Origin of the sequence: Actinosynnema sp. CS-041913, assembly GCF_050942485.1 — a bacterium.
GTDB lineage: Bacteria > Actinomycetota > Actinomycetes > Mycobacteriales > Pseudonocardiaceae > Actinosynnema.
On record NZ_CP192037.1, the window covers coordinates 9,038,260 to 9,148,985 of the forward strand.

At 69.9% G+C, this 110,726-nt stretch carries 117 protein-coding genes and 1 tRNA gene (2 of these 118 only partly in view); 51 read left to right on the plus strand and 67 right to left on the minus strand.

Annotation, left to right across the window (positions count from 1 at the left end):
- Positions 1-149: the 3' end of an HNH endonuclease family protein gene (locus tag ACQPZF_RS40975; protein WP_433266483.1), read on the plus strand. The gene continues 490 nt to the left of window position 1, outside the view; the window shows 149 of its 639 coding nt (coding positions 491-639); the start codon falls outside the window, past its left edge; the stop codon is at positions 147-149.
- Positions 149-397: a hypothetical protein gene (locus tag ACQPZF_RS40980; RefSeq protein ID WP_433266485.1), complete on the plus strand. Its 249-nt coding sequence runs from the start codon at positions 149-151 to the stop codon at positions 395-397. The genes ACQPZF_RS40975 and ACQPZF_RS40980 overlap by 1 nt, the downstream gene beginning before the upstream one ends.
- A 123-nt stretch (positions 398-520) precedes the next feature.
- Here ACQPZF_RS40980 and ACQPZF_RS40985 read toward each other — a convergent pair whose 3' ends face one another.
- Together ACQPZF_RS40985 and ACQPZF_RS40990 are read right to left on the minus strand one after the other, a co-directional pair.
- Positions 521-1,618, minus strand: a complete 1,098-nt coding sequence (locus ACQPZF_RS40985; RefSeq protein WP_433266487.1) for an FUSC family protein — start codon at positions 1,616-1,618, stop codon at positions 521-523.
- A gap of 5 nt (positions 1,619-1,623) precedes the next feature.
- Positions 1,624-2,031 carry a DUF3151 domain-containing protein gene (locus ACQPZF_RS40990; RefSeq protein WP_433266489.1) on the minus strand — a complete coding sequence of 136 codons (408 nt, stop codon included), beginning with the start codon at positions 2,029-2,031 and terminating at the stop codon, positions 1,624-1,626.
- Positions 2,032-2,321: 290 nt separating this feature from the next.
- Between ACQPZF_RS40990 and ACQPZF_RS40995 the strand changes: the two genes are divergently transcribed.
- Entirely contained in the window at positions 2,322-3,458 is a 1,137-nt protein-coding gene (locus ACQPZF_RS40995; RefSeq protein WP_433266491.1) for a hypothetical protein, read from the plus strand.
- An 85-nt stretch (positions 3,459-3,543) separates the two neighbouring features.
- On the plus strand, positions 3,544-4,734 hold the full coding sequence (locus ACQPZF_RS41000) for a serine hydrolase domain-containing protein (protein ID WP_433266493.1): 1,191 nt from the start codon (positions 3,544-3,546) through the stop codon (positions 4,732-4,734).
- 17 nt (positions 4,735-4,751) lie between these two features.
- Here ACQPZF_RS41000 and ACQPZF_RS41005 read toward each other — a convergent pair whose 3' ends face one another.
- From ACQPZF_RS41005 to fbaA, 5 genes are all read right to left on the minus strand, one after another.
- Complete coding sequence (locus ACQPZF_RS41005; RefSeq protein WP_433266495.1) at positions 4,752-5,144, minus strand: PIN domain-containing protein; 393 nt, start codon at positions 5,142-5,144, stop codon at positions 4,752-4,754.
- Positions 5,141-5,461: a hypothetical protein gene (locus ACQPZF_RS41010; RefSeq protein WP_433266497.1), complete on the minus strand. Its 321-nt coding sequence runs from the start codon at positions 5,459-5,461 to the stop codon at positions 5,141-5,143. Before ACQPZF_RS41010 ends, ACQPZF_RS41005 begins: the two co-directional genes overlap by 4 nt.
- 100 nt (positions 5,462-5,561) lie before the next feature.
- On the minus strand, positions 5,562-5,870 hold the full coding sequence (locus ACQPZF_RS41015) for a hypothetical protein (protein ID WP_433266499.1): 309 nt from the start codon (positions 5,868-5,870) through the stop codon (positions 5,562-5,564).
- The gene (locus ACQPZF_RS41020) at positions 5,867-6,160 is read right to left on the minus strand and encodes a hypothetical protein (protein ID WP_433266501.1); all 294 of its coding nucleotides are present in this window, start codon (positions 6,158-6,160) and stop codon (positions 5,867-5,869) included. The genes ACQPZF_RS41015 and ACQPZF_RS41020 overlap by 4 nt, the downstream gene beginning before the upstream one ends.
- A gap of 188 nt (positions 6,161-6,348) precedes the next feature.
- A complete protein-coding gene (fbaA, locus tag ACQPZF_RS41025) occupies positions 6,349-7,383 on the minus strand; it encodes a class II fructose-bisphosphate aldolase (RefSeq protein ID WP_433266502.1) in 1,035 nt (344 codons plus the stop codon).
- 94 nt (positions 7,384-7,477) lie between these two features.
- Here fbaA and ACQPZF_RS41030 point away from each other — a divergent pair, with 94 nt between their 5' ends.
- The gene (locus ACQPZF_RS41030) at positions 7,478-7,762 is read left to right on the plus strand and encodes a DUF427 domain-containing protein (protein ID WP_433266505.1); all 285 of its coding nucleotides are present in this window, start codon (positions 7,478-7,480) and stop codon (positions 7,760-7,762) included.
- 36 nt (positions 7,763-7,798) lie between these two features.
- Here the strand turns inward: ACQPZF_RS41030 and ACQPZF_RS41035 are convergent, their stop codons facing one another.
- Positions 7,799-8,632 carry an LLM class F420-dependent oxidoreductase gene (locus ACQPZF_RS41035; RefSeq protein WP_433266506.1) on the minus strand — a complete coding sequence of 278 codons (834 nt, stop codon included), beginning with the start codon at positions 8,630-8,632 and terminating at the stop codon, positions 7,799-7,801.
- A gap of 110 nt (positions 8,633-8,742) precedes the next feature.
- Between ACQPZF_RS41035 and ACQPZF_RS41040 the strand changes: the two genes are divergently transcribed.
- Together ACQPZF_RS41040 and ACQPZF_RS41045 are read left to right on the plus strand one after the other, a co-directional pair.
- A complete protein-coding gene (locus tag ACQPZF_RS41040) occupies positions 8,743-9,690 on the plus strand; it encodes an aldo/keto reductase (protein WP_433266508.1) in 948 nt (315 codons plus the stop codon).
- 58 nt (positions 9,691-9,748) lie between these two features.
- Positions 9,749-10,678: an SDR family oxidoreductase gene (locus tag ACQPZF_RS41045; protein WP_433266510.1), complete on the plus strand. Its 930-nt coding sequence runs from the start codon at positions 9,749-9,751 to the stop codon at positions 10,676-10,678.
- An 81-nt stretch (positions 10,679-10,759) separates the two neighbouring features.
- Here ACQPZF_RS41045 and ACQPZF_RS41050 read toward each other — a convergent pair whose 3' ends face one another.
- Positions 10,760-11,038 (minus strand): YciI family protein, encoded by a 279-nt coding sequence (locus ACQPZF_RS41050; RefSeq protein WP_433266512.1) that lies wholly within the window; start codon positions 11,036-11,038, stop codon positions 10,760-10,762.
- An 82-nt stretch (positions 11,039-11,120) separates the two neighbouring features.
- On the opposite strand from ACQPZF_RS41050, the gene ACQPZF_RS41055 reads away from it, so the two are divergent.
- From ACQPZF_RS41055 to ACQPZF_RS41080, 6 genes are all read left to right on the plus strand, one after another.
- Positions 11,121-11,699: a SigE family RNA polymerase sigma factor gene (locus tag ACQPZF_RS41055; protein ID WP_433266513.1), complete on the plus strand. Its 579-nt coding sequence runs from the start codon at positions 11,121-11,123 to the stop codon at positions 11,697-11,699.
- A 742-nt stretch (positions 11,700-12,441) separates the two neighbouring features.
- Positions 12,442-13,332 (plus strand): ROK family protein, encoded by an 891-nt coding sequence (locus ACQPZF_RS41060; protein WP_433274948.1) that lies wholly within the window; start codon positions 12,442-12,444, stop codon positions 13,330-13,332.
- Positions 13,329-14,486, plus strand: coding sequence for an N-acetylglucosamine-6-phosphate deacetylase (nagA, locus tag ACQPZF_RS41065; RefSeq protein WP_433266515.1), 1,158 nt, complete (start codon positions 13,329-13,331; stop codon positions 14,484-14,486). The genes ACQPZF_RS41060 and nagA overlap by 4 nt, the downstream gene beginning before the upstream one ends.
- Positions 14,471-14,677 (plus strand): hypothetical protein, encoded by a 207-nt coding sequence (locus ACQPZF_RS41070; RefSeq protein ID WP_433266516.1) that lies wholly within the window; start codon positions 14,471-14,473, stop codon positions 14,675-14,677. Before nagA ends, ACQPZF_RS41070 begins: the two co-directional genes overlap by 16 nt.
- A 9-nt stretch (positions 14,678-14,686) precedes the next feature.
- On the plus strand, positions 14,687-15,400 hold the full coding sequence (locus tag ACQPZF_RS41075) for a DedA family protein (protein ID WP_433266518.1): 714 nt from the start codon (positions 14,687-14,689) through the stop codon (positions 15,398-15,400).
- 83 nt (positions 15,401-15,483) lie between these two features.
- Positions 15,484-16,653, plus strand: coding sequence for a glycoside hydrolase family 18 protein (locus ACQPZF_RS41080; protein WP_433266520.1), 1,170 nt, complete (start codon positions 15,484-15,486; stop codon positions 16,651-16,653).
- A 27-nt stretch (positions 16,654-16,680) separates the two neighbouring features.
- On the opposite strand, the gene ACQPZF_RS41085 is transcribed toward ACQPZF_RS41080, so the two are convergent.
- A complete protein-coding gene (locus ACQPZF_RS41085; protein ID WP_433266523.1) occupies positions 16,681-18,054 on the minus strand; it encodes an FAD-binding oxidoreductase in 1,374 nt (457 codons plus the stop codon).
- Positions 18,055-18,181: 127 nt separating this feature from the next.
- Here ACQPZF_RS41085 and ACQPZF_RS41090 point away from each other — a divergent pair, with 127 nt between their 5' ends.
- Entirely contained in the window at positions 18,182-18,847 is a 666-nt protein-coding gene (locus ACQPZF_RS41090; RefSeq protein ID WP_433266525.1) for a DedA family protein, read from the plus strand.
- Here the strand turns inward: ACQPZF_RS41090 and ACQPZF_RS41095 are convergent.
- Positions 18,844-19,608 (minus strand): nucleoside/nucleotide kinase family protein, encoded by a 765-nt coding sequence (locus ACQPZF_RS41095; RefSeq protein ID WP_433266527.1) that lies wholly within the window; start codon positions 19,606-19,608, stop codon positions 18,844-18,846. The genes ACQPZF_RS41090 and ACQPZF_RS41095 overlap by 4 nt on opposite strands.
- Between ACQPZF_RS41095 and ACQPZF_RS41100 the strand changes: the two genes are divergently transcribed.
- Both ACQPZF_RS41100 and ACQPZF_RS41105 read left to right on the plus strand, forming a co-directional pair.
- A complete protein-coding gene (locus tag ACQPZF_RS41100; protein ID WP_433266529.1) occupies positions 19,565-20,521 on the plus strand; it encodes a LacI family DNA-binding transcriptional regulator in 957 nt (318 codons plus the stop codon). The two genes, ACQPZF_RS41095 and ACQPZF_RS41100, sit on opposite strands and share 44 nt — an antisense overlap.
- Positions 20,522-20,534: 13 nt before the next feature.
- The gene (locus tag ACQPZF_RS41105; protein ID WP_433266531.1) at positions 20,535-21,299 is read left to right on the plus strand and encodes a sugar phosphate isomerase/epimerase family protein; all 765 of its coding nucleotides are present in this window, start codon (positions 20,535-20,537) and stop codon (positions 21,297-21,299) included.
- Here the strand turns inward: ACQPZF_RS41105 and ACQPZF_RS41110 are convergent.
- The 5 genes from ACQPZF_RS41110 to pyrE form a co-directional block, all read right to left on the minus strand.
- The gene (locus ACQPZF_RS41110) at positions 21,280-22,368 is read right to left on the minus strand and encodes a glycoside hydrolase family 76 protein (protein WP_433266533.1); all 1,089 of its coding nucleotides are present in this window, start codon (positions 22,366-22,368) and stop codon (positions 21,280-21,282) included. The two genes, ACQPZF_RS41105 and ACQPZF_RS41110, sit on opposite strands and share 20 nt — an antisense overlap.
- A gap of 26 nt (positions 22,369-22,394) precedes the next feature.
- The gene (locus tag ACQPZF_RS41115) at positions 22,395-23,135 is read right to left on the minus strand and encodes a TrmH family RNA methyltransferase (protein ID WP_433266535.1); all 741 of its coding nucleotides are present in this window, start codon (positions 23,133-23,135) and stop codon (positions 22,395-22,397) included.
- A 22-nt stretch (positions 23,136-23,157) separates the two neighbouring features.
- Positions 23,158-23,547: a DUF2784 domain-containing protein gene (locus ACQPZF_RS41120; RefSeq protein WP_433266537.1), complete on the minus strand. Its 390-nt coding sequence runs from the start codon at positions 23,545-23,547 to the stop codon at positions 23,158-23,160.
- A 63-nt stretch (positions 23,548-23,610) separates the two neighbouring features.
- Entirely contained in the window at positions 23,611-24,300 is a 690-nt protein-coding gene (locus ACQPZF_RS41125; RefSeq protein WP_433266539.1) for a hypothetical protein, read from the minus strand.
- On the minus strand, positions 24,300-24,854 hold the full coding sequence (gene pyrE / locus ACQPZF_RS41130; RefSeq protein WP_433274950.1) for an orotate phosphoribosyltransferase: 555 nt from the start codon (positions 24,852-24,854) through the stop codon (positions 24,300-24,302). Before pyrE ends, ACQPZF_RS41125 begins: the two co-directional genes overlap by 1 nt.
- Positions 24,855-24,905: 51 nt before the next feature.
- Here pyrE and ACQPZF_RS41135 point away from each other — a divergent pair, with 51 nt between their 5' ends.
- Positions 24,906-25,466 carry a hypothetical protein gene (locus ACQPZF_RS41135; protein ID WP_433266540.1) on the plus strand — a complete coding sequence of 187 codons (561 nt, stop codon included), beginning with the start codon at positions 24,906-24,908 and terminating at the stop codon, positions 25,464-25,466.
- A 64-nt stretch (positions 25,467-25,530) separates the two neighbouring features.
- Here ACQPZF_RS41135 and ACQPZF_RS41140 read toward each other — a convergent pair whose 3' ends face one another.
- The 6 genes from ACQPZF_RS41140 to clpB all read right to left on the minus strand — a co-directional run bounded on the left by ACQPZF_RS41140 (position 25,531) and on the right by clpB (position 31,462).
- Positions 25,531-25,959 carry a hypothetical protein gene (locus tag ACQPZF_RS41140; protein ID WP_433266542.1) on the minus strand — a complete coding sequence of 143 codons (429 nt, stop codon included), beginning with the start codon at positions 25,957-25,959 and terminating at the stop codon, positions 25,531-25,533.
- Entirely contained in the window at positions 25,956-26,891 is a 936-nt protein-coding gene (locus ACQPZF_RS41145) for a WXG100 family type VII secretion target (RefSeq protein WP_433266544.1), read from the minus strand. The genes ACQPZF_RS41140 and ACQPZF_RS41145 overlap by 4 nt, the downstream gene beginning before the upstream one ends.
- A complete protein-coding gene (locus ACQPZF_RS41150) occupies positions 26,888-27,241 on the minus strand; it encodes a hypothetical protein (RefSeq protein ID WP_433266546.1) in 354 nt (117 codons plus the stop codon). The genes ACQPZF_RS41145 and ACQPZF_RS41150 overlap by 4 nt, the downstream gene beginning before the upstream one ends.
- An 88-nt stretch (positions 27,242-27,329) precedes the next feature.
- Positions 27,330-28,109, minus strand: coding sequence for an SDR family NAD(P)-dependent oxidoreductase (locus tag ACQPZF_RS41155; protein ID WP_433266548.1), 780 nt, complete (start codon positions 28,107-28,109; stop codon positions 27,330-27,332).
- Complete coding sequence (locus tag ACQPZF_RS41160; protein WP_433266550.1) at positions 28,106-28,801, minus strand: hypothetical protein; 696 nt, start codon at positions 28,799-28,801, stop codon at positions 28,106-28,108. Before ACQPZF_RS41160 ends, ACQPZF_RS41155 begins: the two co-directional genes overlap by 4 nt.
- A gap of 75 nt (positions 28,802-28,876) precedes the next feature.
- On the minus strand, positions 28,877-31,462 hold the full coding sequence (gene clpB, locus ACQPZF_RS41165; RefSeq protein ID WP_433266552.1) for an ATP-dependent chaperone ClpB: 2,586 nt from the start codon (positions 31,460-31,462) through the stop codon (positions 28,877-28,879).
- A 177-nt stretch (positions 31,463-31,639) separates the two neighbouring features.
- Here clpB and ACQPZF_RS41170 point away from each other — a divergent pair, with 177 nt between their 5' ends.
- From ACQPZF_RS41170 to ACQPZF_RS41180, 3 genes are all read left to right on the plus strand, one after another.
- Positions 31,640-32,017, plus strand: a complete 378-nt coding sequence (locus ACQPZF_RS41170) for a VOC family protein (RefSeq protein WP_433266554.1) — start codon at positions 31,640-31,642, stop codon at positions 32,015-32,017.
- Between the two features lie 40 nt (positions 32,018-32,057).
- The gene (locus tag ACQPZF_RS41175) at positions 32,058-32,438 is read left to right on the plus strand and encodes a VOC family protein (RefSeq protein ID WP_433266556.1); all 381 of its coding nucleotides are present in this window, start codon (positions 32,058-32,060) and stop codon (positions 32,436-32,438) included.
- Between the two features lie 494 nt (positions 32,439-32,932).
- Positions 32,933-34,036, plus strand: coding sequence for an FAD-binding oxidoreductase (locus ACQPZF_RS41180; protein WP_433266558.1), 1,104 nt, complete (start codon positions 32,933-32,935; stop codon positions 34,034-34,036).
- Positions 34,037-34,175: 139 nt separating this feature from the next.
- Here ACQPZF_RS41180 and ACQPZF_RS41185 read toward each other — a convergent pair whose 3' ends face one another.
- The 4 genes from ACQPZF_RS41185 to dnaK all read right to left on the minus strand — a co-directional run bounded on the left by ACQPZF_RS41185 (position 34,176) and on the right by dnaK (position 38,571).
- Positions 34,176-34,604: a heat shock protein transcriptional repressor HspR gene (locus tag ACQPZF_RS41185; protein ID WP_433266560.1), complete on the minus strand. Its 429-nt coding sequence runs from the start codon at positions 34,602-34,604 to the stop codon at positions 34,176-34,178.
- The gene (gene dnaJ, locus ACQPZF_RS41190) at positions 34,601-35,764 is read right to left on the minus strand and encodes a molecular chaperone DnaJ (protein ID WP_433266562.1); all 1,164 of its coding nucleotides are present in this window, start codon (positions 35,762-35,764) and stop codon (positions 34,601-34,603) included. The genes ACQPZF_RS41185 and dnaJ overlap by 4 nt, the downstream gene beginning before the upstream one ends.
- 144 nt (positions 35,765-35,908) lie before the next feature.
- A complete protein-coding gene (gene grpE / locus ACQPZF_RS41195; RefSeq protein ID WP_433266564.1) occupies positions 35,909-36,721 on the minus strand; it encodes a nucleotide exchange factor GrpE in 813 nt (270 codons plus the stop codon).
- On the minus strand, positions 36,718-38,571 hold the full coding sequence (gene dnaK / locus ACQPZF_RS41200; protein ID WP_433266566.1) for a molecular chaperone DnaK: 1,854 nt from the start codon (positions 38,569-38,571) through the stop codon (positions 36,718-36,720). Before dnaK ends, grpE begins: the two co-directional genes overlap by 4 nt.
- 168 nt (positions 38,572-38,739) lie before the next feature.
- On the opposite strand from dnaK, the gene ACQPZF_RS41205 reads away from it, so the two are divergent.
- Complete coding sequence (locus ACQPZF_RS41205) at positions 38,740-39,303, plus strand: DUF5655 domain-containing protein (protein ID WP_433266568.1); 564 nt, start codon at positions 38,740-38,742, stop codon at positions 39,301-39,303.
- On the opposite strand, the gene ACQPZF_RS41210 is transcribed toward ACQPZF_RS41205, so the two are convergent.
- The 4 genes from ACQPZF_RS41210 to ACQPZF_RS41225 all read right to left on the minus strand — a co-directional run bounded on the left by ACQPZF_RS41210 (position 39,300) and on the right by ACQPZF_RS41225 (position 41,989).
- Positions 39,300-40,103: a DUF4097 family beta strand repeat-containing protein gene (locus ACQPZF_RS41210; RefSeq protein WP_433266570.1), complete on the minus strand. Its 804-nt coding sequence runs from the start codon at positions 40,101-40,103 to the stop codon at positions 39,300-39,302. The two genes, ACQPZF_RS41205 and ACQPZF_RS41210, sit on opposite strands and share 4 nt — an antisense overlap.
- Before the next feature lie 440 nt (positions 40,104-40,543).
- Positions 40,544-41,116 (minus strand): hypothetical protein, encoded by a 573-nt coding sequence (locus ACQPZF_RS41215; protein WP_433266572.1) that lies wholly within the window; start codon positions 41,114-41,116, stop codon positions 40,544-40,546.
- Between the two features lie 23 nt (positions 41,117-41,139).
- The gene (locus tag ACQPZF_RS41220; protein WP_433266575.1) at positions 41,140-41,676 is read right to left on the minus strand and encodes a TetR/AcrR family transcriptional regulator; all 537 of its coding nucleotides are present in this window, start codon (positions 41,674-41,676) and stop codon (positions 41,140-41,142) included.
- Positions 41,660-41,989: a DMT family transporter gene (locus ACQPZF_RS41225; RefSeq protein WP_433266577.1), complete on the minus strand. Its 330-nt coding sequence runs from the start codon at positions 41,987-41,989 to the stop codon at positions 41,660-41,662. The genes ACQPZF_RS41220 and ACQPZF_RS41225 overlap by 17 nt, the downstream gene beginning before the upstream one ends.
- Before the next feature lie 130 nt (positions 41,990-42,119).
- Between ACQPZF_RS41225 and ACQPZF_RS41230 the strand changes: the two genes are divergently transcribed.
- On the plus strand, positions 42,120-44,390 hold the full coding sequence (locus ACQPZF_RS41230; RefSeq protein WP_433266579.1) for a (Fe-S)-binding protein: 2,271 nt from the start codon (positions 42,120-42,122) through the stop codon (positions 44,388-44,390).
- Positions 44,391-44,518: 128 nt separating this feature from the next.
- Here ACQPZF_RS41230 and ACQPZF_RS41235 read toward each other — a convergent pair whose 3' ends face one another.
- Both ACQPZF_RS41235 and ACQPZF_RS41240 read right to left on the minus strand, forming a co-directional pair.
- A complete protein-coding gene (locus tag ACQPZF_RS41235; RefSeq protein ID WP_433266580.1) occupies positions 44,519-44,899 on the minus strand; it encodes a phage holin family protein in 381 nt (126 codons plus the stop codon).
- Between the two features lie 36 nt (positions 44,900-44,935).
- On the minus strand, positions 44,936-46,222 hold the full coding sequence (locus tag ACQPZF_RS41240; protein WP_433266582.1) for a hypothetical protein: 1,287 nt from the start codon (positions 46,220-46,222) through the stop codon (positions 44,936-44,938).
- 120 nt (positions 46,223-46,342) lie between these two features.
- Between ACQPZF_RS41240 and ACQPZF_RS41245 the strand changes: the two genes are divergently transcribed.
- Positions 46,343-47,314 (plus strand): cation diffusion facilitator family transporter, encoded by a 972-nt coding sequence (locus tag ACQPZF_RS41245; RefSeq protein WP_433266584.1) that lies wholly within the window; start codon positions 46,343-46,345, stop codon positions 47,312-47,314.
- Here the strand turns inward: ACQPZF_RS41245 and dcd are convergent.
- Entirely contained in the window at positions 47,311-47,892 is a 582-nt protein-coding gene (dcd, locus tag ACQPZF_RS41250; protein WP_433266586.1) for a dCTP deaminase, read from the minus strand. The genes ACQPZF_RS41245 and dcd overlap by 4 nt on opposite strands.
- Before the next feature lie 36 nt (positions 47,893-47,928).
- On the opposite strand from dcd, the gene ACQPZF_RS41255 reads away from it, so the two are divergent.
- Together ACQPZF_RS41255 and ACQPZF_RS41260 are read left to right on the plus strand one after the other, a co-directional pair.
- A tRNA-Gly gene (locus tag ACQPZF_RS41255) sits at positions 47,929-47,999 on the plus strand.
- 229 nt (positions 48,000-48,228) lie between these two features.
- Complete coding sequence (locus tag ACQPZF_RS41260; protein WP_433266588.1) at positions 48,229-48,816, plus strand: Uma2 family endonuclease; 588 nt, start codon at positions 48,229-48,231, stop codon at positions 48,814-48,816.
- A 106-nt stretch (positions 48,817-48,922) separates the two neighbouring features.
- Here ACQPZF_RS41260 and ACQPZF_RS41265 read toward each other — a convergent pair whose 3' ends face one another.
- Genes ACQPZF_RS41265 through ACQPZF_RS41275 form a run of 3 tightly spaced genes read right to left on the minus strand, consistent with a single transcriptional unit; the run spans position 48,923 to position 50,171 of the window.
- Positions 48,923-49,327, minus strand: coding sequence for a DUF5313 family protein (locus ACQPZF_RS41265; RefSeq protein ID WP_433266590.1), 405 nt, complete (start codon positions 49,325-49,327; stop codon positions 48,923-48,925).
- Entirely contained in the window at positions 49,324-49,776 is a 453-nt protein-coding gene (locus ACQPZF_RS41270) for a MarR family winged helix-turn-helix transcriptional regulator (protein WP_433266593.1), read from the minus strand. Before ACQPZF_RS41270 ends, ACQPZF_RS41265 begins: the two co-directional genes overlap by 4 nt.
- Before the next feature lie 14 nt (positions 49,777-49,790).
- A complete protein-coding gene (locus ACQPZF_RS41275; RefSeq protein WP_433266595.1) occupies positions 49,791-50,171 on the minus strand; it encodes a hypothetical protein in 381 nt (126 codons plus the stop codon).
- A 207-nt stretch (positions 50,172-50,378) separates the two neighbouring features.
- Between ACQPZF_RS41275 and ACQPZF_RS41280 the strand changes: the two genes are divergently transcribed.
- The 5 genes from ACQPZF_RS41280 (at position 50,379) to ACQPZF_RS41300 (ending at position 55,413) form a co-directional block, all read left to right on the plus strand.
- Entirely contained in the window at positions 50,379-51,002 is a 624-nt protein-coding gene (locus tag ACQPZF_RS41280; protein ID WP_433274952.1) for a LuxR C-terminal-related transcriptional regulator, read from the plus strand.
- Between the two features lie 115 nt (positions 51,003-51,117).
- Positions 51,118-52,956, plus strand: coding sequence for an acyl-CoA dehydrogenase (locus tag ACQPZF_RS41285; RefSeq protein WP_433266597.1), 1,839 nt, complete (start codon positions 51,118-51,120; stop codon positions 52,954-52,956).
- Positions 52,957-53,111: 155 nt separating this feature from the next.
- Positions 53,112-53,885 carry a hypothetical protein gene (locus ACQPZF_RS41290; protein WP_433266599.1) on the plus strand — a complete coding sequence of 258 codons (774 nt, stop codon included), beginning with the start codon at positions 53,112-53,114 and terminating at the stop codon, positions 53,883-53,885.
- 17 nt (positions 53,886-53,902) lie between these two features.
- The gene (locus ACQPZF_RS41295) at positions 53,903-54,721 is read left to right on the plus strand and encodes a CHAP domain-containing protein (RefSeq protein ID WP_433266601.1); all 819 of its coding nucleotides are present in this window, start codon (positions 53,903-53,905) and stop codon (positions 54,719-54,721) included.
- Positions 54,722-54,750: 29 nt separating this feature from the next.
- Entirely contained in the window at positions 54,751-55,413 is a 663-nt protein-coding gene (locus ACQPZF_RS41300) for a hypothetical protein (protein WP_433266604.1), read from the plus strand.
- Between the two features lie 39 nt (positions 55,414-55,452).
- Here the strand turns inward: ACQPZF_RS41300 and ACQPZF_RS41305 are convergent, their stop codons facing one another.
- The 4 genes from ACQPZF_RS41305 to ACQPZF_RS41320 form a co-directional block, all read right to left on the minus strand.
- Positions 55,453-56,199: a DUF1206 domain-containing protein gene (locus ACQPZF_RS41305; RefSeq protein WP_433266605.1), complete on the minus strand. Its 747-nt coding sequence runs from the start codon at positions 56,197-56,199 to the stop codon at positions 55,453-55,455.
- A 105-nt stretch (positions 56,200-56,304) separates the two neighbouring features.
- On the minus strand, positions 56,305-58,560 hold the full coding sequence (locus tag ACQPZF_RS41310; RefSeq protein WP_433266607.1) for a VanW family protein: 2,256 nt from the start codon (positions 58,558-58,560) through the stop codon (positions 56,305-56,307).
- Between the two features lie 78 nt (positions 58,561-58,638).
- Positions 58,639-58,932: a GroES family chaperonin gene (locus tag ACQPZF_RS41315; RefSeq protein WP_433274954.1), complete on the minus strand. Its 294-nt coding sequence runs from the start codon at positions 58,930-58,932 to the stop codon at positions 58,639-58,641.
- A 36-nt stretch (positions 58,933-58,968) separates the two neighbouring features.
- Entirely contained in the window at positions 58,969-60,810 is a 1,842-nt protein-coding gene (locus tag ACQPZF_RS41320; RefSeq protein WP_433266609.1) for an NHL domain-containing thioredoxin family protein, read from the minus strand.
- A gap of 211 nt (positions 60,811-61,021) precedes the next feature.
- On the opposite strand from ACQPZF_RS41320, the gene ACQPZF_RS41325 reads away from it, so the two are divergent.
- Positions 61,022-61,156: a type II toxin-antitoxin system RelE family toxin gene (locus ACQPZF_RS41325; RefSeq protein WP_433274956.1), complete on the plus strand. Its 135-nt coding sequence runs from the start codon at positions 61,022-61,024 to the stop codon at positions 61,154-61,156.
- A gap of 81 nt (positions 61,157-61,237) precedes the next feature.
- On the opposite strand, the gene ACQPZF_RS41330 is transcribed toward ACQPZF_RS41325, so the two are convergent.
- The 3 genes from ACQPZF_RS41330 to ACQPZF_RS41340 all read right to left on the minus strand — a co-directional run bounded on the left by ACQPZF_RS41330 (position 61,238) and on the right by ACQPZF_RS41340 (position 63,642).
- Entirely contained in the window at positions 61,238-61,612 is a 375-nt protein-coding gene (locus ACQPZF_RS41330; protein ID WP_433266611.1) for an NTP pyrophosphohydrolase, read from the minus strand.
- Positions 61,613-62,075: 463 nt separating this feature from the next.
- Positions 62,076-62,222: a hypothetical protein gene (locus ACQPZF_RS41335; protein ID WP_433266614.1), complete on the minus strand. Its 147-nt coding sequence runs from the start codon at positions 62,220-62,222 to the stop codon at positions 62,076-62,078.
- Positions 62,223-62,448: 226 nt separating this feature from the next.
- On the minus strand, positions 62,449-63,642 hold the full coding sequence (locus ACQPZF_RS41340) for an AAA family ATPase (RefSeq protein WP_433266616.1): 1,194 nt from the start codon (positions 63,640-63,642) through the stop codon (positions 62,449-62,451).
- 132 nt (positions 63,643-63,774) lie between these two features.
- Between ACQPZF_RS41340 and ACQPZF_RS41345 the strand changes: the two genes are divergently transcribed.
- Positions 63,775-64,401: an SIMPL domain-containing protein gene (locus tag ACQPZF_RS41345; protein ID WP_433266618.1), complete on the plus strand. Its 627-nt coding sequence runs from the start codon at positions 63,775-63,777 to the stop codon at positions 64,399-64,401.
- Here the strand turns inward: ACQPZF_RS41345 and ACQPZF_RS41350 are convergent, their stop codons facing one another.
- Together ACQPZF_RS41350 and ACQPZF_RS41355 are read right to left on the minus strand one after the other, a co-directional pair.
- A complete protein-coding gene (locus ACQPZF_RS41350) occupies positions 64,402-65,043 on the minus strand; it encodes a hypothetical protein (RefSeq protein WP_433266620.1) in 642 nt (213 codons plus the stop codon). It lies immediately after the preceding gene.
- Between the two features lie 245 nt (positions 65,044-65,288).
- The gene (locus ACQPZF_RS41355; protein ID WP_433274958.1) at positions 65,289-66,566 is read right to left on the minus strand and encodes an acetyl-CoA C-acetyltransferase; all 1,278 of its coding nucleotides are present in this window, start codon (positions 66,564-66,566) and stop codon (positions 65,289-65,291) included.
- Positions 66,567-66,650: 84 nt separating this feature from the next.
- Between ACQPZF_RS41355 and ACQPZF_RS41360 the strand changes: the two genes are divergently transcribed.
- Both ACQPZF_RS41360 and ACQPZF_RS41365 read left to right on the plus strand, forming a co-directional pair.
- A complete protein-coding gene (locus ACQPZF_RS41360) occupies positions 66,651-67,970 on the plus strand; it encodes a 3-oxoacyl-ACP reductase (RefSeq protein ID WP_433266622.1) in 1,320 nt (439 codons plus the stop codon).
- Entirely contained in the window at positions 67,970-68,773 is an 804-nt protein-coding gene (locus ACQPZF_RS41365; RefSeq protein WP_433266624.1) for a MaoC family dehydratase, read from the plus strand. Before ACQPZF_RS41360 ends, ACQPZF_RS41365 begins: the two co-directional genes overlap by 1 nt.
- Here the strand turns inward: ACQPZF_RS41365 and ACQPZF_RS41370 are convergent.
- Positions 68,770-69,459, minus strand: a complete 690-nt coding sequence (locus tag ACQPZF_RS41370; RefSeq protein ID WP_433266626.1) for a TetR/AcrR family transcriptional regulator — start codon at positions 69,457-69,459, stop codon at positions 68,770-68,772. The genes ACQPZF_RS41365 and ACQPZF_RS41370 overlap by 4 nt on opposite strands.
- A gap of 98 nt (positions 69,460-69,557) precedes the next feature.
- Here ACQPZF_RS41370 and ACQPZF_RS41375 point away from each other — a divergent pair, with 98 nt between their 5' ends.
- Entirely contained in the window at positions 69,558-70,208 is a 651-nt protein-coding gene (locus ACQPZF_RS41375; RefSeq protein WP_433266628.1) for an SCP2 sterol-binding domain-containing protein, read from the plus strand.
- A gap of 7 nt (positions 70,209-70,215) precedes the next feature.
- Positions 70,216-71,430, plus strand: coding sequence for an acyl-CoA dehydrogenase family protein (locus tag ACQPZF_RS41380; RefSeq protein WP_433266629.1), 1,215 nt, complete (start codon positions 70,216-70,218; stop codon positions 71,428-71,430).
- Positions 71,431-72,066: 636 nt separating this feature from the next.
- Here the strand turns inward: ACQPZF_RS41380 and ACQPZF_RS41385 are convergent.
- The 4 genes from ACQPZF_RS41385 to ACQPZF_RS41400 form a co-directional block, all read right to left on the minus strand.
- The gene (locus ACQPZF_RS41385; protein ID WP_433266631.1) at positions 72,067-73,137 is read right to left on the minus strand and encodes a DNA cytosine methyltransferase; all 1,071 of its coding nucleotides are present in this window, start codon (positions 73,135-73,137) and stop codon (positions 72,067-72,069) included.
- 15 nt (positions 73,138-73,152) lie between these two features.
- Positions 73,153-74,922, minus strand: a complete 1,770-nt coding sequence (locus ACQPZF_RS41390; protein ID WP_433266633.1) for an ATP-dependent nuclease — start codon at positions 74,920-74,922, stop codon at positions 73,153-73,155.
- An 830-nt stretch (positions 74,923-75,752) separates the two neighbouring features.
- On the minus strand, positions 75,753-76,448 hold the full coding sequence (locus tag ACQPZF_RS41395) for a Crp/Fnr family transcriptional regulator (RefSeq protein ID WP_433266635.1): 696 nt from the start codon (positions 76,446-76,448) through the stop codon (positions 75,753-75,755).
- 3 nt (positions 76,449-76,451) lie between these two features.
- A complete protein-coding gene (locus ACQPZF_RS41400) occupies positions 76,452-76,655 on the minus strand; it encodes a hypothetical protein (RefSeq protein ID WP_433266637.1) in 204 nt (67 codons plus the stop codon).
- 671 nt (positions 76,656-77,326) lie between these two features.
- On the opposite strand from ACQPZF_RS41400, the gene ACQPZF_RS41405 reads away from it, so the two are divergent.
- A complete protein-coding gene (locus ACQPZF_RS41405) occupies positions 77,327-77,695 on the plus strand; it encodes a VOC family protein (protein WP_433266639.1) in 369 nt (122 codons plus the stop codon).
- A 144-nt stretch (positions 77,696-77,839) separates the two neighbouring features.
- Here the strand turns inward: ACQPZF_RS41405 and ACQPZF_RS41410 are convergent, their stop codons facing one another.
- The 4 genes from ACQPZF_RS41410 to pdhA all read right to left on the minus strand — a co-directional run bounded on the left by ACQPZF_RS41410 (position 77,840) and on the right by pdhA (position 82,641).
- Positions 77,840-78,745 carry a MerR family transcriptional regulator gene (locus tag ACQPZF_RS41410; RefSeq protein ID WP_433266641.1) on the minus strand — a complete coding sequence of 302 codons (906 nt, stop codon included), beginning with the start codon at positions 78,743-78,745 and terminating at the stop codon, positions 77,840-77,842.
- 160 nt (positions 78,746-78,905) lie between these two features.
- The gene (locus ACQPZF_RS41415; protein ID WP_433266643.1) at positions 78,906-80,411 is read right to left on the minus strand and encodes a dihydrolipoamide acetyltransferase family protein; all 1,506 of its coding nucleotides are present in this window, start codon (positions 80,409-80,411) and stop codon (positions 78,906-78,908) included.
- 14 nt (positions 80,412-80,425) lie between these two features.
- Complete coding sequence (locus ACQPZF_RS41420) at positions 80,426-81,448, minus strand: alpha-ketoacid dehydrogenase subunit beta (protein WP_433266645.1); 1,023 nt, start codon at positions 81,446-81,448, stop codon at positions 80,426-80,428.
- Positions 81,448-82,641, minus strand: a complete 1,194-nt coding sequence (gene pdhA, locus ACQPZF_RS41425; RefSeq protein WP_433266647.1) for a pyruvate dehydrogenase (acetyl-transferring) E1 component subunit alpha — start codon at positions 82,639-82,641, stop codon at positions 81,448-81,450. The genes ACQPZF_RS41420 and pdhA overlap by 1 nt, the downstream gene beginning before the upstream one ends.
- Positions 82,642-83,122: 481 nt before the next feature.
- Here pdhA and ACQPZF_RS41430 point away from each other — a divergent pair, with 481 nt between their 5' ends.
- The 8 genes from ACQPZF_RS41430 to ACQPZF_RS41465 all read left to right on the plus strand — a co-directional run bounded on the left by ACQPZF_RS41430 (position 83,123) and on the right by ACQPZF_RS41465 (position 94,281).
- Positions 83,123-84,544 (plus strand): M20/M25/M40 family metallo-hydrolase, encoded by a 1,422-nt coding sequence (locus ACQPZF_RS41430; RefSeq protein ID WP_433266649.1) that lies wholly within the window; start codon positions 83,123-83,125, stop codon positions 84,542-84,544.
- A gap of 128 nt (positions 84,545-84,672) precedes the next feature.
- Positions 84,673-87,348, plus strand: coding sequence for an MGH1-like glycoside hydrolase domain-containing protein (locus tag ACQPZF_RS41435; protein ID WP_433266651.1), 2,676 nt, complete (start codon positions 84,673-84,675; stop codon positions 87,346-87,348).
- 158 nt (positions 87,349-87,506) lie between these two features.
- Positions 87,507-88,316 (plus strand): ABC transporter substrate-binding protein, encoded by an 810-nt coding sequence (locus tag ACQPZF_RS41440; RefSeq protein ID WP_433266653.1) that lies wholly within the window; start codon positions 87,507-87,509, stop codon positions 88,314-88,316.
- Between the two features lie 73 nt (positions 88,317-88,389).
- On the plus strand, positions 88,390-89,202 hold the full coding sequence (locus ACQPZF_RS41445; RefSeq protein WP_433266655.1) for an amino acid ABC transporter permease: 813 nt from the start codon (positions 88,390-88,392) through the stop codon (positions 89,200-89,202).
- 3 nt (positions 89,203-89,205) lie between these two features.
- Positions 89,206-89,979 (plus strand): amino acid ABC transporter ATP-binding protein, encoded by a 774-nt coding sequence (locus ACQPZF_RS41450; RefSeq protein WP_433266657.1) that lies wholly within the window; start codon positions 89,206-89,208, stop codon positions 89,977-89,979.
- Positions 89,980-90,197: 218 nt separating this feature from the next.
- Positions 90,198-92,342 carry a hypothetical protein gene (locus tag ACQPZF_RS41455; protein WP_433266659.1) on the plus strand — a complete coding sequence of 715 codons (2,145 nt, stop codon included), beginning with the start codon at positions 90,198-90,200 and terminating at the stop codon, positions 92,340-92,342.
- A 64-nt stretch (positions 92,343-92,406) separates the two neighbouring features.
- Positions 92,407-93,312: an ROK family protein gene (locus ACQPZF_RS41460; protein WP_433266661.1), complete on the plus strand. Its 906-nt coding sequence runs from the start codon at positions 92,407-92,409 to the stop codon at positions 93,310-93,312.
- 222 nt (positions 93,313-93,534) lie between these two features.
- A complete protein-coding gene (locus ACQPZF_RS41465; RefSeq protein WP_433266663.1) occupies positions 93,535-94,281 on the plus strand; it encodes a S1 family peptidase in 747 nt (248 codons plus the stop codon).
- Positions 94,282-94,299: 18 nt separating this feature from the next.
- Here the strand turns inward: ACQPZF_RS41465 and ACQPZF_RS41470 are convergent, their stop codons facing one another.
- Together ACQPZF_RS41470 and ACQPZF_RS41475 are read right to left on the minus strand one after the other, a co-directional pair.
- Positions 94,300-95,415 carry a serine hydrolase domain-containing protein gene (locus ACQPZF_RS41470; protein ID WP_433266665.1) on the minus strand — a complete coding sequence of 372 codons (1,116 nt, stop codon included), beginning with the start codon at positions 95,413-95,415 and terminating at the stop codon, positions 94,300-94,302.
- A 31-nt stretch (positions 95,416-95,446) separates the two neighbouring features.
- Positions 95,447-96,115: a DUF4097 family beta strand repeat-containing protein gene (locus ACQPZF_RS41475; protein ID WP_433266667.1), complete on the minus strand. Its 669-nt coding sequence runs from the start codon at positions 96,113-96,115 to the stop codon at positions 95,447-95,449.
- 223 nt (positions 96,116-96,338) lie between these two features.
- Here ACQPZF_RS41475 and ACQPZF_RS41480 point away from each other — a divergent pair, with 223 nt between their 5' ends.
- On the plus strand, positions 96,339-97,094 hold the full coding sequence (locus ACQPZF_RS41480; RefSeq protein ID WP_433266669.1) for a helix-turn-helix domain-containing protein: 756 nt from the start codon (positions 96,339-96,341) through the stop codon (positions 97,092-97,094).
- Positions 97,095-97,181: 87 nt separating this feature from the next.
- Here the strand turns inward: ACQPZF_RS41480 and mctP are convergent, their stop codons facing one another.
- From mctP to ACQPZF_RS41495, 3 genes are all read right to left on the minus strand, one after another.
- Positions 97,182-98,849, minus strand: a complete 1,668-nt coding sequence (gene mctP / locus ACQPZF_RS41485) for a monocarboxylate uptake permease MctP (RefSeq protein ID WP_433266671.1) — start codon at positions 98,847-98,849, stop codon at positions 97,182-97,184.
- Positions 98,850-99,110 carry a DUF3311 domain-containing protein gene (locus ACQPZF_RS41490; protein ID WP_433266673.1) on the minus strand — a complete coding sequence of 87 codons (261 nt, stop codon included), beginning with the start codon at positions 99,108-99,110 and terminating at the stop codon, positions 98,850-98,852. It abuts the gene before it with no gap.
- 120 nt (positions 99,111-99,230) lie between these two features.
- The gene (locus tag ACQPZF_RS41495; protein WP_433266675.1) at positions 99,231-99,926 is read right to left on the minus strand and encodes a GntR family transcriptional regulator; all 696 of its coding nucleotides are present in this window, start codon (positions 99,924-99,926) and stop codon (positions 99,231-99,233) included.
- A 149-nt stretch (positions 99,927-100,075) separates the two neighbouring features.
- On the opposite strand from ACQPZF_RS41495, the gene ACQPZF_RS41500 reads away from it, so the two are divergent.
- Together ACQPZF_RS41500 and ACQPZF_RS41505 are read left to right on the plus strand one after the other, a co-directional pair.
- Positions 100,076-101,338: a hypothetical protein gene (locus tag ACQPZF_RS41500; RefSeq protein ID WP_433266677.1), complete on the plus strand. Its 1,263-nt coding sequence runs from the start codon at positions 100,076-100,078 to the stop codon at positions 101,336-101,338.
- Between the two features lie 5 nt (positions 101,339-101,343).
- Positions 101,344-102,180, plus strand: coding sequence for a septum formation family protein (locus tag ACQPZF_RS41505; protein ID WP_433266679.1), 837 nt, complete (start codon positions 101,344-101,346; stop codon positions 102,178-102,180).
- A gap of 78 nt (positions 102,181-102,258) precedes the next feature.
- On the opposite strand, the gene ACQPZF_RS41510 is transcribed toward ACQPZF_RS41505, so the two are convergent.
- From ACQPZF_RS41510 to ACQPZF_RS41530, 5 genes are all read right to left on the minus strand, one after another.
- Complete coding sequence (locus ACQPZF_RS41510; RefSeq protein WP_433266681.1) at positions 102,259-102,714, minus strand: hypothetical protein; 456 nt, start codon at positions 102,712-102,714, stop codon at positions 102,259-102,261.
- Between the two features lie 122 nt (positions 102,715-102,836).
- Positions 102,837-104,648, minus strand: a complete 1,812-nt coding sequence (locus tag ACQPZF_RS41515; RefSeq protein ID WP_433266683.1) for a phosphoenolpyruvate carboxykinase (GTP) — start codon at positions 104,646-104,648, stop codon at positions 102,837-102,839.
- 356 nt (positions 104,649-105,004) lie between these two features.
- On the minus strand, positions 105,005-105,376 hold the full coding sequence (locus tag ACQPZF_RS41520) for a GntR family transcriptional regulator (RefSeq protein WP_433266685.1): 372 nt from the start codon (positions 105,374-105,376) through the stop codon (positions 105,005-105,007).
- Positions 105,373-106,239: a hypothetical protein gene (locus tag ACQPZF_RS41525; RefSeq protein ID WP_433266686.1), complete on the minus strand. Its 867-nt coding sequence runs from the start codon at positions 106,237-106,239 to the stop codon at positions 105,373-105,375. Before ACQPZF_RS41525 ends, ACQPZF_RS41520 begins: the two co-directional genes overlap by 4 nt.
- A 57-nt stretch (positions 106,240-106,296) precedes the next feature.
- Positions 106,297-106,518, minus strand: a complete 222-nt coding sequence (locus ACQPZF_RS41530; protein WP_433266688.1) for a hypothetical protein — start codon at positions 106,516-106,518, stop codon at positions 106,297-106,299.
- A gap of 106 nt (positions 106,519-106,624) precedes the next feature.
- Between ACQPZF_RS41530 and ACQPZF_RS41535 the strand changes: the two genes are divergently transcribed.
- From ACQPZF_RS41535 to ACQPZF_RS41545, 3 genes are read left to right on the plus strand one after another with little or no spacing between them, the layout of a single operon-like run.
- Entirely contained in the window at positions 106,625-107,488 is an 864-nt protein-coding gene (locus tag ACQPZF_RS41535; protein ID WP_433266690.1) for a helix-turn-helix domain-containing protein, read from the plus strand.
- Positions 107,489-107,490: 2 nt separating this feature from the next.
- Positions 107,491-107,670, plus strand: a complete 180-nt coding sequence (locus ACQPZF_RS41540) for a DUF397 domain-containing protein (RefSeq protein ID WP_433266692.1) — start codon at positions 107,491-107,493, stop codon at positions 107,668-107,670.
- On the plus strand, positions 107,667-107,846 hold the full coding sequence (locus tag ACQPZF_RS41545; RefSeq protein ID WP_433266694.1) for a DUF397 domain-containing protein: 180 nt from the start codon (positions 107,667-107,669) through the stop codon (positions 107,844-107,846). Before ACQPZF_RS41540 ends, ACQPZF_RS41545 begins: the two co-directional genes overlap by 4 nt.
- A 167-nt stretch (positions 107,847-108,013) precedes the next feature.
- Here ACQPZF_RS41545 and ACQPZF_RS41550 read toward each other — a convergent pair whose 3' ends face one another.
- The 3 genes from ACQPZF_RS41550 to ACQPZF_RS41560 form a co-directional block, all read right to left on the minus strand.
- Positions 108,014-108,277 carry a hypothetical protein gene (locus ACQPZF_RS41550; RefSeq protein ID WP_433266696.1) on the minus strand — a complete coding sequence of 88 codons (264 nt, stop codon included), beginning with the start codon at positions 108,275-108,277 and terminating at the stop codon, positions 108,014-108,016.
- Positions 108,278-108,332: 55 nt separating this feature from the next.
- A complete protein-coding gene (locus tag ACQPZF_RS41555) occupies positions 108,333-109,022 on the minus strand; it encodes a hypothetical protein (RefSeq protein ID WP_433266697.1) in 690 nt (229 codons plus the stop codon).
- A gap of 117 nt (positions 109,023-109,139) precedes the next feature.
- Positions 109,140-110,726, minus strand: the 3' portion of a protein-coding gene (locus tag ACQPZF_RS41560; protein ID WP_433266699.1) for a dynamin family protein. Its footprint extends 231 nt past the window's final position; the window shows 1,587 of its 1,818 coding nt (coding positions 232-1,818); the start codon falls outside the window, past its right edge — the gene reads right to left on this strand; its stop codon occupies positions 109,140-109,142.

Consider the following 110,726-nt stretch of genomic DNA (forward strand, 5'->3'; position numbering starts at 1 on the left):
GCGACCAGGACCCGGCGCTGTGGAAGCCGCCGCTCAGCTCGTACTGGTGCACCTACGCCAAGATGTGGGTGCACACCAAGTACCGGTGGGGCCTGAAGGTCAACTCCGGCGAGAAGACCGCGTTGCAGTCCATGCTCGGAAGGTGCTGATGGCCGACTACTCGTCCCCGCTGGTGGCCGGGCCCGGTGGCGTGATGACCGACGAGGTCGGCGTCGTCACGGGCGACCTGGAGCTGCGCACCACGCTGGTGGACGGCGTGCTGCGGGCGGAGGTGCGCTACGAGGGGGCGGACGAGTGGTACGGCGTGACCGGAGCCTCGTGCCGGATCGTGGACCCGCGTGACCACGCCGCCGTGCACGAGGTGCTCCTCGGGGTGCTGCACCGCCCCCTCGGCTGACCTCCGCGCACTCCGCGCGCCGAGGGTCGTGGCCGGTCTTCGCGGGCTGGATGTCGGCGCGGGCCTTGCGCGCCAAGCGTCGTTGCCGGTGTTGCGCGCAAGGATCGGCGCGGGTCTTGCGGGCTAGATGTCGTTGTCGCCCTTGCGCGTCAAGGGCGGCAACGACTCCGCTGCCTCCGCCCTGGTCAACCCGGTGGCCTGCAGGACGTCCACCGCGACCGACCGGATCTGCGCCAGCATCACGTTGGTGGAGAACCCCTCCCCGCCGAGCTGGTGGGCCGTCGTCACCCGCGCCGCGTCCCGGATCGCCGCACGGGCCCGCACCGGCTCCTCGCCACGGGCGAGTTCGGTGCGCAGCAGGTCGAGCGCGGACGCGTACTGCCGCAGCACGTCCGGCAGGATCTCGGGCACCTGCTCCTCGTACCGCAACGCCGCCGACGCCCGCCGCGCGAGCACCCGGGTGTTGCGCAGGGCGTAGTCGATCGGCGCGGCGGTCGCCCGGTAGCGGCCCAGCTCGTCCCGCCGACGCCAGCGGATCGGCGCGATGGTCGCGATCTCGCCGCCGGTCTGCAACGCGGTCTTGAAGTCGTCCACGGCCTCCTGGCTGCCGCGCAGCCGCGCCAGCACGCCCGCCGCCTGCACGGCGTCCTCCTCCTCGACCGCCTTGGCCACGCCGCGCAGCGCGGCCGTCAGCTCGCCGAACACCACCTTGGCCTGCCGGTGCGCCACGGTCAGCGGGTTCGCGGGCAGCAGCGCCGCCACCGCGAGCCCCACCAGGCCGCCCACCAGCGCGTCCACCATCCGGTCGAGCCCGCCGCCCGCGCTGGGCGGCAACAGGGTCGCCACCAGCACGGCCGACGAGCCCGACTGCAACGCGATCACCGCGCCGCCGTCCAGCAGCACCGCCGTGGACATGGCCAGGGCCACGACCAGCGCGATCTGCCACGGCCCGGAGCCGATCAGCGAGATCAGCACGTCGCCGACGCCGACCCCGACGGACACGCCGACCACCAGCTCCACCACCCGCCGCAGCCGCTGCCCGAGCGACACGCCCAGGCACACCACGGCCGCGATCGGCGCGAAGAACGGGTGCGCGTGCCCCACCACCGCCGTCGCGACGAGCCACGACAGGCCCGCGGCGAGCGCGGCCTGGCCGATCGGCAAGGCCGTGCTCTGCCACCGCTTGAGCCTGCGCGTCACCTCGTCGCGCACGGCGCCCACGGGGGTCAGCCCAGGCCGAGGGCGGCGGGGGCGGCCGGGTCGCTGTCGGCGAGGAACTTCCGGCAGCGCTCGTACTCCTCCGCCTCGCCGATCTCGTCGGCGGCGCGGGCCAGCGCGGCGAGGGCCCGCAGGAAGCCCTGGTTGCCCCGGTGCGACCAGGGCACCGGGCCGAAGCCCTTCCAGCCGGCGCGGCGGAGCTGGTCGAGACCGCGGTGGTAGCCGGTGCGGGCGAACGCGTACCCGGCGACCGGGTCACCGGTCTGGAGGGCGCGCTCGGCGAGCAGCGCCCAGGCCTCGCTGAAGTCGGGGTAGGCGCGGACGATCTTGGCCGGATCGGTGCCCGCCTCGGCGGCGGCCTGCGCCTCCGGCCGGTCGGGCAGCAGCGTCGAATCAGGGCCGAGCAGGTTTTCCATGTGCTCAGGATAGGAATACCCGGGCCGCGGCAGCGACCAGTGCCAGCACCAGCGCGGTCGCCACGAGCCCGGCGACGACCTTCTTGCCCATCATCGGCACTCCTCGTGTTCTCAGCGAACTCTCAGGCCCGCACCTTGCCGTGCTGGACCGAACAGAGCAATGCTCGTCACCCTTTCGCGCCGGCCGACCCAGGAATGCGCTGGTCACCGCCGCCCCCTAGGGGACACTCGGGGAAATACCAGGGCGGGTCACCCTTCCCGACCACCCACCCGGGACGCATCATGGGCGGGTGAAAACGGGGGTTACCGAACGCGTCGCGCAGTTCCGCGACCAGTACTGGGACCGGGGCGAGCCGGGGCGGGACACCCCGCCCGCGCTGGTCGCGGGCCTGTACCAGCTCTGGCTGCTCGGCCTGCTGCTGAAGCTCCTCGGGTCGTCCTGGGACGTCGCGTGGCACTTCAAGTGGCTGCGCGACGAACTGGCGCCGCCCCACATGATCAACACGCTCGGCACGGTGCTCGTGGTCGGGCTGACGCTCTTCCACACGTACACGGGGTACGGGGCGGACCGGCGCGCGCTGCGGCTGATGCAGTGGGGCACCGGCATCTTCCTGGTGGCGCTGCCCATCGACCTGATCAACCACCGGATCAACGGCCTGGACATCACGTCGTGGAGCGGCTCGCACGCCCTGCTGTACCTGGGCACGGCGATCATGCTGGCGGGCGCGCTGCGCGGGTGGCTCCGGTCGTACCCGGAGTCGCGGTGGCGGGTGCCCGGACTGGCCGCGCTGTGGTTCTTCTTCCTGGAGAACATGTGGTTCCCCAACCAGCACCAGGAGTACGGCGTGCTGGAGATCGCGTCGTGGGACCGGGGCGACCCGTACGCGGAGCCGATCCTGCTGCAGTTCGCGGCGGACCAGATCGGGCGTCCGGTGGACCGCGAGTCGATCGTGCAGTTCTCGCTGCCCATCCCCGACTGGGTCTACCCGGTGTGGGGCCTGATCGCGGCGGCGCTGGTGCTCGTGGTGGCGCGGCGGACCATCGGCAGGCGGTGGGCGGCGACCGCGGTGGCCGCCGGGTACGTGGCCTACCGGTGCCTGATCTGGCCGCTGCTGGCGGGCGCGGACTTCCCGCTGTCGGCCGTGCCGCTGTTCCTGGTGCTGATCGGGCTGGCCGTGGACGCGGCGCACCTCGGCCGGGTGCCCGCGCCGGTCGCGGCCGTGCTGGGCTCGGCGGCGGTCACCGGCCTCGGCTACGGCGGGATCTGGGCGCAGCAGGCGCTCGACGCGGCCCCGCCGATCTTCTACCCGTCGGCGGCGGCGACGTTCGTGGTGCTCAGCGTGCTGTGGACGGTCGGCGACCTGGTGGCGCGCCGCTGGGAGCCTGCGGCGGGCCGGCCCTTCCGGGTGGGGGCAAACCCCCTCTGAGGACGGGTGCCCGCCGGCTTCGGCGGAGCGCCGGGATTCCCCAGGATTGATCACGCTCCTGTCGATCGAACCTGGGGGATCCCCGATGACCCGACGTTTCCGACCACGCGCTGCCCTGGCCGCCGTCCTGGCGGTCGCCCTGACCGTGGCGACGGCGGGCGCCGCCGACGCCGGTCCGCGCGACCTCTCCCGGACGGCCCAGCGGTTCGTGGACGCGGGCGTGCCCGGCGTGGTGGTGCGGGTGGACGACGGCCGCGGCCGGCCGGTGGAGATCGTGCGGCAGGCGGGGTGGTCGGTGAGCGACCACCGGCTGGCGGCCGACGACGAGTTCCGGATGGCGTCCAACACCAAGACCGTGACCGCGACGATCCTGTTGCAGCTCGTCGCCGAGGGCCGGGCCGGGCTCGACGACCCGGTCGGGAGGTGGCTGCCGGGCGTCGTGCCGAACGCGTCGGCGATCACGTTGAGGATGCTGCTCAACCAGACCAGCGGCCTGTTCGACTTCCTGAACGACGCGGCCACCCTGGAGCTGCTGCTGGGCCGCACCTCCCGCCCGTGGCGGCCGGCGGACCTGCTGGCCGTGGCGTTCGCCCACCCGCCGCTGTTCGCGCCGGGGGAGCGGTGGAACTACAGCAACACCAACTACACCCTGCTGGGCGTGGTGCTGGAGAAGATCACCGGCCGGCGGTACACCGACCTGGTCACCCAGCGGATCGTCAAGCCGCTGCGGCTCAAGGACACCTACCTGCCGACGGACGAGGAGTTCGAAGGCCGGCACGCCCACGGCTACGAGCCGGACGCCGAACACCTGGTCCCGCTGTTCCCACCCGGCACGCCCATCGGCGAGGGCTTCGCGGGCCCGCAACACCACGACCGCGTGAACACGACCGGCATCGACCTCAGCGCGGCGTGGGCGGCCGGCGGCCTGGTCTCGACCGCCCGCGACTGGAACGTCTACCTGTCGGCCCTGATGTCCGGCCGGCTGATCCCGCGGGCGCAGCTAGAGCAGATGAGGACGGCCGTTCCGCAGGGCGGCGGCTCCGACGACGGCTACGGCCTGGGCCTGATGGAGGTGCACACCCCCTGCGGCACGGTCTGGGGCCACTCCGGCGGCTTCCCGGGCTACCGCAGCCACAACTACACCGACCGCACCGGCCGCCGCACCGTGACCGTGCTGGCCACCACCACCTACGGGTTGCGCACCCCCGAGGCCGCCGCCGCGCAGGAGGAGATGGTCGACGCGGCCGTGTGCCGGATGTACGGGAAGACCGGCTGACCGGTGTCGACCACAGGTCAGACGACGACGAGTGGCAGGCGCACCCCGGCCGCGTCGGCGAGCTTCCCCAGGTCACCGGGATCAGAGGTCATCACCGCACACCCGTGGCTGATCGCCCCGATGACGACTGCCGCGTCGACAACATCCGCGGTACCGGCCAAGGCGAGCAACCGGCCGACCGCTTCCGCGACGTCTTCGTTGAACGGAACAGATCTGCACATCCGACGCAGCATTGCCACCGGCGCCTGCCGAGGGGTCGCCCGCCACACTTGCGCCAACACCACTGTGGGCAACAGTGCGGGCGTGCCCTTTTCCAGCGCGTCACGACATGCTCCGTATACGCGCCCTCTGGGGTTTCTCTCGACGTTGATCAGCGCACCGGCATCCAGGATCAAGCCGCGCGTGGTCAACCCGCTCGCCTCTCGTTCGGCAACCCGAGCAACCGCGCCAGCGCCGCGGTCCTCGCCGCCGTGTCCTCCGGCGACTCGGGCGCGCCAACGCCGGCCTCGGCGAGCTGAGCGCGGATCCGCTCCAGCTCCTCCGGATCCGGCTCGTCGAACCTCGCCGCGTACTCCTGGGCAGCGGCCTGGGCTTCGGCCAGGTCCGCAGCGGCTTCCGCCGCCTCCGCCAGCCACGTCGACAACGGCACACCCGCCCGCTCGGCCGCCCGCCGAGCCCGCGCGGTCACCGTGTCGGGCAGGGACACGCTCAACTTCTCTACCGCCATAACGACAGGGTAGGCCTTCGAGTACTACCACGGTAGCACCATGATCCACCACGCCACCGCCCAGCCTCGAACCCGGCAGCTCCGCCGCGCACGCCCGCGCCTACGGATGAGGACCGATCGTGATCACGGTCAGCTGACCATCACCAGGACCGTAGATCCACCAGATGCGCCATGCGGACAGCGTCTTGTTCTCGACATACGACTCCCACAACGTGGCACCATCCGGCCCCGGAACCGACTTGTAGTCGTGCGAGTGCAGGCCGGGGTGACGCGGCCCGGCCTGCTCCAGCAGGCGAAGTGCTTTGCGGACCTTCTGGAGTTTCGGCGCGTACTGCTGCTTGGACCGGAGATCTTCGATGACATTCTCGGCCTCACGGGTGTACAGCAGGACGAACGGTGGAGCGCTCACGCGTCTTCGGCATCCTCATCGTCAGCGGTGACCCAGTCCAGACGCCGCACGTTGCCCTCTGCCGCATCCGCCAGGCCACGGAACAAGGAGGCGCGCAGTTCTTCGTTCTCCCAGACCGCCAGTTCGCGTTTCGGGATGCTGGCCAACGGAGTCAACAGGATCGCGCCGTCAGCGTTGACGGAAACCGCGTAACGGTCGTTCTTGTGCGCACCGGCCTTGCCGACAGCCACCCGCGCGCGTTCGTCAGCGGTCACTTCGGCGACGGGCCGGAAGTCGTCGAGTACCGACATGTGCCCTCCTCACCTCATGTCAGGTGCAGAAACGACGATACCCCCAGCGGGGTAAGTGGGCAATACCCACCTATCCGCTGCGGTGGTCGGCCGTCTGGCACCGGCCACTCTCGACTTCGGCTGATCAGGACCTCGAAGACGAAACGGCTCCCTCCACGGAGGAGGGAGCCGTTTCACACGATCGGGGGTCAGCCGGCGATCATCCGGCCCGAGGACTTCAGGTGCTCGCACGCCTGCGCGATGCGGGCGGCCATGCCCTGTTCGGCTGCCTTCAGGTAGCTGCGCGGGTCGTAGGCCTTCTTGTTGCCGACCTCGCCGTCCACCTTGAGCACGCCGTCGTAGTTGGCGAACATGTGGCCCACGATCGGGCGGGTGAAGGCGTACTGCGTGTCGGTGTCGATGTTCATCTTGATCACGCCGTACGAGACCGCCTCGTGGATCTCCTCCAGCAGCGAGCCCGAGCCGCCGTGGAACACCAGGTCGAACGGCTTCGAGCCGGGGGCCAGGCCCAGCTTCCCGGCCACCACGTCCTGACCCTGCTTCAGGATCTCCGGGCGCAGCTTCACGTTGCCCGGCTTGTAGACGCCGTGCACGTTGCCGAACGTCGCGGCCACCAGGTAGCGGCCCTTCTCACCGGTGCCGAGGGCCTCCACCGTCTTCAGGTAGTCCTCGGGCGTGGTGTACAGCTTCTCGTTGATCTCGTTGGCGACGCCGTCCTCCTCGCCGCCGACGACACCGACCTCGATCTCCAGGATGATCCGCGCCTTGGCGGCGGCCTCCAGGAGTTCCGCCGCGATCTTCAGGTTCTCGTCCAGCGGCACGGCCGAGCCGTCCCACATGTGCGACTGGAACAGCGGGTTCAGGCCGCGGTCCACCCGTTCCTGGCTGATCGCGACCAGGGGGCGGACGTAGCCGTCCAGCTTGTCCTTCGGGCAGTGGTCGGTGTGCAACGCGATGTTCACCGGGTACTTCTCGGCGACCACGTGCGCGAACTCCGCCAGCGCGACCGCGCCGGTCACCATGTCCTTGACCTTGGTGCCCGAGGCGAACTCGGCACCACCGGTCGAGACCTGGATGATGCCGTCGCTCTCGGCCTCCGCGAAGCCGCGCAGCGCCGCGTTGAGCGTCTCGGACGAGGTGACGTTGATCGCGGGGTAGGCGAACTCGTTCGCCTTGGCCCGGTCAAGCATCTCGACGTAGACCTCGGGGGTTGCGATGGGCATCGGTGGTCCTCCTCGGGTGCCCGGAACGCGGTGTCGCGCAGCATCCTACGGGCACCGCCCGGCGAGAGAAGTCGATCACCGGCATAGTGGAGCCATGGCGATCGCACGGTGGAACGGCGAGATCATCGCCGAGAGCGACAAGACGGAGATGGTGGAGGGGAACCACTACTTCCCCCTGGAGTCCGTGCACACCCACTTCCTGAGGCCGTCGGACACCACGTCGGTGTGCCCGTGGAAGGGGACGGCGAACTACTACACCCTGCACGTGAACGGTGAGGACAACCCCGACGCCGCGTGGTACTACGCGGAGCCCAAGGAGGCGGCGGCCAACATCAAGGGCCACCTCGCCTTCTGGCACGGCGTCGAGGTCTCCGACTAGTCCGATCCCCGGGGCGGTTCCGCGCCGCCCCGGGCCTCACGGCTGCTCCGCCAGCGCGGCGGCCAGCTCGCGGAACGCCTCGGACGTGTCCTGCCGCTCGCCCAGGAGCTGCACGGACACGTGGTCGGCCCCCGCCTCGTGGTGTTCGCGCAGCCGGCGCGCGACCCGGTCCACGGAGCCCCACGCCACCAGCGCGTCGACCAGCCGGTCGCTGCCGCCGTCCCGCAGGTCGTCCTCGGTGAAGCCGTTGCGCAGCCAGTTGTTGGCGTAGTTCTCCAGCGTCAGGTAGTAGCCGAGGTTCTGCCGGCCGATCTCCCGCGCCTTCGCCGGGTCCTCCTCCAGCACCACGTGCTGCTCGGGCGCGAGCACGGTGCCCGCGCCGATCGTCTCGCGAGCCCGTGCGGTGTACTCCGGTGTCACCAGGTAGGGGTGCGCGACGCTGGTGCGCGCGGCGGCCAGGCGCAGCACGCGGGGGCCGAGGGCGGCCAGGGCGAGGCGGTCGCGGGGGACGTCCAGCTCGTCCAGGTAGTGCACCAGCTTCTGGTACGGGCTGTGATACACCTCACCGAGGTTCTCCCGGTGGCTCGCGCCGATGCCGACCAGGAACCGGTCGGTCCACGCCAGGTCGCGGTAGCCCGCGTTGACCTCGGCCGCCGGGGTGGTCCACACGTTGAGGATGCCGGTCGCCACGACCAGCCGGTCGGTGGCGTCGAGCAGCTCCGACACCAGCCCCAGGACGCCGCCGTCCGGCGCGGCGCCCAGCCACAACGTGCCGAAACCGAGTTCCTCCAGCCCGGCCGCGGCGTCCGCCCGCCCTTCCCAGCTACTCGCCATGGCCCACACGCCGAACCTGCCCAGCTCCACGGTCATTCCGACTCCTCTCGAAACTCGGGGTCGACCACGGCAACCTGTCCGCCCCACCATTTAGTCCAGGCTGTGACGTTCGGCGCGATCGGTGTTCTTCGGGTTGGCTTCGCCCCATGACGAGACTGGGAACCAGCGACCTCGACGTGTCCCGCCTCAGCCTGGGCGGCAACGTGTTCGGGTGGACGGCGGACGAAGAGGCGTCGTTCGCCGTGCTCGACGCGTACGTCGAGGCCGGTGGCAACTTCGTGGACACCGCCGACGTGTACTCGGCATGGGGTCAGGGGCACGTCGGCGGCGAGTCGGAGACGATCATCGGCCGGTGGCTGCGGGCGCGCGGCAACCGGGACCGGGTCGTCGTCGCCACCAAGGTCGGGATGCTCGGCGTGGGCGGGCTGGACAACCTGAAGCCGGCGACGATCGCCACCGCCGTCGAGAACTCGCTCACCCGGTTGGGTGTCGACCACATCGACCTGTACTACGCCCACCAGGACGACCTGGAGACGCCGCAGGAGGAGGCGCTGGCGGCGTTCGACGCGCTGGTGAAGGCGGGCAAGGTCCGGCACATCGCGGCGTCGAACTTCACCGCCGCGCGGTTGACCTCCGCGCTCCGGGTGTCCGAGCGCGAGGGGTTCGCCCGGTATGTGGCGCTCCAGCAGCACTACAACCTCGTGGACCGGTCCTACGAGGGCGAACTGTCGGCCGCCGTCGCCGATGCCGGGCTGTCGTCCGCGCCGTACTGGTCGCTCGCGCGAGGCTTCCTGACCGGGAAGTACCGGCCGGGCGTGGCCGTGGAGAGCGTGCGCGCGACCGCCGCGTCCAAGTACCTGGACGACCGCGGCCTGCGGATTCTCGCCGCGCTGGACGAGGTCGCCGCCGCGCGCGACACCACGGTCGCGGCCGTGGCGCTGGCCTGGCTCGCCGACCGGCCGACCGTCGCCGCGCCCATTGCCAGCGCGCGGACCGTCGCGCAGTTGGCCGACCTGCTGCCCGCGCTGGAGCTGGAGCTGAAGGCCGACGAGATGGCCAAGCTGACCGCCGCGAGCGATCCCACCGCCTCGTGACCCGACCGGGAACCCTTGTCCAAGTGACTTAACTCAGCAGTAGCTTACTGACGGTAAGTTGCGTTACGGTGACCTCCAGGCGAACCCGTTCGAGGAGGTCACCGTGGACGTTGCGGGCAAAGTTGTGCTGATCACCGGCGCGGCGAGGGGCATCGGCGCGGAGGTGGCCCGCCGCTTGGCCGCCAAGGGCGCGAAGGTGGCGCTCGTCGGGCTGGAGGGCGATCAGCTGCGCGAGGTCGCCGAGCAGTGCGGTGGACGGGCGTGGGAGGCCGACGTCACCGACTGGCAGGCGCTGGAGACCGCCGTCGACGGCGTGGTCGAGCACTTCGGCGGCATCGACGTGGTGGTGGCCAACGCGGGCATCGCCGCGACCGGCTTCGTCCGGTCCATCGACCCGGCCGCGTTCGAACGGGTCATCGAGGTCAACCTGCTCGGCGTGTGGCGGACCGTCCGCGCGTGCCTGCCGCACCTGATCGCCGGCCGGGGCTACTGCCTGGTGGTGTCGTCGCTGGCCGCGATCGTGCACATCCCCGGCAACGCGGCCTACTCGGCGGCCAAGGCGGGCTGCGAGGCGTTCGCGGACAGCCTGCGCGCGGAGGTCAAGCACCTGGGCGTGGACGTCGGCGTCGCGTACTTCTCGTGGATCTCGACCGACATGGTGAACAGCGCCGACCAGCACCCGGTGTTCGGCCCGCTGCGCAGCGGGATGCCCGGACTGGCCGGCAAGAAGTACCCGGTGTCCGACGTCGGCCGGGGCGTCGTCCGGGCCATCGAGCGCCGGTCCAAGGCCGTGCACGTGCCCGGCTGGGTCGGCGCCTTGAAGATCTTCCGGGCGTTCACCCCGAGGGTGGTGGACCAGCAGGCGGCGGGCCAGGTGCCCGCCGCCGACCGGGAGATGGCGAACGGCGACCGATCGGAGCTGCCCAGCCTGGTCGGACCCGGTGGCCAGGCGGCGGGCCTGAAGAAGCCCGCGCCCAAGAAGCGGTAGGGCCAGGCTCCGTGGACAGCCGGCGCTGAAGCCGGACTCCCGTGGACAGCTAGCGCTGGAGCTAGAGCCCCGTAGACAGCGTCAGAGCCAGACACCCATGAGCGGCTGCCACTCGTGCACGCGCGTCTCGGCCACCACACCGGCGGGCGTGTACGGGTCGGCGGCGAGCACCGCCTTCAACTCGGCCTCATCCGCGACGTCGTAGACCAGCACAGCTCCCGACTGGTCCGCGTACGGCCCGGACACCAGCAACTTGCCCTGCTCGACCAACGTCGCCAGGTAGTCCCGGTGCGCCGGCCGGACCGCCACCCGTTCATCCTGGTTGTCCCCGAACACCAACTCGACCACGAACCGGGCCACCGTCCACCTCCACCTGGGACCAACGCCGACTGAGACCAACGCTGCCCTCGAAGCTACCCGCCGACGAGGTACCGTCTTTTCCGTGGTCGGTCCGGAACAGAACAGCGGCGGCATCGCGCGTGTGCAGGACACGCTCACGAACCTGCGCATCCAAGACGGCGTGGCCCCACCCCCCACCGGCCCGTTGACACTGGAGGACCTCTACCGCCAACACCGGATGAGGCTCGTCCGACTGGCCCTGCTCCTCGTGGACGAGCCGGCCACGGCGGAAGACGTGGTCCAGGAGGCCTTCACCGGCCTCCACCGGAACTGGTCCAACCTCCGGGACGCCCAAGCGGCAGTCGGCTACCTGCGCACCGCCGTCGTCAACGGCTCACGCAGCGTGCTGCGCAGACGCAAGACAGCCCGCGACTACACCCCACCCCACGTGGCGAACGCCCGTTCGGCGGAGAGCCTCGCCATGCTGACGGCCGAACACCAGGCGGTCGTCGCGGCACTCTCCCAGCTACCGCCCCGCCAACGCGAGGTATTGGTGCTGCGCTATTACGGAGACCTCTCGGAAGCGGAAATCGCCGAAGCGACAGGCATCTCCAAGGGCACCGTGAAAAGCACGGCAAGCAGAGCCCTGGACGCCTTGCAGAAAATCATGGCCGGCAACTAACAACACACCGCCTAAGCACGCCACACGCAACACCCACGCTTCAGCAGTGGCGCGCGCAGCGCGCACACCCCCGGTTGGGCTGCGTGTCATCCCCGTATGGCCTGCCCGCAGGGAACCGCGCTTGTCAAGGAGGTGCAAGCACGCTTTTCGCTTGCACCTCCTTGACAAGGGTGGTGGTCTTTGACCAGGCCATACGGGGATGGCACGACGCCCGAGTCCTGCTTTTGTGATCATCCTTGGCGGCCTGCCCAGCGGCGAGCGCCGCTCTTCGTCGAAGCGCGATCGCGTCCGCTCTTCGTCTCAAAAGATTAAAAGCGGACGCTCGCCGCTTGGCAGGCCTCCGGGGAGGGAAGGGCAAGGCGTCGCGTTCTCCCCGCATGACTTGTCAAAGACCACCACCCTTGTCCAGGGAGCGCAAGCGAAAAGCGTGCTTGCGCTCCCTGGACAAGCGCGGTAGCCCTGCGGGCAGGCCATACGGGGAGAACACGAGGCCCCTCTTTGTGCTCGCGCAGGCTTCTTGCTGGTGGGTCGGCTTGTGCTTCTGGCCGGGCGGTCGGGTTGGTGTTGTGGGTGTGTGAACGGGGTGGGGGGGTTTGGGTGGGTTCCGGGGGTTGGGGCTGGTGTGTTGTGGCGGGTGCGGAGGGTGGGCGGATGTTGTACCGGGTGGGGGAATCGTGCACTTGGTATAGACCAATGGCGGTGGGATGCCGCACTATCGGTCCTCGTGGCGCGCACTAGACACGTGATAGCCGTCGATGTCGGCGGTACTGAGACCAAGGCCGCTCTGGTGGCCGGCACCGCTCGCGAAGTGCGAGCGGTGAAGCAACGGCGTCGGGCTACCACCCGGGATGCCGAGGCGGTGGTCGATGAAGTGGTCTCGTTGGTCGAGGAGTTGCGTGCCGGTGTCGACGTGGAGGCGGTCGGCCTGGTCGTCCCGGGTGTCGTGGACGAGGACAACGGCATCGGCGTGTACTCGGCCAACCTGGGCTGGCAGGACTTCCCGTTCGTCAAGCAGGTCGAGGCCCGGACCGGGTTGAAGACCTCGTTCGGGCACGATGTGCGGGCCGGCGGGTTGGCCGAGTTGCGCATCGGGAACGCCCGGGGGCTCCAGGACGCGGTGATCATGCCGATCGGCACGGGTATCGCGGCGGCGTTGGTGCTGGACGGGCGGATCTACCGGGGTGACGGCAGCGTCGGCGAGATCGGCCACGTCGACGTCGGCCACGGCGACCCGTGCGGCTGCGGCCAAACGGGTTGTGTGGAGGCTCGGGCCTCGTCCGCGGCCATCGCGCGCCGGTACGCCGAGCGGACCGGGCAGCCGGTCAGCGGCGCCGCCGACGTCGCGAAACTGGTCCGAGCGGGCGACCCGGACGCGGTGACCGTGTGGCAGGAAGCGGTGGATGCCCTGGCTAGGGGCATTCTGCTGGTAGCGGCTCTACTGGGTCCGGAGGCGGTGGTCCTGGGCGGTGGTCTCGCGCTCGCCGGGCCGCTGCTCACGGATCCCTTGCGGGACCGGCTGGACGGGTTGATCACCTTCCAGCGGCGTCCGGAACTGCGGCTTGCGGCGTTGGGTGACGAGGCCGGCTGCCTCGGCGCCGCGCTGCTGGCCATCGACATGCTGGAGGAGAGATGAGCACGTGGGGTGGACCGGTGGACGTGACCCTGACCGGTGGTCGGGTCGTCACGCCCGACGGAGTGCTCGACCGAGGCTGGGTGGCGGTGCGCGACGGGATGATCGCCGCCGTCGGCGAGGGGGCCGCCCCGGATGGCCCGACCACGGACCTGGGAGGCGGCTGGCTGGTGCCGGGGTTCGTGGACATCCACTGCCACGGTGGCGGTGGTGAGGCGTTCACCAGCGCCGATCCGGACCGGGTGCGCAAGGCCGCCGCCGCGCACCGCCGGCACGGCACGACGACGATGCTGGCGAGCCTGGTGTCCCGCCCGATCCCGGAACTCGCCGACCAGGTGAAGGCGCTGGCCGAGCTGGTGCAGGACGGCGTGGTCGCGGGCATCCACCTGGAAGGGCCGTTCCTGTCGGCCGCCCGCTGCGGAGCACACGATCCCGCCATCCTGTGCCCGCCCGACCCGGACTCGGTCGACCAGCTCCTCAAAGCCGGTCGCGGCACGGTCCGGATGGTCACCATCGCCCCGGAGCTGGAGCACGGCGTCGAGGCGGTCCGCCAGCTTGTCGACAACGATGTCCTGGCCGCGATCGGCCACACGGACGCGACCGAAGCCCAGATCCGGCCCGCCGTGGAGGCCGGAGCGAGGGTGGCGACGCACCTGTTCAACGGGATGCGCCCGCTGCACCACCGGGAGCCCGGTCCGATCGGCGCGCTGCTGGACGACGAGCGGGTCACCGTGGAGCTGATCTGCGACCTGGTGCACCTGCACCCGACGGCGGTCCGGCTGGCCGCCCGGCACGCGGGCGTGGGGCGGACCGTCCTGGTCACCGACGCGATCGCGGCGGCGGGCGTGGGCGACGGCGTGTACGACGTGGGCGGGCTGGAGGTGCGCGTCGTGGACGGCGTGCCGACGCTCGCGGGCGGCGCTTCGCTGGCCGGCAGCACGCTCACCATGGACGCGGCGTTCCGCAACGCCGTGCAGTCCTGCGGCCTGACCGTCGCGGAGGCGGTCAACGCCACCTCGACCCGGCCCGCGCAGCTACTCGGCCTGGCCGGCCGGACCGGCGAGATCAAGGCCGGCCTGGCCGCCGACCTGGTGGTGCTGGACACCGAGTTCCGGCCGCACGAGGTGATGAGCCGGGGCGAGTGGGTGAAAGACTGACCGGCGTGCCCGACGACCACGAGCGGCTGGTGGCCGACGCCCTGCGCGCGCAGGCCACCAGCACCGGCAGCGTGCCCGCCCCGACGTTCCGCCCGGCCCGGCCGGCGCCGGGCGCGGGGTGGGTGCTGCTGCTCGCCGTGCTGCTCGGGCTGGCGGCCGGAACGGTCGTGGCGGTGATCACGCTCCGCTGAGCCTGTACGGTGGTTCGCGTGACGGTCGCGCTCGCCTCCACCTCGCTCGCCCTCGGCCCGGAGTGGCTGGACCCGCAGAAGCTGCTCGAAGGACTCGGGCCGTACATGCTGGTCGGCCTGTGCTTCATCGTGTTCGCCGAGTGCGGTCTGCTGGTCGGGTTCTTCCTGCCCGGCGACTCGCTGCTGTTCACGGCGGGCCTGTTCGTGGCGAACGGCGTCCTGGACTACCCGCTGTGGCTGGTGTGCCTGCTGCTCACGGTCTGCGCCCTGGTGGGCAACGTGGTGGGCTACTGGATCGGCTGGCGCGCGGGACCGGCGCTGTTCAACAAGCCGGAGTCGAAGATCTTCAAGAAGGAGTACGTCGACAAGACGCACGAGTTCTTCGACAAGTACGGCGCGCGGGCGATCGTGATGGCGCGGTTCGTGCCGATCGTGCGGACGTTCATCACGGCGATGGCCGGCGTGGGCCGGATGGACGCGCGGAAGTACTTCACGTACTCGCTCGTCGGCGGTGTGGCGTGGGCGGCGGGGCTCACGGTCCTGGGCTACTTCCTGGGCCAGATCCCGTTCGTGCGCGAGAACCTGGAAATGATGCTGATCCTGATCGTGCTGATCTCGATCGTCCCGATCATCATCGAGGTCATCAAGGCCCGGCGGGAGCGCAAGACCGTGCTCGCGCAGGAGGCAGACGACATCACGCAGCAGTTCAAGCGCCTCGACTGACGGCCGGTTTCCCGGCCGTTCCCGGCCGTGCTCGGCTGATCAGCGGTTGACCGCGCCCCTCATTGGTCTGTACCAGTTGAGGGGTGCTCCGTAATGCGCTGACCGCGTGCGCGGTCCTCCTGCTCCTGGCGACCGGCACGACGGTGCCCGCAGCGGCCACGGCGGCCGGCCCGCGCGCCGTCATCGGGGCGTACTACGGCAACTGGTACAGCGGGTCGAAGCCCATCTCGCAGATCCCGTCGGACACCCCCGTCACGCACCTGTTCTACGCGTTCTCCACGATCGAGGACGGCCGGTGCGCGCTCAACGCCCCCACCGCGGCCAAGGACTTCGCCGACATCACGGACCTCAAGCGCCGCAAGCCGTCGCTGAAGGCCCTGATCTCCATCGGCGGCTGGGGCGCGGGCGGCTTCTCCGACGCGGCGCTGACCCGCGCGGCGCGGCAGGCGTTCGTGGGGTCCTGCGTGGACCGGTTCTTCAAGCAGCACAAGGGCGTCTTCGACGGCGTGGACGTCGACTGGGAGTTCCCGGTCTACGGCGGCCCCACCGAGATCACGGACCGGCCGGCGGACAAGCGCAACATGACCCTGCTGGTCCGCGAGTTCCGCCGCCAACTGCCCCGCGGCGCGCTCGTCACGGCGGCCCTGCCCACCGGCCGGTTGCAGACCGACGGCTCCTACGACCCGGCCCGGAGCTTCGAACTCGGCGCGCTGGGCCGGGAACTCGACTTCATCACGCTGATGACCTACGACATGGGCACCAGCTTCTCCCCGGTGGCCACGTTCAACGCCCCGCTGCGTGAGGTCCGCGAAGACCCGATGCCCGCCGCGGACCGGCGCTGGAACAACGTGGCCGGCGCCGTCGACTACTACCTGAAGCACGGCGTGTCACCGCGGAAGCTCGTGCTCGGCACGCCGTTCTACGGGCGGGGCTTCCAGGTGCGCTCGGAAGGCCCGGACCACGGGCTGTACCAGCCGTACGAGAGCACGTTCTGGGTCGACGGGGTGGACGCGGTGCAGCGGTTGAAGGCGACACCGGGCTGGCGCGAGCACTGGCACCCCGTGGCGCAGTCGCCTTGGCTCTACCACGCGGCCGAACGGAAGTTCGTGAGCTTCGAGGACCCGCGCTCGATCGGCATCCGGGCCCGGTACGCCAAGCACCGGGGGCTGCTCGGCACGTTCATGTGGGAACTGGGCAACGACGACGCCCGGCACAGCCTGCTCACCGCCATGGCCCGCCCGTTCACGAGCTGAACACCGGGCCGGGGGCTGAACACGAGGTCAGGGGCTGAACATCGAGCCGGGGTTGAACAGGTTCCCTGGGTCCAGCGCCTTCTTGATCTCGCGGTGGACCCGGAGCCCCACCGGGCCGATCTCGGTGGCCAGCCAGTCACGCTTGATCCGGCCGATGCCGTGCTCGCCGGTCACCGTCCCGCCCAGGGACAGCCCCAGCCCCAGAATCCGGTCGAACGCCTCCCGCGCCCGCGCGAACTCGTCCTCCGAACCGGGGTCGTACACGATCGTCGGGTGCATGTTGCCGTCGCCGGCGTGCCCCACCACCGCGATCCGCAGCCGCACCTCGGCGCTGATCAGCTCGCACCCGGCGATCAGCTCGGCGATCCGCGTCCGGGGCACGCACACGTCGTCGGTCAGCCAAGCGCCGTAGACCTCCAGCGCCGTCAACACCGCCCGGCGCGCGGTCAGCAGGTCACGGCCCTCCGACAGGTCGTCGGTGGCGTACGTCAGGTCCGCGCCCGAGTCGACGCACACCTGCTCGATGGCGGCCAGCTCGCGCCGCGCGGCCTCCCCGCCGGCGTCGGACTGGCAGATCAACAACGCCGCACCCGCGTTCAGGTCCGTCTTCAGGTACCGCTCGACGGCCTCGATGGACGTCCGGTCCATGATCTCCATCAGCGACGGCACCACGCCCTCGCGCACGACCCGGGCCACCGCCGCACCCGCGTCCGCGGTGTTGTCGAACGTCGCCACGAGCGTCGAAGGGGCCTGCGGCAGCGGGCGCAGCGCCAAGGTCGCCCGGGTGATGACGCCCAACGTGCCCTCGCTGCCGACGAACAGCTTGGTGAGGTCGTACCCGGCGACGCCCTTGACCGTGCGCCGACCGGTCTTCAACAGCGAGCCGTCCGCCAACACCACTTCGAGGCCCAGCACGGAGTCGGTGGTCACCCCGTATTTCACACAGCACAGCCCGCCCGCATTGGTGGACAGGTTTCCGCCGATGGTGCACCAGTCATAACTCGACGGATCGGGCGGGTAGAACAGCCCGTGCTTCTCCACGGCGCCGCGCAGGTCGAGGTTCACCACCCCCGGCTCCACCACGGCCAGCCGGTTGTCGGGGTCGATCTCGACAATGCCGTTCATCTTCGTGGTGACCAGCACCACACACCCGGCAACGGCGTTGGCGGCGCCGGACAACCCGCTGCCCGCGCCCCGCGGCACGATCGGCGTCCCGGCCGCGGCACAGGCCCGGACCACGGCCTGGACCTGCTCGGCGGACGTGGGCAGGACCACGGCCAAGGGCTGCCCGAAAGGCGCGAGCGGCATCATGTCGCGCTCGTAGGCGGACGTCACGTCGGCATCGGTCAACACCGCACCCGGACCCACGGCCGCGCGCAATTCGGCGAGCAACGCCTCCATGCCCTCACGCTAGCCGCCGGAACGCACCGTGCACGAGTGGCTGCGCAGCGAACCGGTCGCCCAGCTTTCGACAAGCGTTAGCCCGGAGTGGCTCTACCGGTGGCGGCAGCCCACGTAGGGTGGCGTCGTGTTGTCCGCAACGTCCGAAGCTGTCGCATTCGCTCCGCTGGAGACCGCAGGCCCGCTGGCCGTGTGGCTCATCACGCTGAGCTTCGTCTTCTTCGAGTGCGCGTTCATCTTCGGCCTTTTCCTGCCCGGCGACTCGCTGCTGTTCGCGGCCGGCGTCGTGCTCGCGCAGCACGACGGCGAGCTGAGCGCGTGGCTGCTCTCGGTCGCCGCCATGATCGTGGCCGTGGTCGGCAACCAGATCGGCTACTACATCGGCCGGCACACCGGGACCAGGCTGCTCGCCCGGCGCGGCGGCAAGGTGCTCAACAAGGAGAACCTCGCCAAGGCCCGCGACTTCCTGGACCGCCGGGGCTTCTGGGCCATCGTGCTCGCGCGGTGGATCCCGTGGGTGCGGACGCTGGCCCCGATGATCGCCGGCGCGGCCCGGATGGACCCGCGCAGGTTCATGCTGGCGACCACCATCGGGGCGCTGGCCTGGGTGCCGACGCTGGTCCTGGCCGGGTACTACGGCGCGGGCCTGCTGACGGCCGTGCCGTGGCTCCAGACGGTGGCCGTGATCGCGAGCGTGGCGTTCTTCGTCGTCGGCACCGCGTACGGCCTCTTCCGGTACCGGCAGGAGATGCGGAAGCCGGTCGAGGAGGAGATCAGCTCGCCGAGCAACTAGCGCACCTCGGTGATGAGCAGGTCGGCGGTGGACCTGGACGCGTTGACCAGCAGCGCGTTGACGTGGTCGGGGCCGTTGAGCACGCGGTCCCGCGCCTCCTCCACCGACCGCCCGTAGCGGACGTGCCGGTCGATCAGCCGGGCCACCCGCAGGTCCTCGTCGATCAGCAGGAACCAGGCTTCGTCCAGCACCACCCGCACGCGCTGCCACTTGTCGTACCGCATCAGCAGGTAGTTCCCCTCGGTCACGACCAGCGGCACGTCCGGCGGCACCGGCACGGCGCACGCCACCGGCTCCTCGATCTCCCGCCGGAACTCGGGCGCGTAGACCACGTCCGGCCCGCACGCCTTGAGCCGGCCGAGCAGGTCGACGTAGCCGGGGACGTCGAACGTGTCCGGCGCGCCCTTCCGCTCGGCGATGCCGAGCCGCTCCAGCTCCCGCTGCGCCAGGTGGAACCCGTCCATCCCGACCAGCGCCGCGACCCCGCCCAGCGCGTCCACCAGCCGCCGCGCCAGGGTCGACTTGCCCGAGCCGGGCGCACCGCCGATACCCAGCAGCTTCCGCTCCCCGGCCTCGGCCAGGGACCGGGCCCGCTCGACCAGGTAGTCGAATTCCACCGTGTCATTGTGCCGCTGCTTCGCGTGCCGACGCAGCAACCGCGAGTGAACACCGGTAGGGTTCCCGCAATCGCTTGCGTAGGCCGAACGGGGCACGTCCATGGTCACCATGAAGGAGGTCGCCGCGCTGGCGGGCGTCTCCATCACCACGGTCTCACACGTGATCAACCAGACGCGGTCGGTCGCGTCGAGCACCCGGGAACGGGTGCTGAAGGCGATCGACGAGACCGGCTACACGGGTGACGCCATCGCGCGGTCGCTGGTCACCGGCGGCACGAAATCGCTGGGCCTCGCGGTGTCCCTGGTGTCGCACCCGTACTTCGCGGAGCTGATCGCGGCCATCGAGGGGGAAGCCACCCGGGCCGGCTACACGCTGGTGCTGATCGACACGCGGGACTCCGCCGAGTCGGAGAAGGCGGCCGTCCGGATGCTGCGGTCGCGTCGGGTCGACGGGGTGCTGCTCACGCCCACCGCCGGGTCCGCGGCGCTGCCCGAGCTGCGCCGGATGGGTGTGCCGACGGTGCTGGTGGACCGGCTGACCGTCGCGCAGGACCTGGACCAGGTCGGTCCGGAGAACGTGCAGGCCACCTCCACGCTGGTGCGGCACCTGGCGGAGCAGGGACACCGGCGGATCGGCCTCGTCACCGGACCGCCGGGGCTCGCGACCACCGACGAGCGGATGCTCGGCTACCGGCTGGGCCTGGGCCGCGCGGGCCTGGCGTGGGACGAGGAGCTGGTCACGCGGTCGCTCGACCCGCTGCTGGGGCGGGCGTCGGCGGTCGTGGTGAGCGACCACCAGGTGCTGATGGACGTGTTGCGCACGGCTCGCGCGCGGGGCGTGCGGATCGGCGCCGACCTGGCGCTGGTGACCTACGACGAGGTGGAGTGGGCCGAACTCGTCGACCCGCCGCTGACCACCATGGCGCAGCCCGTCGAGGAGATCGGGCGGACGGCGGTGCGGCTGCTGCTGGCGCGCATCGCGGACCCCGAGCGGGCGCCGGAGACGATCCGGCTGCCGCCCGCGCTCAAACACCGCCGATCGTGCGGGTGTCCCTAGTACCGTTGCGCCCGTGTTGGTACCCGGCTTGGTTTCGGTGACCTTCCGTGCGCTCTCCGTTCCCGAAGTGGTGGATCTGGCGCGGTCGTGCGGGTTGTGGGCCGTCGAGTGGGGTGGCGGGGTGCACGTGCCGCTGCACGACCTGCCGGCCGCGCGGGACGCGCGGAACCGTTGCGCGGACGCGGGGTTGACCGTCCCGTCGTACGGCTCGCGCTACCGGGCGGGCGTGACGGATCGCGCGGAGTGGTCCGGCGTCGTGGCCACGGCGGCGGAGCTGGGCGCGCCGCAGGTCCGGGTGCGGGCCGGGGACAGCGGGTCGGCCGAGACGTCGGCGGAGCAGCGTTCCGTTGTGGTGCAAGCGATCCGTGACGCGGCGGAGCGGGCCGAGGACTACGGGGTCCGGATCGCGGTGGACTACCGCCGGCACACGCTGACCGACACGCTGGAGTCGGCGACCCGCCTGTACGCGGAGGTCGGGCACGGCTCGGTGGCGCCGTGCTGGCAGCCGCGCGGTGCGCAGGACGTGGCGAGCGCCGTGGAGGAGGTGCGCACGCTGCTGCCGAGGCTGACCACCGCGCACGTGTTCTCGCGGAACGCGGCCGACGACCGGCTTTCCCTTGCGGCACGGGAGGACCTGTGGCGCCCGGTGCTCGCGGAGCTGGCGCGCGACGGCGTGGACCGGTACGCGCTGCTGGAGTCCGTGGCGGACGACTCGCCCGAGCGGTTCCGGATCGACGCGGCGGCGCTGCTGTCGTGGATCACCGCCGTGGCGCCGTGAAACCGTTGCGCTCCAACGAAGCCGCCGCTTCGAGCGCCATCCACCCGCCGAGCTGGACGGACAGGTCCCGTTCCGCACTGGTCCTCGTCGGCTCGCCGGCGGGCTCCGTCCACTCCGGACTGAACAGCGGACCGCTCACCACCGAGGTCCGGTTCTCCCACACCGCTTCCGCCGACGCGAACACGAGTTCGGCCGCCGTAGCGGCTTCCGGCCGGTCGAGCCGCACCGCCGCGAGGGCCAGGTACCGCATCAGGATCCCGCTGAACAGCCCGCCGTCACCGCCGCCGTGGCCGCGCAGCACGCCCCCGGTTGCGAGGTTCTCGTCCACGGCCGTGATGAGGCGGGCGGCCCGGTCGGCGTACTGCGCGCTGCCGAGTTCGACGCACGCGCCGAGCACCACGCCCTGGCAGTAGGTGTAGATGGTCTTCTCGACCTCCCGGATGGACCCGTCCGGGTCGACGTGCAGGCCGTCCCAGTACAGACCGGTCCCCTCGTCCCTGAGGTGGTCCTCGATCCAGTCCACGATGGACCGCGCGCGACCGAGATCCCCGTACGCGCCACCGGTTTCCGCGAGCCGGGCGAAGAAGATCGCCGCCGGGCCGTTGGCGGGCACGTTCTTGAAGTCGTCGTTCCGCCGCCACCAGATCCCGCCGCCGCCGTGGTCGGTCCACCCGTCCCGCAGCCTGCGCGCGATGGCGTCGACGGCCTTGGGCTTCGCGACACCGGCCGCGGCGGCGCGCTGCAACGCCAGTCCCAGCCACGCGATGTCGTCGTAGAAGTCGTTCGTCCAGCCGACGAGGTTGCGCACCCGGATGCCGCGCACCAGCCGCCGGACGACGTCGAGCCGCGCGACGGTGGGCGAGCGAAGCTGCGCGTCGAGGACGCAGTCCAGCAGGTGCGCCTGCCACCAGTAGCCGAACCGGAGGTGCAGCTTGCCGGGCCAGTCCACCGGCCAGCTTGCCGAGCCGAGCACGGTGCCCGGCAGCCCCCAGACCCGCCGCAGGTGGCGGGACTGGACGGCACGCTCGGCCACGCCCGCGCGGGCGGCGAGCAGCTTGGGCGTCGTCACACCGACCAGCTTGCGCACTTGACCGTTCAAGAAGCTCGCCGGAACAGTTCCCAGTGGTAGAGCGCCATCGCGACGCTCGTGGTCAGGTTGTAGCTGGACACCTTCGGCCGCATCGGCAGCGACACGACCCGGTCGGCCCGCTCCCGCACGGCGTCCGACAACCCGTGCCGCTCGGACCCGAACGCCAGCACGGCGTCGTCGGGTATCCGCACGTCCCGCAGGTCTTCGCCGTCGGCGTCGAACGCGATCACCTCGCCGCCGATCCCGTCGAGCCCGTCGACACCACCGACGCCGGCCAACCGGCCCACCGGCAGGGCGAAGTGCAACCCGGCACTGCCCCGCACGACGTTGGGGTGCCACGGGTCGACATCCCCGACCGACACCACGCCACCGGCGCCCAGCCCGGCGGCCACCCGGATCACCGCGCCGAAGTTGCCGAGGTTGCGCGGGTTGTCCAGCAGCACCAACGGCGCGGTCCGTGCGACCGGTCCCGGGTCGGAACCGGTCCGTGCGACCAGCCCCGGGTCGAAACCGGGCCGGTCGGCCAGCCCGCCGACACCGGTCGGGTGCGCCCGCCCGATCACCCGGGTGAACTCGGCGGCGTCGACCTCCCGCGCCCGTTCCGCGAAGACAGCGACCAGGTCGGGCGCGTGGGACCGGGCGAACGCCAAGGCCTTCTCGGCATCGAGCACCAGGAGGGGATCGACGTCCCCACCGAACCGCAGCGCGTGCTTGACCGCGTGGAAACCCTCCAGCGTGACCCTCATCGGGCCATCATGGCGAAGCCCGTCAGCGCTGATTGGGGGACGCCACGGAACCGCACGGGTGGTGAGCCCGCCGCTTCAGGTAGTAGCCGGCCCACGACCCGACCACCACGAGCCCCACCAGGAGTTGCACGGTGCCCGCCGCGGATTCCGGGTACAGGACGCCGTCGATGTACGTGTCGATGAAGCCGGTGGCCAGTGCCGGCTGGCCGGAGGCGGCGCGGAAGGTGTTCTCCAGCCACGTCAGCGGGCAGTCCAGCGGGAACGTGACGACCAGCAGGCCCCACGCCGCCATCGCCAGGTGCGGGTAGATCAGGCGGGGCCAGCGCCAGGCCAGGAAACCGCCCACGACCAGGAAGAGCAGCACTCCGAAGTGGACTACCACGACCAGTTCGGCGAGCGCGCGCGCGACCATAGCGACCTCCCTGTACTCCAGGGTAGGCCGGGCTGCCGGCCAGTGCGCGCCATATAACGCGCGTCACCCGCGGGGCAGCGCCTGCCAGGGAACCCGGGACGCCACGTCCAGCAGCAGGTCGGCCAGGTGCCCGAGCGGTGCCTGGAGGATCGGGCCCGGCACGGCCGCCGCCATGTTGTGCTCGTCGAACGCGATCGCCACGCCGTTCGCCCGCGGGTCCTGGAGCAGCGCCTGGGGCAGGCCGGACGCGAGCAGCGCCGACGCGAACGCCGGGTTCTTGCGCCGCACCTCGTAGCGGGCGTCGAAGGCCGGGTCGCCGGTGGCCACGAACTGCTCGAACAGGCCCCACACGCTGTCGTTGCGCGGGCTGATCAACACCCACGGACCCGGCATCGGGCGGGGCACGACGACCACCGAGTACGTCCGGTACTCGGAGGTCACCATGTTGTCCGCGCGCAGCACCACCTCGACCGCCAGCACGGGCACGCCGCGCCAGTGGCCGACGAGCTGGAACTTCACCCGGCTCCGGTCGGCCTCCAGCATCCGGCCGATCTGCGGCACGCGTTCCTGGAAGCCCTGGTCCTCGCCGACGAACCGCCAGCCCAGGGAGGCCTCCAGGGCCCGCATCCCCTGCTCCCACTGGTTCACGAACTGCCGGTTCGTGAACGGGTTGCGCTTGCGCCGCGCCAACCCCACGGCCACCCCCGCCCCGAGGATCGCCAGCACCACCAGTAGCAGGATGAGGCCTGCCATCAGGCCAAACCGAGATCGGCGAGGTCCAGCAGGTAGCGGTACGGCAGGCCTTCGGCCTCGATCACCTCACGCGCCCCGGTGCCCCGGTCCACGACGGTCGCGACACCGACGACCTGCGCGCCCGCCTCGCGCAACGCGGCCACCGCCGTCAACACGCTGCTACCGGTCGTCGACGTGTCCTCGACCGCGAGCACCCGCTGCCCCGCGACCTCGATGCCCTCGATCCGGCGCTGCATCCCGTGCTGCTTGGTCGCCTTGCGCACCACGAACGCGTCCAGCACGTCCCCGGTCGCGGCGGCGGCGTGCATCATCGCGCACGCGACGGGATCGGCGCCCAACGTCAGCCCGCCCGCCGCGACGTAGTCCCAGTCGGCGGTGAGCTGGCACAGGAGCTTGCCGATCAAGGGGGCGGCGGCGTGGTGGAGCGTCGCGCGCCGCAGGTCGATGTAGTAGTCGGCCTCGGCCCCCGAGGACAACGTCACCCTGCCGTGCACGACGGCCAACTCGCTCACCAGCCGCGCCAGTTCAGCCTTGGCGCCGGAGTCCAGAACCACTTCAGTTCGCACGGCTCCCAAGACTGTCATACGCCCGTACGCTGGCACACCGTGACGCTTCCCGACACTCTGGTCATCGAGCAGCCGTGGGGCGCCGCCCGGCACCTGTTCGGCACCCGGTACGAGACCCACGCCTACACCGAGCACGGCGCGCCGGTCGTGGCGGTGGCCGAGCGGAAGCGCCTGGGGCCGCTGCGCAAACTCCTGCGCGCCACCGGTTTCTCCGGCCGCACGACGTTCGACCTGGTGGTGTCGCACCTCGGGCAGCCGCTGCTGCTGATCCGGAAAGGACCGGGCAAGCCGCCGACGCAGGTGTCCCGCCCGGACGGCGTGCCGATCGGCTCGGTGCGCAAGGAGAGCCGCAGCCACTACGCGCTGCTCGACCCGTCCGGCCGGCGGATCTGCTACTTCGGCGACGTCGCCGGCTTCACGCAGGGCGCGATCGCGCGGCGCGACGGCCGGCGGGTGCGCCAGGACGTGCTGCGGCTGCACCCCGGCGCGGCCGAACCAGCCCGGTCGCTCGCACTCGCGACCGGGCTGGTCTTCGACATCGTCCGAGGCGTCGGCACCAACCACACCGGGGGCGGCGGGTTCGACTTCCCCGCCGCCTGACCGGCATCAGCCCGACACCCTGCGCCGACACCCTGCGCCGGAACCCCTGCGCCGGAACCGCGAACTACCAGGCGTCCTCGGTGAACCGCCCCGGCTCGTCGTCATCGTCACGACCGGCCGGGCGCGGGGTGCCGGCGGCGACGACGTCCTCGGGGTCGTTGCCCTCCTCCAGCGCGTTGTAGGCGCGCTGGAGTTCCGGCACGCCGGACTGCAACGCGTTCTGCACGCTCTCGTCGCCCGCCCGTTCGCCGGACGCGATGTCCTGCCACGTCATCTCGCCCGCGTCGATCCGGCGGGCCAGGTCACGCAGTTCCGGCGGCGCGGCGGAGCTGTTGGCGAACCGGGAGATCTCGGCGTAGTCCGCTTCGGACAGGCCCTTGGACCTCAGCTTCACCTGGACGGCTTCCCGCGAGATCCGCTCGGCGTCCGCCATCCGCTGGTCCACGTCGGCGACCAGCGCGTCCAACCGCGCCCGGTCATAGGGGAACGTCACTGCCCACCTCCGCCACCGGCGCCGCTCGGGGCGGGAGCCGGAGCACCGCCACCACCGCCGCCACCGCCCGCTCCACCGCCACCGCCACCGCCGGACGCGCCCGCGCTGTACCGGCCGGTGCCGCCGACGGCGCTCTTCAGGCCGTAGCCGTCCAGCGCGAGGCTGAACGCGCCCGACTTCACGGCGGACTTGCCGTTGTCGAACTTCTGCTTGCCGTCCTGGACGCCGTCCACCACGTCGAGCAGGTCGTTGACGTCGCGCACGTCCTTGAGCTTCGCCAGCGCCGTGCCCATGGCGACGATGCCGTCGACCATGCCCTGCACGCCCTCGATGATGGTCTGGATGGACAGGATGATCTTGCGGATGGCGTCCACGATCTGGATGGCGTCGTAGACCATCCACACCGCCCGGCCCCAGCCGACCACCGGGATGGGCGCCATCAGCACGGCTTCCATCAGCTTGGTGACCAGCTTGTCCAGCAGGGTCAGCGCGAGCCCGGTCGCCGTGCGGCAGGTCGAGGCCATCGACTGGAACTTGTTGCCGATGATCCGCGCCACCTGCGAGTCCGCCTCGATGGCGAGCACCCACATGGTGTTCATCCGCAGCTCGAACGCCTGCGCCGCGTCGCCGTCCCAGTGCGGCGAGAGCTGCTCGACCCCCGCGCCCACGTTGTGGCGCACCGAGTCCAGGGCCTTCGCGGTCTGGTCCCACGCGTTGGCGTTGGCGTCGATCTTCTCGAAGTCGCCCAGCAGCGGGCTGATCAGCGACTCGACCAGGTTCTCGCCGGTGACCTTCTCATAGATCCAGTTGACGCCCTGGATCTTCCAGCCGGCCTTCTCGATGAGTTCCTTGGTGGTCTGCCTGCCCGGCCGGTCCTCGGCGGCGGCCCGGAGCGCGACCGAGGGGTCTTCGACGTCGGCGTACGCGGTCACCGGCCACCTCCCAGGGTGGGCGCCTGCGCGGCCTCGGCGAGTTTCGCGAGCACCTGGTCGAGGAGGCTCATCGCGGCTTCCTCGCCCTTGGCGTACAGGTCGGCGGCCTTGGTGAGCCCTTCGGCTTCCTTGGTCATCATCGTGTTCGCGAAGTCGAGCGTCTCGCCGTAGAGGTTCGCCACGCCGGTCACGACCGGTCGGAGCAGCGTGAGCAGACCCGTGAAGCCCGAGGTGTCACCGCCCTTGGTGACCGCGTGGTCCTTGATGGTCAGGAAGTGCTGCGCGTTGCGGGTCAGCAGTTCGCTGTACCCGTGCAACTCGGCAGGCTCGACCTTGAAGCCTTCACCCATGGACGGTTCCTCCTCCTCCAAGTCGGGGAGTGGGACGGTCCGAACGGTCGTCGGGTTCCCTCCGTGCGGCGGCAATCGCCGCCGGTGATCAAGTACGGCCGCGGGCTCCGGCCGCGCGGGACGCCATCGCGCGCAGCAGCGGGCGCGGGACGAGCCTGCTCAGCGTCGCGATCGCCTTGTACTGGAGGCCGGGGATGGAGAGCTGCCGGCCGGCCCGCAGGTCGGCGAGGCAGTCGTGCACCACGCGGTCCGCGTCCAGCCAGAGGAAGTCCGGCGTGCCGGTCATGTCGATCTTCGCGCGCTCGTGGAACTCGGTGTGCACGAAGCCGGGGCACAGCGCCAGCACGCGCACGCCGGTGCCCGCTGTCGCCTGCGCCATGCCCTCGGAGAACGCCGTCACCCACGCCTTGTCCGCGCTGTAGGTCGAGCCGCGGCCGGGCAGGAAGCCGGCGATGCTGGACACGTTGACCACCGCGCCCCGGCGGCGCTTCACCATGCCGGGCAGCGCGGCGCGGGTCAGCCGCAGCACGCTGGTGACGTTCACGTCGAGCTGGGCCTGGAGGGTGGCCGCGTCGGCGGTGAAGAATTCACCCGAAATGGCGAACCCGGCGTTGTTCACCAGGAGGTCGATCGGGCGGGTCGCCAGCAGCTCCTCGACCTTGGCGCGGCCGTCCTCGGCGGCCAGGTCGGCGGGCAGCACGTCCACCTGCACGCCGTGCCGGGCGCGGAGCTGCCCGGCGGTCTCCTCCAGCCGGCCGACCGTGCGGGCGACCAGCACCAGGTCGTGGCCCTCGGCGGCGAGCCGGCGCGCGAAAGCGGCCCCGATCCCGGCCGTCGCGCCGGTGACCAGGGCGAGCGGCGGGGTCACGGCTTGCGGCCGAACTGCGGGCGGTGGACCTCGCCACCGGTTTCGGTCTCCGGATCGGCGTCGAACGGGTCGACCACGTCAGCCAACTCCCCCAGGTCGCGCAACAGTCGTTCCAGGCGGGCGGGTGTCGAGTTCGGCGGCGCAGCCGCCAGCACCCAGTCGTTCTCCAGCCAGACCACGGTGACGTCCGCGCCGATCTCCTCGGCCGCGTCCACCAGGTCCGGCGTGATCAGCTTGCGGGCGGCGGGCAGCTCGCCGACGAAGGCGTACCGCGAGCCGACCGGGCCGAGCAGGTCGGGCATCTGGTCGCGCTGGAACGGCACGCTGGGCAGCCACAGCTCGATCACCACGCCCAGGGCACGCCGGCAGCGCACGCCCACCAGCACCGAGTTGACCTTGCCCCCGGTCTCGTGGTCGAGCACGTAGACCTGGCGGCGGCCGTCGGCGGTGAACGTCGAGCCCGCCACCACGTCCTTCGCCACGCCCGTGCCGTAGTACGCGATCGCGCCGCTCTCCCAGCGGGTGGGCAGCACGTGGTCGGTCTCCTCGAACTGCCACCCGCGCAACGCCGCCCACCGCCGCCGTTCGCGGTTGCGCGCGGTTCGCTGCGCCCGGTCGGTGGCGAGCAGGGCGAACCCCGCCACCCCCGCGACCGCGGCGACGGTGAACCAGACCCACGCCGGTATGCCCACGACTGCGAGGGTAGCGGCAGCGACCGACAGAACGAAGATCAATTGCCGGGTGGTTCGAGTGATCGGCCCAACCCGTTACCCATTCCTACCCACGATCAGTCCTGATTGGTCGTTCAGCACGTCCACGGTGACCGTGTCGCCGTCCCGCACCTCACCGGCCAGCAACTCCTTCGCCAACTGGTCCCCGATGGACGACTGCACGAGCCGCCGCAGCGGGCGCGCCCCGTAGACCGGGTCGAAGCCGTTGATCGCCAGCCACTCCCGCGCGGCGGGGCTGACCTCCAGCGTCAGCCGCCGCTGCGCCAGCCGCCGGGCCAGCCGGTCGACCTGGATGTCCACGATCGAGGTCAGCTCCTCGGTGGCCAGCGCGTGGAACACCACCACGTCGTCCAGCCGGTTGAGGAACTCCGGCTTGAAGTGCGTGCGGACCACGGACATGACGGCGTCGTTGCGCTGCCGCTCGTCGAGGTTGGCGTCCGCGATGACCTGCGAGCCGAGGTTCGAGGTCAGCACCAGGATGGTGTTGCGGAAGTCGACCGTGCGGCCCTGGCCGTCGGTCAGCCTGCCGTCGTCCAGCACCTGGAGCAGCACGTCGAACACGTCCGGGTGAGCTTTTTCCACCTCGTCCAGCAGCACCACGCTGTACGGCCGCCGCCGGACGCTCTCGGTGAGCTGACCGCCCTGGTCGTAGCCGACGTAGCCGGGGGGCGCGCCGACCAGGCGGGCCACCGAGTGCTTCTCGGAGTACTCGCTCATGTCGATCCGGATCATCGCCCGCTCGTCGTCGAACAGGAACTCGGCCAGCGCCTTGGCCAGCTCGGTCTTGCCCACGCCGGTCGGGCCGAGGAACAGGAAGCTGCCGGTCGGCCGGTCCGGGTCGGCCACGCCCGCGCGGGTCCGCCGCACGGCGTCCGACACCACGCGCACCGCCTCCGCCTGGCCGACGACGCGCTTGGCCAGCTCGTCCTCCATGCGCAGCAGCTTCGCCGTCTCGCCCTCCAGCAGGCGGCCCGCCGGGATGCCGGTCCACGCCGACACGACATCCGCGACGTCGTCCGGGCCGACCTCCTCCTTCAGCATCACGGCCGCGTCCTGGGTGGTGCGGGTCGCGGCCTCCAGCTCCTTCTCCAACGCCGGGATGCGGCCGTACCGCAGCTCGGCGGCCCGGCCCAGGTCGCCGTCGCGCTCGGCGCGCTCGGATTCCCCGCGGAGCTGCTCCAACTGCTCCTTCAGGTCGCGGACCTTCTCGATCGAGCCCTTCTCGTTCTGCCAGCGCGCGGTCAGCGCGGCCAGCGTCTCGCGCTGCTCGGCCAGCTCGGCGCGCAGCGCGGCCAGCCGCTCGACGGAGGCGGCGTCGGACTCCTTGGCCAGCGCCATCTCCTCGATCTCCAGCCGGCGCACGGCCCGTTCCACCTCGTCGATCTCGACCGGGCGGGAGTCGATCTCCATCCGCAGCCGGGACGCCGACTCGTCCACCAGGTCGATCGCCTTGTCCGGCAGGAACCGGGCGGTGATGTACCGGTCGGACAGCGTGGCGGCGGCGACCAGCGCGGCGTCGGTGATGCGCACGCCGTGGTGCACCTCGTACCGGTCCTTCAGGCCGCGCAGGATGCCGATCGTGTCCTCCACGGACGGCTCGCCCACCAGGACCTGCTGGAACCGGCGTTCCAGGGCGGCGTCCTTCTCGATGTGCTCGCGGTACTCGTCCAGCGTGGTCGCGCCGACCATGCGCAGCTCGCCGCGCGCCAGCATCGGCTTGATCATGTTGCCCGCGTCCATGGCGGACTCGCCGGTCGCGCCCGCGCCGACGATGGTGTGCAGCTCGTCGATGAACGTGACGACCTGCCCCGCCGAGTCGGTGATCTCCTTGAGCACGGCCTTCAGCCGCTCCTCGAACTCGCCCCGGTACTTCGCGCCCGCGACCATCGCGCCCAGGTCCAGCGCCACGACCCGCTTGCCGCGCAGCGACTCGGGCACGTCGCCGGCGATGATCCGCTGCGCCAGGCCCTCCACGATCGCGGTCTTGCCCACGCCGGGCTCGCCGATCAGGACGGGGTTGTTCTTGGTGCGCCGGGACAGCACCTGCACGACCCGGCGGATCTCGGTGTTCCGGCCGATCACCGGGTCCAGCTCGCCCTTGCGGGCGCGCTCGGTGAGGTCGACGCCGTACTTCTCCAGCGCCTTGTAGGTGCCCTCCGGGTCCGGGCTGGTCACCCGCGCGGACCCGCGCACCTTGCCGAACGCCTCCTTCAGCGCGTCCGGCGTCGCGCCGTGCCGCCGGAGCAGGTCGGCGACCTGGCCGCCCTGCTCGGACAGGCCCACCAGCAGGTGTTCCGTGGAGACGTACTCGTCGCCCATCTCGGTCGCCAGCTCCTGGGCCTTGCCGAGCACGCGGACCGCGTCGCGGGAGAGCTGGGGCGCGGACACCGACGAGCCGCTCGCGGCGGGCAGGCCGCGGCCGAGCTGCTCCAGCTCCTTGCGCACCAGTTGGGGGTCGGCGCCCACGGCGGACAGCAGCGGCGCGGTCAGGCCGTCGCCCTGGGCCAGCAGGGCGCCGAGGAGGTGGACCGAGCTGACGTCGGGATTGCCCGCGACGGTTGCCGCCTGCACCGCGGCGGACACCGCCTGCTGGGTCTTCGTGGTCGGGTTGAAAGCGTCCATTCCTCACCTCGGTCGGCCGTGTCATGCCGTGTTCGTGCGCCAGGCCAGCGTTCCAAACCGGCCGTCATCCCGCTCAACGGCAGAAAAGTTGAGTCAGTTCCGCTCAACCTAGCCGAACGGGTGTGTCGTGGGCCACGCCTTGACCTCGACCATCATCGAGGTTTTACGGTGCGTGACATGACCGTGAAGCTGAACCACACCATCGTTTCCGCTCACGACCCCCGGGCCACCGCCGATTTCCTGGTGGAGGTCTTCGGCTTCCCGCCCGCCGTGCCGTTCGGGCCGTTCCTGTGCGTCGAGACCGCCAACGAGGTCTCGCTGGACGTCATGGCGGTGACCGGCGAGATCACCTCCCAGCACTACGCGTTCCTGGTGTCCGACGCCGAGTTCGACGAGATCTTCGGCCGGGTGCGCGAGCGGGGCCTGCCGTACTGGGCGGACCCGTTCTCCCGGCAGCCCGGCGAGATCAACACCAACGACGGCGGCCGGGGCGTCTACTTCGAGGACCCCAACGGCCACCGGCTGGAGATCATCACCGTCCCGTACGGGGGGTAATTCCGGTGCGTCCCGGCCGGCCGGCCGTGAAGATCGGCGGATGAGTTCACTCGTGCGCCACATCACGATCGACTGCCGGGACGCCTACGAACTGGGCCGGTTCTGGAGCCTGGTGACCGGCCGGCCGCCGGCCGACGACGACCAACCCGGCGACCCGGAGGTGCTGATCGCGCTGCCCGAAGGTCCCGACTTGCTGTTCATCCAGGTGCCCGAGGGCAAGTCGGTGAAGAACCGGGTCCACCTCGACCTCCAGCCCGACTCCACGCGGGACGAGGAGGTGGAGCGGCTGCTCGGGATCGGCGCCACCCTGTTCGACGACCAGCGCCGGCCGGACGGCACGGGCTGGGTAGTGCTGGCCGACCCGGAGGGCAACGAGTTCTGCGTGGAACGCAGCGCAGCGGAGCGGGCCGCGACCTCCTGACCTCGTCACCCACATGTCGTAGTGAGGTTGTCCACATCGCGGGGGCGGTTATCCACAATCCGCAGGTGTGAATCCACAGGTCGCTCCGGCACACCGCACCGGTGCGGAGAACCAGCCGCCACCCGAGTGACGCCCCGCTTCGCGGACCGCGCGGCGCGGGGCGTGACCCGCGGAATACCGGCTGGTACGACGGGTCGCCGGACCGGGGGACGCAATCGGCGTACCCGGTACAGGTGTCCGGCAATTTTCGCCCGATTGTTGCAACAGGCAGTAACCAAACGTAATCGCTGTGCACTCGAAGGTGGCATCAAGGAGTCAACCGGCCAGTCGACGGGCTAGCCTCGCACCGTCGGGGATGGAAGCTTGACGAGGACGTAGCGCCTTGCTGGCGCCGCCAGAAACGTGGAGACTGCGCCCGGACCATGACTGCGAACGCTGTGTTGAGCCCACTCCCGAGCCCTCCTCACCGAGAACCTCCTCCGGGTGTCACCGCGATGGTGCGGATGATCCGGGAGAGCTTCGCGGTCGTCGAGCCGCGCCAGGACGAGGTCGCGAAGTTCTTCTACGGCATGCTGTTCAGCCTCGCGCCGGCGACCCGCGAGATGTTCCCCGCCAACATGGAGGTGCAGCGGAGCAGGCTGCTGCGGGCCCTCGTCCACGTCGTGCAGATGGTGGACCGCCCGGACGACCTGATCCCGTTCCTCCGCCAACTCGGCCGCGACCACCGGAAGTTCGGCGTGGTCAACGTGCACTACGAGTCGGTGGGCACCGCCCTGCTGGCGGCCGTGAAGAAGTACGCGGGCCCGACGTGGACGCCGCAGGTCGAGCTGGCCTGGGCCGAGGCGTACACGATCATGGCCCGCGCCATGCAGGAGGCGGCGGCGGCCGACGACGGGCCGGCCTACTGGCACGCCACCGTGCTGGAGCACCAGCGGGTGAGCTGGGACCTGGCCGTCGTGCGACTCCAGCCCGACCACCCCGTCGGCTACCGCGCGGGCCAGTACGTGAGCGTCGAGACGCCGCAACGCCCCCGGCTGTGGCGGTACTTCTCACCCGCCAACGCCCCGCGCGACGACGGCATCATCGAGTTCCACGTGCGCTCGGTCGAAGGCGGCTGGGTGAGCCGGTCGGTCGTGGGCCACACGCAGCCCGGCGACGTGTGGCGCCTCGGGCCGCCGATGGGCCGCCTGCACGTCGACCGCAAGTCGGGCAACGACGTGCTCATGGTGGCCGGCGGCACGGGCGTCGCGCCCATGCACGCGATCATCGACGAGATGGCGCAGTGGGGCGAGAACCCGCGGGTGCACCTGTTCGTCGGCGGCCGGACCCGCGAGGACCTCTACGACCTGGACAACCTGCACCGCGTCGCGGCGAGCAACCCGTGGCTCACGGTCGTGCCGGTGCTGGAGTCCGACCCCGGCGTGCGCGGCGTGGAGCAGGGCACCCTGGCCGACGTCATCACCCGCTACGGGGCGTGGGAGGAGCGGGACGTGCTGGTGTGCGGCTCGCCGTCGATGATCCGCGCCACGGTGTCCCGGATGCTGGTCGCCGGCACCCCGCTGGACCGGATCAAGTACGACCCGTTCACGCTGGACTGACGCCGGTTCGGCGCTCGCGGCTCGGCGCTGGCGGTTCGGCGCTCGCGGCTCGGCGCTCGCGGTTCGGCGCTCGCGGCCCGGTCACGCGGATTGCCGCCCGCTCAGAGCCGGCGGTGCGGCTACGCGGACCGATCGGGGCTCAGCGCTTGCGGTTCGGTTTCCAGACCACCAGGGCCGTCTCGTGCCGGACCGGCACGAGGTCGCGGCGCAGGGAAGCGTGCACGGACGCCGCCGCGTGCTCGGCGGCGGCCAGGGCCGACGCCAGCTCCTCGGTCAGCTCAGTCACGCGGGCGCGCAGCGCGCCCACCTCGTTCTCCAGCTCGATGATCCGCTTGATGCCCGCGAGGTTGACACCGTCCTCCTGGGAGAGCCGCTGCACCTCCCGGAGCAGGACGATGTCCCGCATGGAGTACCGCCGCCCGCCACCGGACGTGCGCCCCGGCGACACCAGGCCCAGCCGGTCGTAGGACCGGAGTGTCTGGGCGTGCAGGCCGGAGAGCTGCGCCGCCACGGAGATCACGAAGAACGGGGTGTCCTCGTTCGTCCCGGGCGGGAACGGAAAAGTCATGTCGACCTCTTCTCCACCAAGGCGTTGAGGTCCGCCCGCGGGTCGTGGTGGGCGGTTTTCGCCGCGTACGCCTCCAACGCCTCGCGCGCGGCGGCGTCCATGTTGTTCGGCACGGCCACCTGCAACGTGATCAGCAGGTCGCCCACCTGCCCGTCACGCTTCGCGATGCCCTTGCCCTTGGCCCGCAGCACCCGGCCGGACGCCGTGCCGGCGGGCACCTTCAAGGTCACCTTGCCGTCCAGCGTGGGCACCGTCAACGTCGTGCCGAGCGCCAACTCCGGGAACGTCACCGGCACCGTCACGGTCAGGTTGTTGCCCGACCGCCCGAACACCGGGTCCGGGTTGACGTGCACGCGGACGAACAGGTCGCCGTTGGGCCCGTTGTTGCGCCCCGGCTCGCCCTGCCCGGCAAGCCTGATCCGCTGCCCGTCGTCCACGCCCGCCGGGATGCGGATGGTCAGCGTGCGGGTCTTGGTGCTCACCCCGTCGCCGCCGCAGTCCGGGCACGGGTCGTCCACGATCCGCCCGGTGCCCCGGCAGTCGGCGCACGGCTCGGAGAACGCGAACGCGCCCTGGTTGCGGGTCACCAGCCCCGCGCCGCCGCAGTTCGGACAGGTGCGCGGCGACGTGCCGGGCCGTGCGCCGGAACCCGCGCAGGTGGTGCAGGTGGCCGGGCTGGACAGCCGCATCGGCACCGTCGCGCCCTTCACGGCCTCGGAGAAGTCGATCCGGACGTCGGTCTCGACGTCCTCGCCCCGCCGCGGCCGGGTGGCCGACGACGCGGTGCCGCCCCGCCGGTTGAACAGGCCGCCGAGCAGGTCGCCCAGCCCACCCATCCCACCGGCCTGCTGCTGCCGGCCGAACAGGTCGCCGACGTCGAACCCGCCGCCCTGCCCGAACCCGCCGGGGAAACCCCCGCCGCCCGCGAACAGGCGGCGGGCCTCCTCGTACTGCTTGCGCTTCGCGGGGTCCGACAGGACGCCGTACGCCTCGGACACCGACTTGAACCGCGCCTCGGCCTTGGCGTCGCCGGGGTTGGCGTCGGGGTGCAGCTCCCGCGCCAGCTTCCGGTACGCCTTCTTGATCTCGTCGGCCGAGGCGTCGGAGGAGACGCCCAGCTCGCGGTAGAAGTCCTTGTCGATCCAGTCCCTAGCACTCACGCGGACCCCTGTGTTGGATTGCCGCTGCTCCGCAGACGGCGGGCTCGGTCGCCGGGAAGTCGGCAGCTCGCGGCTGATTTCCTGCCGATCGAAAAGCGTGATCGTCAGGAAATGAGCCACGAACTACCGACGCGACCTCGCGGCTCAGTCTGGCTGTTGTTCGGAGGGTGACTCGTTGGATTGTTCGGGTGGTTCCGGGGCCGGCTCGTGGTCGGTTACGGCTACCAGGGCTGGGCGTAGGACTCGTTCGCCGAAGCGGTAGCCGCGGCGTAGGACGGCGGTCACGGTTGGGCCTGTCACGTCCGGGGAGGTGCTGTGTTGCACTGCCTCGTGGACGGACGGGTCGAAGGGTTCGCCCTCGTGGCCGAACGGTGCCAGGCCTACTCCGTGTAGGGCGCCTACCAGTTTGTCGGCCACGGCCTTGAACGCGCCGGTCAGGTCGCCGTGGGCGCCTGCTCGTTCGATGTCGTCCAGGACGGCCAGGAGGTCGTTCGCCACCTGGGCCTTGGCGGTGGTGATCACCAGTTCGCGGTCGCGGTCTACGCGCTTGCGGTAGTTGGCGTATTCGGCGGTGAGGCGTTGGAGGTCGGCGGTCCGCTCGTCCAACTGGGCCTTCAGTTCGGCGGCCGGGTCGGCATCCGAGTCGCCTGCCGGGTCACCGGCCGGGTCACCGGCCTGGTTGCCGACGGTGGAGTCGGCCTCGGGAGCGGCGTGCTTGCCGCCGCCCTCGGTCGGCCCGCTTTGACCCGCGCCACCCGCAACCGGCCCGCCCTGCACCGGCCCACCCTCGGTCGGCCCGCCCTGGGACGGGCTGCCCTGGGGCGGCGCGGTCTGAGAAGGGCCGGCGCCGGGTGCGTCCTCCGGGGCGGGAGGGCGCACCTGGCCGGTTTCCGGGTCGATGCGACGGCGGTCGCGCACCACCACGTGTGGCTGCTCTTCCGGGTGCGGGTGGGTCACTTCTTCTCGTCCTCGTCCACGATCTCGGCGTCCACCACGTCGTCGGCCTTCGCGCCCGCCGCGCCGGGGGTGTCACCGGTCGGCGCGTCGGCGGTCGGGGCCGCGCCCGTGTTGGCGTACAGGGACTGCCCGATGGCCTGCGACTCGGTGGCCAGCTTCTCCACCGCGGACCGGACCTTGGCGATGTCCGTGCCCTTCAGCGCCTCGTTGGTCTCCTCGATCGCCGCCTTGACCTTGTCCTTGACGTCGGCCGGGATCTTCTCGTCGTTCTCCTTGACGACCTTCTCGGTCTGGTAGACGAGCGTCTCGGCCTGGTTGCGGACCTCGGCCTCCTCGCGGCGGCGCTTGTCCTCCTCGGCGTGCGCCTCGGCATCCTTGATCATCCGGTCGATGTCGTCCTTCGGCAGCGCCGAGCCGCCGGTGATCGTCATCCGCTGCTCCTTGCCCGTGCCCATGTCCTTCGCGGACACGTGCACGATGCCGTTCGCGTCGATGTCGAAGGTGACCTCGATCTGCGGGACGCCACGCGGGGCGGGCGGCAGGCCGGTCAGCTCGAACATGCCGAGCTTCTTGTTGTCCGCCGCGAAGTCGCGCTCACCCTGGAAGACCTGGATCTGCACGGACGGCTGGTTGTCGTCGGCCGTCGTGAAGATCTCGGACCGCTTGGTCGGGATCGTCGTGTTGCGCTCGATCAGCTTGGTCATCACGCCGCCCTTGGTCTCGATGCCCAGGGACAGCGGGGTGACGTCGAGCAGCAGGACGTCCTTGACCTCGCCCTTCAGCACACCGGCCTGGAGCGCCGCGCCGACCGCGACGACCTCGTCCGGGTTCACGCCCTTGTTCGGCTCCCGGCCGCCGGTCAGCTCCTTGACCAGCTCGGCCACCGCGGGCATCCGGGTGGAGCCGCCGACCAGCACCACGTGGTCGATGTCGCCGACGGAGATGCCGGCGTCCTTGATCACGTTGTTGAACGGCGAGCGGGTGCGCTCCAGCAGGTCGTTGGTGATCCGCTGGAACTCGGCGCGGGACAGCGTCTCGTCCAGGAACAGCGGGTTCTTGTCCGAGTCGACCGTGATGTAGGGCAGGTTGATGCCGGCGTTGTTCGAGCTGGACAGCTCGATCTTCGCCTTCTCGGCGGCCTCGCGGATCCGCTGGAGCGCCATCTTGTCCTTGGTCAGGTCGATGCCGCTGGACTGCTTGAAGCGCTCCACCAGCCAGTCGACGATGCGCTGGTCCCAGTCGTCGCCACCGAGGTGGTTGTCGCCGGACGTCGCACGCACCTCGACCACGCCGTCGCCCAGCTCCAGCAGCGAGACGTCGAACGTGCCGCCACCGAGGTCGAAGACCAGGATGGTCTGCTCCTTCTCGCCCTTGTCCAGGCCGTAGGCCAGGGCGGCGGAGGTGGGCTCGTTGACGATGCGCAGCACGTTGAGGCCCGCGATCTGGCCGGCCTCCTTGGTGGCCTGCCGCTGCGCGTCCTCGAAGTAGGCGGGGACGGTGATCACCGCGTCGGTGATCTCCTCGCCCAGGTACGCCTCGGCGTCGCGCTTGAGCTTCATCAGCACGCGCGCGCTGATCTCCTGCGGCGTGTACTTCTTGCCGTCGATCTCGTCGGTCGTCCAGCTCGTGCCGATGTGCCGCTTCACCGACCGGATCGTCCGGTCGACGTTGGTCACCGCCTGGTTCTTCGCGGGCTGACCTGTGAGCACCTCGCCGTTCTTGGCGAAGGCGACGATGGACGGGGTGGTCCGCGACCCCTCGGAGTTGGCGATGACCGTCGGCTCGCCACCTTCGAGAACCGCGACGACAGAGTTGGTCGTCCCCAGGTCGATGCCGACCGCTCGCGCCATTTGGATTCCTCCTGGTAGTGCGTCTGTGAGAGCCCCGCGTTGAGCGGTGTCGGCTCAAGTTTGCCAGGAATCCCGGACTTGAGTCCACTCGGCTCAATCTTTCTGCTCGTCCAACGACCGGGAGGCTTCCGGTGTTCCCGCCGGGTGGTGATCCGGGACACTGTGGACATGGACTCACCCGCCGACATGATGGCCGCCGTCACCGGGTCGATGCTCGAACGCACCGGCCGCACGCTGGACGAATGGGTCGCGCTGGTCGCGGCAGCGGACCTGGACCCACTCGACCGGAAGGCGGTCCGCGGGTGGCTGCGGGACGCGCACGGCGTGAAGCAGAACTCGCAGTGGGCGATCGCCGACGCGGCGGCCCGAGCGGCGGGCTGGGTGGAACCGACTCTCGCGGAGTACGTCGACTCCCAGTACAACGGACGCAAGGCGATCCTGCGACCCGTGTACGACCGGATAGCGGTGCTGGCCCTCGCCCTGGGCGAGGACGTGCGGGCAGAAGGCCGGTCGACCTACGTGCCGTTCGTCCGGGGCCGCCAGTTCGCCGCCGTCCAAGCCCTGACGAGCCGCGTCGACCTGGGCCTGCGCTTCACCGAGCCGCCACCCACCGACCGCCTGACAGCGGGCGGTCCCGGCCAGGCGACCCACAAGGTGTCGCTGACCGGGACCGATGAGGTGGACGGAGAGGTGGAAGCGCTCCTGCGAGCGGCGTACGAGCAGAACGCCTAGACGGCGCGCAACGTCAGGTCACCGCTGTTGGACCGCAGGATCAATTCGACGGAGGCACCCGGGTCGCTCTTGACGTCGATGGTCTTGTCCCCACTGCCGGCCTCGACCTCCACCCGGTAGGCACCCTTGGGGACGCGGACGTTGACGTTGCCGGAGCCGGCCTCGGCCCGGACGGACTGCACGACGCCCATCTCGACGTCGATGTTGCCGGAGTTGTTGTCGACGAGCACGGCGCCCCGCATCTTGGACAGCCGGATGTCCCCGGACCCGACCTTGCCGTTGAACTCGCCCCCGATGTCGGACGCGGTCACGTCCCCGGAGCTGTTGTCGACCCGAACCACGCCGGCGACGTTGCGCACGGTGGCATTGCCCGACCCGACGCTGATCTCGACACTGGCCACCCCGTCCAGCGTGACGTCACCGGACGAGTTGTCCCCGAGGACCTTGACGTCCTTGGTGGGAACGGTCACCTCGTAGTTGACCGAACACCGACTACCACACCCGTCGAGGACGAGCGTGTCGCCTTCCACGCGATGCGTGACCCCGGTCGGCTTGTCAGCGTCCTTGGGGTACTCGACGTTCCGCTTCACCTCGGTGCCGGAAGCCCCGTCCCGACTGCGCAGCACGACGTTCCCCGACCCGTTCTGGAGCCGAACAGTGGAAACCGTCTCAGTCACCTCGTGCCGATCGTTGAAACTGTTCTGCACCAGCCGCACACAAGACGACAGCGCCCCCGCCACAGCCACCGCCGCGACGGCCGCCAACGCGATCCGCTTAACCACCACTGCCCCCTCAGGCATCAAGGTCATTGCCACCAAACTAGGGGCCACCACGCCCCCAGGACACCGGGAAAGCCCCCGACCCCATACGGGGGCTGTCCCTACCTCATCGGTCAGCGCCCACACACCGCCACCACCCGACGCCCGGCGCGCTCCGCGCTCTTCGCAGTCGGCGCGCGCAGCGCGCACACCCCCGGGTGGGCTGCGTGTCATCCCCGTATGGCCTGCCCGCAGGGCAACCGCGCTTGGGTGGGGAGTGCAAGCACGCTTTCCGCTTGCGCTCCCCACCCAAGGGTGGTGGTCTTTGACCAGGTCATACGGGGATGGCACGACGCCCGAGTCCTGCTTTTGTGATCATCCTTGGCGGCCAGCCCAGCGGCGAGCGTCGCTCTTCGTCACGAGCCAGCGAGCACGCTCGAACGCTCTTCAACCAAGAGCCGCCGAGACCCCTCGCAAACGCCTCAAGCCAACGCCTCAACCACCGCCCGCAAGGCAGGCGCACACCGGGCAGGATCGTTCAGATACCGCTCCGAAGCGATCACATGCGACTCGGTCATCCGCTCCCACACCAGCCCCTGCACCGAAACCACCGTGATCACCAGCCGAAACGGCTTCACATACCGCCCGATCCGACTCTCCACCCCCCGCACCACTTCCCCGATCGGCAACGCCCCGGGCGACCGCCCCGAGTACACCCGCTCGTACTCCGCAGCCGCCTGCCGCAACGCCAACACCGCAGCCCGCAAACAAGGCCGAACAGCCAACGACGGCCCGGAAACATCAATGGGCGACCCGGCAGGCAGCTCCGTCCGAGCGTGGTCGAGCACATCGGCCCACCAGCCCAACCACTCCTCCGCCGCCCCGCTCCGATCCACCCCGGGCGGCACGAACACCGGGACCGAGGGGTCCAGACCGGGCAGTTCCGGCACGGTGTCGACCGACAGCGCCAGGGTGTCGCGGAGGAACAGAGCGGTGTTGACCGTCTGATTCGTCCCGTGCGACACCTGCCACGACTCGCGTCCGGCGAACCTCATGGCCCCAGTGTCCCGCGTGAAGGTCATCGCGAGGGCATCAGAAGGGACACGACCGGCTCCAGCAGTTCCGCCGTTGGGGGGAAATCCGCGATCAGGCCCTGGATCAGCAACCCGTCCAGCGCCGCCACGAACCCGAGGAACGCCGCCGGTTCCATCGTGCCGAACACCGACGACAGCAGGGTGATCCACCGCCGGGCCGCCGGCCGCAGCTCGGGACGCCGCGCCGCCAGCAGGTACAGCTCGTACTCCGCCAGCGTCCGGCCCCGGTTGGGCCCCACCGCCTCGGCCAGGAACCGCGCCACCGAACCGGGCGTGGGCTCCACCGCACCGAACCCCATCGCCATCTCCCGCGCGGACCACGTGAGCGTCGCGATCAGCAGGTCGTCCAAAGTCGCGAAGTAGTAGGTCGACGAGGACACCGGCACCCCGGCCTCGCGGGCCACGGAACGGTGCGACACCCCGGCCACGCCGTCCCGCTCGATCACCCGCAGCGTCGCCGCCAGGATCGCCCGCCGCCGGCGGTCGCCGCGCGCCCGCCGCCCGTCAGCCGGCGGACGCACTGCCCAGCTCGATCGCCACCACGCCGAGCACGACGAGCACGAGGCCGCCGACCATGGTGAGGTTGACCGGCTCCTTGAACAGCACCACCCCGACGGCCGCGACGGCGGCGATGCCGAACGCGCACCAGATCGCGTACGCCACCCCGATGGGCATCCCGAGCTTCAGCACGAACCCCAGCGAGGTGAACGCGACGAGGTACCCGACGACCACCGCCACCAGCGGCCACGGCTTGGTGAACCCGTCCGACAGCTTGAGCGACACGGTCGCCACGACCTCACCCACGATGGCCACCGCGAGGAGCAGGTACACCACGACGAGCCTCCAACAAGTTGAACGAACGTCCCACTAGTTTATGTGATCGGCCACGCTCCGGTGGTTACCCGCCAGTAATCGGGCGTAGGCTGCCCAGCCAGGAGAACGGACGAGAAAGGCCGCCACCACAATGGGAGCCCTCCAGCTCACCCTCGGCGCCATCGGCGTCGCCGTCAGCGTGTACGCCTGGGGTCTGTTCGTGGCCGGTGTGGTCCGGATGATCAGGATCATCCGCCTGGGCCAGCCCGACGCGACTCGCAACGGCCCGTTCGGGCCGCGCCTGCGCACCCTGCTCGTGGAGTTCGTCGCGCACACGCGGATGGCCAAGTTCCGCAAAGTCGCCCCCTGGCACTGGATGGTGATGTGGGGCTTCCTCATCGGCTCCGCCGTCCTGTTCGAGGCGTACGGCGAGGTCTTCCACCCGCCGTTCCACTGGCCGGTCATCGGCACGTGGTCGCTGTGGGCGCTGCTGATCGAACTGCTCGGCATCGGCACGGTGGTCGGCGGCGTCGCGCTCGCCATCATCCGCCAGCTCAACCACCCGCGCCGCGCCGACCGGCTGTCCCGGTTCGCGGGCTCGAACTTCCGGGCCGCCTACTTCGTGGAAGCGGTCGTGATCATCGAGGGCCTCGGCATCCTCGGCGTGAAGGCGTTCAAGCAGTCCTCCGGCCTGGAGGACCCGCCGCTGTGGTCGTCGTTCGTCACGCAGCCGCTGAGCGAGATCCTGCCCGCCAGCACCAACTGGATCTCCATCATGGCGATCGTCAAGCTGCTGTCCGGCATGGTCTGGCTCATCGTGGTCGGGCGGAACCTGACCATGGGCGTGGCGTGGCACCGGTTCAGCGCGTTCTTCAACATCTACTTCAAGCGCGAGGACGACGGCGGCGTCGCGCTCGGCGCCCTGAAGCCGATGATGAGCGGCGGCAAGGTCCTCGACCTGGAGGAGGCCGACCCGGACAAGGACGTGTTCGGCGTCGGCAAGGTCGAGGACTTCTCGTGGAAGGGCTGGCTGGACTTCAGCACCTGCACGGAGTGCGGTCGCTGCCAGTCCCAGTGCCCGGCGTGGAACACCGGCAAGCCGCTGTCCCCGAAGCTGGTGATCACGCAGCTACGCGACCACGCGTTCGCCAAGGCCCCGTACCTGCTGGCGGGCGGCAGCCGGGACATGGCCGGTGACGAGGTCGGCCTGACCGAGGACAAGTACGCGGACTACCAGAAGCGCCTGGAGTCCATCGACGTGCTGGCGATGGCCGAGTCCCAGCGCCCGCTGATCGGCGGCGCGGAGGAACTGGGCGTCATCGACCCCGAGGTGCTGTGGTCCTGCACCACCTGCGGCGCGTGCGTCGAGCAGTGCCCGGTGGACATCGAGCACGTCGACCACATCGTCGACATGCGCCGCTACCAGGTGCTGATCGAGTCGAACTTCCCGTCCGAGCTGGGCGGCATGTTCAAGAACCTGGAGAACAAGGGCAACCCGTGGGGCCAGAACGCCAAGGACCGCCTGGCGTGGACCGAGGGCCTGGACTTCGACGTGCCGGTGTTCGACGGCGAGCTGGGCGACACCGAGTACCTGTTCTGGGTCGGCTGCGCCGGCGCGTTCGAGGACCGGGCGAAGAAGACCACGCGGGCCGTGGCGGAGCTGCTGCACACGGCGGGCGTCAAGTACACGGTGCTCGGCCCGGAGGAGAGCTGCACCGGCGACCCGGCGCGGCGCGCGGGCAACGAGTTCCTGTTCCAGATGCTGGCGCAGCAGAACGTCGAGGTGCTCAACACGGTCTTCGACGGCCGCGAGGCCGGCCGGCGCAAGATCGTCGTGACCTGCGCGCACTGCTTCAACACGCTGGCCAACGAGTACCCGGAGGTCGGCGGCCGGTTCGAGGTCGTGCACCACACCCAGCTACTGAACCGCCTGGTGCGGGAACGCCGCCTGGTGCCGGTCGCCGAGGTCGCGGAGGACGTGACCTACCACGACCCGTGCTACCTGGGCCGCCACAACAAGGTCTACGAGGCCCCGCGCGAACTGGTCGGCGCGTCCGGCGCGAAGCTGCGCGAGATGCCCCGCCACGGCGACCGCTCGATGTGCTGCGGCGCGGGCGGCGCGCGGATGTGGATGGAGGAGCGCATCGGCAAGCGCATCAACGTCGACCGCGTGGACGAGGCGCTCGGCACGGCCCCGTCGAAGATCGCGACGGGCTGCCCGTTCTGCCGCGTGATGCTCACCGACGGCGTGACGGCCCGGCAGAACGAGGGCCAGGCCGGCTCGCACGTGGAGGTCGTGGACGTGGCGCAGCTTCTGCTCACGGCCGTGCGGCGGGGCAAGGAGCGCCAGGACGTGCCGACCGACGAGGTCCCGACCGGCACTCCGCTGCCCGACGAGGACAAGGCGTCCTCGCAGGGCTGACCCGTTCAGGGCCGACCCGCTTCAGCGCTGACCCACTTCAGGGCCGACCCGCGCTGACCGACCAAGAGGCCCGCCCGTCCACTGCGGACGGGCGGGCCTCTTGGTTCGCGCTCAGTCCCCGTTCGCGCTCAGTCCCCGTTCGCGATCCGGTCGTACACCAGGTTCAGGATCCAGCTCGTCAGGGCCACGATGATCGCGCCCCAGAACGCGGGCCAGAAGCCGGTGACCTCGAACGGCAGGCCGAGTTCCCCGGCGAGCCAGCCGGTGAGCCAGAACAGCAGGCCGTTGACCACCAGGCCGATCAGCCCCAGCGTCAGCAGGTAGAAGACGCAGCCGAAGAACTTCACCAGCGGCTTCACGACCGCGTTGACCAGTCCGAACAGCAGCGCCACGCCGATCAGCGTGCCGATCTTGGCGGGTGTCGAGCCGTCGCCCAGGTCGATGCCGGGGATGACCGTGGAGACCCAGACCGCCACCGCGGTCAGCAGCACGTGCACCAGAATGCCCATGCCGCGCAGGTTAGCGGTGGCGGTCGTCCGAACGGGTCAGGCGCGGCGACGCCTGCGTGCCGCCAAGTAGGTCAACGCGCCGCCGCCGAGCAGGAGCCCGCCGAGCACGGCGAAGACACCGGGCGAGGCGCCCGTGCTCGCGAGCCCGCCTTCGTTCGCCACGGCCACCACCGCGGCCGTCGTCGTGGCCGTGGCGGACGTGTCCGTGCCGGGCGTGGCCGTGGTCGTAGGAGTCGACGTCGGAGTCGCGGAGGACGTCGGCGTGGTGCCGGTCGACACCTTGATCGGCACGATGGCGTGGTTGTTCGACGTGTCGAAGTCCTGGAAGTTCTGCGCCGACATGGGCCAGCTAAACAGGTGGAACTGGTCGATGTCCGCGCTGTCCAGCACGTACCGGATGGCGATCCGGACGGTCCCGCCCGGCTGGAGCGGGTCGCGCAGCTCGAAGTGCTGCCCGTCCGCGGCCATCACCAGGCTGTCGCTCACCGACCGGGCGGCCCACAGCTCGAACATGGTGAACTTCGCCCGGTCCGCGACCGGACCCAGGTTCGTCACGTCCACGGTCAGCTCGACCTCGTCACCCAGCGCGTAGGTGTCCTTGGCCGGCGTCAGGGAGGGCTTGCCCATCGCGAAGTCGATGGTCTGCCAGACGTAGCGGACATCGGCGCGCCCCGCGCCGGCGACCGGGACGGTGACCGTCTTCCGCCGGGTGGCCGGGTCGATGTCCTGGTCGGTCAGCGGTGCGGCGAGGTGCGCGGCCGGCTCCTTGTCCGCTGCCTCCAGCACGTACTCGCCGGCGGGCAGGTCCCGGAACACGTACCCGCCCTCGCCGAGCACCCCGGGCGGGGGCAGCTCGACCGGGCCGCGGGTGAGGCGCAGCGTCGCCGCCACGGCGAGGTCCCACTCGTCGGGCTGGTGCACGCCGTCCTCGTTCTGGTCCACGAACAGCTTGCCTTCGACGGTGCCGCCGACCAGTCCGAAGTCGACCGTGCCCGGTTTCTTCCTGGCCGGTCCGACCCGGTACAGGTCGGCCTCCACCACCTCGACGTCGAGGTCGACCTTCGGCAGCCCTTCGGCCCGGTAGCGGCCTTGCGCGTCGGTCGGGAACTCACCGAGCACCGCCCGGGACGCGGCGTCCACGATCCGCACGCCACGGCTGTTCCGGTGGGCAGGCTCGCCCGCTTCCCACACGTTGTTCTCGTTGCGGTCGAACCACAGCACGCCTTCGAGCGTGGCGGTGTCCTCCTGCGCTCCCGCAGTGCCCGCCGTCAACGCCGTCATCAGGGCGGCTGTCAGCACAGCCGCCGAACGCAGGTACCTCACGAATATTTCCCCCTGATGTGGAATCTCTCCCTCCTTATCGATCAGGGCAGGTCGCACGTTCCGCGAGTTGGCCCACAGTCGCGACGCGCGGGCCGGAGCCGGTCGTCCTACGGTCGGGACATGAGTTCCAAGGGCGGGGAGAGCACGCTCACCGTGCTGCTGGCGCTGGCGGTGAACCTGGCCATCGCGGTGCTGAAGGCGATCGCGGGCGTGATCACCGGGTCGGCGGCGATGCTCGCGGAGGCGGCGCACTCGGTGGCCGACACGTTCACCGAGGGCCTGCTGCTCACCGCCCTGCGCCGCTCGGAACGACCGGCCGACCGCCGCCACCCGTTCGGGTACGGGAAGGACCGGTACTTCTGGTCGCTGCTGGCGGCCGTGTCGATCTTCGTGTCGGGCGCGGTGTTCGCGTTCTACGAGGGGTTCCGCACGGTCTTCGGCGAGTCGGCGGAACAGACGAACCCGGGCGTCGGGTACGCGGTGCTGGCGATCGCGTTCGCGCTGGAGTCGGTGTCGTGGACGCAGGCCGTGCGCCAGGTGCGGAGGGGAGCGCGGGCCGAGGGGCGTTCGGTGCTCGCGTTCCTGCGGGTGTCCGACGACCCGACGGTGAAGACGGTGTTCATGGAGGACTCGGCGGCGCTGGTGGGCCTGCTGCTGGCGTTCGGCGGGATCGGCCTGCACCACCTGACGGGTTCGGCGGTGTGGGACGGGGTGGCGTCGCTGCTGATCGGCGTGCTGCTGGCGGTGGCGGCGTACGTGCTGGCCGGCACGAACCGGGGCCTGCTCATCGGCAGGCAGGCGGACCCCCACCTGGTCCGGGCGGTGTGGGACCACCTGCGCGGCGTGCCGGAGGTAGAGCAGGTGGTCGACCTGCTGACGATGGCGGTCGGCACGGACCGGGTGCTGTTGTGCGCACGACTGGACTTCGACGACGCCCTGTCGGCGGGTGATCTGGAGCGGGCGTGCGTGCGCATCGACGCCGACCTGCGCGCCCGGTGGCCGGACCTGGACGAGGTGTTCCTCGAACCCGTGCCGAGGACGGACCCGGAACTGCGTTCACGGGTGCTGGCCAGGTACGGCAACGTGCTCTAACGACGCGTGTCCGTGCGGTGGAAGTTGAGGTAGGCCCGCGACGGCGTGGGCCCGCGCTGCCCCTGGTAGCGGGAACCCGCCTGCGCGGAGCCGTACGGGAACTCGGCGGAACTGCTGAGCCGGAACAGGCAGAGCTGCCCGATCTTCATGCCGGGCCAGAGCGTGATCGGGAGGTTGGCGACGTTGGACAGCTCCAACGTGATGTGCCCGGAGAACCCGGGGTCGATGAACCCGGCCGTCGAGTGCGTCAACAGGCCGAGCCGGCCGAGCGACGACTTGCCTTCGAGCCGGCCCGCGAGGTCGTCGGGCAGCGTGACCGTCTCGTAGGTGGAGCCGAGGACGAACTCGCCGGGGTGCAACACGAACGGCTCGTCCTCGTGCGGCTCGACCAGCGAAGTCAGGTCGTCCTGCTGACTCGACGGGTCGATGTGCGTGTACCGGGTGTTGTTGAACACGCGGAAGAACCGGTCGAGGCGGACGTCGATGCTGGACGGCTGCACCATGACGTCGTCGAACGGCTCCAGCACCAGACGGCCGGAGTCGACCTCTTTGCGTAGATCACGGTCGCTCAACAACACGGGCACAGCCTATGTGTATGATCGGACCCGCAGCACGCGGGTGTAGTTCATTGGTAGAACGACAGCTTCCCAAGCTGTAGAGGCGGGTTCGATTCCCGTCACCCGCTCGTGGAGCCGAAGGCCCAGGTCACGTTGACCTGGGCCTTCGCCGTGTCCAGGTCAGGGCACCGTCGTCCTCGCCTTCGGTACCCGGCCCGCTCATCAATCCCAAACCCTCGCGCCCGAAACCCGTCACAGGGCAGAGGCCGGACGAGCGGCGTGGGAGTCGATCGGAGCCGGCCGAGCACAGCCGTGGGATACTTGGGAGCGACGACGAGCCGGAAACGAGGTGACCGCGTGACCGCTGCAACCGATCTCGCCCACCCCCTCGGCCCGTACACCGTTGAAGCATGGCGTGCTGCCGAGCACCCGGATGACGGGTCGCGGCTTGAGTTGATCTGGGGTTACTACCACGTGTCTCCTCCACCTGGCGGTCCCCACCAGTACGCCTTGGGTGCTCTCTACCGCGCCCTCTGGCGTGCGGCGGAGGGGAACGACAGGCTGCACGCGGTGACCGGAGTGGGTGTCGAGATATCCACCGCGATCCGCACCGCGTTGATCCCGGATGTCGCTCTGCTCAACACGCCTCCCACGACAACCAGCTTCCCCGCGTCAGCTCTGGTGCTGGCTGTCGAAGTCTGGTCACCGGGCAATAGCGCGCACGAGCGGGAGACCAAGGTCGCCGGGTACGCCATCGCTGGTGTGCCCTACTTGTGGACGGTGGAGATGCACGCCGTTCGCCGAGCTGCCGCAGTACGCGCCTACGAGCTGGTAGGTGGCAGTTATCGGGACCGCACACCCGCGCCCCCACGTGGCAGTGACAGCCAAACCGTGCTGCCCGGCCCTGTTCCCGTGCCCATCGACCTGGCCGATCTGGTTCCGTAGAGACTGCCTCAACGGATCCGGCGCGGGGGAACGCTCGCACCCCGGCACGCCCTGACGGTGCGGCCCAGGCCGGCAACCACCGACCTGGGTCACAGCCAGGACCCGGTCACTCGGACGGGCTTCGCCAGGCCTCGTTGTAGCGGCGTTCCCGCTCCCGGTCGGTTTCCGAAGACTGCTCCTTGCGGAATGTGCTGGCGGACGCTCGCGGGTAGCCGTACTTGGTCATGCGGTGGTCGGTGCTCTCGATCGCGTACGAGACCGCGAAGTAGACGCCGACCACCAGGCCCAGCGAGCCGCACGCCACGGCCAGCGGCAGCGGGGAGTCCAGGCCCCAGACCAGGCCCAGGGTGATCACGATCGTCAACGGCAGGACCTGGAGCAGGGCGCGCACCATGAACCACGCGAGCCATGAAGGCTTGGTCGCCTGGTGGAAGACCCAGTCCCGGTAGCGCAGCGGCAGACGCCCACCGACGAGGTACCAGGCGCGCAGCGCGAGCGGTGGCCTGGTCATGAGCGGTCCGTGGCGGTGATGACGCGGGTCAGCGCGGTGTGCAGGTCCTGTAGTTCGGCCAGTGTCATGCCCAGGCGTTCGACTACCGCCGGGGGAATCGCCAGCGCCTGTTCGCGGAGCGCGGCGCCCTTCCCGGTCAGGTCCACGGCCAGCCGGCGTTCGTCGGACGTGGCCCGCGACCGGGTGAGGTAGCCCACCGACTCCAGGCGCTTGAGCAGCGGCGACAGGGTCGCGGGCTCCAGCGCCAGCAGGTGACTCAGCTCCTTCACGGACAGCGGCGCCTCGCCCCACAGGGCCAGCATCACCAGGTATTGCGGGTGGGTCAGGCCCATGGGCTCCAGCAGTGGCCGGTACAGCGCCACCACGTTCCTGGACGCGATGGAGAGCGCGAAGCAGACCTGCCGGTCCAGGGCCAGCGGGTCTTCCTCGAAGGTTTGTGCACTAATCATTTGCACACACACTACTACCGGGACTCCAGCTCCGCCCAGCCCCCGCCGGCCGCCAGCACCGCCCGCACGTCCGCCGCGTGCTCCACGACCCCCGCCAGGTCGCTGTGCAGCAGCGCCGCCCGGTCCGCGTCCACCGCCAGGTGGTCGTCACGCCACAGCTCCACCGGCAGGCTGACCACGAACACCACCGAGTCCACCAGCCTCAGCACCGGCGCGTCACCGGGGAAGCCCGACCTGATCTCGGCGCACGCCGACGTGATCTCGCGCAACCCCGCCACGGCCGACGCGGGCGTGCCGTCCCACGACGCGTCCGGCCACACCCGGGCGCTCAGCGCCAGCCACAGGCGCCAGCCGGCGGCCGACTCGGCCTCGTCCCGCGGCTGCCACGAACCCATGCACTCCACTGTGGGGCCACCAAGCCGGACAGACCGCATGAGACTGCCCACAACGCCCCTACTTCGGCACATACCCAAAGTTTTCTGCGAATCACCGTCATGTTCGGCCGGTTCGCGACTCCCATCACCATGCGAACCGGTGTCAACGCGCGTCTGCCGTCCGCGGCGGGCGCAGGTCGGCTTGTCACGGGGCCGGGAATCGCGCTGGTGGATCCCGTACCGCTGTTCCGCGAAGGCCTCTCGGCCGTCGTCCGGCGGACGCCGGGGCTGCACTGGCTCGGTTCGACCGGCCACCTGCACACGGCCGTCCGCCTGCACGAACGCCTGCGGCCGGACGTGCTGCTGATCGACTCCGTGCTCGATCCGCAGGGCCACCTGGCGACCCTGCTGACCGGCAACGACCCGCAACTCCTGGTGATCTCGCTGGTCCGCGAGCCGCACCGGACCGCGAAGTACGTGCGCGGCGCGCTGGCGGCCGGCGTGCGCGGCATGGTGCCGAGGGCGGGCGAGATCGGCGAGGTGCTCCAGGCCATCGTGCGCGGCCACCAGGAGCGCATGTACCTGGACCCGACGCTCGCGCCGCTGGCGGCCGGCTTCACGCCCACCGCCGAGGCCGGGTCGCGCCGCACGCTGTCCCGCCGCGAGTACGAGGTGCTCCAGTTGATCGCGGACGGCCTGGAGAACCAAGCGGTCGCGAACGAGCTGTACGTGTCGGTGGAGACCGTCCGCACGCATGTGAAGAACATCCTGCGCAAGCTCCGCGCGCGGGACCGGACGCACGCCGTTTCGCTCGCTTACCAGGCCGGACTGCTCAGCGGCAAGTTGAAGTGAGCCGGTTTCGCCGGCCACGATCGGGCACCCGGCCTTGCCGGGGTTACTGACAGGTAATAAACTGGTTGTTACCGGTCAGTAGGGGACAGTCCCGACCTTCATGGAGTGAGACGAGATGGGTCACTACAAGAGCAACGTCCGGGACCTCGAATTCAACCTGTTCGAGGTCTTCAACGTGCAGGACCACCTCGGCACGGGGCCGTTCGAGCAGTCCGACGAGGACACCGCCCGCGGCGTGCTGGCCGAGCTGAACAACCTGGCCGTCGGCCCGCTGGCGGAGTCCTTCGCCGACGCCGACCGCAACCCGCCGGTGTTCGACCCCAAGACGCACTCGGCGACGCTGCCCGAGTCGTTCAAGCGGTCCTACCAGGCCATCTGGGACGGCGAGTGGTACCGCCTGTCCCTGCCCAACGAGCTGGGCGGCTTCGGCATCCCGCCGTCGGTGCAGTGGGCGGCGTCCGAGCTGATCCTGGGCGCCAACCCGGCGATCTACATGTACCTGGCCGGCCCCAACTTCGCGACGGTCGTCTACCGCAACGGCACCGAGCGGCAGAAGAAGTGGGCCGAGCTGATGATCGAGCGCGGCTGGGGCGCCACCATGGTGCTCACCGAGCCCGACGCCGGCTCCGACGTGGGCGCGGGCCGCACCAAGGCCGTGCTCCAGGAGGACGGCTCGTGGCACCTCGACGGCGTGAAGCGCTTCATCACCTCGGGTGACCAGGACCTGACCGAGAACATCATGCACCTCGTGCTGGCCCGTCCCGAGGGCCCCGGCATCGAGGCCAAGCCCGGCACGAAGGGCCTGTCGCTGTTCCTGGTGCCGAAGTTCCACTTCGACCCGGAGACCGGCGAGTCGACCGGCGAGCGCAACGGCGCCTTCGTCACCAACGTCGAGCACAAGATGGGCCTGAAGGTCTCGACGACCTGCGAGCTGACCTTCGGCCAGCACGGCGTGCCCGCGAAGGGCTGGCTGCTGGGCGAGGTGCACAACGGCATCGCGCAGATGTTCCAGGTCATCGAGTACGCCCGGATGATGGTCGGCACCAAGGCCATCGGCACCCTGTCGACCGGCTACCTGAACGCCCTGGCGTACGCCAAGGAGCGCGTGCAGAGCGCCGACCTGACCCGGATGACCGACAAGACCGCGCCCCGCGTGACCATCACGAACCACCCGGACGTGCGGCGTTCGCTGATGCTCCAGAAGGCGTACGCGGAGGGCCTGCGCGCGGTGTACCTCTACACCGCGACGTTCCAGGACCGCATCGCGATCGGTGGCGCCGGCAAGGAGCTGGCGGAGAAGGTCAACGACCTGCTGCTGCCGATCGTGAAGGGCGTCGGCTCGGAGCGGGCGTACGAGCAGCTCGCGCAGTCGCTCCAGACCCTGGGCGGCTCCGGCTTCCTCCAGGAGTACCCGATCGAGCAGTACATCCGGGACTCCAAGATCGACTCCCTGTACGAGGGCACGACCGCGATCCAGTCCCTGGACTTCTTCTTCCGCAAGATCATCCGGGACAAGGGCCAGGCCCTCGGCTTCCTCAACGGCGAGATCCAGGCGTTCCTCGACAACGAGGGCGGCAACGGCCGGCTCAAGGAGGAGCGCGCGCTGCTCAAGCAGGGCCTGGAGGACCTCCAGGGCATGCTCGGCGCGCTGGTCGGCTTCCTGACCAGCGCGCAGGAGGACGTGCGCAACCTGTACAAGGTCGGCCAGAACACCGTCCGGCTGCTGATGACGGCGGGCGACGTGCTGGTGGGCTGGCTGCTGCTGCGCCAGGCGGAGGTGGCGCTGGCCAAGCTCGACGGCCAGGTGTCGGCGCGCGACAAGGCGTTCTACGAGGGCAAGGTGGCGGTCGCGTCGTTCTTCGCGAAGTCCGTGCTGCCGGAGCTGTCGGCGCGCCGCAAGGTCGCCGAGACCACCGACAACTCGCTGATGGACGTGGACGAGGCCGCGTTCTGACCTGACAGTCCTTTTCGAGAGGGCGGCATCCCCGGTCGGGGGTGCCGCCCTCTTCGCGTTGTCCGGGAGTGTCCCGGACGCCTGTCCGCGCTTGTCGGACGCCTGTTCGGACGGCTTGCCTGGCGTCACCGACACGCGATCCCGGAGGTTCCGCGATGCCCCGCCCAGTGCGAGCGAGAACAACGCAGCCCGCCGCCACCCCACCTCGGCCGGCCGAGCGCAAGAAGCCCGAGGTGCCCCGCTGGGTGGCCTTGGCGGCGTTCGCGCTGCTGGTGGTGGCGGCCTTCCTGCTGGGCCATGAGCAGGGTTCCGGGTCGGCCCAGGGCACGGTGCCGGCCACCGAGGCGCCGCAGGACCCTTCGGTGCCCGAGGAGCTGCCGCAGGAGCAGCCCGAGGAACAGCCCGCGCAGGAGACCCCGGTTCCGGAGGAGCCCGCGCAGGAGACACCTGCTCCGGAAGAACCCGCGCAGGAGATCCCGGCCGAGGAAGAGCCCGTGGAGGAGACCCCTGCTCCGGAGGAGCCCGCGGAGGAAATCCCGGCCGCGAAGCAGCCTGCGGAGGACCGGCCGGCCGAGGAGCAGCCCGCCCGTGAACCTGCGCCACAGCTTCCTGTCCGCGCCGAAACCACGACCACGACCGAGGAGCCGATCGCGCTCCCGATGACGGCACCGGAGTTCGAGCCCGAGCTTCAGCCCGAGCTAGAGCCCGAGCTAGAGCCGGAGCTTGAGCCGGCCCGATCACTGGACGGGCCCGTGGTCCGCTCCGAGTTCTCGGAACCTTTCCCGCCAACCGTGATGGCGTCCGAGCTGACCCGACCGTCGGACGACTTCGTGACCATCCCGTCCCGCACCCCGTGCCCGGACGCCCCGGAGACGCACTACGACGCGCCCTCCTCCGCCGACCGGCTGATCATCGCCGGCCGGAGCTGACCCGAACTGGAGATCCCATGCGAACCCTGCTGAAGACCAGGGCCGCCCGCTTCGCCCTCGCCGCCCTCGCCGCGGTGGGCGTGGGGCTGCTCGGCGGCGCCGTCGGCGAACAGCCGGTGCTGGTCGCCGCCGCCGACACGGTCGACAAGTCCACTCGGGACAAGATCGTCGACATCGCCCAGAAGGAGCTGAACGGCAAGCACAACAAGGAGAGCGGCGGCTACAACTGCAACTACTACAGCGACCAGGTGGCACGGGCCAAGTGCCAGGCCTGGTGCGCCGACTTCGCCCGTTACGTCTGGGACAAGGCCGGCGTGAAGACCAGCGGCACGAACTCGCTGGCCGCCAGCTTCCGCGACTACGGCAAGGCCAACAAGACGTGGAAGAACGGCCCCGGCCTGAAGAACGTCAAGCCCGGCGACGTCGTCACCTACCGGCTCAACGACGGCAAGTACCAGAACGACCACGTCGGGATCGTCACCAAGGTCAACAAGAAGAAGGGCACCATCACCGTCATCTCCGGCAACAGCGGGAAGAAGACCGACCGGGTCGACAAGGCCACCGAGATCGACCCCACCAAGACGCAGGTCACCGGGTACGCGTCGCCGGTCGGCAAGAAGGGCACCAAGCCCAAGGGCAATGACAAGAAGCCCGACAAGGCGAAGTCCGATAAGGCGAAGTCCGGCTCGGTCGAACCGAAGAAGCCGGTGAAGTCCGCCGACAAGCCGAAGAAGCCCGTCAAGTCCGCCGAGCCGCAGCAGGAGATCCTGACCGACGGCCTGGTCGAGGCGGTGCCCGCCGGCGTCCCCTACTCCATCGCCGGTCCCGGCGCGTGATCCCCGACCCGAAGCAGGAAGGAACCACCGTGCTCCGCACCGCGCTCAAAACCCGCAACGCGCTCAAAACCCGCAACGCCCTCAAGACCCGCACCGCCCGCCTGGGACTGGCGGTGGCCGCCGTGCTCGGGGTGAGCCTGATCGCCCCGACGTTCGCCCAACCCGGCCCCGCCGTGCAGCTCGTCGCCGCCAAGGCCAAGTCCTGCAAGGACGTCGTGCTCGTCAGCTACGTGCAGCTAGTCAGCCCGGACAAGTCGGTGCAGCCCACCAACGCCGCCTCCGTGCCCTACCGGGTGCGCCCGTGCGCCAACCAGCACCCCGGCTCGTGGGTCGCGTTCACCAGCGCCCCGACCACCACCGCGCCCGGCGACGCGCTGGCGTTCGAGTTGCAGGGCATGGACGTCCGGCTGGAGGGCGTCGGCGCGAACAGCAGGACCGGCTCGTCCGCGCACTACAAGGGCGTGGTGAAGCTGACCCAGAAGGTGGCGAACGTGCCGCTGCTGCCGATCGCCCCGGTGTCCGTGCGGACCATCACGCTGGCCATCAAGTTCACCGTCCACCACCAGAAGTCGGGTGCGAAGGGCAAGAGCAAGAACGTCCGCCTGCCGAACTTCGTCAAGGTCACGTCGACCTGGAGCAGCCACCCGGACCTGGTCCGGTTCGGGTGGCAGAAGAAGGGCTACGTCCAGTAGCGACGCCCTCGACGCCGGCGGTGCCCGTCACCGCCGGCGTCAGACCTTGTGAGCCCGCGCGGCGGCGAAGCAGTAGCCGCCGAAACCGAGGAATCCCAGGGCGATCACGGCGAGCAGGAAGATCCCGTACGGCTGGGCGGCGAGCGTGTGCAGCGCCTTGTCCAAGCCGCCGGACTCCTTCGGGTCGGCGCTGACCGCCGCGAAGCCGACCAGAATCCCGATCAGCGCGTACGAGACGCCCTTGCCGATCCACCCGATGCGGCCGAGCCGTTCCACCCAGACCCGCGTCGCGGACGGCAGGTCGGACATGTCCAGGTCGTCCTCGAAGGACCGCTTGAAACCCTTGCGCGCCACGGCGATCCCGAGCCCGATGACGAACACCGCAACCGCGCCGACCAGGACCTGGCCGAACGGGAGCGCCAGCACGCGCGCCGTCCACGTCTGCGACTGCTCGGTGGAGCTGGACTGGGCGCTGCCGGTCGCGTAGCCGACGGCGGCGACCCCGATCGCGATCGCGGTGACGGCGCGGCCGGCGGAGCCCAGCCGCCGGACGATCCGCTTGCGCCGCGGCGAAACCCAGTTGTAGCCGGAGATCGCCATGGTCACCTGCCACACCGCGAACGCGAACAGGCCCACCGCCACGATCCACAGCAGCACCGGGCCGAACCCGGTCTGGGCGAGGGTCGCCACCGCGCCCTTCTGGTCGGTGCGCTCGCCGCTGTCCCCGAGCACGACCTGGGCGGTGAGCACGGCGAGCAGCACGTGCACCAGCCCGTAGCAGACCATGCCTCCCCGGCCGAGCACTTGCACGGCCGGGTGACGTCTTACCTCATGAACGCTCACGAACGGGTGAATACCCGCTCACTACCAGCCCCAACCGCCGCCGGGGCGTCACCCGGCGGGCGGGGCCTCGCACACGATCTTCGGCGACGGGTCGTAGCGGACGGTCCGCGACTCCGAACGGGTCTGGCCGGTCCGGCGGTCGCGGATCGTGCGGGTGTCGGTGACCGTGAAGCCCTGGGCCCCGGCGCTGTTCACGCACGGCTGGGTGTTCTTCTTGACCTCGTTCGGCTCGGTGAAGTTGGACTTCTCGCTGGTCGAGCCGCTGACGTCGTAGTTCTTCGTCCCCCACAGCACGATCCTGATCGAGGACGGCGTCCAGATGGTCTGGATCGCCACGCCCGTGTCGTCCGGGTTGGTGAACTTGATGTCGATCAGGCTGTTGCCCGCCCCGTCCATGAACACCGTGGCCTCGCGACCCGCCGGGTAGCGGGAGATCCAGTAGCTGTGCTCCTTGTGGCCCGCGTCCTTCATGCCGGCGTGGTAGCCCGCGTTGTACAGCGTGGTCGCGAACTGCGAGATGCCGCCGCCGACCGCGCGGCCGGGCGCGCCGTTCTCGATGATGCCCGCCTCGACGTAGCCCTGCGCCAGGCCGCGCGGACCGGTGTGGCCGTTGAGCGAGAACGTCTCGCCGGGCTTGACGATCGCGCCGTTCACCTTCTCCGCGACCACCCGGATGTTGGTGCCGGAGTCGGCGGCGAAGCCACTGGTGGAGAACTCGCCGATGACTTCCTTGATGCCCATCTTGTTGGCCTGCTCGGTGGTGACCTTGGCGGGCGTGTGCTTGTACTCCGCCTTGATCTCGCGCGGGCCCGCGCTCTTCAGCACGTCCATGAACGGGACCAGGGACTTCTCCCAGTCGATGCCCAGGCCGTCCACCGACTCCTTGACGGTCGGCTTGCCGCCCTCGAAGACGATCTCGGCGTCCTTGCCTTCCTTCTCGGTGTCCTTGAGCTGCGGGCCGGCGGCCTCGACCACCTTGTTGTTGTCGACCTTCGCGGTCAGGCCGCCGTCGTCGGCCGGCTCGAACACCAGGGTCGCGCCGAGCTGCTCGGGCGTGAGCGTGGCGTCCTTGCCCTCGCCCTTGATGACGACGGGCGACGCGGTGGCGGGCTTGGCGACCTCTTCGAGCGCCTTCCGCACGCCTTCCTTCGTGGTCTTCACCGGCGTGGTCGCGACCGGCAGCTCGATGGTGCCGCCGTTCACCCAGTCGGCGAGCAGCTTGTCCGTCGCGCCCGGCACGTCCAGCTTCTGGCCCTGCTTCGGGTCGACCGCGACCGGCGTGCCGCCCTCGAACCGGATGGTGCCCTCGGCCGGGTCGTGGTCGGTCGTGGCGCGCAGCGCCTCCAGCGCGGCGGCGAGCTTCGCGTTGTCGCTGCGGGTGGCGAAGCCGACCTCGCGGGACGTGAAGAACGACGTGACGCGGGTGATCGGCGACAGCGGCTGGTCGCCCGCCCGGTCCAGGGTGGCGGCCCAGTCCAGCTCCAGGCCGGCCCCCTTCGGGTCGAACTCGGTGGTCACGTCGCCCGCCCGGGTCTGCACCGGCTGGGCCAGCCGCGGGCCGATCGTGTCGCGCAGCTTCTGCTCGGCGTCGGCGTGGCTCATGCCGCCCACGTCGACGCCCGCGACCGTCACGCCGCGCGGCACGTTGCCGCCGGAGATCAGCATGTCCGCGCCGTAGAGCACGACCAGCAGGCCGAGCACGCTCGCCGCGACGATGAGGATCTTGCGGCGGTTCCGGCGGCGGTGGTCGCTCTCCTCGGCCTCGGTCTGCTCGTCCACCATCATCGGGCCCAGCACGGTGGCCTCGGGCTCGGCGACCGGGGAGGCGAACACCGTCGTCTGCTCGGACGGGGCCGGGTCGCGCGGGTCGTCCGGCGGGAACGGGCGGGCGGCCTCGAACGCGCGGGTCTCCTCGGCCGGCGGGACGATCGCGCGCGTCTGCTCCGCCGGGGTCGGCGGGGTGAGCTTGTGCGTCACGGCGTCCGGCGTCGGCGGGACGTGGCGCGTGGTGTCCGGGGCCGGCGGAACTTGGCGCGTCGCGTCCGGCATCGGCGGGACGTTGCGGGTGGCCTCGTCGGACAGGATCCGCGTCGCGTCGGACGGGGGCACGTTGCGGACGGTCGGGTCCGCTGTCGGCTCGTCCGGCTCCTCCTGCGGCCAGGCGTCCTCGGCCGGCCACCCGGCCTCCTGGACGGCCGACGCCGGGATCTGCGTCGTGCGCTCCGAAGCGGTGCCCGACGGGCGGACCGGCTCGAACGTCCTGGTCCGCTCAGCGTCGTACTCCGGTCGCTGGTTCTCCGGCACCGCTCCCCCTCTGACCTCTCCGCAATCCTCCGGGCCGCTCACCCGACCACCGCCACGCGTCGATCACCGCTCGGCGGTTCACAGGTAGAGCCCGGTCCCGTGGTCCGACCGCTCGCTGGCGATCGCGTGCACGTCGCGTTCCCGCAGCACCAAGTACGTCGAGCCCTGCACCTCGAACTCGAACTGGTCCTCCGGGTTGAACAGCACGCGGTCACCGACCTTGACGTGCCGCACGCTGGTGCCGACGCCGTGGACGTCGCCCCAAGCCAGGCGCTTGGCCATCTGCGCGGTCGCGGGGATCACGATGCCGCCGCTGCTGCGTCGCTCACCGTCTTCCCCTTTGACCCGAACCATGACGCGGTCGTGCAGCATCTGGACCTCTAGCTTGACATCGGGCACCCGGAGAGTCTACGTGGCGCTCCGCTCACCGTCGTCCAGACCGCCCATCATCAGGGGCAGCCGGTGCGGCCCGGCGGCGTCGACGCGGACCGGCACACCCCAGTCCTGGCGGGTCAGCTTGCACACCGGGTGCTCGACGGCGGGGTCGTCGGTGCAGCTCGCGGCCTGTGCGACGACGTGCAGCACGCCTTCCGCGAAGCCCTCGGCGACGCGCAGCGCGCGGGTGAGGTCGGTGCCCACGCCCGCGCCGTCCGCGAGGAGTCCGGGCGGGGAACTGGTGATCTCCAGCCGCGTCGACGGCCCGTAGCGGTCGTCCAGCTTCGTACCGGCGGGCGGGGTGAACACGACACTCAGCTCCAGGTCACCGGGCGCGATGACGGTCGGCGGGCGGCGGACCCGGTGGGCCTCGCCGAGGACCTTCGTGCCGGGCGCGACGGGCCGTTCGAGCCGGTGCGCGGCGGAGGCGACGACCACCAGCTCGCCGTCGACGTAGAGGACGTCGGAGGGCTCGGGGATGTCCGTGGCGAGCGTCGACACCTCGCCGGTGGCGGGGTCGTAGCGCCGGACCGCGCCGTTGTACGTGTCCGCGACGGCAACCGTGCCGTCGGGCAGGACGGCGACGCCCAGCGGGTGCTGGAGCAGCGCCTGCTCCGCCGCGCCGTCGCGGTGGCCGAAGTCGAACAGGCCCTTGCCGACGGCGGTGCGGACCTCGCCGTGCTCCAGGTAGCGGAGGGCGGAGGTCTCGGAGTCGACCAGCCAGAGCCGGTCGCCGTCGGCGGCGAGGCCCGAGGTCTGGGCGAAGAACGCCTGGTCGAGAGGGCCGTCGCTGAGCCCTTCGACGGTGGTGCCGGCGAACCGTTCGAGGCGGCGTTCGGCGGGCTTGAACAGGCCGAGGGTGTGGTTGCCCGCCAGCGCGACGACGACCCCGCCGGCGGGTGCGTGCCAGGCCACGTCCCAGGGGCTGGTGAGGTGGATCTCGTGCGCCGGACCGTCGGTCGCCCCGTCCCGCCACTGCTCGCCGGTGCCGGCGACCGTGGTGACCTCGCCGGTGTCCAGGTCGAGGCCGCGCAGGAGGTGGTTGACGGTGTCGGCGACGACCACGTGGTAGCCGACCCGCTCGGCGACGTCCGCGGGCAGCAGGGCGAGCCCGGTGGGCTCGGAGAAGGTCGGCTCGACACCGTCCCGCCGCCCGCGCTCGCCCGTGCCGATGCGGCGGAGGACCGTTTCGCCGTCGAGCGCGAGTTCGACCAGGCTGTGGTGGGCGGAGTCGCTGACCAGGAGGGTGTTGCCCGGGGTGACGATGGCCTTGGCCGGGAAGCGCAGCTCGGTGTCGGCGGGGGCGAGCGGCACGTAGGGGCCGTCGCCGCGGTGCAGGGTGCCTTTGGCGGCGTGCTCCTCGACCAGCTCGGAGATGATCTGGCGCAGCGCGTCGACATGGCCTTCACCCGCGGCGACGTGGACGACGTAGCCCTCGGGGTCGACCAGGACCAACGTGGGCCACGCCTTGACGGCGTAGTTCTGCCACGTGGTCAGCTCCGGGTCGTCCAACACGGGGTGATGCACCTCGTACCGCTCGACGGCGGCTTTCAGCGCTTCGGCGTCCGCCTCGTGCACGAACTTCGGGGAGTGGACGCCGATCGTGACGAGGATGTCCGCGAACTCGGCTTCGAGGGGACGGAGTTCGTCCAGCACGTGCAGGCAGTTGATGCAGCAGAAGGTCCAGAAGTCGAGCAGGACGACCTTGCCGCGCAGGTCTTTGAGCTTGATGTCCCGGTCACCGGTGTTGAGCCAGCCGCGTCCTTCGAGTTCGGGGGCGCGGACGCGGGCACGGCGGCGTTGAGCGTTCGTCACGTCGGGAGTCAACGCGAAGCCCAAAGTCTGGTATTTCGCGGTCCAGGATGTGGACGCTCACACGCGCCAAAGCGAGCCGACCAGACCCGGGCCCCGCGCGAGTGGGAGATAGCCCAGCCGGCCGTCCTCCTCACCATGCCCTGGATCTGCGCGCCGGCCGCGTTGCGGTGCAGCTTCCGCTCTCGACCCACGCCCGCCTGGGTCTCGCGCGCTGGTCGGCCAACCCGCCGGTGTCATGCGGATCAGGATCGGCGACCACCGGGTCATCTACCAGGTCGAGGACGCCAAGGTAATGGTGACGGTCGTGCGGGTGGCGCATCGCCGCGAGGTCTACCGCAAGCTTTGACCACGATTTGAAGTGGAAGAACACTGCTGCCGCCGGCGAGCCCGGACGAGCTGGCGCCCTGGATCTTCGAACGGTGGGCGGTCATCGCACGGAGCGGGGGCCCAGGACGTCGGCGCCAAGCTCGGTCACGCGGCGGCGGAGGTCTCGGTCTGCGGTGATCACCACGCACCGTCGTCCGGCGGCTTCGGTGCGTACCACTTCCACGATGGCGTCGTCGCCGGACGTAGTGGCGGAGACCACACGGACGCCTGTGACGGACTGCACGTGGCGGGCTTTGCCTTCGACCACCAAGACGACGTCGAGCGGGCCCAGGGCGACGGCGGGTAGGCCGTGCTCACCCACCTCTACCAGCGAGTTTCGCAGTTTTACGGCCGCGCCTTCCCGGTCGCGCCACCACCCGTCGGGCACGGATCCGATGACATTTGCGGCGTCAACCACCAGGAGTGGACGGCTCATCGCGCCATGCTCTCAGCAAACCCTCAAAAAACTGTCGTACCCCGATGGCACCATGGATGGTGTCCATGGGGGACAAGACACATTCAGGGGGATAGTGATGATCAGGCATGCCCGCAGACAGGACGAGGACACCTGGACCGGCTCGGCCACGTCCAAGTAGCAGTTCGACGTAGTTCGAACACGTCCTAAGCGGTCGGGGGAGATATGGGAAACCCCGCGGTGCTGCCAGGTCGGGGGTCCGACAGCATCGCGGGGTCACCATGAACATCGAGACACGATCGTGAACTGTTACATCCACTACCGGGTGTGACACAAGTCACGTTTCGACGTCCTCAACATAGCCGAAGACCCTGTCGCGCGGGAGGTGCGACAGGGTCTTCGACATTTCCCCCTTTGCCGACCGCGCTGGACGACGGGGCGCACACCCGGTGTCGATCGGGTGGTCGTCGCGCGCGGAGGGCTTTCAGCGGAGGGTGGTCACCTGGGCCTGGGCGATCGCCATCAGCTCGTGGCGCATCGCCGGGGTGGACGCCGAGTCGATCGCGCGGGCGACAGCCTTGCGGTTGCGAGCCTCGACACGACGAGCGCGGAGCTTCGCAGTGAAGTTCATCGGGGTTTCATCCCTCTCAAAGGTGTTCCTCGGTGGTGTGCCTCAAGTATGCACCCTTGACGCGGCGAACGCACCCGATTGTCCGGTGAGTTGGCGCACAGGCCGATGAATCTCCGGCAGCCACCTGAACAGCCCCTACGATTCGCCTGACAGACACCTACCTGAACCGGACAGCCCGAGGACGACTCCCTAGCGTGAGCGCTAGAGAGCCGCAGGCAACCGGAGATCAGTCCTCGCGCCCCAGCAGGAACCGGCCGAAGTGCGGCACGGTGAACGCGATCTGACCGCGTTCCGCGCTGTAGACCAGGCCTTTCTTGATGAGGCTGTCCCGCGCGGGCGACAGCGACGACGGCTTGCGGCCGAGGTGGTCGGCCACCTGCGCGGTGTTCACGCCCGCGTCCTTGCCGTCGGTCAGCTCCGCCATCGCCCGCAGGTACTCCCGCTCGGCCGGCGTCGCCCGCTCGTACCGCGACCCGAAGAACCCGACCGCGAGTTCCGCGTCCGCCTCCGGCGCGGCCACCGCCACGTCCAGCGCGCTGATCGGGTCGGCGGGCGCGGCGTCCCACGCGGCCTTGCCGTAGGCCTGGATGAAGTACGGGTAGCCGCCGGAGGCGTCGAACAGGGCGTCCAGCGCCTCGTCCTGGATGCCCGCCTCCTCCCGTTCGACGGGCGCGAGCACGGCCCGGTCGGCGTCCTCGCGGGCGAGGCGGTCGATCCGGACGTAGCGGAACAGCCGTTCCGAGTACGACTTCGACGCCGACAGCACGGTCGGCAGGTGCGGCAGCCCCGCGCCGACCACGACCAGCGGCGCGCCGGACTGCGACAGCTCGTGGCAGGCCGCGCACAGCGCCGAGATGTCGTCCGGCGGCACGTCCTGCATCTCGTCGATGAGCAGCGCGACCCCGGTGCCCACGTCCTGCGCCAGCTCCGCGACCTCGGTGAACAGCTCCACCAGGTCGATCTCGATGTCCCCGGAGTCGGCCCGGCCCTGCGCGGCGGGCACGTCGATGCCCGGCTGCCACCGGTCGCGCAGCTTCGCGTCCTCGGGGTTGGCGCGCAGCGCGAACGCCTTCAGCACGCCGAGCACGGCCTCCACCCGGTCGGGCGCGCGGTGCCGCACGGCCAGGTCGCGGATCGCCCGGTGCAGGGCGGCGGACAGCGGGCGGCGGAGACCGGCCTCGGGCCGCGCCTCGATCTTGCCCGCGCCCCACCCCCGCTTCACCGCCATCGACCGCAACTCGCCGAGCAGCACGGTCTTGCCGACGCCGCGCAGCCCGGTGAGCACGAGGCTCCGCTCCGGCCGGCCGCGCGCCACCCGTTCGAGCACGACTTCGAAGGCGCCGAGCTCCTTGTCCCGCCCCGCCAGCTCGGGCGGTCGCTGCCCCGCGCCGGGGGCGAACGGGTTGCGGACCGGGTCCATCCTCGGACGGTATCGAGCTGTCTACGGCCGATCCAATACTCGGCGCGTGTCGGCGTGTATTCGTTTATCTAGTGCTTCTGCTAGATGGTCATATCGTTGCGGATGATCCGGTAGGCGGGTTGGCTGGACGGCGTGGCTGAAGTCGTGACCAAGGGGACCGGCAAGGTCGAGCGCACCGCCGACCGGGCCGAGGTGCAGGTGAACTTCGAGACCGTCGGCGCGACCCGCAACGAGGCGGTCGACCAGCTCACCGGGCGCGTGGCGTCCGTCGAGCCGGCGCTGGAACGGCCGGGCGTGGAAGTGCGGTCGCGGCAGCTCGCCGTGCACGACAACTGGGACGGCCGCCGCCGGGCAGGCAGCCGCGCGTCCCAGCAGTACGTGCTGCGGGTGCGTGACCTGACCAAGCTGGACGACCTGCTGTCCGCCCTGGTGGCCGCCGAGCCGACGTGGCTGAACGGCCCGCAGTGGCAACTCGCCGCCGACGCCGATGCGGTCCGCGAGGCACAGCGGGAGGCCGTCCTCGACGCGCGCCGCCGTGCCGAGGGCTACGCGGAAGCCTTGGGCGCACGCCTGGGCACGCTGCAACGGCTCTCCGACGGGGACGGCGAGATGTGGGCCGCCGAGTCCGTCATCGGCAGCCCGATGGCGGCCTACGGCGGCTCGGTCGGCGCCCCGCCGCAGATGGACCAGCTCAACCTGCAGGCGCAGCAGATCGTGGTGACGGTCCACTGCACCGCCACCTGGACGCTGCTGGACTAGCTATTCCCACACGGTGACGTGGCCGGTGATCCTGTTGTTCTCACCGAAGCCGAGGATTTCGATCCGAAAGATCCGACCACCGGGCGTCCTACCGCACACCCGGCTGCCGACGATCAAACTGTCGGCGTCTTTCCGCGCGTGGTCGAAAAGGTAGCCGGCACAATCGGCCCGGCCCGGCAGGGCGTCGTCCAGCCACTGCACGAGTTGGTAGTCCGGGTCGCCGTGCAGGACGTCCCGGTGCGTCGGCCAGACGTTCATCCCCTCGATATCGCGCGGCTGCGCCAAGTCGAGGTGGTAGCTGCCGAAGGTGAGCGAACCGCGGTACCGGACGGCCTCACCGCCCGGATCGGCCGGCGGAGGAGCGACCGCGACGGTGGTCGCGCCGTCGGCGACCGTGCCCAGGGGCGCCTCGACTACCGCGGACGGGGTGATTGCGCTGGTAGCCGGACGAACGGGCGCGCTGACACGTCCGGTTCCGGGGACGGCGTGGGACGACTCCGGCTCGGGCGGCGCTGCGACCGGATCGGCCGAGGCCGAGGGAGTCGTCGCCGAAGCGGTCGTCGCCGAGGCCGGTGCGGCCTGCCCGGAGGCCTCGTCGTCAACGAGGTAGTGCATCGCGACCGGGATCAGCGCAGTGCACACGGTCGCGATCGCGATCACCCTGTTCGTCCCGTTGCGGAACCACCGCGCCTTTTTGCGACGCGGCTCGGTAACCGAATCCGGCTCACGATCCGGGTCGTCCGACGCACTGTCCGTATCCGGCAAATCACTACTCGCCACGCATGCTCCTCCGGTGTCGGGACATCACCGGAGGAGCGTATGCGGACATTGGAGACGACAATGCCGCGGGCCTATTATTCGAAATCACCCAGGAATTGGTTGGACCATTACCGCTCCACGATCGCCGTCACGCCCTGCCCGCCGGCCGCGCAGATCGAGATCAGGCCCCGCCCCGAGCCCTTCTCCGCCAGCAGCTTCGCCAGAGTCGCCACGATCCGCGCACCGGTAGCCGCGAACGGGTGCCCCGCCGCCAGTGACGAGCCGTTGACGTTCAGCCTCGACCGGTCGATCGACCCCAGCGGCGCGTCCAGACCCAGTCGCCCCTTGCAGAAGTCCGCGTCCTCCCACGCCTTCAGCGTCGCCAGGACCTGCGACGCGAACGCCTCGTGGATCTCGTAGAAGTCGAAGTCCGGCAAGGAAACCCCGGCCCGCGCCAGCATCCGGGGCACCGCGTACGCCGGGGCCATCAGCAGACCCTCGCCGCCGTGCACGTAGTCGACCGCCGCCGTCTCGGTGAACGTCAGGTACGCCAGCACCGGCAGGTTGCGGGACGCCGCCCACTCCTCGCTCGCCAGCAGCACCACGGACGCACCGTCGCTCAACGGGGTCGAGTTGCCCGCCGTCATGGTCGCGTCCTCGCCGCGGCCGAACACCGGCTTCAGCTTGGCCAACTTCTCCACCGACGAGTCCGGCCGCAGGTTCTGGTCGCGGGTCAAACCCTGGAACGGCGTCACCAGGTCGTCGAAGAAGCCCCGGTCGTAGGCGGCGGCGAGGTTGCGGTGGCTGGCGGCGGCCAGCGCGTCCTGGTCTTCGCGCGCGATGCCCCACTCGCGGGCGGTGATGGCGGCGTGCTCGCCCATCGACAGGCCGGTGCGCGGTTCGCCGTTGCGCGGGATGTCCGGCACCACGTGCTTCGGGCGCAGCTTGGCCGCCGCCTTGAGCTTCGCGCCGGTGGTGCGGGCGCGGTTGATCTCCAGGAGCACGCCGCGCAGGTCCTCGTTCACGCCGATCGGCGCGTCGCTGGTGGTGTCGACGCCGCCCGCGATGCCGGACTCGATGTGCCCCAGCGCGATCTTGTCGGCCACCGCGATCACGGCCTGCAGGCCCGTGCCGCACGCCTGCTGGAGGTCGTAGCCGGGGGTCTCGGCGGACAGCGCGCTGCCGAGTACGGATTCCCGAACCAGGTTGAAGTCGCGGCTGTGCTTGAGCACCGCGCCGGCGACCACCTCGCCGAGCCGTTCGCCCTGCAACGCGAACCGGCTCACCAGGCCGTCCAGCGCGGCGGTGAACATGTCCTGGTTCGACGCCGTGGCGTAGGGGCCGTTCGAGCGGGCGAACGGGATTCGGTTGCCGCCCAGGATGGCAACCCTCCGGATGTCGGCCATGTCGTCCTCCGGGTACGGGAGTGTGTTGCCCATACTACCTACTCGTCAGTAGACTTACTACTGAGTAGGGAGTGTGATGTGCGCATGGATCGCTACCAGTCGTTCGCCAGGTCCGGCCTCGGCCGGTTCGTCGTCGGCAAGCTCGGTCTGCCCGACCCGTACCCGCTGCGCCGGCACTCGCCTGCCCGACCGCCGCTCGACGGCCCGGTGCTGCTCGGCGGCGGCGGACGGCTGGTCGAGCCGGTCCGGGCCGTGCTCAAGTCCATCGGACTGGACGTCGCCGCAGGTCAGGCCACCGACGACCGGTACGGCGCGCTGGTGTTCGACGCGACCGGCATCGACCGCACCGAACGGCTGCGCGAGCTGTACGAGTTCTTCCACCCGGTGATCCGCTCGCTCGGACCGTGCGGCCGGGTGGTCGTGCTGGGCACGCCGCCCGCGTCCGCCGCGTCCCGGGTCGCGCAGCGTGCGCTGGAAGGCTTCACCCGCAGTGTGGGCAAGGAACTCAAGCGCGGCGGCACGGCGCAGCTCGTGTACGTGGCCGAGGGCGCCGAGGGCAACGTCGAGTCCACCCTGCGCTTCCTGCTCTCCGGGCGGTCCGCGTACGTGTCCGGCCAGGTCGTCGACATCGACGCCGGCCCGGTCGAAACGCCCGACGACTGGTCGCAGCCGCTCGCCGGCAAGGTCGCCCTGGTCACCGGCGCGGCGCGCGGCATCGGGGCGGCGATCGCCGGCGTGCTCGGCCGCGACGGCGCGCACGTCGTCTGCCTGGACATGCCCGGCCAGGGCGACGCGCTGTCCGCCGTGGCGAACCGGGTGAACGGCTCGACCGTGCAGCTCGACCTCACGTCGGCCGACGCGCCCGCCAGGGTCGTCGAACACCTCACCCAGCGGCACGGCGGCGTGGACGTCGTCGTGCACAACGCGGGCATCACCCGCGACCGGACGCTCGGGCGGATGGACGAGGGCCGGTGGGACGCGGTGGTCGCGGTCAACCTGGCCAGTCAGGAACGGGTCAACCAGGTGCTGTTCGACGCGGGCGCGCTGCGGCCGAACGGGCGGATCATCGGCGTGTCGTCCATCGCGGGCATCGCGGGCAACGTCGGCCAGACCAACTACGCGACCACCAAGGCGGGTGTGATCGGCCTGGTGGACTCGCTGTCCGCGCTGGTCGACGGCACCGGTACGACGGTCAACGCGGTCGCGCCCGGCTTCATCGAGACCAAGATGACCGCCGCCGTGCCGCTGGTCATCCGTGAGGCGGGACGGCGGATGAACAGCCTGTCCCAGGGCGGCCTGCCGGTGGACGTCGCGGAGACCATCGCGTGGTTCGCGCACCCGGCGTCGGCCGGCGTCAACGGCAACGTCGTCCGCGTGTGCGGGCAGAGCCTGCTGGGGGCGTGATGGCGAACCTGACCTGGCTGTACGCGAAGGCCGCGCTGACCGGGTTCACCCGGCGCGGGTCGTCGCTGCCGCCCGACGTGCGCACGGCGCGGGTCTCCGTCGACCGCGAGCACTTGGCCGCGTACGACCGCGTGTGCGGGTTCGGGGTGCGTGAGGAGCTGCCCGTCACCTACCCGCACGTCCTGGCGTTCCCGTTGCAGATCGAGCTGATGACCGGGCGCGGCTTCCCGTTCCCGCTGCCGGGTCTCGTGCACGTGGCGAACCGGATCACGCAGCACCGGCCGTTGCTCGCGGCGGAACCGCTGGACCTGCGCGTGCACGTGGAGAACCTGCGTCCGCACGAGCGCGGGCGGCAGTTCGACGTGGTGTCCACGGCTTCGGTGGACGGCGAGCAGGTGTGGGTGGATGTGTCGACTTATCTCCGCCGGGGCGGGGGTTCCGGCGGCACGGAACCGGGCGACCGCCCCGAACCGCCGCGCCCGACCGGCGTCTGGGAGGTCGGCGGGGACATCGGACGGCGGTACGCGGAGGTCTCCGGCGACCGCAACCCGATCCACCTGCACGCGCTGACCGCGCGGGCGTTCGGCTTCCGCCGGGCGATCGCGCACGGCATGTGGTCGAAGGCGCGGTGCGTGGCGGCGTTCGAGGGCCGGCTGCCCGCCGCCTGCACGGTGGACGTGCGGTTCAAGGCCCCGGTCCTGCTGCCCGCGGAGGTGGACTTCTCGGCGTCGCCCACGGGCGCCGGGTGGCGGTTCGCGCTGTGGTCCGAGCGCCCCCACCTGGAGGGCACGATCACCGGCTAGTCGCCGCCCGAGCCGGATTCCGCCGCCCGCCGCGACGGCGGGTGCCAGACGTTGCCCGCCACCAGGTCGCCGAACCCCATCCACACCAGGTTCATCAGGCGTGCCGCGACCACGCCGGCGGGCTCCTCCGGGTTGTCCAGCCACCAGTCGGCCAGCGACTCGCCCGCGCCGACCAGCGCGGCGGCCAGGGACTCGGCCTCCTTGTCGCCCGCGCGAGGCACGTTGGGGAAGTCCGACGAGTGCACCAGCAGCGCCGCCACCAGGCTGATCGCCCGGCCGCGCAGGTCGGCCAGCTCCTCGGCGAACGGGCCGCCCTGGGACGACGCCTGGCGGTGCAGGACCTGCCAGCTCGCCCGGTTGCCACTGACGAAGCCGAAGAACGCCCGCAGGCCGCTCCACAACTGCACGTCCGGCGGCTGGTCGGGCTCGACGCCGGTCGCGATGGCCTCCATCATCCGGGTGGCCTCCCGCCGGATGCAGGTGGCGAACAGCTCCTCCTTCGACCCGAGGTACGCGTACAGCATGGGTTTGGAGATGCCCGCGACCTCGGAGATCTCGTCCATCGACGCGGCGTGGAAACCCAGCCGCGAGAAGACGTCCACCGCCGCGTCCAGGATCTGCCGTTCACGCACCGCGCGGGGCAGTCTCTTGGCTCGGCCGGCACGGACCGGTTGCTCTGCGTGCATCGCACCCCCTGAAGGCTGGGACAAGATTATCGGACCCCCTTGTCGCTCTACCTACTCGTCAGTAGTCTTACCAACGAGTAGGTAGCGGAGGTGCCACCATGACCATCGACCTCACCACCGAGGCGATCGCGAAGCTCAGCCCCCGGGAGCTGATCTCAACGCTCAAGCAGGTCGATCCCGCCGATCCCGCGCTGAAGGATGTCGACATCGACGTCATCGCGCGCGGCATCGACCCGAAGAAGCTCGGCAAGGACGAGTTCGCCGACCTGCTCGGCACGCTGGGCGACCTCGCCGACGCGGGCGCGGACCTCGACCTGGCCAAGATGGACGCGCAGAACTTCGCCCGGATCATCTCGCGCGCGTCGAAGGACCAGGTCGACGCCGTCACCGGCCGCGCCGGCCTGCGCGAGCGGGTGCTGGACGAGGTGTTCCGGCGCATGGAGGTCCACTTCCGCAGCGACCGCGCCGGCGCCACCCGCGCCGTCGTGCACTTCCGGCTGTCCGGCGGCTTCGGCGACGGCGGCCACGACGTGTACGAGGCGGTCATCGAGGACGCGGCGTGCACGATCAACAAGGGCGCCACCCGCGAGTCCCGGGCGACCGTCACGCTCGGCCCGGTCGAGTTCCTCAAGCTGGCCACCGGCAACGCGTCCGCCCCCGTGCTGTTCATGACCGGCAAGCTGAAGGTCAAGGGGGACCTCGGCTTCGCGGCGGGGTTCATGAGCCTGTTCGACATCCCGAAGGCGTGAGGATCACATGGGCGGCTTTTCGCTGGAGCTGAACGAGGACCAGGAAGACCTGCGGGAGTGGGTGCACGGCTTCGCGAAGGAGGTGATCCGCCCCGCCGCGGCCGAGTGGGACGAGCGCGAGGAGACCCCGTGGCCGGTCATCCAGGAGGCCGCGAAGATCGGCGTGTACGGCTTCGAGTCGCTGGCCACCTGGTTCGCCGACCCGATCGGGCTGTCCCTGCCGATCGCCACCGAGGAGCTGTTCTGGGGTGACGCGGGCATCGCGCTGGCCCTGATGGGCACCGGACTGGCGGCGGCGGGCATCTTCGCGTCCGGCGAGCCCGAGCAACTGGCCGAGTGGGTGCCGGAGTGCTTCGGCACCGAGGACGAGCCGAAGCTGGCGGCGTTCTGCGCCTCCGAGCCGCAGGCGGGCTCCGACGTGGCCGGCTACCGCACCCGCGCGGTCTACGACGAGGCGACCGACGAGTGGGTGATCAACGGCCAGAAGGCGTGGGCCACCAACGGCGGCATCGCGAACGTGCACGTCGTCACCGCCGTGGTGGACCCGGCGCTCGGCTCGCGCGGCCAGGCGGGCTTCATCGTGCCACCGGGGACGCCGGGCCTGTCGTCGCCGGGGAAGATCAGGAAGCACGGCATGAGGGCGTCCCACACGGCCGACGTGTTCCTGGACGACGTGCGCGTGCCGGGGCGCTGCCTGCTGGGCGGCAAGGAGAAGCTGGACCACCGGCTCGCGCGGGCGCGGGAGGGCCAGAAGGCCGGCGGGCAGGCGGCGATGGCGACCTTCGAGACCACGCGGCCGACCGTGGGCGCGATGGCGGTGGGCGTGGCGCGGGCGGCCTACGAGTACGCGCTGGAGTACGCGAAGGACCGCACGGCGTTCGGCCGGAAGATCATCGAGAACCAGTCCATCGCGTTCGACCTGGCGAACATGAAGATGGAGATCGACGCTTCTCGGCTGCTCGTGTGGCGGGCGGCTTGGATGGGGCGCAACAACGTGCCGTTCACGGCTGGTGAGGGGTCCATGTCCAAGCTCAAGGCCGGGGAGGTGTCGGTGTGGGCCACTGAGCGTGCGATCCACATCCTCGGTGGGGCCGGGTACACGCGGGAGCACCCGGTGGAGCGGATGCATCGGGACGCGAAGATCTTCACCATCTTCGAGGGGACGTCGGAGATCCAGCGACTGGTGGTGGCGCGGGCCATTTCGGGGCTGCACATCCGCTGATTGATCTTCCCAGGCCGTCATCAGGCCGTCTGGGACGCGGACGGGTCTTCAGGACGCGGAAGACCCGTCCGATTGCGTCTAACTGTGCCAACTCGATCATGTATGGGTAGCTCCGGGAACCGCGGCAGCGACTTACCTCTTAACCTTGCCGACTGAGGCGCCATGGCCAACCTGACCGCACCGACAGTCCGTGCCAACAGTTCATGAGTTTATTCAGAATCTGCTTGCGACAATCCAAATGGTTCGCCGCTTTTTTATGACTGAAGCCAATCCATATCATGGCGCGTAATTGAACCGCAGTACTATAGGCGCAGTCTAGAGTTGGCACTAATTTACCGAGTAAAACACCAGACGGTAGATAATCGACAACCAAGCAAGCTCAACTTGGTTACGACGAACTAAACCGACGAACACCTTGAAAAGGTCCTGCATGATGCTTTCTCGAAACTGACTAGTGCTGCATCTCCGAACGTTGACCCGGTAATCGGCGTGAGGACCTGACGGATCGGACTGGTTTCGTAGATCGTGTGCGGGAGGTGGTTGTGGCTCGTCGTCCGGAGGTGTTCGTCCGGCCGGAATCGTCACAACGATGTCCACATTGCTTAAATCATGGACGGCATAACCGTGGTGCTAGTGCTATGCAGCATGAGCCTGAGAGCGAGTCCGAGTTCCCCGCTTTCTAGCGGGAAGGCTGGAAATTATCGTTTCACCGATACGTTGCGCCAGAAGCGGAGGAACCGCGTTGCCTACCTGGCGCCCTTTCGACGTCAGAGTTCCATGAAACTTGAAGTCGCGCGGAAAAGTCTGCAGGCAAGCCGCTTCTCGCAGACTAATTGCCCGCGGTTGGTCAGGGTGGCCATAACGTCCGTTAGAGTAGCTCAAACATCTGGTTGTCATGGCAGAAGCGGGCCGGTCCCATGCCAGACGCCCATACACGTCCGAGTGTCCTGAATGGCCGCGGTGACAGTCAAGGAGTAGGTCTTCGCCCCACGTTTCACGGCCCTTGCCTTCAGCGGTGGCAAGAATACGCTTAAGGTTGAGCGGAGAAAGCGACATAGCGGCATGATCAGGGTCATTAGGGTCCGTTTCTCCGGCTTCAAGATACGGAAGACCGCTTGCCCAATCGCGAAAAGTCGCGGCTTTTTTACCGTTACCCGAGCCGTGCGTTGACTGCGGAATAAGTGCCATTGTTCCTCTTGCCGCGACCAAGACTAGGCGCTTCCTCATTTGCGGAACTCCATAGTCAAGCGCGGAAAGCACCTTGCATGCAACGTCATATCCGTGGTCTTCGAGAGCCTGGACAAAACTGTTAAACGGGCCGGTCTCGCCAACCTTCTGCAGACCAGGCACATTCTCGACCACGACGAAGTCAGGACTCAACGCAAGGATGAACCTTTGGAACTCAGAGAGGAGAAACCGCCGAGGATCATCTTGAGAAATGGATCTATTCTGGGCGGAAAACGGCTGACACGGAGCGCAGCCCGAAAACAGGATTGACGTCCGCTTCGGTAGAGTCTTCTTAATCTCTTGAACCGTAAGCGTCCTGATGTCGCGCTCGAAGAAGTGCGCTTCAGGGAAGTTGGCGCGATACGTAGAAGCAGCATCAGGGTCATTATCAATACCCGCTACTATGGACATGCCAGCTTCACGGAAGCCGAGGCTGGTGCCTCCACAGCCCGAAAAGAAGTCCACCACTGCAACCGTCACGCTGGCCTCGTCCGTTCAGTCCCGCTCCAAGAAAGTCTGCACTTGCGTGCGGATGGACTCTAACACACTATCTGAATCGTCAATAGAGGCGAGTGCTCGTTCCTGCTCCGACAGGATCTCACCTGCGTTAACTTCCTCCCATTCAGCCCTTCCGAGCTGTTGGGTCGTTCGCTGGACCCACACGCCCTTAGGGTCATCGGTCGGGTTTCGCCCTTCCATCTGCAAGAGCAGCGCATCTGGGTTCAGACCTGGAAGGTACCCAACGTGTTCGGGAAGCCAGGACAAGACCTTGCGGAGTTGAATGGGTCGATCGCCGCTCGCCGCTTGATTGCCTTGGCCGTTGAGCGCAAGAACTGGTTTGCCGCCGAGCTGCTTCTGCACGAAGTCTTCCAAATCGGCATCCGCAACCGTACTTGATAGAGGTACTGGCTCGCCTGGATATTGATCTCCATCCAGCAGTACCAGAGAGCGCTTATCCTCGGCGATCGCGAGAGCAGGGATGAACCGTACCCTAATATTCGCCGCGCCTCCAGGAATCGGCCGTACCTCGAACCGGAAATTGACTCCAGGACCAAGTGGTCGAGTCGCACGCTTTACGAGGGCAGCGGCAAGTCGGTCTTCGACGTAGATCACCTTGTCGCACGTGATCTCAACCCCAAGCCGAAAGAACGCTTCAGAAGCGTACGACGTTTGCGCGACCAGTTCAACTTTGCCGTCCGCCGTGGACGGTTGCAGAACTTTTATTGCGTTCGAAGGAAGATTCTTGATTATTTCCGGAGCGTGCGTAGATATGACCACTTGATGATTACGCTTTTTTACCTGATCCACCAGGAACTCCATCAAATTGCGCTGGGCGCCAGGATGAAGTGAAACTTCCGGCTCATCCAAAAGTATAAGTGAGCGCTTCGGCGCTTCTGTGACCTTCTTGACGAGGATGGCTGCCGCGAATTCGCCGCTGCCCGCGAAGGCTTCCGAATACCTTAGATCGTGAGACCGGAGAATTACGGTGGATCCCGCGACATCCAGATAGTTGTGCGCCATGATGCGCACTGAGCTGTAATCTCGGCCGATGATTCGAGAGAGCCAGAGACGCTGTTCTTCCGTTGCGTCCTTCGCGGCCTCTACGACCCTATCCGAGCTATACAGCTTGTGCTTGTCGCGACCGGTATTTAGAGATTCCGCCATGTGACCTGCACGACGACGGATGAATGCCTTTTTCTCGGCCGGTGTAGCGAGTCCTTTCTTGTAGGGAACGTGGAAGAAGAATTTGTCGTATGCCGAAAGTTCCGATCTAAAGTCTAGGTATGTAACGTGTTTCTGAATAGCTTTCCATCGAGTCTTGGTTCGCTCAGGGGGAGGTTCCACTCCTGGCTCCAGCTCGGGCATGCGCTTCATGCCGTCACCGAGGAGGGGGCGCGACGGTTCAAAGTAGTCTGGGTTCTCTTCACGCACGATGCGCGTTTTGATGACCTCGACAATTTCACCAATGCTCTGCGCCAGATAGCCGTGAATGAACCTGTGCCTATCGACGTTGTCGATTGTGTCCAACGATGTCGAGAACCAGTAGTTTCCGACATTGTAGTAGTCGGGACAACCTTGCAGAGCCCGAAGGATCGCAGTCTTATTTGTGCCGTTGGGTCCGACAAGGGCAGTTATCGGATGGGTGAACTCGATCTGCGTACCTTCACGAATATTGCGGAAGTGCGGAAAGCGAATGTGACGAATAAAAGGCTCGAACTTTTGTGCCACCATCATTCTGGCCAGCTTCTGGTGCTCTTCGTCCACGCTACTCTCCTGCCGATCCGCCATAGGCTCATGACTGTGAAGTGATGCTAGAGGATCAGACGTCGATACGCGACGGTCGGAACATGAGCGGCGTGTTGTCGATCATCGGTGGAGGGTTGTAACATAAACCCGTCGGCGTACGATTTGTATCGATCCCTCATCGATGTCTCGAGTTAAGTTCGCAGGTGACCAGCTCTTTGTCTCGCGCTGCAGGGCTTGGCTCTATGAGATCAAGTCGCGATACGGGGCAACGATGTTGCCACCGACTCCTGCATCACGGCGCGCCGGGCTCCAGCCCGTCGGGCGTGCGCGAAGGTCGGTGCACTTGATCGGGTGGCGGAGCGCAAGCGACGACGGCCGACAGGACGACGAGCTCCAAGCGGCACCGGTTGGGACGATCGCGCGGTCCTGCGGCTTGGACGGCCGGGCACGGCGATCGACGCCCACCGACGCTCCGCGGCAGCGGCTAACGCGAGTGTGCAGGCATAGCGGAGGGCATCACCTTGGCACGTGAGTCGTTGCGGTTGGCACCGGTGTCCGCTTGGTGCAGTGATCAACTTTCAGATCGTCTACAAGCCGTGAGAGGTCGAGCGGGGTTGGTCAACGACTGTGAACGTTCACTGGGTATGCCTAGGTCAGATAGCCATTCCAGGCGATATGGACAGATCAGGGCTACTCCGGCGCAAGATCTTCACCGTTCTCGCGGGACTTCGGAGATCCAGCGACTGGTGGTAGCGCAGGCCATTTCGGGTCTCTAGATAAGGTAAGGCCGACCGTGTGCGAGTCGGCAGGGGTGGGGTCCTTCGGGATGCGGAGGACCCCACCCGTGCTCAACTCTCCTTGCTGATCAGTTCCCGCAGGTCCACCTTCACGTACATCCGCCGGTAGCCGGTGATGAGCACGCCCTCGTTGCGCAGTTCCGCCAGGACTTTGGCCACCGCGTGCACCGAGGCGCCGACGGCGGAGGCCAGGTCGATGTGGCTGAGGCCCACATCGAGTTCGATTCCCCACGGGCTCGGCCGGCCGAACACGGCCTGCATTCGGGACAGGAAGGCGATCACCCGTCCGCGCACCGAGTAGTTGGCGAAGGCGAGCGCCGCTTCCCGGAGGGCTACTTGTGCGGCCATTGTCTCGGTCAGTGCTTTGTGCACGCCGGGATGACGTTCCGCAAAATTGCGGAACTTTGTCTGGTTGATCACCAGACAATCGGTGCGTATTCCGGCCACGTGCGAGGTGTGGCTCTGCCTGCGCAGCAATGCCGCCTCGACGCTGAGCAGGTCGCCGGGGCCTGCGACGTTCACCAGCACCGGTGAGCCTTCCGGTTGGGCGAGGCGGAACACCTTGACCACGCCGTCCAGCACCACCCGCACCGGGGGCGTCGCCTCGCCCTGGGTGCTCAGTCGCGCGCCCGGCGGGTAGGTGATCTGGTGGCCGACCACGAACAACGCGTCGACCGCCGGTTTGCCGAGCCGGCTGGTGAACGAACCCCGGTGCCACGACCTGCGTGGATGCGCTTCGACGCTCATCGCTCAGACCGGCCCGCCGAACGCGCCGAACGCGCCCACGATCACGGCGATCTCGGCCAGCACGCCCCCGAGCGCCACCAGGACGCGCACCATGGTGCGGGGGGCCGCGACGGACAGCCGCCACACCACGAAACCGATCAACCCGAGGAAAGCCAACGCCACTATCCCGGCCGTGATCACCAGGACTGGATCTTGAGAAGTCGCCATCACCCTTCCCTGTTCTGCTCGCGGAGCCCGGTATCGCAAATCAATCGCAACAGGGTTGGTGGCGCTGGATTAGGTCGCCACCCTGAAGCGTTGATCGAGCCTAGGAGTAATGACCCGGTCAGGGCCAGAGCTAACGCGGGTGACGTGGTCGGCGATAGCCGGAGTGAGGGGATCAGGTGTGTCGGCGCTGTTGGGCTATGAACACTCTGCGTTCACAGTTGTTTAACTTTCGGGCGACCCGTCACCCGTTTCGGGCAGTTGCCCGCAATGTGACGTCCGTGAAGACGAACCGTGCGAACCTGTAAAAATGGATAGAACAGTACGGCGCGAGGCCCCAATGTTCGGTGGGTGACGCGTCGGTTCTCTTCGCGGAGCCCGGTGTTGTCGCAGGTCGAAGCGTATGGCGGGGTAGGGGTGGATCCCTGGCCCGCTTTACGCCTCCTGATCGACCCTTTCAAGCCATCCCACCTTTGTCGCCCGCACCCCGTGACGTTGCCCGCACCCACCTGGCGCAGCGCGCTGACCTGCGGCGTGATCAGTGCCACACCCTGCACATTGCCTTGTTTCCGGCCCTTCGAACCCGTCACGCGCTGTCAAGATCACGCGCCACGACTCGGTGACTGTCACCGTTCGGGAGAGCGGGGCTCCGTTCGACTCGTACGCTTCGGTGCATGATCGGGACGTTGCAGTGTGTCGTGCTGGACTGCCCGGAGCCCAAGGCGTTGGCCGGGTTCTACCAGGGGCTGCTCGGTGGCGAGGTCGACCGGCCGGGGCAGCAGTGGTCGTTGGACGCCGACTGGTCGACGCTCCACACGGACGGCGGGGTGTTGTGCTTCCAGCGGGTCGCCGAGTACGTCGCTCCCCGGTGGCCTGATCCGGCCAGGCCGCAGCAGTTCCACCTGGACATCGCGGTGGACGACCTCGGTGTCGGCAAGGCCGAGGTGCTGCGGCTGGGCGGGGTGTTGCTGGACGACTCGCAGGAGGTGTGGTGGGTGTTCGCCGACCCCGCCGGGCACCCGTTCTGCCTCGTCCGGGAGTGAGACACCGGGGAACGAAATGCGGACGGCCTCCTTGCCCGCGCGTGCTGCGGACAAGGAGGCCTTTGCGCTTGCGGCCCGCTCGGTCGGCCGAATGCGTTCCGCGCCGGCGGCGCTTCGGCTTCGGCCGACCGAGCGCGTTCCGCGCTAGCGGCCCGCTTCGGCCAGCCAGGCGCGTTCCACGCTGGTGTCCGGGATCGGCGGCCAGCCGTTGATCTTCGCGATCAGCGTCCAGTAGCGCTCCGCCCTCGGGTCGCCGAACTGGTCCAGCCAGCGCGACAGTTCCGGACCGACGGGCGTGCCCAGGGCTTCGCCCCAGCGCTCGTTGATCTCACCGGCGATCAGGCGGGCCTCGTCGGACGTCGGCGGCACACCCGCGTCCAGCGCCGCCCGCGCCCGGCCGATCGCGTGCTGGAACGCCTCCACCTGCGCCGGCGAACCGCCGCCGGACAGGTCGGCGCCCTCGGCGCGCATCTCCTGGTGCCGCTCCGACATCCGCCGGATCGACGCCCGGAAGTCCTGGTCGCGCACTAGGTTCACCAGTTCGATCCACGCCTCCAACTGCTCGGTCGACGGGTCGTCGGGCAGCTCTACCCGGACCGACCGCATCCGGTCCCGGAAGGCCGGGTCCAGGTCCAGGCCGCCGAACACCTCGTCGAAGAAGTCGTCCAGGATCGCCTGCCGCTCTTCCTCCGACAGCCGCGCCAACTCGTGCACCATCTCCACCTCCCCGTTCCGGGCCACCACCCGCAGCACGGCCCGGCGCAGCCGGAGCGTGCGCAACTGCGCGTCGATGGCCTCCGCGTGCGTCCGCGCCACCTCGGCGACGGACACCTCCCGCGCGAGCACGCGTTGCGCCGTGGGCAAGTCCACGCCCAGTTCGCGCAGCGTCCGCAGGAGTTTGAGCCGCGCCAGCCCGTCGACGTCGTAGGTGCGGAACCCGCCCGCGGTCCGTCCCGTCACGGGGATCAGACCGGAGTCGGAGTAGAACCGGATCGTCCTGGTGGACAGGCCGGTCATCCGCGCCAGCTCGCCGATCGAGTAGTGCGTCACGGGGACCACCTTGAACTTTCCATCTACTGGAACTTCAACCTCTTTTAGCTCGGCCGGGAAAACGAACCGGGTGGGGGCCGCAGCCGGGGAAGCGAAACGGGTGGGCGCCGTGGTCGGCTCCCACCCGTTCGGTGCTCGGTGCGTCAGTACGTCCGGTGCGTCAGTACGTCATCGCCACGCCGGGGTCGGCCAGCAGCGCGCCGACGTCGGCCAGGAACTGCGAGCCCTGCTGGCCGTCGACCACGCGGTGGTCGAAGCTCAGTGCGAGCTGGCAGACCTTGCGCGGCACCACTTGGCCGTCCACCACCCACGGCATGTCCCGGATCGCGCCCAGGGCGAGGATCGCGGACTCGCCGGGGTTGATGATCGGCGTGCCGGTGTCGACGCCGAACACGCCGACGTTGGTGATGGTGATCGTGCCGTTCAGCATGTCCGCCGGGGTCGTCTTGCCGTCCCGGGCGACCGTGGCCAGCTCGTCTAGCGCGATGGCCAGCTCGCGCAACGACATGCCGTCCGCGTCGCGGACCTTCGGGACCACCAGGCCGCGTGGCGTGGCGGCGGCGATGCCCAGGTGGATGTAGTCCTTGTAGACGATCTCGCCGGCCGCCGCGTCCCACGTCGCGTTCACGTCGGGGGTGCGGCGGGTCGCCAGGACCACCGCCTTCGCCGCGAACGCCAGCGGGGTGAGCTTGACGTCGCGGAACTGGGGCGAAGTCTTCAGCCTGGCGCGGAGTTCCATCATCGGGGTCACGTCGACGGTGAGGAACTCGGTGACGTGCGGTGCGGTGAACGCGCTGTCCACCATCGCCTGCGCGGTCGCCTTGCGGACGCCCTTGATGGGCACCCGGCGCTCCCTGCTCGCGCTGTCCACAATGGACTCCGCGGGCACGCTCGGAGCGGCGAGGGCCTGTTCCACGTCCTCGCGGGTGATCACGCCGCCGGGGCCGCTGCCGGACAGGGCGCGGAGGTCCACGCCCAGGTCCTTGGCCAGTTTGCGGACCGGGGGCTTGGCCAGCGGCACGTACCCGCCCGGTGTGGCCGGGGCCGCGGTGGTGGCCGACGCGCTGCCGGCCGAACCAGCGCTGGCGGCCGGAGCCGAACCAGCGGGCGCAGCGGCCGGAGCCAGAGCCGAACCAGCGGGCGCGGTGGCCGGAGCCGAGGCCGCGGGCGCGGTGGTGGCCGAAGCCGAGGCGGTGGCCGGGGCGGGTGTGGGTTTCGGCTGCGTGACCGCGGGTGCGGGCGGGGCGGACGGGACCGCTGTCGCGGCGACCGGGGCCGGCGCGGGCGCGTCCCGGCGGGCGCGGCGTTTCGCCGGGCCCGACTTCGGGCCGTAGCCGACCAGGTTGGCGACCCGGCCGCCGTCCTCGGCGGGTTTCGCCGCCGCGCCGTTGGTCTCCGGCGCGGCGGACGCCGTGCCGGACGGGTCCACGTCGATCGTGATGATCGGCACGCCGACCTCGACCGTCTGGCCCACCTCGGCCAGCAGCTCGGTCACCACGCCGTCCCACGGGCACGGCAGCTCGACCGCCGCCTTGGCGGTCTCGATCTCCACGATGATGTCGTTGACCTTGACCTGGTCGCCCGGACCCACGTGCCAGGTGAGGATCTCGGCCTCGGTCAGCCCCTCGGCCGTGTCCGGCAGGGGGAATTGCTTGAACTGCGGCATCGGCGGAAGTCCCCTTACCAGGCCAGTGAGCGGTCGACGGCGTGCAGCACCCGGTCGAGGTCGGGGAGGAACTCCTCCTCCAGCTTCGACGGCGGGTACGGCGTGTCGAACCCGGTCACCCGCAGCACCGGCGCTTCCAGCGAGTAGAAGCACTCCTGCTGCACCTTCGCCGCGATCTCGCTGGAGATGGACGCCTCGCTGGGCGCCTCGGTCACCACGACCAGCCGCCCGGTGCGCCGCACCGACTCGTACACCGGCCCCAGGTCCAGCGGGGACAGCGAGCGCAGGTCCACGACCTCCAGCGAACGGCCCTCCTCCTCGGCCGCCGCCGCGGCGTCCAGGGAGGTGCGGACCATCGGGCCGTAGGTCACCAGGGTCGCGTCCGTGCCGGGGCGCAGCACCCGCGACGCGTACAGCGGTCCGGGCTCGGCGGTCGTGTCGACCTCGCCCTTCTCGTAGTAGCGCCGCTTGGGCTCGAAGAACAGCACCGGGTCGTCGGAGTCGATCGCCTGCTGGATCATCCAGTACGCGTCGGCCGCGTTCGAGCACGACACGACCTTCAGGCCGGCGGTGTGCGCGAAGTAAGACTCGGGCGACTCGGAGTGGTGCTCGACCGCGCCGATGCCGCCGCCGAACGGCACCCGGATCACCATCGGCAGCTTGATCCGGCCCTGCGTGCGGTAGTGCAGCTTCGCGACCTGGCTCACGATCTGGTCGAAGCCGGGGAAGATGAAGCCCTCGAACTGGATCTCGCACACCGGCCGGTAGCCGCGGATCGCGAGGCCCACCGCCGTGCCGATGATCCCGGACTCGGACAGCGGCGTGTCGAGCACGCGCTGCTCGCCGAAGTCCTTCTGGAGGCCGTCCGTGATCCGGAAGACGCCGCCGAGCTTGCCGACGTCCTCACCCATCACGAGGACCTTCGGGTCGGCCTCCATCGCCGCGCGCAGGCCGTTGTTGATCGCCTTCGCGATGGTCAGCGTCTGCTTGGCGGCGGGCGCGGCCGAAGTGGGGCGGTCCATCGTCGGAGCAGCCATCAGTGCTCACCTCCAGCGAAACCGGCGTGGTAGGCCAGGAACTCGTCGCGCTGGGCCTCCAGCACGGGGTTGCCCTCGGCGTAGACCTGGCTGAAGATCCGCTCCGCGGGCGGCGTCGGCAGGCCGACGCAGTGCGCGCGCATCTCGATCGCCAACGCCTCGGCGTCGGCCTCGACCGCGTCGAAGAACTCCTGGTCCGCCCACTGCTGCTTGACCAGGTGCACCTTGACCCGCTCGATCGGGTCCTTCAGCTTCCACAGCTCCAGCTCGTCGGACAGCCGGTAGCGGGACGGGTCGTCGGACGTGGTGTGCGCGTCCATCCGGTAGGTGAAGGCCTCGATCAGGATCGGGCCGTTGCCCTGGCGGCACTCCTCCAGCGCCCAGCGGCTGACCGCGAGGGACGCCAGCACGTCGTTGCCGTCGACCCGGATGCCGGGGAAGCCGTAGCCGCGCGCCCGCTGGTAGAGCGGGAGGCGGGACTGGCGCTCGGTGGGCTCGGAGATGGCCCACTGGTTGTTCTGGCAGAAGAAGACGAGGGGCGCGTCGTACACCGCCGCCCACACGAAGCCCTCGTGCACGTCGCCCTGGCTGGTCGCACCGTCGCCGAAGAAGCACATGGTGGCCTCGCTGTCGGCGTCGCCCACCTTGCCGTCGAACTTCTGGCCCATCGCGTACCCGGTGGCGTTGAGGACCTGGTTGCCGATGACGATCGTGTACGGGTGGAACCGGTGCTCCACCGGATCCCACGAGCCGTTGTCGGTGCCCCGGAACATGCTCAGGATCTCGCCCGGCTGGACGCCCCGGCACCAGGCCACCCCGTGCTCGCGGTAGCTGGGGAACGCCATGTCCATCGGCTTGAGCGCACGGCCCGCGCCGATCTGCGCGGCCTCCTGGCCGAGCAGCGGCACCCACAGGCCCAGCTCGCCCTTGCGCTGCAACGCGTTGGCCTCGCGGTCGATCCGGCGCACGAGGACCATGTCGCGGTACAGCCCGCGCAGCTCCTCGGCCGAGATGTCGATGTCGAAGTCCGGGTGCTGGACCCGCTCGCCCTCGGGGGTGAGCAACTGCACCAGGTCGGCGCCGCCCTCGTCTGTCGCTCGCAAGCCTGCGATCACCTGTTCCGCGGTCGGTTTGGCGGCGGTGGCCGGCGGGCTGTCCGGCCCCGGGTGCGTCCATTTCTCAGGGGACGACATTGCGCCTTACTCCTCGTCTACGAGGCCGCCAAGTCGCTCGTGACGACCATGCGCGGCGGCACCGCCGGTCGCCGCCACCCTGGTGAGGGAGGTCGGACAACCGTCGGCGCTGACGGTGTTCTCATCCACAGTTCTCATCCACATCCTGACACGGGCTCACTCGACATGGTGAGCCCCGTCCCAGTTTGTAATCGAGCGCGCACCCGCCTGAACAGGGATAACGATAGGAAGGCCAATCTTCGGCAGTCCGAGCAGGACGTCCGGAGATCGAACGCCCGTGTCCCGGTTACCGATCGTTAACCACGGTCCGTACGCCACCGGGCACACCCGGTTGGTCATTTCGCGCGCTCTCGACCTCGCCAGTTGGGTGCCGGACACGGGTCGCCACCGATGGACGTCCGACCATCGGGCGCGGTGGCGTTGTCCACGACCCGGTACGGCCACAGGCGAGGCCGCCTCGATAACGCGGGATACTCACCGTGTGGACCGTTCTGTGCTGACCCGTACCGTCCGTGGGCTTTGGGATGACGACATCCTCCCCAGCCTCTCCGATCTGGTCGCCGTGCCGGCGATCTCGCCCACGTTCGACCCCGCGTGGGCCGAGCACGGGCACCTCGCCGCCGCGATCGAGCACGTGCGCGCCTGGCTCGCCGGCCGCGACCTGCCCGGCACGACGATCGAGGTCGTCCAATTGGCCGGCCGCACGCCGTTGCTGCTGGTCGACGTGCCGGGCACGACCGCCGCGGAGGACAGCCGGGACACCGTGCTGCTCTACGGCCACCTGGACAAACAGCCGCCGGTGGCGAACTGGAGCGAAGGTCTGGGCCCGTGGACGCCGGTCGTGCGCGACGGGCGTCTCTACGGCCGGGGCGCGGCCGACGACGGCTACTCGGGGTACGCGGCCATCGCCGCCATCGAGGCCGTGCGCGCGGCGGGCGGCGCTCACGGCCGGTGCGTCGTGCTGCTGGAGACCGGTGAGGAGTCCGGCAGCCCCGACCTCCCCGCCTACCTGGAGCACCTGCGGCCACGGCTGGGCGACGTCTCGCTCGTCGTGTGCCTGGACTCGGGCGGCAGCGACTACGACCGCATGTGGCTGACCACCTCGCTGCGCGGGCTGGCGCAGATCACCCTGACGGTCCGGGTGCTGGAGAGCGGCCTGCACTCGGGCATGGCCAGCGGGATCGTGCCGAGTTCGTTCCGGGTCGCGCGGCGGCTGCTGGACCGGCTGGAGGACTCCGCGACCGGCGAGGTGCTGATCCGCGAGATGCACGTCGACGTGCCGGGCAACCGGGTCGCCGAGGTGCGCGAGGCCATCGCCAGCGCGCCCGGCGTGCAGGTCGGCACCGTGCCGTGGGCGCCGGGCGTGCGGCCGGTCGCCGAGGACGAGGTCGAGCTGGCGCTCAACGCCGGGTGGCGGCCCACGCTGTCCATCACCGGCGCGGACGGGCTGCCCGCCCCCGACGACGCGGGCAACGTGCTGCGGCCGTTCACGACCCTCGTGCTGAGCTTCCGGCTGCCCCCGACGGCCGACTCGAAGGCCTCCCTCGACGCCGTCCGGGAGCTGCTCACCACGGACGTGCCGTACGGCGCGGTGGTCGAGCTGTCCCGGATCGAGCACGCCGACGGCTGGAACGCGCCCGACCTGGCGCCGTGGCTGCGGGACACCCTGGACCGGATCGGCGAGGACGTCTTCGGCGCGCCGTGGCGGACCGTGTCGCTGGGCGGCTCGATCCCGTTCATGGGCCTGCTGCACGAGGCCTACCCGGACGCGCAGTTCCTCGTCACGGGCGCGGTCGGGCCGGACAGCAACTGCCACGTGCCGGACGAGTGGCTGCACCTGGCGCACGCCGCCCGCATCACCGAGGCGGTGGCGGTCGTGCTGGACGCCCACACCCGCCGCTGACGCCTGACCAGGCACGACGCCGACACCAGGCACGAACGCCCGGTCGGGACCGCCCCCCGACCGGGTCTGGGGTGTGACGCTTACCCGCTGGTAACCGGTTTACTGGATCGATGCCGCACACTGGCCTGGTGAACGAGCATCGGCAGCAGGCGGAACGGGCGCGGTTGGAGGAGGCGGACTCCCCCACCTCGCCCTGGCGTCTGTGGGGGCCCTACCTGGCGGGACGGCAGTGGGGCACCGTTCGCGAGGACTACTCCGCGGGCGGGGACGCCTGGACCTCCTTCCCGTTCGAGCACGCGCGGGCGCGGGCCTACCGCTGGGGCGAGGACGGCATCGCGGGCATCTGCGACGTGCACGGGTTCCTCAACCTCGGCATCGCGTTGTGGAACGGCCGCGACCCCATCCTCAAGGAGCGGTACTTCGGGCTGACCAACGACGAGGGCAACCACGGCGAGGACGTCAAAGAGCACTGGTGGGTCACCGACGGCACGCCCACCCACTCGTGGATGCAGGTCGTCTACCGGTACCCGCAGGCCGAGTTCCCGTACCGCGAGCTGCGGGAGATGGCGGCGCGGGCCGGGCGGCAGGCGCGGGAGCCCGAGCTGTCCGACACCGGCGTGCTGGACGAGAACCGGTTCTTCGACGTCCAGGTGACCTACGCCAAGGCGTCGCCGACCGACATCTGCGTCGAGCTGACCGCCACCAACCACGGGCCGGACCCGGCTCCGCTGCACCTGCTGCCCCAGCTATGGTTCCGCAACACCTGGGCGTGGGGCCGCGACGACCGCGTGCCGCGGCTCACCGCGTCCACCGTGGACGGCTGGCGGCGGATCACCGCCGAGCACGGCGCGCTCGGCCGGTACACGCTGCACGTCGAGGGCACGCCGACGCTGCTGGTCACGGACAACGAGACCAACGAGGTCGAGCTGTTCGGCGCGAAGCACAGCCCCACCCGCTACACCAAGGACGGCATCGACCGGTACGTCGTGCGCGACGACCGCAAGGCCTGCCGGGTCACCGGCCCGGACGAGGTCGGCGCGCCCGGCACGAAGGTCGCCGCCTGGTACTCGTTCGACCCGGTGGAGCCCCACGAGTCGGTCACCGTGCGGCTGCGGCTCATCGAGGGCGACGGGCACATCGACGCGTTCGGCCCGACGTTCCAGTCGACCATGGACGACCGCCGCGAGGAAGCCGACGCGTTCCACCACACCGGCCTGGACCCGGCGCGCGCCAAGGTGGTCCGGCGCGCGCTCGCGGGCCTGATGTGGACCAAGCAGCACTACCGGTTCCGCACCAGGGAGTGGCTGGACGGCGACCCGGCGCAGCCCGCCGCGCCGAAGTCGCGGCAGAGCCCGCACGCCCGCAACGCGCACTGGCGGCACTTCGACGTCGCCGACGTGATCTCCATGCCGGACGAGTGGGAGTACCCCTGGTTCGCCGCGTGGGACCTGGCGTTCCACACGGTGCCGCTCGCGATGGTCGACCCGGCGTACGCCAAGGAGCAGCTCCTCCTGCTGTGCCGCGAGTGGCTGATGCACCCCAACGGCCAGCTACCCGCCTACGAGTGGGAGTTCGGCGACGTCAACCCGCCGGTGCACGCGTGGGCCGCGTTGCAGGTCTTCCAGGTCGACCAGGACCGGAAGTTCCTCGCGAAGGTGTTCCACAAGCTGCTGCTCAACTTCTCCTGGTGGGTCAACCGCAAGGACGCCGACGGCAGCTACCTGTTCGAGGGCGGGTTCCTCGGCATGGACAACATCGGCCCGGTCAACCGGTCCGAGCCGATGCTCGGCCAGTGGCGGCTGGAGCAGTCCGACGCGACCTCGTGGATGGCCGCGTACAGCCTGCACCTGATGCGGATGGCGCTGGAGCTGGCCCGGCACGACGAGTCCTACGAGGACGTGGCCACGAAGTTCGTGGAGCACTTCCTGAGCATCGCCGAGGCGTCCACCCGGTTCGGCTCGGGCGGGCGCGGGATCTGGGACGAGACGGACGGCTTCTGCTACGACGTCGTCTCGCGCCGGCTGCCGGACGGCACGGTCGAGTCGCAGCCGGTGCGGGTGCGGTCGATGGTGGGCCTCATCCCGGTGTTGGCGTGCGCGGTGCTCGAACCGTGGGTGTTCGAGGAGCTGCCCGGCTTCGGCCGCCGGCTGGAGCACCTGCTGTCCCGCCGGCCCGAGCTGACCCAGTTCCTCACCCGACGGGACGGCCGCGTGCTGCTGTCGCTGCTGGACGACGCCAAGCTGCGCCGCGTGCTGCGCCGGATGCTGGACGAGGGCGAGTTCCTGTCCCCGCACGGCATCCGCAGCCTGTCCGCCGCGCACCGCGAGGGCCTGGAGGTGCAGGTCGCGGACCAGGAGCACCGGATGGGCTACGAGCCGGGCGAGTCGCGCACGCCGATGTTCGGCGGCAACTCGAACTGGCGCGGCCCGGTGTGGTTCCCCACCAACGCCCTGCTGGTGGAGGCGCTGCGGACGGTCGAGTCGTTCCACGGCGGTCGGTTCCACGTGGAACTTCCCACTCGCTCGCAACGCCACGTGACGGCCGGCCAGGCGGCGGACGAGCTGGTCAGACGCCTGGTGTCGCTGTTCCTGCCGGACCACGACGGGCGGCGGCCGGCCGACGGCAAGCGCATCGAGTCGACCGACTCGGCGCTGTGGCGCGAACACGTCACCTTCAGCGAGTACTTCGACGGCGACACCGGCGAAGGGCTCGGCGCGACACATCAGACGGGCTGGACCGCGCTGGTCGCGAGCTTGTTGACAGATCGTCGCCAAACGGGCGCTCTGGGTGCATCTATTGTGTGATTTAACCCAAAGGCCTGAACAATTTGTGCCCAAAGAGGCCATGTGACGCAAGATTCATGTCCTGCGGCGGGCTGTAACACTGGCGTGCTGTGCACCACGTCACCCAGGTGGCAGTATGCCGGACACTCGACCGACACAGTTACGAGGAGTGACGCGCCGTGGCCCGTACCAGGCACGCAGTGCTCGCCCTGCTCCCCGCGCTCGCGCTGGCGATGACGGCGTGCGCGACCAAGGTCAACACCGGCTCGCAGGACAGCGGGTCGGGCATCGCCCTGGTCAAGAGCGGGAAGCTGGTCACCTGCACCCACCTGTCCTACAAGCCGTTCCAGTACAGCGAGGGTGACAAGACGGTCGGTTTCGACGTCGACCTCGTCGACCTGGTCGCGAAGGAACTGAAGGTCACCCAGGAGATCTTCGACACGCCGTTCGAGACCATCACCTCCGGCGAGGTCTTCAACACCGCGAAGTGCGACCTGGCGGCGGCCGGCATGACGATCAAGCCCGCCCGCGCCGAGGTGATCGACTTCTCCGAGCCGTACTTCGACGCCGAGCAGGCGCTGCTGGTGAAGAAGGACTCGCCGGTCAAGGGCCTCGCGGACCTCAAGGGCAAGAAGATCGGCGTCCAGCTCGAAACCACCGGCGAGATCTACGCCAACGAGAAGGCCGCCGAGTTCGGCTACACGGTCGTCCAGTACGAGGACCTGCCGCTGATGGAGACCGCCGTGCGGACCGGCGCGGTGGACGCCGCCATCAACGACAACGGCGTGCTCTACGACTACGTCAAGGAGTTCCCGGACACCGCGGTGGCGACCGAGTTCGACACCAACGAGCAGTACGGCATCGGCGTGAAGAAGGGCAACACCGCCCTCAAGGCCAAGATCGACGAAGTGATCAAGAAGGCCAAGGACAGCGGCGAGTACGACACGATCTACGAGAAGTGGTTCGGCAAGAAGCCGGCGAAGAAGTAGCCGGCTGACCGCGGGGCCGGCGCTCACGAGGCGCCGGCCCCGCCCCTTGTCCCCACTCCCGCGAGGAATCCACATGGCACTCACCAAGCGACAGCGGGCGAAGGTGTTCCGCACCGGCCAGTACGCGCTGCTGGTCGTCGTCGTCGCGGTCCTGGCGCTGGTCGCCGACTGGGGCGAGGTCAAGCGCGCGTTCTTCAACCTGGACATCGCGGGTGCGATGTTCCCGAACGTCATCACGGTGGCGTTGAAGAACACCGTCCTCTACACCGCGCTGGGCTTCTCGTTCGGCCTGGTGCTCGGCCTGGTGCTGGCGCTGATGAAGCTGTCGTCCGTCCCGCCGTACCGGTGGCTGGCGACGATCTACATCGAGTTCTTCCGCGGCATCCCGGCCCTGCTGGTGTTCATCGCGCTCAGCTTCGGCGTGCCGCTGGCGTTCGGTCTCCAGTTCGACATCTACTCCACGGTGATGCTGGCGCTGGGCATCGTCGGCGCGGCCTACATGGCGGAGACGATCCGCGCGGGCATCCAGGCGGTGCCCAAGGGCCAGATCGAGGCGGCCCGGTCGCTGGGCATGTCGAGTGGCCGCACGCTGATCACGGTGGTGATCCCGCAGGCGTTCCGGATCATCCTGCCGCCGCTGACCAACGAGCTGATCCTGCTCACCAAGGACTCGTCGCTGATCTACATCATCGGCCTGGCCCGCGAGGAGTACGAGCTGACCAAGTTCGGCCGGGAGGCGCTGAGCCGGTCGCCGTCGCTGACGCCGATCCTGGTGGTCGGGCTCTGCTACCTGATCATCACGCTGCCGCTGGGCCACCTGTCGCGGTACCTGGAGCGGCGCACGGGCGGGCGGAAGATCAGCACGCCGGAATCGACGGGGGTGTAGGGCATGACTGCGGTGGAAACGGACCTGGCCGTCGAGGTCACCGGGCTGAAGAAGTCGTTCGGGACGCTGGACGTGCTCAAGGGCATCGACGTGGCGGTCAAGCGCGGTGATGTCGTGTGCATCATCGGGCCGTCCGGCTCGGGCAAGTCGACGCTGCTGCGGTGCGTGAACCTGCTGGAGGAGCCGTCCGGCGGGCGGATCGTCGTCAACGGGGTCGAGCTGACCGACCCGGACGTCGACATCGACCGGGCGCGGACCCGGATCGGCATGGTGTTCCAGGGGTTCAACCTGTTCTCGCACCTCAGCGTGCTGAACAACCTGACCGTGGCGCAGCGGAAGGTGCTCAAGCGGTCGCCGGCGGAGGCGCAGGAGGTCGCGCTGCGCAACCTCGCGCGGGTCGGGCTGTCGGAGAAGGTGAACGCCATGCCGGCGCAGCTTTCCGGCGGGCAGCAGCAGCGGGTGGCGATCGCGCGGGCGCTGTCCATGGACCCGTCGGTGATGCTGTTCGACGAGCCCACGTCGGCGCTGGACCCCGAGCTGGTGGGGGACGTGCTGGGGGTGATGCGGCAGCTCGCGGACGAGGGCATGACGATGCTCGTGGTGACGCACGAGATGCAGTTCGCGCGCGAGGTGGCCGACCGGGTGCTGTTCATGGACGGCGGGTACGTGGTGGAGGAGGGTCCGGCGGCGCAGGTGATCGGCGATCCGCAGCACGAGCGGACCCAGTCGTTCCTGGCGCGGGTGCTGGACCCGACGCACCAGGGGCCGAACGACTGAGGTTCGGCAGCTCGGGGCTCGGGCACTCGGGGATCGGCAGCTCGGGACTCGGGCGCTCGGGGATCGGCAGCTCGGGGCTCGGGCGCTCGCAGTTCGGGGCTCGGGGATCGGGCGCTCGCGGTTCGGGGCTCGGCGGCTCGGAAAGTTCCGGGCCCGCGGGGCGGGGTTTTGGTCGATTTCCTTGCGGGCGCGGCGCGTGAACCCGCATTGTCGATCACATGACCGAGACGGGCGTGCGCGGGCTGGACGTGTTCGACCCCAGCCCGGCGCGCGTCCACCGGATGTCCGCGGCGGACGTGTTGCGCGGGTTGGGCGAGGCCGAGGGTGGGCGGCTGTTGCCCCGGCGCAAGCCGAACGTGCCGCCGGTCATCCGGGTGGCGGACAAGTTCCTCACCGGGACGCTGGACCTGCGGGCCGTGGAGCTGAACTACCTGCTGGAGTTCGTCCGCTGCCGGTTCGAGGAGCCGCCGGACCTGCGGCAGGGCAAGCTCGCCGGCGTCGAGTTCGCCGACTGCTGGCTGCCCGGCCTCCAGGCGCGGAACCTGAGCAGCGCCAACGAGGTCTCGCTCGCGGGCAGCACGGTCGAAGGGCTGGTCGACCTCACCGACGCCGACATCGCCGCGTCGCTGTCGTTGCGGGACTGCAGCCTGTGCGTGCCGGGCGGGCTCGCGGTGCAGGCGGACCGGGTGAAGCTCGCGGGCGCGTTGCTGGCGCAGCGGGTGTCCGTCCTGGGCGAGTTGCGGATGGCCAGCGCGCACGTCGGCGGCTACTGCAACTTCGCGGGCGGGACGCTGGACAACCCCGCGGGCTATGCCGTCCGGGGCACCAACGCCCACATCGGCGGCAGCTTCCTGCTGAACAACTCCGCCATCCGCGGCACCGTGCTGCTGGCCAGCGTCCGCGTCGAGTCGGAGCTGTCGCTGCGCGGCGCCACCTCCACGGACGGCCGCGAGGACGAGGAAGCGGCGCTGGACCCGCACGCCGACCGGACGTCGACCGTCGTGCTGGACCGCGTCACGGTGGTCGGCGACGTGCACCTGGACCGGGGCTTCACCAGCGCCGGCACGGTCCGGATGGTCAACGCCACGCTCGGCGGCACGCTCTCCCTGTCCGGCGGCCGGTTCGACGCGCTGGACAGGTCCGGGACCGGCGACCCCATCGGCTACGGCCGGGCCCTGCACCTGGACGGCGCGCAGGTCGGCGGCGACATCATCGGCCGCCAGGCGCACGTGCGCGGCCAGATCCGGATGGTGGACCTCCAGGTCAAGGGCAGCCTCATCCTCGACGGGTCCACAATGGACAACCCCGACGCGGACGCCGTGCTGGGCAACCGGTCCGGCATCGGCAGCAACCTGACCGCCCGCGAGCTGGAGTCGGCGGGCGGGTTGCAGCTCCGCGGCGTCCGGATCGGCGCGAACCTCGACCTGCGCGGCAGCCGGCTCACCCGGGCCGGGCGCTACCGGCACATGCCGGCGGGCAAGCCGTCGCTGGACATCGGCGGCGCGGTCATCGGGCGGGACCTGATCTGCGCGCGCGGCGCGAAGGAGTTCGTGGCGCACGGCGGGGTGCGGGCCCGGCGGGCGCAGGTCGGGCGGATGGCGAACTTCGCGGGCGCGGTGCTCGGCGACAAGCTGGACAGCCACGCGCTCAACCTGCTCGGCCTCCAGGTGCAGGAACTCGTGCTCACCCCGATCACCCCGCCGCGCGGCGACGTGACGCTGCGCCAGGTCCGCTGCACGTCGCTGGACGACAACGAGGCGTTCTGGTCGGCCACCGGGTGGATCGACCTGGAGGAGTTCCGCTACGACTCGCTGCGCAACCCGATCGACCTGCGGGACGACGAGGAGGTCGAGCGACGCCTGCGGTGGCTGCGGCAGGCCATGCGGCGCACCTACCGGCCGGGGCCGTACGACCAGTTCGCCGAGATGCTGCGGGCGAGCGGCAACGACGAGCACGCCGCGACCGTGCTGGTGGAGAAGCAGCGGCTGCGGTACCGGGCGGTGGCGGAGGGGCGGCGGTGGCTGAGACCGCTGGTGCTGCTGTGGAGCTGGCTCCAGCGGTACATGGTCGGCTACGGCTACCGGCCGGCCCGCGCGCTGGCGTGGCTCGTGGTGTCCTGGGTGCTCGGCAGCGTCTGGTTCACCGTCGCCGGTCCGCTGACGGTGATCAACTCCGATGACCGCCTGTCCTGGAACGCGTGGCTCTACACGATCGACCTGGTGGTGCCGATCGTGGACCTGGGCAACAAGAACCGGTGGCAGACCGGGGGCGCCTCGCAGTGGATCGCCGCCGGGCTGATCGTCACCGGGTGGGTGCTGGCGACGACGGTCGCGGCCGGTCTCACGCGGATGCTCAAGCGGTAGCGCCCGCTTCGGGATCGTGGACGGCGACGGGGGTCACCGGATCGGCGTCGCTTAGGGTGCTCGTGTGACGGACTTGGTGCTGGCACTGGACGTGGGCGGCACCAAGATCGCCGGCGGGCTGGTGGACCGGAGCGGCGCGGTGCGGCGGGCGGCGCGGGTGGCGACCCCGACGGAGGACGCCGAGCTGACCTGGCGGGCGGTCGTGGACGTGGTCGAGCAGGTGCTCGAAGGCGAGACGGTCGCGGGGGTCGGCATCGCGTGCGCGGGGCCGGTGGACGCCGTCGCGGGTTCCGCGAGTCCGATCAACCTCCCGGCGTGGCAGGGGTTCCCGCTGCGCGACCGGGTCTCGGCGCTGCTGCCGGGCGTGCCGGTGGAGCTGGCCGGCGACGGGCCGTGCATGGCGTTGGGCGAGCACTGGCTGGGTGCGGGGCAGGGCAGCCGGTTCATGGTCGGGCTGGTCGTGTCGACCGGGGTCGGCGGCGGGCTGGTGCTGGGCGGGCGGCCGTTCGGCGGGCGCACCGGGAACGCCGGGCACCTCGGGCACGTCGTGGTCGAGCCGGATGGTGAACCCTGCACGTGCGGTGGACGGGGCTGCGCGGAGACCGTCGCCGGCGGGCCGCGGATGGTGGCGTGGGCGCGGAAACAGGGCTGGCAGGGGCCGGAGCACGCGGACGCGGCGCACCTCGCGGCGGCGGCGCTGACCGGTGAGGAGCTGCCGAAGGCGGCGTACGAGCGGGCCGGGCACGCGGTGGGGCTGGCCATCGCGGCGACGGCGGCGGTGTGCGACCTGGACGTGGCCGTGGTCGGCGGCGGGGTGGCGCAGGCGGGCGACCTGCTGTTCGACCCGATCCGCCGCACCATCTCTATCCACTGTGGACTGTCCTACTTGGACGGACTACGGGTCGAGCCCGCCCGGCTCGGCGGCCAGGCGGGGCTCGTCGGCGCGGCGGCGCTGGTGCTCCAGCCCTAGCGCCGGTCCGCGCGGCCCGATTCCACCGCGGTTCACACCATCCGGCGATTGCGGATCTCGGCGGAGACGCGTCGCCCACCCGACGGTGACGACCCGTCCCCCACAACGGGCGACTCGCGGTTCGACGGTGGGAACCGCGTAGCCGGGCCGGGCACCCCTGCCCGACACTCGGGTCACCACTCCACCCCATCCGCTCGCGGGGTCTCGACCAGGGGATTTCTCATGCGACGACGGGTTCGTGCACAGATCGCCGGGCTGCTCGCGACGGCCGCGGTGGTGTCCTCCCCGCCGTCGGCCCTCGCCGACCCGGCCGAAGGGCGCATGGTCAACGGCCGGGAGGCGACCGAGGCGTACTCCTTCATGGTCTCGGTGCAGTTCCGGAACGGCCAACACTGGTGCGGCGGAACACTGGTCGGACGCTACTGGGTGCTGACCGCCGCCCATTGCGTCGCCCAGTTCAGCACCGACTCACTGCAACTGCGCATCGGCAGCAAGAACCGCAGAGAAGGCGGATCCCTCACCTACCCGGAGAAGTTCGTGCTCCACGGCAGCTTGGACATCGCGCTGATCAAGCTCAAGCGCTCGGAGTGGACCACCCCGATCATCCGCTCCACGAGGCCGTCCGAGGGCAGGGCGGTCAGACTGCTGGGGTGGGGCCACACGTGCAGCGGCGACGACTGCCCCGACCAGAACCCGGTGATGCTCCAGCAACTCGACACGATGGTCGTGGCTCCGGGCGTCTGCAACCCCGGGATCAACGCGGTGTACGAGTTCTGCGTGCAGCGGTCGGGCAAGGACGGCGGGCCCTGCGACGGGGACTCGGGCGGTCCCGCGATCAGCAACCCGGACGGCCGGTACTGGCGCCTGGTCGGCGTGATCGCCCGCGGCAACACCGACTGCCGGGTCGGGCCGGACATCCTCGTCACCGTCGGCCCGCAGCTCGACTGGATCAACAAGGAGATGCGCTGACGGCCCCGCGAGCAGTGCTCAATCGCCCTGGCCGCCGCGGAACACCTCCGTGACGAGCCTCCGCGTCGCCTGCTGGAACGGCACGGCCAAGGACTGCGCGGCGTCGTCCACGTAGTTCAGCGCGGCGGTCAGGGTCCTGCTGCCGTCGGGCGTGCTGTACATCAGCGCCCCGTGGCCCGCGATGCCGCCGTTGTGGGTGATGACGGTGCCGCCGCCGTCCGTGTCCTGCACGAACACGCCCAGGCCGTAGTCCATGTTCGGGATGCCGGTCGGGTGCGGGGTGCACATCTCGGCCAGCAGCGGCGCCGGCAGGAGCTTGCCGCCCACGAGCGCGGAGATGAACGTGGCCAGGTCCGCGGTGGTCGAGATCATGTCGCCGCCGGTGGAGATCCAGGAGGGGTTCTGGCGGGTGACGTCGACCGTCTCCTGCTCACCGGCGTCCTCGTACCGGTAGTAGGCGTGGGCGTGCGGCTCGGGGATCTCCGGTGAGACTTCCGGCACCACGGTGCCCGACAGCCCGAGCGGCCCCAGGACCAACCGCTGCATCTCCTCCGCGAACGACCGGCCGGTGACCCTCTCGACCACCAGCCGGGCCAGCACGTAGTTGGTGTTGGAGTAGCTCCAGCCCGTCCCCGGCTCGAACCGCGCCGGCTTCGCCAACGCCGGCTCCACCAGCTCCTCCGGCCGGTGGGTGCGGAACCGGTTGTCCACCCATTCCTTGCCCTGCCAGGGGATTCCCGGCACGACCGTCCCGTCCTCGTAGTACTCGCCGGTGAAGTTGAACACCCCGCTGGTGTGCTGCAACAGCATCCGCACGGTGATCCGCCGGTCCAGCCCGAACCCGGGCAGGTAGTCGTCCGCCGGGTTGTCCAGCGCGATCCTGCCCTCGGCCACCAGTCGCAGCACCAGGGCCGCGGTGAAGGTCTTGGTGTTGCTGCCGATCCGGATGTGTCCGTCGGTCGGCGGCGGGGTGCTTCCGCCCAGCTCGGCCACCCCGGCGCTGCCGACCCACTCGCCCCGCTCGTCGTGCACGCGCAGCGTGATCCCGGTGAAACCGGAGTCGACGATCTCCTGGATGGCCTGCCGCAGCTCCGGGCGGTCCTGCGTGGTGCGGTCGTCGGTGGTGATGGACATGGTCGTGTGCTCCTTCGAAAGAGGTTGCGGGTCAGAGGCTGCGGGCGGTGATGTCGCCGTAGGCGGTGGTCGCGTGGATGTCGAGCTGGGCGGCGGCGCCTTCGGAGTTCTTGAGCGAGTTGTGGATGCGGCCGTAAGACGTGCCGGCGTCCAGGGAGGCCGAGACTCCGGCGGCGGCGCCGACCGACACCTGGCCGGCGTCGGTGCGCAGCACGACCTTGCCGCGCACGGCCTCGGCGACACTGATGTCGCCCTTCCGGGTGCTGATCTCCGCGGGGCCGTCGAGGCGGCCGACCGAGACGTCACCGGCGGCGGTGGTGAGGCGGACGCTCGCGGCCTCGTCGAGCTTGATCTCGCCTTGCGCGCTCTCGAAGGCGACGTCGCCGAGCCGTCCGACGCCCCGCAGTTCGGCGCTGGCCGCCTTCGCCTCGACGTGGGAACCGGCAGGTAGCTGAACCGTCACCTCGATCGCACCGGGGTGGCCGAGGGAGTGGTTCTTCACCGGGGCCTCGATGCGCAGGACGCCGTCGCCGTAGTCGACCTTGGTCTGCTCCGCCAGCTTCACGTCGCGGCCCTTGGAGGCGTCCGCGGGCAGGATTTCGACGGCGGTGTCGGCCCGGTCGGCGGCGATGAACCGGACGCGTCCCACGGGGATGTCGAGGACGGCGGAGATGGGGGCGGGGGTGTCGAACTTCGGCATCGTGCGCTCCTGCGGCTCGTTGTTTCTGACACCGGAAACGCTACGTTGCATTCCTGGTTTCTACAACAAGTTCATTGCTCAGGATCTACATCTATGCAGGTAGATAGCTAGATATCGTTGCAACGGCTCTGAATCTAACGCAACGACCGACCTCCCAAACGTTGCAATGGATGGGAGTGAACGCTACCCTGGAGGCCGCTCAGGGACCACGGAGGAGATCGCGATGCCGGGAGGCAGGCTCACCCAGCAGGAACGCCAGCAGATCGCGCTGGGGCTGGCCGACGGACTGGCCTACGCGGAGATCGCGAGGGGCCTCGACCGGCCGACCTCGACCATCACGCGCGAGGTGCTGCGGAACGGCGGCCCCACCGGCTACCGCGCCGACCTGGCCCACCGCGCCACCGAACGCCGCGCGCACCGGCGCGGGCAGTCCGTGCCCCGAGGGCCGCAGGCGCTCCCGCAGGCGCACGGACGCGACCCCGAGGCCGTGCGCGAGTACGAGGAGTCCTTCACCACCGTGCTCATGCAGGCGGGCACGCCGAAGATGATGGCCCGGGTGCTGGCCTGCCTCACCATCACCGACACCGGCCGGCTCACCGCGGCCGAACTCGGCCAACGCCTCCAGGTCAGCCCGGCGTCCATCTCCAAGGCGATCACGTACCTGGAGAGCCAGGGCCTCGTCCGCCGGGAACGCGACGAACGCCGCCGCGAGCGCTACGTCGTGGACGACGACGTCTGGTACCAGTCGATGATGGCCAGCGCCCGCGGCACCGCCCACGTCGTGGAGATCGCGCGGCAGGGCGTCGGCGTGCTCGGTGCCGGCACCCCGGCCGCCGCCCGCATGGAGAACATCGCCCGTTTCGTCGACTTCGTCTCCGAGAGCATCGCCCGCGCCGCGGAGCAGGCCCGCGCGATCCTCCACACCAGACCGGAAGCGACCGCGGGCGGCGCCGTCGAGCCGGTTCCGGACCGAGGCTAGCCGGCCGTCCCGACGGTCACCGCCCGGTGGTCTTCCTCGCCGACAGGCCGCACCGATGCCCGTGGCGCTCCCTCGCGGACAGGCCCGCTAGTGCGCGGCGACCGGCTTCAGCCGGTTGCTGTCCTCGTCCACGTGGTAGTCGTCGGCGTTGGTCTCGTCGGTGCCGTTGAACACGCGCAACTGCTTGGCGACCAGCGTGACGATCACCGCCACCACCAGGTTCGCCACGACGGCGACCACGCCGACGTACACCTGCACGGTGGACCCCGCGAACGGGTGCCAGCCGAACAGCGACAGCTTGTCCAGCGCCAGCGCGGAACCGGCGAAGTGCGGCCGGCCCGCCGTGACGATCCGGCCGGTGGCCTCGTCCCGGACGTCCGGCGTGCTGATGTTGTACAGCAGGTACATGCCCCAGCCCATGCCGGCGATCCACCCGGCCACCAGGCCGTACACGTGGAACCACCTGGTGTACAAGGCGATCGCGACGGCGGGCAACGTCTGGAGGATCATCACGCCGCCGATGAGCTGGAGGTCGATGGAGAACTGCGGGTCGATGAACACGATGAACGCGACCGCGCCGAACTTCACCACCAGCGAGGCGATCTTGGCCTGCTTGGCCTCCTGCTTCGGCGTGGCGCCCTTCTTCAGGTACTCCTTGTAGATGTTGCGGGTCCACAGGTTCGCCGCCGCGATGGACATGATCGCGGCCGGCACCAGCGCGCCGATGCCGATCGCGGCGAACGCGACGCCGGCGAACCAGGACGGGAACTCCTGGCCGAACAGCACCGGGATGACGGTGTTGCTGTCGGGGCGGCCGGTGGCCTGGTTGGTGATCGGCTTGGCCCCCGCGCTGATCGCCACGAAGCCCAGCATCGCCAGCAGGCCGAGCAGCAGCGAGTAGGCGGGCAGCGCGACCATGTTGCGCTTGATCACGTTGCGACCGCGCGAGGCGAGGATGCCGGTCAGCGAGTGCGGGTAGAGGAACAGCGCCAGCGCGGAGCCCAGCGCGAGCGTCGCGTACTGGAGCTGGTTGTTGGCGTTCAACAGGATCCCGTCGGTCTTCGACGGGGAGGCGTCGTACTTCGCCTGCGCGCTGTCGAAGATCGCGCCCCAGCCGCCGAACTTGGCGGGCAGGTAGACCACGGCGACCAGAATCACCACGTAGATCAGGATGTCCTTGACGAACGCGATCAGCGCCGGCGCGCGCAGCCCCGACTGGTACGTGTAGAGCGCGAGGATCACGAACGCGATCAGCAGCGGCAGGTGGCCGAGCACGCCGGAGCCGTTGAGGCCCATGGTGCGCAGCACGGCTTCCAGGCCGACGAGCTGCAACGCGATGTACGGCATGGTCGCGACGATGCCGGTGATCGCGATGAGCAGCGCCAGCCAGTGCGAGCCGTACCGGCCGCGCACGAAGTCGGCCGGCGTGACGTAGCCGTGCACGCGGGACACCGACCACATCCGCACCAGCGGCAGGAAGACGATCGGGTAGAGGATCACCGTGTACGGCAAGGCGAAGAAGCCGGTCGCGCCGGCGCCGAACACGAGCGCGGGCACCGCGACGAACGTGTACGCCGTGTAGAGGTCGCCGCCGACCAGGAACCAGGTGACCCACGAGCCGAACTTGCGGCCTCCCAGCCCCCACTCGTCGAGGTGGTCGAGCGTGGTGCCCGCCCGCCAGCGGGCCGCGACGAAGCCCAGCACCGTGACCAGCAGGAACAGCGTGCTGAAGACGACCAGCTCGGTCCACCGCATCTACTTCGCCCCCTCGTCCAGGTCGTCCACGCTCAGCAGGTCGGGCTTGCCCTTGACGACGGGCTCGTCCCTGGTCTTGACGTAGACGAGGCCGACGCACACGACGCCGACCGGAACCCAGGCGAACTGGTACCAGTAGAAGAACGGCAGCCCGAACAGCCTCGGCTCATCGGAGTTGAACCACGGCGTGACGAGCATGAGCAGCGGAACCAGCAGCAACAGGTTCCAGTTGCGCCAGCGCAGGCTGGATGGTCGAGGCATGTGCGCCCTCCGTGCGGCCCTGGTGACTGGGTGTCGCGCGATGCTAGGCCTGTGGAGGGACGGCCGTCACGAGGTCGGGTGGATTGCCTCCCGGTTGCGTAGTGGAATCGTGACCAACTTTCACTCCCCGCGCAGGCCCGTCACCAAGTGCTTCTCGGCGCGGTCGAAGTAGTCGGCCAGACTGTCCTCGGCCTCCCGGACCGCGCCCCGTTCCAGGTGGCCGAGGATCTCGCGGTTGAGCGGCAGGTAGTCCTTGTGGAAGCGCTCGGGGTCGCCCATCACGTGGAAGGCGAGCCGGACCTCGGCGAGCAGGCGCTGCATCTCCTCGTTGAGCCGCCGGCTGCCCGCGAGCGCGGTGATGGCCTGGTGGAACTTGACGTTCGCGGTGCCGACGGTGACCCAGTCGCTCTTCTCGGCACTCGTCAGGCCGAGCGCCACGGCGTCCCGGACCGCGTTCTTGGCCTTCTCGTCGGCCCGCGGCCAGTAGCGGACCGCACCGCCTTCGACGACCCGGCGGGCCCCGTACAGGTCCTCGATGTCGTGCCAGTCGGGCTTCCGGACGAAGACGCCCTTGCTGTACTCGTGCACCAGCAGGCGTTCGTGGGTGAGCAGGCGGAACGCCTCGCGCAGCGTGTTGCGGGAGACCCGGAGCACGTCGCCGAGGGCCTTCTCGTTGAGCTGCTGGCCGGGCTTGATGTCGCCGTCCAGGACGTTGGTGCGGAGCTTGTCCGCGATCCGCTCGGCGGTGCTGGAGCGGTCGATGTCCCCGCGCTCCTTCGCCAGTGCCCGGAGCCAGCCGTCCGCCTCAACGCTCATGTCGGGGAAGTCTAGTGCCCTACAAGTCAAACGAAGTATTGCAGGATTGTTGAACAATTCCCCACCTCTACGGCTGGCCGGCATCGTCGTGGCGGGGTAGGCCGGTTGGCGGGTTTCGGGTGCGGGCCGGTTCCGAAAGGATCTGTGCCGTGATCAGACGACTGCGCACAGTGATTCCCCTGGTGGTCGGGGTGGCCCTGGTCGGGCTGCCCGGAGTGGCCGCCGCCCGGGTCGGGCCGTGCTTCGACGCCGCCGCACCGCTGACCGTCGAGGAACAGCGGCTGGACGACGTGCTGGCTCCGGACCAGCCCGCGGTCGGGCCCGAGTTGGTGCGGCTCGGCGGGTTCGAGGACGACGTGCGGCGGTTCGCGACGCGGCTGTGCGGGACGTTGCCCAAGGAGCAGGCCGAGTCGGCCGTCGCCCACGCCGGGCGGGAGCTGTGGCGGGCCGCCGTCGAGCGGGCGCAACGGCCTCGGGCGTGGGACTCGTTCGATGATCGGCCCCTGTACTGGGCGCGGTTGCAGCTCACCAAGGCGGTCCGGCAGTGGCAGCCCAGGGGGTACCCGCTGACCGCCGCCGAGCGCGCGAACCTGGTGCGCCGGGTCGACGTCGCCGCGCGCGGGGTGGAGGACCTCCGGTTCCGGTCCGGGGTGCGGCGGGTCGCCGTCACGGGGTTCGACCCGTTCCAGCTCGATGGCACGTCCGTGCGGCGGTCCAACCCGGCCGGCGCCGCGGCGTTGCAGTTGGACGGCAAGGTGCTCGACACGCCGCAGGGACCGGTGGTGGTCGAGGCGGCCGTGCTGCCGGTGTTGTGGGGCGCGTTCGACGAAGGCGTGGTCGAGCGGTTCTACGGCGGCGCGATCACCGGTGGGGCCAGGCCGGACGCGTTCGTGACGATCAGCCAGGGGCGGCCGGGGCAGTTCGACGTCGAGCGGTGGGCGGCCCGGTGGCGGGGCGGGGTGCCGGACAACAACGACGTCGCCGCGAAGGGAACGGTGCCGGACGCCGCCGGGTGGCCGCAGCCCGCGCACGAGTTCATCGAGACGACGTTGCCCGCGCAGAAGATGATCGACGCCGGCACGTCGCCCTATCCGGTGAACTTCAACCCGTGGTTCTGCGAGTGGCCCATCGGCTCCACGCCGGGTGTCGGAGCGCCCGACTGCCGGACCGACGAGCCGACGCCGGGTGCCGTCGCGGCCGTCGGCGGAGGTGGCGACTACCTGTCCAACGAGTCGATGTACCGGGCGAATCGGGTCCGGCTCGGGCTCGCCGCGACCACCACCCTCGGCGGGCACCTCCACACGCCGGTGCTCGGCCAGCCCGCGTCCCCGACCGCGTTGACCGACCCGGTGTTCGAGGCCGAACGACGGCAGATCGCGGACCAGGTGGTCGCGTTGGTCGCAGTAGTCTGACGGCCGTGCGGCACAGGCGGGCGGTGGTCGGGGTGCTCGGACTGTCGCTCGTCTGGGTCACGGGCTGCACGGCGCAGGTCGCGGGCGTGCCGGACGCGGGAGTCGTGCGGCCCTCGATCACGCCGGGCGTGCCGGAGCTGCCAGTAGCCGGGCAGTGCACGGACGGTTCGCTCACCGCGGTGGACTGCGCCCAACCGCACGACGCCGAGGTGGTCAGGGTCGGCGGGTTCACCGGGTTGGGCGCGGACCTCCCGGGTGACCGGGACCTCCGCCGCCAGGCGATCCCCGCGTGCCGCGAGGCGATGGCCGGCTACCTCGGCAGCGCGGACCACGACGCGACCCGGCTCCAGGCCCGCGTGCTGTGGCCGAGCCGGGACGGGTGGGCGAAGGGCGACCGCTGGTGGCTGTGCACGGCCGTCGAGTTCGCGCCGGACGGCTCGCCGCGCAAGCGCACCGGCAAGGTCGAGGGCCTGCTGAAAGCCGCCGGGTTCGCCCAGGTCCAACTCTGCGCGCAGGGCTCGCCGGCCAAGGACGCCGACCCGAAGATCACCGCGTGTGACGGGCCGCACCTGGCCGAGGCCGTGCCGGGCGTGCTGGAGCTGAGTGAGCCGGGTGCTCCGACGCCGTCCCAGGAGCAGGTCAACGCCCAGGCCGGCGACCACTGCGCGACGGCCGTCGCCGGGTACGTGGGGGCCGAGCGGCCGGACGTGTTCGCCTCGTGGCGGTCGTTCGGCAGCCAAGCCTGGTCCGAGGGCTTCACGACGGTCGTCTGCTACGCCGAGGCGACCCGCCCGTTCACCGGCAGGCTGTGGGGTTTGGGGACGAAAAACCTGCCGGCGTGAGGCCGGTGCGTTAAGCGTCGGTGCCCGCCCGGTGAAGTCCACAGCCTGTGCACAGCTTCATCCACAACCTGTGGACAACTACCGCCACCGGCACGCCAGCACGACCAGCAGCACGCCCACCGCGACCGGCACACCGCTGTCCAACACGGGCCTGAGCACCGGCAAGACCGGGAGTGCGGCCAGTTCGTGCGCCACCGCGCCGGCCAGTGACACCGGCCCGGCGGTCAGTGGAGCGGCTGGGGACAGCCGTCCCAATGTCATCAGACCCACCACGAGTCCCGCGAGTCCCAACGCCACCAGCCCGCGCACCCGGACGTGGTCGAGCTGGTCGAGCCCGTAGCCCCACGCGAAGGCCGCGACGACGATGCCGAGCGCGCCCACGAGGATGCCGAGCACGTGCCACCACGGCGAGACGCGCCGGGTCGGGGCAGGCTCGACCGGGTAGTACCGCACGATCCCGGTCCGCGGCCCGACCGGTCCGTCGCGAGGGCTGTCGTAGTGCAGGCCGCCGAGGAAATCGTCCTGCTGGGTCACCTCTCCTTGGTACCTGCGGCCCGTGGAGAAGTCACCGAGGGTGATCAAAAAGAGACCCGGTGGACGCCGTTGTCCACCGGGTCTCGCGCGGGGAAGTCCTCGATCCGGCCCAGCGGCCGAACTCAGCCCAGGCGCTGCTTCAGCAATTCCAGCTCGTCCCGCAGCGAGGTCGGCACCTTGTCGCCGATCTTGGCGAACCACTCCTCGATCATCGGGATCTCGGCGCGCCACTCGTCGGCGTCGAAGTCCAGCGCCGCGTCGATGTCGGCCCGCGGCGCGTCCAGCCCGCTCAGGTCCAGCTCGTCGGCGGTCGGCACGTGGCCGATCGGCGTCTCCCGCGCGGCGGCCTTGCCCTCGATGCGCTCGATGGCCCACTTCAGCACGCGCGAGTTCTCGCCGAACCCGGGCCACAGGAAGCGCTTGTCCTCGCCCCGGCGGAACCAGTTGACGTAGAAGATCTTCGGCAGCTTGTCCGCGTCGGCCGACTTGCCGGTGTCGATCCAGTGCTGGAAGTAGTCACCGGCGTGGTAGCCGATGAACGGCAGCATCGCCATCGGGTCGCGGCGCACGACGCCGGTCTTGCCGACGGCCGCGGCGGTCGTCTCGCTGGACAGCGTGGCGCCCATGAACACGCCGTGCTGCCAGTCGCGCGACTCGGTGATCAGCGGGATCGTGGTGGCCCGCCGGCCGCCGAAGAAGATCGCCGAGATCGGCACGCCGTTCGGGTCCTCCCACTCGGGGGCCTTGATGTCGCACTGGGCGATCGGCGTGCAGTAGCGCGAGTTCGGGTGCGAGGACAGCTCCTCGCTGTCCGGCGTCCAGTCCTGCTTCTTCCACGAGGTGAGGTGCGCGGGCGGCTCGCCCATGCCCTCCCACCACACGTCGCCGTCGTCGGTCAGCGCCACGTTGGTGAAGAGCGAGTTGCCCTTCTCGATGGTGCGCATGGCGTTCGGGTTGGTGTGGTAGTCCGTGCCGGGCGCGACGCCGAAGAAGCCGTTCTCCGGGTTGACGGCGTAGAGGCGGCCGTCCTCGCCGAAGCGCATCCACGCGATGTCGTCGCCGAGGGTCTCGACCTTCCAGCCGGGGATGGTCGGCTCCAGCATGGCGAGGTTGGTCTTGCCGCAGGCGCTCGGGAACGCGGCGGCGATGTAGTACTTCTTGTTCTCCGGCGAGGTGAGCTTGAGGATCAGCATGTGCTCGGCCAGCCAACCCTCGTCGCGCGCCATCACCGAGGCGATGCGCAGCGAGTAGCACTTCTTGCCCAGCAACGCGTTCCCGCCGTAGCCGGAGCCGAACGACCAGATCGTCCGCTCCTCGGGGAACTGCGTGATGTACTTGGTTTCGTTGCAGGGCCACGGAACGTCCGCCTGGCCCGGCTCCAGCGGCGCGCCGATCGAGTGCAGCGCCTGGACGAACTCGGCGTCCTCGCCGAATCGGTTGAGGGCCTTCGTGCCCATGCGGGTCATGATGTGCATCGAGACGACGACGTACTCGGAGTCGGTGATCTCCACGCCCAGCATCGGCTTCTCGGCGTCCAGCGGGCCCATGCAGAACGGGATCACGTACATCGTGCGACCACGCATCGAGCCCCGGTACAGCTCGGTCATGATCGCCTTCATCTCGGCGGGGTCCATCCAGTTGTTCGTGGGGCCGCAGTCGGCCTCGTCCACGGAACAGATGAACGTGCGCTCCTCCACCCGCGCCACGTCGGTGGGATCCGAGGCCGCCCAGAAGGAGTTGGGTTTCTTCTTCAGCGGGACGAAGGTGCCGGCGTCCACCAGTTTGGCCGTGAGACGGTTCCATTCGTCCTGGGAACCGTCGGCCCAGACGACCTCGTCGGGGCAGGTCAGCTCGGCCACCTCGCGCACCCAGGAGAGCAGCCGCGCGTGGTTGGTCGGTGCCTGGTCGAGACCGGGAATGGTCACTGCCGTCATCTCGTCTCGTCTCCTAGCTGAGCGCCAGCCCACGGTGGACGCCGTTGTCCGGGTGGGACGTCCTCGGGAATGGCTCCGCCCGCCCCGGAGGAGGGCGTGCCGGTTAAGGGATAGACGGAGGTTAGCCGGGTTAATCCTCGGTAACGCCCATCTAACCTGTCGGCTCCCTCACAAAACCGATTCTGGAATCGATTCAGCACCCGATCATCACAAACCCGGCTGTGACCTGCGCTTTAGTTGGCGGAATGCAAGAGCCGCGGGGTGCGGCGACCACCACACGGCTCGGTTGCAATACGGTAACGGTGTGAGAGCGCTCTCACGGTGTGACGCAAGAATTGCGCGGGAAATGTCCGGGTTTAGCGGGGTGTGCAGGCGGCACGGACGGCCTGCACGGCGGTGTCCGGATCGACGCCCAATGCCCGGACCTCGGCCGCGTACCGGGCGGCGGCGGCAGCGAGCGCATCCGTTGCGGGACTTGGATCAACGGGAGGGGCGGCCACCACCGTGCCGCGCCGGCGGGCGGTGTGCAGGAGGCCGGCGGTTTCGAGTTCGCGGTAGACCCGGGCGACCGTCCCGGCGGACAGCCCGAGGTCGCGGGCCAACTGGCGGATCGACGGCAGCGGCGTCCCGACCGGCAGCCCGCCGGTCCGGATCAGGTGGACGAGCTGGTCCCGGACCTGCCGCCACGGAGCGACCCCGCTGTCCGGGTCGACGGCGATCAGCGTCACCGGGCGCCTGCTCGCGGGGTGGACGGGTTCGCCACCCAGATCCAGCCGGCCGCCGAGACCAGCAGCGCGATCACGCCGAGCAGACCGAGCGCCGGGACGAAGTCCAGCCAGAACGGCGCGGGCTGCTGGGTCGAGTGGCGGAGGCCGTGCAGCGCGGAGAGGCGGTTGTTGGCGAGGATCACCATCCAACCCAGCCACGCGATCCCGATGCCCAGGGCCACCCGCGCGCTGCGCGTGCGCAGTGCCGCGTCGACCTCCGGATCGGCGACCGACCCACGCCGCACCGCCGGCCGCACGACACCGAGCACCGCCGCCATGCCGACGGTGACCCCGATGATCACGAGTATCCCGAGCGGCTGCACGACTTCGGCCCGGAACCACGGGGCGATGCTCGCGGAGACGTCCACCGACCGACGCGCCCACGGCTGGGCGAGCAGACCGGCGGTCGTGAGCAGGATCGCGACGGCGGCGAAGGTCAGCAGGAGACCCATCGCCCAGCGCGGTGCCAGGTCACGCCAGTGCCGGCAGGTCAACATCGCGATCCGAGGGCCGCGCACCGGTCGTAAGGCGGCGATCGCCTCGGCGAGGAGGAGGGCGACGATGATCGGGGTCAGGTGGTGGAGCGGGCTGGGTTGCGGTGCGGGCAGGCGGAACAGGTCGGCCGCGGCGGACGTGGCGGTGGGGACGAGGAGGAACAGCGGCGGGTAGAGCAGGCGCCGGTTCCGGAGGTAGCGGACGGCGTGGAGCGCTTGCTCTTCGGTGGGATCGGCGACGCCCCAGCGGCGGAGGAACCGGTTGCCGCCGGCGCGGGTGGGCCAGAGGACCAGCAGGATCGCCAGGCCGAGCAGTCCGTAGAGCAACACGGCCGCACCCCCTTTGTATCAACCCCTTGTTACAAAGGGTCGCACAGGGCGGTGGGTTCAGGCGAGGGCGGCGTCCGCTTCGGCTCGGGCGATCGCGTCGTCGAGGGAGGTGCGGAAGTCGGCGATCAGCTCCGTGTCGAGCCCGAACGCGAACCGCTCTTCCGGGCCGAAGATCTCGATCACGCCGCGGGAGACTTCGATCGAGCAGACGGCCGGGTTGCCGCGTTCGGTGGCGCAGCGGAGCAGCCACTCACGGCGCTCGGACACCTCGTTGGACATCACGGACTCCTTACCTGGTTGTATGTGGTCGAACACGTGGAGTTATGTCTCAAAGTTTAGAGTGCAGTAAGACTTTGAGCCATAACCCGATGGAGTGGAGCGATCTATGGGCACTGCCAGGCCGACTATCGAGCGTCTCCAACTCGGTCTGGCCCTCACCCGGCTCCGGTCCCGGGCGAACAAGTCACAAGGCGAGGCAGCCGAGGCGATCGGTCGGTCCGGCGGGCGGCTCAGCCAGGTGGAGAACGGCAAGGGCGGCCTGGGACCGGACGAGCTGCTCAAGTTGCTCGATTTCTACGGTGTGCGCGGTCCGGAGCGGGAGACCATCCTGGCCTTGGGCGCGGCGGCTCGGAGACGCGCTCCTCGACGGGCTTACGTCGACAACCTGCCCGAGCCGTTCCAGCGGTTGAGCGAACTCCAGGCCGCCGCGCGCGAGATCAACTGGTACGAGTGCGGGGTGGTGCCCGGCCTGGTCCAGTCGCCCGATTACGTCCGGGCGATCATGGCTCTGTCGAACTCGATCTACTGGGACGACTCGGAGGAGGAGACCAGCGAGCGCATCGCCTATCGGCAGGAGCACCAGCGTCGGGTGCTGGAAGCCAGTGACCCCAAGGACATCAGCGTGGTGTTCACCGAAGACACCTTGGACCACGTCATCGGTGGGCCGTCGGTGATGCGCGGGCAGGTGTTGCACCTGCTCCAACTGGCCGAACGTCATCGGAGCTTGAGCATCCGGATCGTGCCCAACGCAGCCGTCGACAATCCGGCACTCGGCGGAGGGCTGGTGGTGCTGGACTTCCCACAAGCCACTCCGGTGACCTTTGCGCCGGTTCTGTACGGCCCCGCAACCTTCTACGATCATGCGGAAGACATCGAGCCGATGCAGCGACTCTTCAAGCGACTGGAAGAGTTGGCGTTGAGCCGCGAGGACACTCGCGCGCTGCTGGTCGACCGGATCAGGGAGGGCTAGCGATGAACCGCGACACCGGGTGGCTCAAGAGCACCCGCAGTTCCGGTGGCAGCAACGCTTGCGTTGAGGTGCGGTTCACCGACGCCACCGTGGGAGTGCGGGACTCCAAGAACCCGGACGGACCTCGGTTCTCCTTCACTGCTCGTGCTTGGGCGACCTTCGTGGGTCGGGTGGGCTCGTGAAGCGCGACACCGGATGGTTCAAGAGCAGCCGCAGTGCAGCGAGTAGTGACGCCTGTGTCGAGGTGCGGTTCTTCCCCGACACCGTGGGGGTACGGGACTCCAAGAACGCCGACGGGCCGCGCTGTTCGTTCGCCGGGCGTGCTTGGCGGGCGTTTGTCGCGGCCGTGCGTGGGTAGCCCACACGCGTCCGATCCGACCTGTATCGAACGCCTGTTCGAGTTTTCCACAGGTGTGGACAGCCCTGTGGATCGCGCTGAACGCCGTCAGGAGCACGGTGTAGCCCTCAGGCATGCGTGGAAGCCCAGGTCTTCTCGGAGGCATCGCAGCGTGGGACGGATGGTCATCAGGGTTCGCGGACCCCGCCGAGTTCGTCCAGACGCTCGCGGGACAAGCCGGTCAAGGCGGCGACCTGACTGGCTTCAGTGCCGTCGAGCACCTGCATCGTGCGGCGCAACGCGGCATTGATCTCTTCGCGGCGTGCGCCGAGGTACTCGCGGACAGCGGCAGCGAGCAGGTCCTTCTGGGACATGTGGAGCGCCGTGGCCGCATGAGCGATCAGGTTGTGCGTCTCCTGATCCACCTTGACCGGCGAAGACTGGGCAGCCACGTGCACCTCCGGCACCCAACGGTACCGGGCTACCCGAGGTCGACAAACGAGTCGGTCAGTTCGGGCTGATCCACTGGCCGGTCACCGAGTCGATGCGCACCACGCCCGACACCGTCACCTTCTCGCCCGACGACCACGCCTCATCGCTGTCCAAGCCGTTCTTCGGATCAGGCACGTACTTGCCGTTCTCGTCGATCCGACCGTGCTCGACCTCGGTCCACTCGTCATCACCGGTGTGCTTGGACATCGTCACCTCACCATCCGAGGTGATCTCGGTGGCGATGTCCGCCTTCCCGTCACCATCGGCATCGGTGAACAGCCAGGTGTCACCCTGCTCGTCCTTCACGACCGCCGTGTCGGCCCGACCGTCGCCGTCGGTGTCCTCGGTCGCCGGGCCGACGTTCTGGTCCGCCCCGCCCTCGACGTCGACCACGATCGACTGCCCGGCGTTGGTGTTGGCCTGCTGCGAGTCCGACGGGTCCACCGCGATCCACTCGCCGGACGCCTCGTCGAACCGCGCCTGGCCGACCAGTTCGCCGTCCTTGTCGAACGTGGTCATCAGGTCCGCGTCGCCGTCGCCGTCCGTGTCGCTGAACGCCAGGTGGCCACCGTCGTCGGTCTCGACCACGGCGCTCTCGTCCACACCGTCGTCGTTCAGGTCGTAGGTCGCCTCGGCGGTGTACTCCTCGTCCTCGACGGTGACCTTCAGCTCGCCGTCGGTCGCGCCTGTCTCGTCGATGTACACCGGATCCCACCCTCCTGCGCTGGTACCGCTAGGACTCACGTTATGCCGATTCGGTTCCGCTACGGAACCCACGTCACCCTTTGTCAGGACTCGACTACACTTGACCGGTCAAGGCCGTCAGACCCGGTCGCGCAGTGCCCTGATCCTGCCCAGCAGCTCGTCCACCTTGGCACGTCCCGCTTTCAGCTCGGCCAGCCGGCGGGTCACCGCGCCCAGCGCCTTCGAGCGCTCGCCCGCCTCCATCCGCAGCGCCTTGTCGACCTCGCGCAGCTCCGACTCGATGGCGTCGACGCGCTTGCCCAGCGCGTCGTCCAACGCCAGCGAGAGCTGCTGTTCCGCCTCGATGAGCTGCTCGGCCACCAGTTGGTCCACTGTGGACCGCGCATCGGCGATCGCGTCCGACAGCCACTGCTTGAGGTGTTGCTTGTCCGCCGAGTGCTTCCGCGTCCGGGCCATCCACCAGCCCGCGCCGAGACCCAGCACGATCGTCACGGGCAGCACGATGGGGTTCAGCGCGGCGACGCCCAGGCCCGCCAACGGCATCGCCGCCAGGCGTCCGGCGCCCAGGCCGCCCGAGACGCCCATGAACACCAACAGCTTGTCCTCGGCCGTCGGCGCTCGCTTGTCCGGTGGGCGCAGCACGATCGGCGGGGTGGCGCCGCGGGCGAACTGGCCTCGGATGACCGCCAGCTCCTCGGCCGAGAACAGGTCCGCCAGCGCCGCGTCGGCGACCCGGGACAGCCGGCCGGCCAACCCGCCGCTGATCCGGCCGGACACCATCTGCAGCGCCGCGTCCACCTGGTGCGGCAGCGCCGCCAACTGCTCGCGGGACGCCGTGTCGATCGCCGAGCGGAACCACGTCTGCACGTCCCGCATCTGCCGGCTGACCTCGTGGCTGCCCTCGACCCTGGCCCGCTGCACCTCGCCGCGCAGCCGCACCTGCCAGCTCCTGGTGGACGACCGGCGCTGGGCGTTCAGCTCGTCGCGCCGCTCGCGCAGCGTCTCGGCCTCCTCCTCGCCGGACGACAGCGCCCGCTGGTCCGTCTCGCCGCGCGCGATCAGCTCGTCCAGCACGGTCGCCAGGGCGCGCAGCGTGTTCGCCTCGCCGAGCATCGCCGCCCGGCCGACGACCAGTTCCTGCAACGCCCCTTGCAGGTCGCCGATGCCGGACCGCTCGCGGATCATGGCGGCGGCGTCCGGGTTCGGGGCTTTCGCGGCCAGCTCGAACATGCGGGACGACACCGGGTGGAACGTCGCGCCGGCGAACCTCGGCGCGTGTTCGGCCAGCAGGGCCTGGTCGGCTTCGAGCACCGTGCGCCAGCCCCGGTACTGGTCGACCTTGGTCAGGGCGAACACCACCGTCTCGACGCGTTCTCCCACGGTGGCCAGGAAGTCCAGCTCGCCGCGGGTGAACGGCGCGGACGCGTCGACCACGAACAGCAGGGCCGTCGCGGACGCCGCCGCCTCGGCCGCGAGTTCGCCGTGCACCGACTCCAGGCCACCGACCCCGGGTGTGTCCACAATGGACAACCGCTCCAGCAGGGGAATCGGCGCGTCGACTTCCACGTACCTGGGCGGCAGCATGCCCTCGGGCAGCTCGTGCGCCGCCGACACCCAGTTGACCAGCTCCGAGCGGTCGAACGGCACGGGGGACATCGAGCCCGCGTAGCAGGCGCGGGCCGACCAGTCCGCGCCGTGCCGGAA

What these genes read in the sequence shown, in the direction of transcription:
- ACQPZF_RS40980 (WP_433266485.1), top strand. Translation starts at nt 149, where the DNA reads ATGGCCGACTACTCGTCCCCGCTGGTGGCCGGGCCCGGTGGCGTGATG.
- ACQPZF_RS40990 (WP_433266489.1), bottom strand. Translation starts at nt 2,031, where the DNA reads ATGGAAAACCTGCTCGGCCCTGATTCGACGCTGCTGCCCGACCGGCCG.
- ACQPZF_RS41000 (WP_433266493.1), top strand. Translation starts at nt 3,544, where the DNA reads ATGACCCGACGTTTCCGACCACGCGCTGCCCTGGCCGCCGTCCTGGCG.
- ACQPZF_RS41010 (WP_433266497.1), bottom strand. Translation starts at nt 5,461, where the DNA reads ATGGCGGTAGAGAAGTTGAGCGTGTCCCTGCCCGACACGGTGACCGCG.
- ACQPZF_RS41020 (WP_433266501.1), bottom strand. Translation starts at nt 6,160, where the DNA reads ATGTCGGTACTCGACGACTTCCGGCCCGTCGCCGAAGTGACCGCTGAC.
- fbaA (WP_433266502.1), bottom strand. Translation starts at nt 7,383, where the DNA reads ATGCCCATCGCAACCCCCGAGGTCTACGTCGAGATGCTTGACCGGGCC.
- ACQPZF_RS41030 (WP_433266505.1), top strand. Translation starts at nt 7,478, where the DNA reads ATGGCGATCGCACGGTGGAACGGCGAGATCATCGCCGAGAGCGACAAG.
- ACQPZF_RS41035 (WP_433266506.1), bottom strand. Translation starts at nt 8,632, where the DNA reads ATGACCGTGGAGCTGGGCAGGTTCGGCGTGTGGGCCATGGCGAGTAGC.
- ACQPZF_RS41040 (WP_433266508.1), top strand. Translation starts at nt 8,743, where the DNA reads ATGACGAGACTGGGAACCAGCGACCTCGACGTGTCCCGCCTCAGCCTG.
- nagA (WP_433266515.1), top strand. Translation starts at nt 13,329, where the DNA reads ATGAGCACGTGGGGTGGACCGGTGGACGTGACCCTGACCGGTGGTCGG.
- ACQPZF_RS41085 (WP_433266523.1), bottom strand. Translation starts at nt 18,054, where the DNA reads ATGGAGGCGTTGCTCGCCGAATTGCGCGCGGCCGTGGGTCCGGGTGCG.
- ACQPZF_RS41100 (WP_433266529.1), top strand. Translation starts at nt 19,565, where the DNA reads ATGGTCACCATGAAGGAGGTCGCCGCGCTGGCGGGCGTCTCCATCACC.
- ACQPZF_RS41095 (WP_433266527.1), bottom strand. Translation starts at nt 19,608, where the DNA reads ATGGAGACGCCCGCCAGCGCGGCGACCTCCTTCATGGTGACCATGGAC.
- ACQPZF_RS41115 (WP_433266535.1), bottom strand. Translation starts at nt 23,135, where the DNA reads ATGAGGGTCACGCTGGAGGGTTTCCACGCGGTCAAGCACGCGCTGCGG.
- ACQPZF_RS41120 (WP_433266537.1), bottom strand. Translation starts at nt 23,547, where the DNA reads ATGGTCGCGCGCGCGCTCGCCGAACTGGTCGTGGTAGTCCACTTCGGA.
- ACQPZF_RS41125 (WP_433266539.1), bottom strand. Translation starts at nt 24,300, where the DNA reads ATGGCAGGCCTCATCCTGCTACTGGTGGTGCTGGCGATCCTCGGGGCG.
- ACQPZF_RS41150 (WP_433266546.1), bottom strand. Translation starts at nt 27,241, where the DNA reads ATGGGTGAAGGCTTCAAGGTCGAGCCTGCCGAGTTGCACGGGTACAGC.
- clpB (WP_433266552.1), bottom strand. Translation starts at nt 31,462, where the DNA reads ATGGACGCTTTCAACCCGACCACGAAGACCCAGCAGGCGGTGTCCGCC.
- ACQPZF_RS41170 (WP_433266554.1), top strand. Translation starts at nt 31,640, where the DNA reads ATGACCGTGAAGCTGAACCACACCATCGTTTCCGCTCACGACCCCCGG.
- ACQPZF_RS41175 (WP_433266556.1), top strand. Translation starts at nt 32,058, where the DNA reads ATGAGTTCACTCGTGCGCCACATCACGATCGACTGCCGGGACGCCTAC.
- ACQPZF_RS41180 (WP_433266558.1), top strand. Translation starts at nt 32,933, where the DNA reads ATGGTGCGGATGATCCGGGAGAGCTTCGCGGTCGTCGAGCCGCGCCAG.
- ACQPZF_RS41185 (WP_433266560.1), bottom strand. Translation starts at nt 34,604, where the DNA reads ATGACTTTTCCGTTCCCGCCCGGGACGAACGAGGACACCCCGTTCTTC.
- dnaK (WP_433266566.1), bottom strand. Translation starts at nt 38,571, where the DNA reads ATGGCGCGAGCGGTCGGCATCGACCTGGGGACGACCAACTCTGTCGTC.
- ACQPZF_RS41205 (WP_433266568.1), top strand. Translation starts at nt 38,740, where the DNA reads ATGGACTCACCCGCCGACATGATGGCCGCCGTCACCGGGTCGATGCTC.
- ACQPZF_RS41210 (WP_433266570.1), bottom strand. Translation starts at nt 40,103, where the DNA reads ATGCCTGAGGGGGCAGTGGTGGTTAAGCGGATCGCGTTGGCGGCCGTC.
- ACQPZF_RS41215 (WP_433266572.1), bottom strand. Translation starts at nt 41,116, where the DNA reads ATGAGGTTCGCCGGACGCGAGTCGTGGCAGGTGTCGCACGGGACGAAT.
- ACQPZF_RS41230 (WP_433266579.1), top strand. Translation starts at nt 42,120, where the DNA reads ATGGGAGCCCTCCAGCTCACCCTCGGCGCCATCGGCGTCGCCGTCAGC.
- ACQPZF_RS41235 (WP_433266580.1), bottom strand. Translation starts at nt 44,899, where the DNA reads ATGGGCATTCTGGTGCACGTGCTGCTGACCGCGGTGGCGGTCTGGGTC.
- ACQPZF_RS41245 (WP_433266584.1), top strand. Translation starts at nt 46,343, where the DNA reads ATGAGTTCCAAGGGCGGGGAGAGCACGCTCACCGTGCTGCTGGCGCTG.
- ACQPZF_RS41265 (WP_433266590.1), bottom strand. Translation starts at nt 49,327, where the DNA reads ATGACCAGGCCACCGCTCGCGCTGCGCGCCTGGTACCTCGTCGGTGGG.
- ACQPZF_RS41270 (WP_433266593.1), bottom strand. Translation starts at nt 49,776, where the DNA reads ATGATTAGTGCACAAACCTTCGAGGAAGACCCGCTGGCCCTGGACCGG.
- ACQPZF_RS41275 (WP_433266595.1), bottom strand. Translation starts at nt 50,171, where the DNA reads ATGGGTTCGTGGCAGCCGCGGGACGAGGCCGAGTCGGCCGCCGGCTGG.
- ACQPZF_RS41285 (WP_433266597.1), top strand. Translation starts at nt 51,118, where the DNA reads ATGGGTCACTACAAGAGCAACGTCCGGGACCTCGAATTCAACCTGTTC.
- ACQPZF_RS41290 (WP_433266599.1), top strand. Translation starts at nt 53,112, where the DNA reads ATGCCCCGCCCAGTGCGAGCGAGAACAACGCAGCCCGCCGCCACCCCA.
- ACQPZF_RS41295 (WP_433266601.1), top strand. Translation starts at nt 53,903, where the DNA reads ATGCGAACCCTGCTGAAGACCAGGGCCGCCCGCTTCGCCCTCGCCGCC.
- ACQPZF_RS41305 (WP_433266605.1), bottom strand. Translation starts at nt 56,199, where the DNA reads ATGGTCTGCTACGGGCTGGTGCACGTGCTGCTCGCCGTGCTCACCGCC.
- ACQPZF_RS41315 (WP_433274954.1), bottom strand. Translation starts at nt 58,932, where the DNA reads ATGCTGCACGACCGCGTCATGGTTCGGGTCAAAGGGGAAGACGGTGAG.
- ACQPZF_RS41330 (WP_433266611.1), bottom strand. Translation starts at nt 61,612, where the DNA reads ATGAGCCGTCCACTCCTGGTGGTTGACGCCGCAAATGTCATCGGATCC.
- ACQPZF_RS41335 (WP_433266614.1), bottom strand. Translation starts at nt 62,222, where the DNA reads ATGAACTTCACTGCGAAGCTCCGCGCTCGTCGTGTCGAGGCTCGCAAC.
- ACQPZF_RS41340 (WP_433266616.1), bottom strand. Translation starts at nt 63,642, where the DNA reads ATGGACCCGGTCCGCAACCCGTTCGCCCCCGGCGCGGGGCAGCGACCG.
- ACQPZF_RS41355 (WP_433274958.1), bottom strand. Translation starts at nt 66,566, where the DNA reads ATGGCCGACATCCGGAGGGTTGCCATCCTGGGCGGCAACCGAATCCCG.
- ACQPZF_RS41360 (WP_433266622.1), top strand. Translation starts at nt 66,651, where the DNA reads ATGGATCGCTACCAGTCGTTCGCCAGGTCCGGCCTCGGCCGGTTCGTC.
- ACQPZF_RS41365 (WP_433266624.1), top strand. Translation starts at nt 67,970, where the DNA reads ATGGCGAACCTGACCTGGCTGTACGCGAAGGCCGCGCTGACCGGGTTC.
- ACQPZF_RS41370 (WP_433266626.1), bottom strand. Translation starts at nt 69,459, where the DNA reads ATGCACGCAGAGCAACCGGTCCGTGCCGGCCGAGCCAAGAGACTGCCC.
- ACQPZF_RS41375 (WP_433266628.1), top strand. Translation starts at nt 69,558, where the DNA reads ATGACCATCGACCTCACCACCGAGGCGATCGCGAAGCTCAGCCCCCGG.
- ACQPZF_RS41380 (WP_433266629.1), top strand. Translation starts at nt 70,216, where the DNA reads ATGGGCGGCTTTTCGCTGGAGCTGAACGAGGACCAGGAAGACCTGCGG.
- ACQPZF_RS41395 (WP_433266635.1), bottom strand. Translation starts at nt 76,448, where the DNA reads ATGAGCGTCGAAGCGCATCCACGCAGGTCGTGGCACCGGGGTTCGTTC.
- ACQPZF_RS41400 (WP_433266637.1), bottom strand. Translation starts at nt 76,655, where the DNA reads ATGGCGACTTCTCAAGATCCAGTCCTGGTGATCACGGCCGGGATAGTG.
- ACQPZF_RS41405 (WP_433266639.1), top strand. Translation starts at nt 77,327, where the DNA reads ATGATCGGGACGTTGCAGTGTGTCGTGCTGGACTGCCCGGAGCCCAAG.
- ACQPZF_RS41415 (WP_433266643.1), bottom strand. Translation starts at nt 80,411, where the DNA reads ATGCCGCAGTTCAAGCAATTCCCCCTGCCGGACACGGCCGAGGGGCTG.
- ACQPZF_RS41420 (WP_433266645.1), bottom strand. Translation starts at nt 81,448, where the DNA reads ATGGCTGCTCCGACGATGGACCGCCCCACTTCGGCCGCGCCCGCCGCC.
- pdhA (WP_433266647.1), bottom strand. Translation starts at nt 82,641, where the DNA reads ATGTCGTCCCCTGAGAAATGGACGCACCCGGGGCCGGACAGCCCGCCG.
- ACQPZF_RS41445 (WP_433266655.1), top strand. Translation starts at nt 88,390, where the DNA reads ATGGCACTCACCAAGCGACAGCGGGCGAAGGTGTTCCGCACCGGCCAG.
- ACQPZF_RS41450 (WP_433266657.1), top strand. Translation starts at nt 89,206, where the DNA reads ATGACTGCGGTGGAAACGGACCTGGCCGTCGAGGTCACCGGGCTGAAG.
- ACQPZF_RS41455 (WP_433266659.1), top strand. Translation starts at nt 90,198, where the DNA reads ATGACCGAGACGGGCGTGCGCGGGCTGGACGTGTTCGACCCCAGCCCG.
- ACQPZF_RS41465 (WP_433266663.1), top strand. Translation starts at nt 93,535, where the DNA reads ATGCGACGACGGGTTCGTGCACAGATCGCCGGGCTGCTCGCGACGGCC.
- ACQPZF_RS41470 (WP_433266665.1), bottom strand. Translation starts at nt 95,415, where the DNA reads ATGTCCATCACCACCGACGACCGCACCACGCAGGACCGCCCGGAGCTG.
- ACQPZF_RS41475 (WP_433266667.1), bottom strand. Translation starts at nt 96,115, where the DNA reads ATGCCGAAGTTCGACACCCCCGCCCCCATCTCCGCCGTCCTCGACATC.
- ACQPZF_RS41480 (WP_433266669.1), top strand. Translation starts at nt 96,339, where the DNA reads ATGCCGGGAGGCAGGCTCACCCAGCAGGAACGCCAGCAGATCGCGCTG.
- mctP (WP_433266671.1), bottom strand. Translation starts at nt 98,849, where the DNA reads ATGCGGTGGACCGAGCTGGTCGTCTTCAGCACGCTGTTCCTGCTGGTC.
- ACQPZF_RS41490 (WP_433266673.1), bottom strand. Translation starts at nt 99,110, where the DNA reads ATGCCTCGACCATCCAGCCTGCGCTGGCGCAACTGGAACCTGTTGCTG.
- ACQPZF_RS41495 (WP_433266675.1), bottom strand. Translation starts at nt 99,926, where the DNA reads ATGAGCGTTGAGGCGGACGGCTGGCTCCGGGCACTGGCGAAGGAGCGC.
- ACQPZF_RS41515 (WP_433266683.1), bottom strand. Translation starts at nt 104,648, where the DNA reads ATGACGGCAGTGACCATTCCCGGTCTCGACCAGGCACCGACCAACCAC.
- ACQPZF_RS41530 (WP_433266688.1), bottom strand. Translation starts at nt 106,518, where the DNA reads ATGTCCAACGAGGTGTCCGAGCGCCGTGAGTGGCTGCTCCGCTGCGCC.
- ACQPZF_RS41535 (WP_433266690.1), top strand. Translation starts at nt 106,625, where the DNA reads ATGGGCACTGCCAGGCCGACTATCGAGCGTCTCCAACTCGGTCTGGCC.
- ACQPZF_RS41540 (WP_433266692.1), top strand. Translation starts at nt 107,491, where the DNA reads ATGAACCGCGACACCGGGTGGCTCAAGAGCACCCGCAGTTCCGGTGGC.